The 111,967-nt window shown below is 66.2% G+C and carries 111 protein-coding genes and 1 tRNA gene (2 of these 112 running past the window's edge); 70 read left to right on the top strand and 42 right to left on the bottom strand.

The genetic code is table 11. The features are described 5' to 3' along the window. The 3 genes from ACQY72_RS04480 to ACQY72_RS04470 all read left to right on the top strand — a co-directional run. Positions 1–354: the end of an outer membrane protein assembly factor BamD gene (locus ACQY72_RS04480; protein WP_409719256.1), read on the top strand. The gene continues 501 nt to the left of window position 1, outside the view; 354 of the gene's 855 nt are visible here — the last part of the coding sequence; its start codon lies off the left edge, out of view; its stop codon occupies positions 352–354. Between the two features lie 73 nt (positions 355–427). Next, entirely contained in the window at positions 428–2,125 is a 1,698-nt protein-coding gene (gene recN / locus ACQY72_RS04475) for a DNA repair protein RecN (RefSeq protein ID WP_428156063.1), read from the top strand. An 88-nt stretch (positions 2,126–2,213) separates the two neighbouring features. Further along, positions 2,214–4,613, top strand: coding sequence for an ATP-binding protein (locus tag ACQY72_RS04470; protein ID WP_428156062.1), 2,400 nt, complete (start codon positions 2,214–2,216; stop codon positions 4,611–4,613). Between the two features lie 20 nt (positions 4,614–4,633). Here the strand turns inward: ACQY72_RS04470 and ACQY72_RS04465 are convergent, their stop codons facing one another. From ACQY72_RS04465 to ACQY72_RS04450, 4 genes are all read right to left on the bottom strand, one after another. Then, on the bottom strand, positions 4,634–5,539 hold the full coding sequence (locus tag ACQY72_RS04465; protein ID WP_428156061.1) for a cobalamin biosynthesis protein CbiG: 906 nt from the start codon (positions 5,537–5,539) through the stop codon (positions 4,634–4,636). An 86-nt stretch (positions 5,540–5,625) separates the two neighbouring features. Beyond that, entirely contained in the window at positions 5,626–6,141 is a 516-nt protein-coding gene (locus ACQY72_RS04460) for a hypothetical protein (RefSeq protein ID WP_135193229.1), read from the bottom strand. A gap of 5 nt (positions 6,142–6,146) precedes the next feature. Beyond that, the gene (gene xth / locus ACQY72_RS04455) at positions 6,147–6,944 is read right to left on the bottom strand and encodes an exodeoxyribonuclease III (RefSeq protein WP_428156674.1); all 798 of its coding nucleotides are present in this window, start codon (positions 6,942–6,944) and stop codon (positions 6,147–6,149) included. 103 nt (positions 6,945–7,047) lie between these two features. Continuing rightward, on the bottom strand, positions 7,048–8,001 hold the full coding sequence (locus ACQY72_RS04450) for a hypothetical protein (RefSeq protein ID WP_428156060.1): 954 nt from the start codon (positions 7,999–8,001) through the stop codon (positions 7,048–7,050). A 125-nt stretch (positions 8,002–8,126) separates the two neighbouring features. Here ACQY72_RS04450 and ACQY72_RS04445 point away from each other — a divergent pair, with 125 nt between their 5' ends. The 6 genes from ACQY72_RS04445 to ACQY72_RS04420 all read left to right on the top strand — a co-directional run bounded on the left by ACQY72_RS04445 (position 8,127) and on the right by ACQY72_RS04420 (position 12,998). Next, complete coding sequence (locus ACQY72_RS04445; protein ID WP_428156059.1) at positions 8,127–9,212, top strand: MBL fold metallo-hydrolase; 1,086 nt, start codon at positions 8,127–8,129, stop codon at positions 9,210–9,212. Continuing rightward, a complete protein-coding gene (locus tag ACQY72_RS04440) occupies positions 9,209–9,982 on the top strand; it encodes an enoyl-CoA hydratase (protein ID WP_428156058.1) in 774 nt (257 codons plus the stop codon). The genes ACQY72_RS04445 and ACQY72_RS04440 overlap by 4 nt, the downstream gene beginning before the upstream one ends. Before the next feature lie 68 nt (positions 9,983–10,050). Further along, on the top strand, positions 10,051–10,545 hold the full coding sequence (locus ACQY72_RS04435) for a GNAT family N-acetyltransferase (RefSeq protein ID WP_428156057.1): 495 nt from the start codon (positions 10,051–10,053) through the stop codon (positions 10,543–10,545). 37 nt (positions 10,546–10,582) lie between these two features. After that, positions 10,583–11,128 carry a DUF1285 domain-containing protein gene (locus ACQY72_RS04430; protein ID WP_428156056.1) on the top strand — a complete coding sequence of 182 codons (546 nt, stop codon included), beginning with the start codon at positions 10,583–10,585 and terminating at the stop codon, positions 11,126–11,128. After that, positions 11,125–11,787: a CoA pyrophosphatase gene (locus ACQY72_RS04425; protein WP_428156055.1), complete on the top strand. Its 663-nt coding sequence runs from the start codon at positions 11,125–11,127 to the stop codon at positions 11,785–11,787. Before ACQY72_RS04430 ends, ACQY72_RS04425 begins: the two co-directional genes overlap by 4 nt. Further along, positions 11,784–12,998 (top strand): CCA tRNA nucleotidyltransferase, encoded by a 1,215-nt coding sequence (locus tag ACQY72_RS04420; RefSeq protein ID WP_428156054.1) that lies wholly within the window; start codon positions 11,784–11,786, stop codon positions 12,996–12,998. Before ACQY72_RS04425 ends, ACQY72_RS04420 begins: the two co-directional genes overlap by 4 nt. Here the strand turns inward: ACQY72_RS04420 and ACQY72_RS04415 are convergent. Next, positions 12,973–13,929 carry an endonuclease/exonuclease/phosphatase family protein gene (locus tag ACQY72_RS04415; protein WP_428156053.1) on the bottom strand — a complete coding sequence of 319 codons (957 nt, stop codon included), beginning with the start codon at positions 13,927–13,929 and terminating at the stop codon, positions 12,973–12,975. The two genes, ACQY72_RS04420 and ACQY72_RS04415, sit on opposite strands and share 26 nt — an antisense overlap. A gap of 68 nt (positions 13,930–13,997) precedes the next feature. Here ACQY72_RS04415 and ACQY72_RS04410 point away from each other — a divergent pair, with 68 nt between their 5' ends. The 20 genes from ACQY72_RS04410 to ACQY72_RS04315 all read left to right on the top strand — a co-directional run bounded on the left by ACQY72_RS04410 (position 13,998) and on the right by ACQY72_RS04315 (position 30,473). After that, positions 13,998–14,459: a DUF4112 domain-containing protein gene (locus ACQY72_RS04410; protein WP_428156052.1), complete on the top strand. Its 462-nt coding sequence runs from the start codon at positions 13,998–14,000 to the stop codon at positions 14,457–14,459. 145 nt (positions 14,460–14,604) lie between these two features. Next, the gene (locus tag ACQY72_RS04405) at positions 14,605–16,056 is read left to right on the top strand and encodes a DUF2793 domain-containing protein (protein ID WP_428156051.1); all 1,452 of its coding nucleotides are present in this window, start codon (positions 14,605–14,607) and stop codon (positions 16,054–16,056) included. After that, entirely contained in the window at positions 16,053–16,208 is a 156-nt protein-coding gene (locus tag ACQY72_RS04400) for a hypothetical protein (RefSeq protein ID WP_346495181.1), read from the top strand. The genes ACQY72_RS04405 and ACQY72_RS04400 overlap by 4 nt, the downstream gene beginning before the upstream one ends. Continuing rightward, on the top strand, positions 16,205–16,474 hold the full coding sequence (locus ACQY72_RS04395; RefSeq protein WP_428156050.1) for a hypothetical protein: 270 nt from the start codon (positions 16,205–16,207) through the stop codon (positions 16,472–16,474). The genes ACQY72_RS04400 and ACQY72_RS04395 overlap by 4 nt, the downstream gene beginning before the upstream one ends. Further along, on the top strand, positions 16,471–16,854 hold the full coding sequence (locus ACQY72_RS04390) for a M15 family metallopeptidase (RefSeq protein ID WP_428156049.1): 384 nt from the start codon (positions 16,471–16,473) through the stop codon (positions 16,852–16,854). The genes ACQY72_RS04395 and ACQY72_RS04390 overlap by 4 nt, the downstream gene beginning before the upstream one ends. After that, the gene (locus ACQY72_RS04385; RefSeq protein ID WP_428156048.1) at positions 16,851–17,330 is read left to right on the top strand and encodes a hypothetical protein; all 480 of its coding nucleotides are present in this window, start codon (positions 16,851–16,853) and stop codon (positions 17,328–17,330) included. Before ACQY72_RS04390 ends, ACQY72_RS04385 begins: the two co-directional genes overlap by 4 nt. A gap of 368 nt (positions 17,331–17,698) precedes the next feature. Next, positions 17,699–18,514 carry a flagellin gene (locus ACQY72_RS04380; RefSeq protein ID WP_372692831.1) on the top strand — a complete coding sequence of 272 codons (816 nt, stop codon included), beginning with the start codon at positions 17,699–17,701 and terminating at the stop codon, positions 18,512–18,514. 285 nt (positions 18,515–18,799) lie between these two features. Next, positions 18,800–19,543 (top strand): flagellin, encoded by a 744-nt coding sequence (locus tag ACQY72_RS04375; protein ID WP_428156047.1) that lies wholly within the window; start codon positions 18,800–18,802, stop codon positions 19,541–19,543. A 145-nt stretch (positions 19,544–19,688) separates the two neighbouring features. Next, positions 19,689–20,507 (top strand): flagellin, encoded by an 819-nt coding sequence (locus ACQY72_RS04370; protein WP_372692833.1) that lies wholly within the window; start codon positions 19,689–19,691, stop codon positions 20,505–20,507. A gap of 144 nt (positions 20,508–20,651) precedes the next feature. Continuing rightward, the gene (locus tag ACQY72_RS04365) at positions 20,652–21,389 is read left to right on the top strand and encodes a flagellin (protein ID WP_372692834.1); all 738 of its coding nucleotides are present in this window, start codon (positions 20,652–20,654) and stop codon (positions 21,387–21,389) included. A gap of 113 nt (positions 21,390–21,502) precedes the next feature. Beyond that, the gene (locus ACQY72_RS04360; RefSeq protein ID WP_372692835.1) at positions 21,503–22,300 is read left to right on the top strand and encodes a flagellin; all 798 of its coding nucleotides are present in this window, start codon (positions 21,503–21,505) and stop codon (positions 22,298–22,300) included. Between the two features lie 83 nt (positions 22,301–22,383). Further along, entirely contained in the window at positions 22,384–22,665 is a 282-nt protein-coding gene (locus ACQY72_RS04355; RefSeq protein ID WP_428156046.1) for a flagellar protein FlaG, read from the top strand. Positions 22,666–22,802: 137 nt separating this feature from the next. After that, positions 22,803–23,651, top strand: coding sequence for a flagellin (locus tag ACQY72_RS04350; protein ID WP_428156045.1), 849 nt, complete (start codon positions 22,803–22,805; stop codon positions 23,649–23,651). Positions 23,652–23,711: 60 nt separating this feature from the next. Then, the gene (locus tag ACQY72_RS04345; protein WP_428156044.1) at positions 23,712–26,411 is read left to right on the top strand and encodes a transcriptional regulator; all 2,700 of its coding nucleotides are present in this window, start codon (positions 23,712–23,714) and stop codon (positions 26,409–26,411) included. Positions 26,412–26,484: 73 nt separating this feature from the next. Further along, a complete protein-coding gene (locus tag ACQY72_RS04340; RefSeq protein ID WP_428156043.1) occupies positions 26,485–27,156 on the top strand; it encodes a hypothetical protein in 672 nt (223 codons plus the stop codon). Continuing rightward, positions 27,156–27,578: a hypothetical protein gene (locus ACQY72_RS04335; protein ID WP_428156042.1), complete on the top strand. Its 423-nt coding sequence runs from the start codon at positions 27,156–27,158 to the stop codon at positions 27,576–27,578. Before ACQY72_RS04340 ends, ACQY72_RS04335 begins: the two co-directional genes overlap by 1 nt. A gap of 164 nt (positions 27,579–27,742) precedes the next feature. Beyond that, positions 27,743–28,243: a single-stranded DNA-binding protein gene (gene ssb, locus ACQY72_RS04330; RefSeq protein WP_159850440.1), complete on the top strand. Its 501-nt coding sequence runs from the start codon at positions 27,743–27,745 to the stop codon at positions 28,241–28,243. Positions 28,244–28,252: 9 nt separating this feature from the next. Beyond that, positions 28,253–28,708, top strand: coding sequence for a thiol-disulfide oxidoreductase DCC family protein (locus ACQY72_RS04325; protein WP_428156041.1), 456 nt, complete (start codon positions 28,253–28,255; stop codon positions 28,706–28,708). Further along, entirely contained in the window at positions 28,705–30,006 is a 1,302-nt protein-coding gene (locus ACQY72_RS04320; RefSeq protein ID WP_428156039.1) for an SDR family oxidoreductase, read from the top strand. The genes ACQY72_RS04325 and ACQY72_RS04320 overlap by 4 nt, the downstream gene beginning before the upstream one ends. Continuing rightward, the gene (locus tag ACQY72_RS04315; protein WP_428156037.1) at positions 30,003–30,473 is read left to right on the top strand and encodes a DUF2269 family protein; all 471 of its coding nucleotides are present in this window, start codon (positions 30,003–30,005) and stop codon (positions 30,471–30,473) included. The genes ACQY72_RS04320 and ACQY72_RS04315 overlap by 4 nt, the downstream gene beginning before the upstream one ends. Before the next feature lie 4 nt (positions 30,474–30,477). On the opposite strand, the gene ACQY72_RS04310 is transcribed toward ACQY72_RS04315, so the two are convergent. Both ACQY72_RS04310 and ACQY72_RS04305 read right to left on the bottom strand, forming a co-directional pair. After that, positions 30,478–30,858 carry a type II toxin-antitoxin system VapC family toxin gene (locus tag ACQY72_RS04310; RefSeq protein WP_428156036.1) on the bottom strand — a complete coding sequence of 127 codons (381 nt, stop codon included), beginning with the start codon at positions 30,856–30,858 and terminating at the stop codon, positions 30,478–30,480. Beyond that, the gene (locus ACQY72_RS04305; RefSeq protein ID WP_428156034.1) at positions 30,855–31,133 is read right to left on the bottom strand and encodes a hypothetical protein; all 279 of its coding nucleotides are present in this window, start codon (positions 31,131–31,133) and stop codon (positions 30,855–30,857) included. Before ACQY72_RS04305 ends, ACQY72_RS04310 begins: the two co-directional genes overlap by 4 nt. Positions 31,134–31,229: 96 nt before the next feature. On the opposite strand from ACQY72_RS04305, the gene ACQY72_RS04300 reads away from it, so the two are divergent. Together ACQY72_RS04300 and ACQY72_RS04295 are read left to right on the top strand one after the other, a co-directional pair. Further along, positions 31,230–32,168, top strand: a complete 939-nt coding sequence (locus ACQY72_RS04300; RefSeq protein ID WP_428156032.1) for a DMT family transporter — start codon at positions 31,230–31,232, stop codon at positions 32,166–32,168. Between the two features lie 29 nt (positions 32,169–32,197). Beyond that, positions 32,198–32,731: a DUF1003 domain-containing protein gene (locus ACQY72_RS04295; protein WP_428156030.1), complete on the top strand. Its 534-nt coding sequence runs from the start codon at positions 32,198–32,200 to the stop codon at positions 32,729–32,731. Between the two features lie 39 nt (positions 32,732–32,770). On the opposite strand, the gene ACQY72_RS04290 is transcribed toward ACQY72_RS04295, so the two are convergent. Next, positions 32,771–33,346, bottom strand: coding sequence for a superoxide dismutase family protein (locus tag ACQY72_RS04290; protein ID WP_428156028.1), 576 nt, complete (start codon positions 33,344–33,346; stop codon positions 32,771–32,773). 122 nt (positions 33,347–33,468) lie between these two features. On the opposite strand from ACQY72_RS04290, the gene gyrA reads away from it, so the two are divergent. From gyrA to ACQY72_RS04265, 5 genes are all read left to right on the top strand, one after another. After that, positions 33,469–36,249 (top strand): DNA gyrase subunit A, encoded by a 2,781-nt coding sequence (gyrA, locus tag ACQY72_RS04285; RefSeq protein WP_428156026.1) that lies wholly within the window; start codon positions 33,469–33,471, stop codon positions 36,247–36,249. Positions 36,250–36,425: 176 nt separating this feature from the next. Further along, complete coding sequence (locus ACQY72_RS04280; protein ID WP_428156024.1) at positions 36,426–37,259, top strand: aminotransferase class IV; 834 nt, start codon at positions 36,426–36,428, stop codon at positions 37,257–37,259. A gap of 53 nt (positions 37,260–37,312) precedes the next feature. Beyond that, positions 37,313–37,801, top strand: a complete 489-nt coding sequence (gene coaD / locus ACQY72_RS04275; protein ID WP_428156022.1) for a pantetheine-phosphate adenylyltransferase — start codon at positions 37,313–37,315, stop codon at positions 37,799–37,801. Between the two features lie 6 nt (positions 37,802–37,807). Continuing rightward, positions 37,808–38,683 (top strand): peptidylprolyl isomerase, encoded by an 876-nt coding sequence (locus ACQY72_RS04270; protein WP_428156020.1) that lies wholly within the window; start codon positions 37,808–37,810, stop codon positions 38,681–38,683. 34 nt (positions 38,684–38,717) lie between these two features. Then, the gene (locus tag ACQY72_RS04265) at positions 38,718–39,590 is read left to right on the top strand and encodes a peptidylprolyl isomerase (protein WP_428156673.1); all 873 of its coding nucleotides are present in this window, start codon (positions 38,718–38,720) and stop codon (positions 39,588–39,590) included. Here ACQY72_RS04265 and ACQY72_RS04260 read toward each other — a convergent pair whose 3' ends face one another. Beyond that, on the bottom strand, positions 39,591–40,691 hold the full coding sequence (locus tag ACQY72_RS04260) for a Ppx/GppA phosphatase family protein (RefSeq protein ID WP_428156018.1): 1,101 nt from the start codon (positions 40,689–40,691) through the stop codon (positions 39,591–39,593). A gap of 147 nt (positions 40,692–40,838) precedes the next feature. Between ACQY72_RS04260 and hspQ the strand changes: the two genes are divergently transcribed. Together hspQ and phhA are read left to right on the top strand one after the other, a co-directional pair. After that, entirely contained in the window at positions 40,839–41,147 is a 309-nt protein-coding gene (gene hspQ, locus ACQY72_RS04255; protein WP_428156016.1) for a heat shock protein HspQ, read from the top strand. Between the two features lie 54 nt (positions 41,148–41,201). Beyond that, entirely contained in the window at positions 41,202–42,077 is an 876-nt protein-coding gene (gene phhA, locus ACQY72_RS04250; RefSeq protein ID WP_428156015.1) for a phenylalanine 4-monooxygenase, read from the top strand. Positions 42,078–42,083: 6 nt separating this feature from the next. Here the strand turns inward: phhA and ACQY72_RS04245 are convergent, their stop codons facing one another. The 5 genes from ACQY72_RS04245 to ACQY72_RS04225 form a co-directional block, all read right to left on the bottom strand. Then, positions 42,084–43,373 (bottom strand): MFS transporter, encoded by a 1,290-nt coding sequence (locus ACQY72_RS04245; RefSeq protein ID WP_428156013.1) that lies wholly within the window; start codon positions 43,371–43,373, stop codon positions 42,084–42,086. Between the two features lie 8 nt (positions 43,374–43,381). Further along, on the bottom strand, positions 43,382–44,716 hold the full coding sequence (gene astB / locus ACQY72_RS04240) for an N-succinylarginine dihydrolase (protein ID WP_428156011.1): 1,335 nt from the start codon (positions 44,714–44,716) through the stop codon (positions 43,382–43,384). Positions 44,717–44,888: 172 nt separating this feature from the next. Next, on the bottom strand, positions 44,889–46,307 hold the full coding sequence (gene astD / locus ACQY72_RS04235; RefSeq protein WP_428156009.1) for a succinylglutamate-semialdehyde dehydrogenase: 1,419 nt from the start codon (positions 46,305–46,307) through the stop codon (positions 44,889–44,891). Continuing rightward, complete coding sequence (locus ACQY72_RS04230) at positions 46,304–47,311, bottom strand: arginine N-succinyltransferase (protein ID WP_428156007.1); 1,008 nt, start codon at positions 47,309–47,311, stop codon at positions 46,304–46,306. The genes astD and ACQY72_RS04230 overlap by 4 nt, the downstream gene beginning before the upstream one ends. A gap of 1 nt (position 47,312) precedes the next feature. Further along, the gene (locus ACQY72_RS04225; protein ID WP_428156005.1) at positions 47,313–48,563 is read right to left on the bottom strand and encodes a hydrolase; all 1,251 of its coding nucleotides are present in this window, start codon (positions 48,561–48,563) and stop codon (positions 47,313–47,315) included. A 96-nt stretch (positions 48,564–48,659) separates the two neighbouring features. Here ACQY72_RS04225 and ACQY72_RS04220 point away from each other — a divergent pair, with 96 nt between their 5' ends. Both ACQY72_RS04220 and arsC read left to right on the top strand, forming a co-directional pair. After that, positions 48,660–49,202: a hypothetical protein gene (locus ACQY72_RS04220; RefSeq protein WP_428156003.1), complete on the top strand. Its 543-nt coding sequence runs from the start codon at positions 48,660–48,662 to the stop codon at positions 49,200–49,202. Continuing rightward, on the top strand, positions 49,203–49,544 hold the full coding sequence (gene arsC, locus ACQY72_RS04215; protein WP_428156001.1) for an arsenate reductase (glutaredoxin): 342 nt from the start codon (positions 49,203–49,205) through the stop codon (positions 49,542–49,544). Between the two features lie 496 nt (positions 49,545–50,040). On the opposite strand, the gene ACQY72_RS04210 is transcribed toward arsC, so the two are convergent. From ACQY72_RS04210 to ACQY72_RS04195, 4 genes are all read right to left on the bottom strand, one after another. Next, on the bottom strand, positions 50,041–54,291 hold the full coding sequence (locus ACQY72_RS04210) for a translocation/assembly module TamB domain-containing protein (RefSeq protein WP_428155999.1): 4,251 nt from the start codon (positions 54,289–54,291) through the stop codon (positions 50,041–50,043). Beyond that, the gene (locus tag ACQY72_RS04205) at positions 54,288–56,081 is read right to left on the bottom strand and encodes an autotransporter assembly complex protein TamA (RefSeq protein ID WP_428155998.1); all 1,794 of its coding nucleotides are present in this window, start codon (positions 56,079–56,081) and stop codon (positions 54,288–54,290) included. The genes ACQY72_RS04210 and ACQY72_RS04205 overlap by 4 nt, the downstream gene beginning before the upstream one ends. A gap of 46 nt (positions 56,082–56,127) precedes the next feature. Next, a complete protein-coding gene (locus tag ACQY72_RS04200) occupies positions 56,128–56,394 on the bottom strand; it encodes a hypothetical protein (RefSeq protein WP_428155996.1) in 267 nt (88 codons plus the stop codon). 75 nt (positions 56,395–56,469) lie between these two features. Beyond that, on the bottom strand, positions 56,470–57,552 hold the full coding sequence (locus ACQY72_RS04195; protein WP_428155994.1) for a CaiB/BaiF CoA transferase family protein: 1,083 nt from the start codon (positions 57,550–57,552) through the stop codon (positions 56,470–56,472). 93 nt (positions 57,553–57,645) lie between these two features. On the opposite strand from ACQY72_RS04195, the gene ACQY72_RS04190 reads away from it, so the two are divergent. After that, positions 57,646–57,722, top strand: a tRNA-Lys gene (locus ACQY72_RS04190). A 45-nt stretch (positions 57,723–57,767) separates the two neighbouring features. On the opposite strand, the gene ACQY72_RS04185 is transcribed toward ACQY72_RS04190, so the two are convergent. After that, a complete protein-coding gene (locus ACQY72_RS04185; RefSeq protein ID WP_428155992.1) occupies positions 57,768–60,197 on the bottom strand; it encodes a PAS domain-containing protein in 2,430 nt (809 codons plus the stop codon). Positions 60,198–60,309: 112 nt separating this feature from the next. Here ACQY72_RS04185 and ACQY72_RS04180 point away from each other — a divergent pair, with 112 nt between their 5' ends. After that, positions 60,310–60,864: a hypothetical protein gene (locus ACQY72_RS04180; RefSeq protein WP_428155990.1), complete on the top strand. Its 555-nt coding sequence runs from the start codon at positions 60,310–60,312 to the stop codon at positions 60,862–60,864. A gap of 15 nt (positions 60,865–60,879) precedes the next feature. Here ACQY72_RS04180 and ACQY72_RS04175 read toward each other — a convergent pair whose 3' ends face one another. The 4 genes from ACQY72_RS04175 to ACQY72_RS04160 all read right to left on the bottom strand — a co-directional run bounded on the left by ACQY72_RS04175 (position 60,880) and on the right by ACQY72_RS04160 (position 63,617). Further along, positions 60,880–61,185: a hypothetical protein gene (locus ACQY72_RS04175; protein WP_428155989.1), complete on the bottom strand. Its 306-nt coding sequence runs from the start codon at positions 61,183–61,185 to the stop codon at positions 60,880–60,882. Between the two features lies 1 nt (position 61,186). Further along, on the bottom strand, positions 61,187–62,296 hold the full coding sequence (gene tgt, locus ACQY72_RS04170) for a tRNA guanosine(34) transglycosylase Tgt (RefSeq protein ID WP_428155987.1): 1,110 nt from the start codon (positions 62,294–62,296) through the stop codon (positions 61,187–61,189). After that, the gene (locus ACQY72_RS04165; RefSeq protein WP_428155985.1) at positions 62,297–62,782 is read right to left on the bottom strand and encodes a hypothetical protein; all 486 of its coding nucleotides are present in this window, start codon (positions 62,780–62,782) and stop codon (positions 62,297–62,299) included. It lies immediately after the preceding gene. Positions 62,783–62,858: 76 nt separating this feature from the next. Next, complete coding sequence (locus tag ACQY72_RS04160; protein ID WP_428155983.1) at positions 62,859–63,617, bottom strand: tRNA1(Val) (adenine(37)-N6)-methyltransferase; 759 nt, start codon at positions 63,615–63,617, stop codon at positions 62,859–62,861. 123 nt (positions 63,618–63,740) lie between these two features. Here ACQY72_RS04160 and ACQY72_RS04155 point away from each other — a divergent pair, with 123 nt between their 5' ends. Then, positions 63,741–64,757, top strand: a complete 1,017-nt coding sequence (locus tag ACQY72_RS04155) for a polyprenyl synthetase family protein (protein ID WP_428155981.1) — start codon at positions 63,741–63,743, stop codon at positions 64,755–64,757. Further along, positions 64,754–65,392: a squalene/phytoene synthase family protein gene (locus ACQY72_RS04150; RefSeq protein ID WP_428155979.1), complete on the top strand. Its 639-nt coding sequence runs from the start codon at positions 64,754–64,756 to the stop codon at positions 65,390–65,392. Before ACQY72_RS04155 ends, ACQY72_RS04150 begins: the two co-directional genes overlap by 4 nt. A 1-nt stretch (position 65,393) precedes the next feature. Here the strand turns inward: ACQY72_RS04150 and ACQY72_RS04145 are convergent, their stop codons facing one another. Further along, positions 65,394–65,885 carry a MarR family winged helix-turn-helix transcriptional regulator gene (locus ACQY72_RS04145; protein ID WP_428155977.1) on the bottom strand — a complete coding sequence of 164 codons (492 nt, stop codon included), beginning with the start codon at positions 65,883–65,885 and terminating at the stop codon, positions 65,394–65,396. Between the two features lie 66 nt (positions 65,886–65,951). On the opposite strand from ACQY72_RS04145, the gene ACQY72_RS04140 reads away from it, so the two are divergent. Beyond that, the gene (locus ACQY72_RS04140) at positions 65,952–67,157 is read left to right on the top strand and encodes an MFS transporter (RefSeq protein ID WP_428155975.1); all 1,206 of its coding nucleotides are present in this window, start codon (positions 65,952–65,954) and stop codon (positions 67,155–67,157) included. A 19-nt stretch (positions 67,158–67,176) separates the two neighbouring features. On the opposite strand, the gene trmFO is transcribed toward ACQY72_RS04140, so the two are convergent. Further along, the gene (trmFO, locus tag ACQY72_RS04135) at positions 67,177–68,568 is read right to left on the bottom strand and encodes a methylenetetrahydrofolate--tRNA-(uracil(54)-C(5))-methyltransferase (FADH(2)-oxidizing) TrmFO (protein WP_428155974.1); all 1,392 of its coding nucleotides are present in this window, start codon (positions 68,566–68,568) and stop codon (positions 67,177–67,179) included. A gap of 76 nt (positions 68,569–68,644) precedes the next feature. Here trmFO and ACQY72_RS04130 point away from each other — a divergent pair, with 76 nt between their 5' ends. Further along, positions 68,645–69,424, top strand: coding sequence for a hypothetical protein (locus ACQY72_RS04130; RefSeq protein WP_428155972.1), 780 nt, complete (start codon positions 68,645–68,647; stop codon positions 69,422–69,424). 22 nt (positions 69,425–69,446) lie between these two features. Here the strand turns inward: ACQY72_RS04130 and ACQY72_RS04125 are convergent, their stop codons facing one another. Both ACQY72_RS04125 and ACQY72_RS04120 read right to left on the bottom strand, forming a co-directional pair. Further along, the gene (locus ACQY72_RS04125; protein WP_428155971.1) at positions 69,447–70,103 is read right to left on the bottom strand and encodes a 3-oxoacid CoA-transferase subunit B; all 657 of its coding nucleotides are present in this window, start codon (positions 70,101–70,103) and stop codon (positions 69,447–69,449) included. Continuing rightward, a complete protein-coding gene (locus ACQY72_RS04120) occupies positions 70,103–70,807 on the bottom strand; it encodes a CoA transferase subunit A (protein WP_428155970.1) in 705 nt (234 codons plus the stop codon). Before ACQY72_RS04120 ends, ACQY72_RS04125 begins: the two co-directional genes overlap by 1 nt. Positions 70,808–71,142: 335 nt before the next feature. On the opposite strand from ACQY72_RS04120, the gene ACQY72_RS04115 reads away from it, so the two are divergent. The 7 genes from ACQY72_RS04115 to ACQY72_RS04085 all read left to right on the top strand — a co-directional run bounded on the left by ACQY72_RS04115 (position 71,143) and on the right by ACQY72_RS04085 (position 78,429). Then, a complete protein-coding gene (locus tag ACQY72_RS04115) occupies positions 71,143–72,171 on the top strand; it encodes an SAM-dependent methyltransferase (RefSeq protein ID WP_428155969.1) in 1,029 nt (342 codons plus the stop codon). A gap of 21 nt (positions 72,172–72,192) precedes the next feature. Continuing rightward, entirely contained in the window at positions 72,193–72,606 is a 414-nt protein-coding gene (locus tag ACQY72_RS04110) for a DUF2177 family protein (protein ID WP_135193167.1), read from the top strand. A 101-nt stretch (positions 72,607–72,707) separates the two neighbouring features. Then, positions 72,708–73,961 carry an oligosaccharide flippase family protein gene (locus tag ACQY72_RS04105; RefSeq protein WP_428155967.1) on the top strand — a complete coding sequence of 418 codons (1,254 nt, stop codon included), beginning with the start codon at positions 72,708–72,710 and terminating at the stop codon, positions 73,959–73,961. Next, positions 73,945–75,093 carry a UDP-galactopyranose mutase gene (glf, locus tag ACQY72_RS04100; RefSeq protein ID WP_428155965.1) on the top strand — a complete coding sequence of 383 codons (1,149 nt, stop codon included), beginning with the start codon at positions 73,945–73,947 and terminating at the stop codon, positions 75,091–75,093. The genes ACQY72_RS04105 and glf overlap by 17 nt, the downstream gene beginning before the upstream one ends. Beyond that, entirely contained in the window at positions 75,090–76,004 is a 915-nt protein-coding gene (locus ACQY72_RS04095) for a glycosyltransferase family 2 protein (protein ID WP_428155963.1), read from the top strand. The genes glf and ACQY72_RS04095 overlap by 4 nt, the downstream gene beginning before the upstream one ends. Before the next feature lie 14 nt (positions 76,005–76,018). Next, on the top strand, positions 76,019–77,227 hold the full coding sequence (locus ACQY72_RS04090; RefSeq protein ID WP_428155962.1) for an O-antigen ligase family protein: 1,209 nt from the start codon (positions 76,019–76,021) through the stop codon (positions 77,225–77,227). Further along, the gene (locus ACQY72_RS04085) at positions 77,203–78,429 is read left to right on the top strand and encodes a glycosyltransferase family 4 protein (RefSeq protein WP_428155960.1); all 1,227 of its coding nucleotides are present in this window, start codon (positions 77,203–77,205) and stop codon (positions 78,427–78,429) included. Before ACQY72_RS04090 ends, ACQY72_RS04085 begins: the two co-directional genes overlap by 25 nt. Here the strand turns inward: ACQY72_RS04085 and ACQY72_RS04080 are convergent. From ACQY72_RS04080 to ACQY72_RS04070, 3 genes are all read right to left on the bottom strand, one after another. Then, positions 78,369–79,430, bottom strand: a complete 1,062-nt coding sequence (locus tag ACQY72_RS04080) for a glycosyltransferase family 4 protein (protein WP_428155958.1) — start codon at positions 79,428–79,430, stop codon at positions 78,369–78,371. The two genes, ACQY72_RS04085 and ACQY72_RS04080, sit on opposite strands and share 61 nt — an antisense overlap. Further along, entirely contained in the window at positions 79,423–80,523 is a 1,101-nt protein-coding gene (locus tag ACQY72_RS04075) for a glycosyltransferase family 4 protein (protein WP_428155957.1), read from the bottom strand. The genes ACQY72_RS04080 and ACQY72_RS04075 overlap by 8 nt, the downstream gene beginning before the upstream one ends. Before the next feature lie 72 nt (positions 80,524–80,595). Continuing rightward, positions 80,596–81,057, bottom strand: a complete 462-nt coding sequence (locus tag ACQY72_RS04070) for a peptidylprolyl isomerase (RefSeq protein WP_428155955.1) — start codon at positions 81,055–81,057, stop codon at positions 80,596–80,598. 73 nt (positions 81,058–81,130) lie between these two features. Between ACQY72_RS04070 and ACQY72_RS04065 the strand changes: the two genes are divergently transcribed. Further along, positions 81,131–81,856, top strand: a complete 726-nt coding sequence (locus ACQY72_RS04065; RefSeq protein WP_428155953.1) for an RlmE family RNA methyltransferase — start codon at positions 81,131–81,133, stop codon at positions 81,854–81,856. A gap of 507 nt (positions 81,857–82,363) precedes the next feature. Here the strand turns inward: ACQY72_RS04065 and ACQY72_RS04060 are convergent. After that, positions 82,364–82,915: a DUF2061 domain-containing protein gene (locus ACQY72_RS04060; RefSeq protein ID WP_428155951.1), complete on the bottom strand. Its 552-nt coding sequence runs from the start codon at positions 82,913–82,915 to the stop codon at positions 82,364–82,366. Positions 82,916–83,042: 127 nt separating this feature from the next. On the opposite strand from ACQY72_RS04060, the gene guaB reads away from it, so the two are divergent. The 6 genes from guaB (at position 83,043) to guaA (ending at position 89,002) form a co-directional block, all read left to right on the top strand. Continuing rightward, the gene (guaB, locus tag ACQY72_RS04055; RefSeq protein ID WP_428155949.1) at positions 83,043–84,500 is read left to right on the top strand and encodes an IMP dehydrogenase; all 1,458 of its coding nucleotides are present in this window, start codon (positions 83,043–83,045) and stop codon (positions 84,498–84,500) included. Positions 84,501–84,636: 136 nt separating this feature from the next. Then, complete coding sequence (locus ACQY72_RS04050; protein WP_428155947.1) at positions 84,637–85,038, top strand: MAPEG family protein; 402 nt, start codon at positions 84,637–84,639, stop codon at positions 85,036–85,038. 1 nt (position 85,039) lies between these two features. Next, on the top strand, positions 85,040–86,374 hold the full coding sequence (locus ACQY72_RS04045) for an RsmB/NOP family class I SAM-dependent RNA methyltransferase (protein ID WP_428155946.1): 1,335 nt from the start codon (positions 85,040–85,042) through the stop codon (positions 86,372–86,374). Continuing rightward, positions 86,371–86,751: a lysozyme inhibitor LprI family protein gene (locus tag ACQY72_RS04040; protein ID WP_428155944.1), complete on the top strand. Its 381-nt coding sequence runs from the start codon at positions 86,371–86,373 to the stop codon at positions 86,749–86,751. Before ACQY72_RS04045 ends, ACQY72_RS04040 begins: the two co-directional genes overlap by 4 nt. Next, positions 86,748–87,449 (top strand): 5'-methylthioadenosine/S-adenosylhomocysteine nucleosidase, encoded by a 702-nt coding sequence (locus tag ACQY72_RS04035; RefSeq protein ID WP_428155942.1) that lies wholly within the window; start codon positions 86,748–86,750, stop codon positions 87,447–87,449. The genes ACQY72_RS04040 and ACQY72_RS04035 overlap by 4 nt, the downstream gene beginning before the upstream one ends. Continuing rightward, positions 87,446–89,002 carry a glutamine-hydrolyzing GMP synthase gene (guaA, locus tag ACQY72_RS04030; protein ID WP_428155940.1) on the top strand — a complete coding sequence of 519 codons (1,557 nt, stop codon included), beginning with the start codon at positions 87,446–87,448 and terminating at the stop codon, positions 89,000–89,002. Before ACQY72_RS04035 ends, guaA begins: the two co-directional genes overlap by 4 nt. A 213-nt stretch (positions 89,003–89,215) precedes the next feature. Here the strand turns inward: guaA and ACQY72_RS04025 are convergent, their stop codons facing one another. Then, on the bottom strand, positions 89,216–89,983 hold the full coding sequence (locus ACQY72_RS04025; RefSeq protein WP_428155938.1) for an SDR family oxidoreductase: 768 nt from the start codon (positions 89,981–89,983) through the stop codon (positions 89,216–89,218). A 690-nt stretch (positions 89,984–90,673) separates the two neighbouring features. Here ACQY72_RS04025 and ACQY72_RS04020 point away from each other — a divergent pair. The 3 genes from ACQY72_RS04020 (at position 90,674) to ACQY72_RS04010 (ending at position 93,627) form a co-directional block, all read left to right on the top strand. Next, positions 90,674–91,771, top strand: a complete 1,098-nt coding sequence (locus tag ACQY72_RS04020; protein ID WP_428155937.1) for an alcohol dehydrogenase catalytic domain-containing protein — start codon at positions 90,674–90,676, stop codon at positions 91,769–91,771. 70 nt (positions 91,772–91,841) lie between these two features. After that, on the top strand, positions 91,842–92,858 hold the full coding sequence (locus ACQY72_RS04015) for a VOC family protein (RefSeq protein ID WP_428155935.1): 1,017 nt from the start codon (positions 91,842–91,844) through the stop codon (positions 92,856–92,858). 235 nt (positions 92,859–93,093) lie between these two features. Next, the gene (locus ACQY72_RS04010; protein WP_428155933.1) at positions 93,094–93,627 is read left to right on the top strand and encodes a cupin domain-containing protein; all 534 of its coding nucleotides are present in this window, start codon (positions 93,094–93,096) and stop codon (positions 93,625–93,627) included. Positions 93,628–93,823: 196 nt separating this feature from the next. Here ACQY72_RS04010 and ACQY72_RS04005 read toward each other — a convergent pair whose 3' ends face one another. Together ACQY72_RS04005 and ACQY72_RS04000 are read right to left on the bottom strand one after the other, a co-directional pair. Beyond that, positions 93,824–94,399 (bottom strand): amino acid synthesis family protein, encoded by a 576-nt coding sequence (locus ACQY72_RS04005; RefSeq protein WP_428155931.1) that lies wholly within the window; start codon positions 94,397–94,399, stop codon positions 93,824–93,826. Positions 94,400–94,403: 4 nt separating this feature from the next. Then, entirely contained in the window at positions 94,404–95,258 is an 855-nt protein-coding gene (locus ACQY72_RS04000) for a fumarylacetoacetate hydrolase family protein (RefSeq protein ID WP_428156672.1), read from the bottom strand. A 520-nt stretch (positions 95,259–95,778) separates the two neighbouring features. Between ACQY72_RS04000 and ACQY72_RS03995 the strand changes: the two genes are divergently transcribed. Genes ACQY72_RS03995 through ACQY72_RS03985 form a run of 3 tightly spaced genes read left to right on the top strand, consistent with a single transcriptional unit; the run spans position 95,779 to position 98,557 of the window. Further along, complete coding sequence (locus tag ACQY72_RS03995) at positions 95,779–96,981, top strand: acyl-CoA dehydrogenase (protein ID WP_428155930.1); 1,203 nt, start codon at positions 95,779–95,781, stop codon at positions 96,979–96,981. Continuing rightward, positions 96,981–98,144 (top strand): CaiB/BaiF CoA transferase family protein, encoded by a 1,164-nt coding sequence (locus tag ACQY72_RS03990; protein ID WP_428155928.1) that lies wholly within the window; start codon positions 96,981–96,983, stop codon positions 98,142–98,144. The genes ACQY72_RS03995 and ACQY72_RS03990 overlap by 1 nt, the downstream gene beginning before the upstream one ends. Before the next feature lie 35 nt (positions 98,145–98,179). Beyond that, on the top strand, positions 98,180–98,557 hold the full coding sequence (locus ACQY72_RS03985) for a nuclear transport factor 2 family protein (RefSeq protein WP_428155926.1): 378 nt from the start codon (positions 98,180–98,182) through the stop codon (positions 98,555–98,557). A gap of 252 nt (positions 98,558–98,809) precedes the next feature. On the opposite strand, the gene ACQY72_RS03980 is transcribed toward ACQY72_RS03985, so the two are convergent. Together ACQY72_RS03980 and ACQY72_RS03975 are read right to left on the bottom strand one after the other, a co-directional pair. Next, complete coding sequence (locus ACQY72_RS03980) at positions 98,810–100,042, bottom strand: MFS transporter (RefSeq protein ID WP_428155924.1); 1,233 nt, start codon at positions 100,040–100,042, stop codon at positions 98,810–98,812. A gap of 84 nt (positions 100,043–100,126) precedes the next feature. Then, the gene (locus tag ACQY72_RS03975) at positions 100,127–100,678 is read right to left on the bottom strand and encodes a VOC family protein (protein WP_428155922.1); all 552 of its coding nucleotides are present in this window, start codon (positions 100,676–100,678) and stop codon (positions 100,127–100,129) included. 609 nt (positions 100,679–101,287) lie between these two features. Between ACQY72_RS03975 and ACQY72_RS03970 the strand changes: the two genes are divergently transcribed. Beyond that, positions 101,288–101,992: a GntR family transcriptional regulator gene (locus ACQY72_RS03970; RefSeq protein ID WP_428155920.1), complete on the top strand. Its 705-nt coding sequence runs from the start codon at positions 101,288–101,290 to the stop codon at positions 101,990–101,992. Positions 101,993–102,172: 180 nt separating this feature from the next. Here ACQY72_RS03970 and ACQY72_RS03965 read toward each other — a convergent pair whose 3' ends face one another. Further along, positions 102,173–104,716, bottom strand: coding sequence for a TonB-dependent receptor (locus ACQY72_RS03965; RefSeq protein ID WP_428155919.1), 2,544 nt, complete (start codon positions 104,714–104,716; stop codon positions 102,173–102,175). A gap of 301 nt (positions 104,717–105,017) precedes the next feature. Here ACQY72_RS03965 and ACQY72_RS03960 point away from each other — a divergent pair, with 301 nt between their 5' ends. Further along, on the top strand, positions 105,018–105,437 hold the full coding sequence (locus ACQY72_RS03960) for a DoxX family protein (protein WP_428155917.1): 420 nt from the start codon (positions 105,018–105,020) through the stop codon (positions 105,435–105,437). Between the two features lie 220 nt (positions 105,438–105,657). Here the strand turns inward: ACQY72_RS03960 and ACQY72_RS03955 are convergent, their stop codons facing one another. Beyond that, positions 105,658–106,773: a GlxA family transcriptional regulator gene (locus tag ACQY72_RS03955; protein WP_428155915.1), complete on the bottom strand. Its 1,116-nt coding sequence runs from the start codon at positions 106,771–106,773 to the stop codon at positions 105,658–105,660. Here ACQY72_RS03955 and ACQY72_RS03950 point away from each other — a divergent pair. Beyond that, positions 106,726–107,286 (top strand): cysteine hydrolase family protein, encoded by a 561-nt coding sequence (locus tag ACQY72_RS03950; RefSeq protein ID WP_428155914.1) that lies wholly within the window; start codon positions 106,726–106,728, stop codon positions 107,284–107,286. The two genes, ACQY72_RS03955 and ACQY72_RS03950, sit on opposite strands and share 48 nt — an antisense overlap. Further along, complete coding sequence (locus ACQY72_RS03945; RefSeq protein WP_428155913.1) at positions 107,283–108,179, top strand: MBL fold metallo-hydrolase; 897 nt, start codon at positions 107,283–107,285, stop codon at positions 108,177–108,179. The genes ACQY72_RS03950 and ACQY72_RS03945 overlap by 4 nt, the downstream gene beginning before the upstream one ends. Positions 108,180–108,252: 73 nt before the next feature. Here the strand turns inward: ACQY72_RS03945 and ACQY72_RS03940 are convergent, their stop codons facing one another. The 4 genes from ACQY72_RS03940 to ACQY72_RS03925 form a co-directional block, all read right to left on the bottom strand. After that, positions 108,253–108,864, bottom strand: coding sequence for an STN domain-containing protein (locus ACQY72_RS03940; RefSeq protein ID WP_428155911.1), 612 nt, complete (start codon positions 108,862–108,864; stop codon positions 108,253–108,255). Between the two features lie 223 nt (positions 108,865–109,087). Continuing rightward, entirely contained in the window at positions 109,088–110,089 is a 1,002-nt protein-coding gene (gene cydB / locus ACQY72_RS03935) for a cytochrome d ubiquinol oxidase subunit II (protein WP_428155909.1), read from the bottom strand. Beyond that, entirely contained in the window at positions 110,079–111,506 is a 1,428-nt protein-coding gene (locus ACQY72_RS03930) for a cytochrome ubiquinol oxidase subunit I (protein ID WP_428155907.1), read from the bottom strand. The genes cydB and ACQY72_RS03930 overlap by 11 nt, the downstream gene beginning before the upstream one ends. A 332-nt stretch (positions 111,507–111,838) precedes the next feature. After that, positions 111,839–111,967, bottom strand: partial view of an SCO family protein gene (locus ACQY72_RS03925; RefSeq protein WP_428155905.1) — the 3' portion only. Its footprint extends 492 nt past the window's final position; 129 of the gene's 621 nt are visible here — the last part of the coding sequence; its start codon lies beyond the right edge, outside the window — the gene reads right to left on this strand; the stop codon is at positions 111,839–111,841.

Below are 111,967 nucleotides of genomic sequence, written 5' to 3'. Positions count from 1 at the left end.
AAGATCGACATGGTCAACGACCAGCTGGCCGGCAAGGAAATGAACATCGGCCGCTACTATCAGCGCGCCAACCAGCCGCTGGCGGCCGTGAACCGCTACAAGTCCGTCATCGCAAACCCCGACTTCCAGCGCACCTCGCATACGCCTGAGGCCCTGTATCGCCTGGTCGAGGTGAACCTGCAGCTGGGCCTGAAGGAAGAGGCGACCCGCAACGGCGCCGTTCTGGGCTACAACTTCCCCGGCAGCCCCTGGTACGCCGAGGCCTACGCTCTGCTGACCGAGAATGGCCAGACGCCGGATAAGGCGCCCGAGGGCAAGCGTGAGAGCTGGCTGCAACGGATCATTCCGGGCTGATCACGCAACGGCTTGTGCAATGCGGCCGGTATCGGGATTCTGTCGGTCATGATTCGTTCCGGCGCCTGAACCGATGCTGACCGCCCTCTCCATTCGCGATGTCGTCCTGGTGGACGTGCTCGATCTTGAGGTCGAGAGCGGCTTGACCGTGCTGACCGGCGAGACCGGGGCCGGCAAGTCGATCATTCTGGACGCCCTGGGCCTGGCGCTTGGCGGGCGGGGCGATGCGGGCCTGGTCAGAAACGGTGCCAAACAGGCGGTCGCGACGGCGATATTTTCCGCGCCCGACGATCCCGATCTGCTGGCCCTGGTCGCCGAGAAGGGGTTTGAGGTCAGGCCGGGCGAGGATTTGATCCTGCGCCGCGTGCTGGGCGCCGACGGCCGCAGCCGGGCCTATGTCAACGACCAGCCTGCCGGGGTGACGGCGCTGCGCGAGATCGGCGCGGCCCTGGTCGAGGTGCATGGACAGCACGAGACGGTCGGCCTGCTGGACTGGCGCACCCATCGGGGTTCGCTGGACGCCTATGGCGGTCTGCAACCGCAACTGCTGGCAGTCGGGGCGGCTTCGATCAAGCTGAAGGCCGCCGAGGCCAGGCTGGCCGAGTTGAAGGCCCAGGCCGCCGACGCCGCCGCACGATTGGAAGAGATCAGCCTGAACCTGTCCGAACTGGACGCCCTGGATCCGCGAGCCGACGAGGAGACGGAACTGGCAGGCGAGCGGGCGCTGCTGGGCGCGGCGGAAAAGGCCATCGCCGATCTGGCCGACGCCCGCACCCAGCTTGGCGGCGACAAGCTGAGCCAGAAGCTGGGCGCGGCCCTGCGCGCCGTCGAACATGCGCGCCAGCGGGCGGGGCAGGCGGGGGCCGAGGGCGATCACCCCGTGATCCTGAAACTGTCCGCCGCCGTGGACGCCATCGACCGCACCATGGTTGAGGCCGCCGAGGCCCTCGCCGCCGTGGACGCCGCCGCCGGTGCCTTCGATTACGAGCCGGGCCGGTTGGACAAGGCGGAAGAACGGCTGTTCGCCCTGCGCGCCGCCGCCCGAAAGTTGAACACCACGGTCGACGCCCTGCCGAGCCTTCGCATCCGATTGCGCGAGCAGCTGCGGCTGATCGAGGATGGCGAGGAGGCCTTGACCAATGCGGGGCGCGAGGCGGCGGAAGCCGCCGAATCCTACGACTTGGCCGCCACCTTCCTGACCTCGGCGCGCGAGGCCGCCGCCGACCGTCTGACCGCCGCCGTCATAGGCGAGCTGGGACCGCTGAAGCTGGAGCGGGCGCGGTTCCGCGTGGCGCTGGAGCCGATCGAGGGCCGGCGCGGCCCGGATGGGGTCGAGACCGTGCGGTTCCAGATCGCCACCAACGCCGGAACCGACTTCGGACCGCTGGACGCCATTGCGTCAGGAGGCGAACTGGCCCGGTTTGCGCTCGCCATGAAGGCCGCCCTGGCCAGCCGCGAGGACATGCGCCAGCCGGTCATGATCTTCGATGAGGTGGATCAGGGCGTGGGCGGCGCCGTAGCCGAGGCCGTCGGCTCGCGCCTGAAACGCCTGTCGAACGGCGCCCAGGTGCTGGTGGTGACGCACAGCCCCCAGGTGGCGTCGCGCGGTCATGCCCACTGGAAGGTGATGAAGGCCGACCGTGACGGCCTGACAACCACCACGGTCGTCACCCTGGACGATCAGCGCCGTCAGGAGGAGATCGCCCGGATGCTGTCCGGCGCCGAGATCACTGACGAGGCGCGCGCGGCGGCGCGGGCGCTGATCGGCTGAGATCGGGAAACCTACCTAACGCTGGGTAACGTTAAAGTAGGCAAGTTCGCGCATTTTCGGACCCAGTCAGTATCCGGGTGCCGCGTCGATGAACGAAAGCCAGCGTCTCTCCAGTGTTCGTTCGTTGCATGCCGTGGGCTCCGCGCCCGACGCGACGACGGAAGCCGCCGCACGCCTGGCCGCCAATCTGCTGGATTGCCCCATCGCCCTGGTGACTCTGCTGGACGAGGATATCCAGTGGTTCAAGGCCAACATCGGCATGGATGGGTGTTCGACGCCTCGCGATGTATCCTTCTGCACCTGCGCGCTCGATCTGCCCGGCAACGACGTCATGGTGGTCGAGGATGCGACGAAGGACGTTCGCTTTGCTCACAACCCCTTCGTGACCGGCGAGCCGCATATCCGATTCTATGTCGGCGCCCTACTGACGGGCTCGGACGGCGCAAACTACGGCACCCTGTGCGTCATCGATACTCAGGTCCGCCCGCGACCGGAAGACGCGATACTGGACCGGTTGCGCGACCTGGCGCGGTTGGTGGTGGCGGAACTGGAGCGCGCGCGCGCTGAACGTCAACGCGGCGAGCAACTGCATATGCTGGGCATGATCGAGAGCCTGTCCGGTGTCGGTCACTGGCGGGTGGACATGGTCGATCAGACCGTCTTCTGGTCGGACGAGGTCTATGCCATCCACGGCGTATCTCCCGATACCTACAAGCCCGACATGGAGAAGGCGTCGGCCTTCTACCCCGAGGCCGAACGCGCCCAGTTGAATGAGCACTGGCTCAGGACGCTGGATGGCGCGGGGCCTTTCGAACTGGACCTGCGTATCCATCGCCACGACGGTGTCATCCGTCAGGTTGTAAGCAAGGGCGCGGCGGAGTTCTCACCGGACGGCACGCCTCTGGCCATGTTCGGCGTCTTTCAGGACGTGACCGACCAGCGCGCGGCCATGGACGTGCTGGCGCGCAGCCACAATCGGTTCAAGCTGCTGGCCGACAACGCCGCCGATGTCATCGCCCGCATCCAGTTGGATGGGCATTCCAACTATATCTCCCCGGCCGTCGAGCGTCTGCTGGGCTGGAAGCCGCACGAGATGGCGGGGAGGACGGCCGAATCCTTCGTCCATCCCGACGATCATGTTCGTCTGGCCCAGACCTTCGCCCAGATGGCGCGCGGGCGGGGTTCGGCGACACTGGAGCACAGACTGCTGCACCGCGACGGCCGCGCCGTATGGGGCGAGACCCGGATGCGGCTGGTCCGCGACGAGACCGGCCGGCCGGTCGAGACTGTGGTCGTCATCCGCGACATCTCGCGCCGCAAAGCGCTGGAGGTGCAACTGGAACAGGCCCGCGCCGAGGCCGAAGCCTCCGCCGCCGTGAAGGCCGAGTTCCTGGCCAATATGAGCCATGAATTGCGCACGCCCCTGACCAGCATTATCGGCTTCACCGGCCTGACGCTGGAACAACCGTTGCCGGACCTGGCGCGCAACTATGTAGGCCGGGTCGACAATGCGGGCCGCGCCCTGCTGTGCACGGTCAACGACATCCTGGATTTTTCAAAGCTGGAGGCCGGTCAGGTCGCCATCCGGCCCGAGCCGACCGACATCGAGACCCTGGCTCGTTCGACCCTGGAGCTGTTCACGCCCCAGGCGGGCGCCAAGGATCTGGATCTGGAGCTTGAACTGACCACGGATCGGTCGTCCGTCGTCGCCGATCCCGACCGACTGCGCCAAATCCTGCTGAACCTGATCGGCAATGCGGTGAAGTTCACCAGCCGTGGTGGAGTGCGGCTGGCCGTGCGCTGGAGCGCAGCCGACGAACGGCTGCACGTCGCGGTTCATGATACCGGCGACGGCATCGCCGCCGACAAGCTGGACCAGCTGTTCCGCCGCTTCTCGCAGGTGGACGGATCGCAGACGCGCTCGCACGGCGGCACCGGCCTGGGCTTGGCCATCTGCAAGGGGTTGGTCGAAGCCATGGACGGAACCATAGGGGCCGACAGCGTCGAGGGTCAGGGCAGCGTCTTCTGGTTCGAAATCCCGGCGCCCGCCGCAGAAGAAGAGGTCGCGGTCGGCGCCACGCCGATGGGCGGCGCCGACGTCGGCGGCTTGCGCGTGCTGGTCGCCGACGACCATCCCGCCAACCGCGAACTGGCTCGCGCCTTCCTGAACGGCATGGGCGCGACGGTCGAGGATGCGGTAGACGGCGCCGACGCGGTCGAACGCGCCGAACGGAGCGCCTACGACGTGATCCTGATGGACATGCGGATGCCGAAGATGGGCGGGGTCGAGGCCCTGAACCGGATCAGAGCGGGTTCCGGCCCCAACCGCCTGACCCCGATCCTGGCCTATACGGCGGACGCAGGAGAGGGGATGGAGGCGGAGCTTCTGGCCCAAGGATTCTGCGGCGCGGTGTCCAAGCCCGTGGCGGCCGAGGCCCTGATCCGCGCCGTCTCCGATGCGATGCAGGCCCTGCCGGTCGCGGCCTGATTCAGCGACTAAGCCTGGGCTCAGACGCCCAGAATCCAGCCTTCTTCCTGCTCGACCTGTGCGATCAGTTCGGGCGAGGCGTCCTTGGGCGGGCCGAAGGCCTTGGCCAGGTCGCCGGCTTCGTCCATCCGGGCCAGGGCCTCGGCGGTCGAGCGGACCTGGGCCTGGTCCTTGAACTCGCCTTCGTTCGGCTTTGTCTCGTGCATCGAGGGCCAGACCTCGACCACTAGGGCCGACAGGGGCTCGACGTCGTCGGGCGTCAGGGCGCGCCAGCCGGTGCCGAAAGGCCAGACGGCGCCGGACGGGCCGAGGCTTTCCAGCAGCCGCCGCACAGCCGGGATGCCGACTAGGGTCTGGCCGCCCACGGCGCCTGCGCCGTGCATCTGCCACACGCTCTTGGGCTGAAGCCGACCCTTGCGGACCGCGTTCTCGGTGGCGCGGAACTCGGGGATGTCGGCGCCCGAACCAACGGGGGGCTTGGTCGTGGTCAGCCAGCGCTGCGCCTGTTTGGCCGGGGCGCCCCACAGGGGCCAGGCCTCGTCGGTCATCAGCCGGTTCATCTTGGCCGCCACCTGATAGCGATTGTTGGTGTTGTCAGCCTTGTCCACGACGTTCGACGCGATGAACTTCCACATCGCTTGCCACGGAGTTCCGTCCAGCTTCAGCCGCGCGGCCGTGCCGACGGGATAGCCGAAGTTGAAGTCCAGCCCGACCAGCACCCGGTCGCCGCGCTTCCTGTGATCGGCCAGGATCGAAGCCAGCAGGGCCTCGCCCTCGGCGCGGGTCGCGACGTTGTGGGTCTCGGTATAGAGGCGGAACCGCACGTCGCGCTTGGCCACGCCGATCCACAGCGACGTGTCGCCGAGCTTCTTGGTTTCGGCAGCGGTCCAGTCGGCGACGATATAGGCGTCGAAAAGGCGGGCCAAGGCGGCCTCCTTGATAAAGGCGTGTCGTTAGGAATGAGCGGGGCTTCTAGCGCCCCATCGCGGCGACCGAAAGGCCCTGTCGCGTCTCAGCCCTTCAGCAAGGCTTCCAGATGCGACAGCCAGCGCCGGCCCAGCCGAAGCGCCTCGCCGGGTGAACCGGTCTGGGCGGGCAGGGCGGCGTCCCACAGGGCCAGTTCGAACTCGGGGTGTCGGGCGTCGGCGAACATCAGGCGCAGTACCACCTGTTCGGCGTCGGGGGCCAGCACGTCCAGCGACTTGCGGGCCTCGCCCCGGCGGACGCGGGCCACCACATGGCCGTCCACGATGATCTCGCCGCCGTCCACTTCATCGAAGGCATAGACCAGGCCGTGGGCGCCATTGGCCCACAGCACGACGACCTGTTCGATGTCGAAGTTCAGCGCGCAAGCGCGGCCTTCGCCCGGCGACAGGGCCTCGACCTCGGGCGCGGCGCCCAGGGTCTTGAGCATGGCGCGGTGCAGGCGACGCGGCGGTTCCATCCACCACGACAGGGCCAGGGCCAACGTTGTCAGCAGTGCCGCCGCCAGGGCGATCAGCAGAACCACCCGCAAGGCGTCGGCCATGGGCGTCAGGCCTCCCCGTCTCTGTCGAGATCGAGATCGACCACGACGGGGACGTGGTCGCTGGGCTTTTCCATGTCGCGGGCGTCGCGATGCGTTTCGATGCCCCGGAACCGGTCGGCCGCCTGGGGCGACAGCAGGGCGAAGTCGATGCGAATGCCTTGGTCGCGCTGCCAGGCGCCGGCCTGATAGTCCCAGAAGCTGTAGGTTCCGGCCGGTTCGCCGCCGATCTCGTGGGCGTCCGCCAGACCCAGGTTCTTGAGCGCGCGGAAGGCCTGGCGGCTCTGGGGCTGGAACAGGGCGTCGTCGGTCCAGGCGGCGGGGTTCTTGGCGTCTTCGGCCTCGGGGATGACATTGTAGTCTCCGCATAGGGCCAGCGGCTCCTCGAACGCCATCAGGTCGCGGGCGTGGCGGTTCAGACGTTCGAACCAGGCCAGCTTGTAGGCGAACTTCTCGGTCCCGATGGGATTGCCGTTGGGCAGATAGATGGCCCCGACGCGGATGGGCCGGGGCGCCTCGACCAGGGCCTCGATATAGCGGGCCTGTTCATCCGTATCGTCGCCGGGCAGGCCGCGCCGCACGTCGGACAGCGGGTATTTCGACAGCAGGGCGACGCCGTTGTAGCTCTTCTGCCCGTGGGTCTCGACATTGTAGCCCAGGCTCTCGAAGGCCTCGCGCGGGAACTTCTCGTCCACGCATTTGATCTCCTGGAAACAGGCGACGTCGGGGGCGGCCTGCTCCAGCCAGGCCAGCACGGTGGGCAGGCGAGCGTTGACGGAGTTCACGTTCCAGGTGGCGATGCGCATGACGGCGACGGTAGGGCGCGTCACGGTTTCGGAAAAGAGGCCGCGCAAAACAAAAGGGCCGCCGGATCGCTCCGACGGCCCTTCATGTGGTCTGTGAGGTCGTTTAGGGGCGACCGCCAGCAGGGGCGGGCGCAGCGGCCGGAGCCGTCGTCAGCTTGCAGCCGCCGCCGATGGCCTGGGCCGTGGCGCAAGGATAGATCTGCTGGACCGCATTTTCGGTGTTCAGACGGGCGATGACGCCATCGGCGCCGGCGCACTTGGCTTCATAGAATGTGCCGTTGGCGTTGCGGCCCATCAGGCGGGCTTCGGTGACGTCGCACGACGCGGCTTCGGAACCGGCCAGCAGCGTCTTCACGAAGGCGGCGTTTTCGGCCGTGGTCGTGAACTCGCACGTGCCGCGTTCCGCCAGTACTTGAATGCAGGGGGTCTTGGTCCAGGTTGCGGCTTGCTGCTTGATCCAGAAGCCGGGGCCATCCGAACAGCCGACTTCATAGACTACGGCGCCGTCGCTGGACTGTCCGCGAAGCTTGGCCTGATCGACGGTGCAGGCGACGCCGGCGTCTACAGCGTACTGGCGCAGGAACTTCTGGATGTCGGTGTTGGCGGCGATCGTGCATTGCGCTGCGGGGGGCGCGGTCGGATTGGCGGCGCGGGCGATCTCGGCCGAATGGGCCAGGATGATGCAGCTTGAAGCTTCAGGCGGCGTCTTGGTTTCGACGATGTAGCCCGGCGCGGCGCCGCATGCGACTTCATAGACCGTCGTGTCGGCGGCGGTCTTGCCCATCAGCTTGGCTTCGCTGACCTGGCAGCCGGTCGTCGTGAGGTTCATCTGTTCTTGGGCCGAGGCCAAGATTTGCTCGGCCGTCGGGGCGGCGGGCGCGCGTTCGCGACGCTGGCGACCAGCGGCGGCGCGCGACGTGGGGCCTTGGGTCACGGCAGGTTCGTCGTCAGCGTTGCGCTGTTGTTGCGATTGCTGACGCTCCTGCGCCATGGCGGGCGCAACGGCGAAGGCGCTGAACAGAAGCGCCGCAAGGGCGGCGGCGAGGCGGGACTTCATGAAAACACCCTGGGTTTCTGAATGCAGGCTGGCTTCGTGGCGGTGTATTTGGGCCGGGTCAAGGCGAGTGTGGACGCCGGGACGAGACTGAGGCTAGTGTCTGCGCGTTTCGATTGGAGACTGACTTGGCCGACGGCAGCACGCGAACGACGGGGGCGAAGGACGCGCGGGGCCTGACCTATCCGTTCGACGTCGTGCCTGCGCCCGGCGAGGCGATCAAGGTCGCGCGCGGGGTTTTTTGGCTAAGGTTCGCCCTGCCGTTCCAGCTGGATCATGTGAACGTCTATGCGATCCGCGACGGCGAGGGCTGGGTCGTGATCGACACGGGATTGAACACGCGCGGCTCTGTCGCCGCCTGGGAAACGGTGCTGGCGGGGGACTTGGAAGGGCGGCCGGTGACGCGGCTGATCTGCACCCACATGCATCCCGACCATATCGGCCTGGCCGGCTGGCTGTGCGAACGGACGGGCGCGCCCCTGCTGATGTCGCAGATCGAATACATCACCGGCCGGATGCTGATGGCCGAGGAGGCGGGCGATGCGCCGGCCGATGGCGAGGTCTTCTATCGCGCGGCGGGATGGGACGAGGCCCAGATCGAGCGCTGGCGCGCGGACTATGGCGGGTTCGCCAAGGGTGTCACTCCGATGCCACGCAGCTATCGCCGGCTGTCGGACGGCGACGCCTTGAGCATCGACGGCGACGACTGGACTGTGGTGATCGGGTCGGGCCACAGCCCGGAGCATGTCTGCCTGTGGCGGCGCTCGGACGACGTCTTCATCGCCGGCGATCAGATTCTGCCGCGCATATCGTCGAACGTGTCGGTCTGGTCGACGGAGCCGGACGCCGATCCTCTGGGCGACTGGATGGACTCGCTGGCGAAGTTGCGGGCCTTGCTTCCGGAAGGGGCGTTCATCCTGCCGGCGCATGGCGAGCCCTTTTATGGGGTTCATGCGCGGCTCGATACGTTGAAGCGTGGGCATGAGACAGCGCTGAAACGGCTTGAGCGGACGTTGCGTCAACCGTCTAGGGTCGTCGATGGCTTCCCCGCCGTCTTCGGTCGGGCGGTCGGAGATGGGGTGCTGGGCATGGCCACGGGCGAGGCCCAGGCGCACCTGAACTATCTGGAACGACGCGGCCGCGCGACGCGGACGCGAGACGAGAACGGCGTGGACTGGTGGGCCGCTGTCGAACAGGACGAGGAAACGACGTGAGCGAACACATCCGCAGCGAACTGATCGACGGCGTTCTGAGCGTCACCCTGGACCGGGCCGACAAGAAGAACGCCATCACCCAGGCCATGTATTCGGCCCTGGCCGAGGCGACCGAGCGGGCGCGGACCGACGATGCGGTGCGAGTGCTGCTGCTGCGCGCCGAGGGCGACAGCTTCTCGGCCGGCAACGACATTCAGGACTTCATCGCCTTGGGATCGCAGGGCGCGGGACCGGGCGAGATGCCGGTGTTCCGTTTTCTGAAGGCGCTGGCGGACCTGGACAAGCCGGCCGTGGCGGCGGTGAAGGGGCGGGCGGTCGGGATCGGCCTGACCATGCTGCTGCACTGCGATCTGGTGGTGGTGGCCGAGGACGCCCTGTTGTCCGTGCCCTTCGTCAATCTGGCCTTGGCGCCGGAGGCGGCGTCCAGCCTGCTGCTGCCGGCGGTGGTCGGCCATCAGAGAGCGTTCGAGCTGTTTGCCCTGGGCGAACCGCTGGACGGCAAGACGGCCTTGGCCTGGGGCATCGCCAACCGCGCGGTCCCGGCCGATCAGGTCGAGTCGACGGCGGCGGACCTGGCCGCCAGAGTGGCGGCCCGCGCGCCCAACTCCATCCGCAAGACCAAGCGGCTGATGCGGGACGCGGAAGGTCTGTGGGCCCTGATGCAGCGCGAGGGCGAGGCCTTCGGTTCGCAGATGAAGAGCCCCGAAGCCATGGAGGCCTTCATGGCCTTCACGCAAAAGCGCGCGCCGGACTTTTCCAAGGCTGGATGACGGTCATCGCAGCGCGCCTTGATTTGGCGCAGCTTTGCTTCTAGGTGCCCGCGCTTGTTGGAGCGCCGATGTCGCACGCCCTCGCCATTTCCCCGGCCGTAAGCCGTATCGAAGCCGAGACGCCGGCCGACGCCGAAGGCGTGGAGGCCCTGGTCATGGCCGCCTTCGGGCCGGGGCGGTTCGCCAAGACCGCCGAGCGGCTGCGTGAAGGCTCGCACGCCGCCGTGGGCTTTGTCGTGCGGCTGGATGGACGGGTGATCGGTTCGGTGCGGCTGTGGCCGGTCGTGGTGGGTGAGACGCCGGCCCTGTTCCTGGGGCCGATCGCGGTGGATGCCGGCCGACGCAGCGACGGCCTGGGCGCTGAGCTGGTGCAGGCCTGTCTCGATCAGGCGCGGACGCTGGATGTCGGCGGGGTGCTTCTGGTCGGCGACGCCGCCTATTTCGAGCGGTTCGGTTTCGTCGGCGCGCCCGAGGCGATCCTGCCGGGGCCGGTGGATCGCCGCCGCGTTCTGTGGCTAGCGACGGGCGTCGATCAGGTTTCAGGACCGGTTCGCATCGGCTGACCTTTCCCGCACGGTTCGCGGGGCCTAAGTCAGTGGGATGGATGATCCCAAGTCAGGACTGAACGCCGTCGCCGAGGCAGCGAAACAGGCGCCCGGACGGGGACTGCCGCCGGTTCACCTGTGGCATCCCGAGCATTGCGGCGAGATCGACATCGTCATTCGCGCCGACGGCGTCTGGATGCACGAAGGCTCGCCCATCGGTCGCAAGGAACTGGTGCGGCTGTTCTCGACCGTGTTGCGCAAGGACCCAGACGGCTATCATCTGGTCACGCCCGTCGAGAAGCTGAAGATCGAGGTCGAGGACCTGCCGTTCCGGGCCGTGGCGATGAGGCGCGATCGCGAAGACCTGGTGTTTACGACCGATGTCGGGGACGAGATGACGGCGAGCGAGGCCGATCCCGTCGTGGTCGAGACCGATCCGGCGACGGGCGAACCGGCGCCGCGCATCCATGTGCGACGCGACCTGTGGGCGCGGATCGCGCGCCCGGTCTTCTATGAACTGGTCGAGATGGCTGAAGAGGTCGATGGGCGGCTGGTCTTTCGATCAGGCGATCAGGCCTTTTCACTGGGAGCCTTGACGTGAGCCTGGAGACGCTGAGAAACCGGTTGGTCGAACGGCTGGCGCCTGTCGAGACCTGGCGGCCGGAACTGGTCGCGGCGCGGTCGGATTTCGACCTAAACCCCCAGGCGACACGGACGGCCAAGGAGCTTCGACCGGCGGCGGTGCTGATCCCCATCGTGGCGCGGCCAGAGGGGGCGACGGTGCTGCTGACGCGGCGGGCCGACACCCTGGCGCGGCACACGGGCCAGATCGCCTTTCCAGGCGGACGGCTGGATCCCGGCGAGAACGCGGTCCAGGCGGCCCTGCGCGAGGCGGACGAGGAGGTGGCGCTGAACCCGGCTGCGGTCGAGGTGCTGGGCCTGTCCGACGCCTATGAGACCGGCACGGGCTTTCTGGTGACGCCGGTGATCGGCTGGCTGCGTGAGGCGCCGGTCACGACGCCGTCGCCGGACGAGGTGGCCGAGGTGTTCGAGACGCCTTGGGACTTCCTGATGGACGCCGCCAACCACAGGCGCGACTTCTACGACATGGACGAGGGGCTGCGGCGCTGGTTCTGGGCCATGCCCTGGGGCGAACGCTACATCTGGGGCGTGACGGCGGGAATTCTGAAAGCGCTGCACGTCCGGCTTTACGGCGACGAGGCGGCGCCTGAGATCGCGGCGGACGAGGATGCGGCATGAGCCTCTCCGTGGCGGGACAGCCGTGGCTGGAAAGCCAGGCGACGCGGGCGGTGATGGCGGCGCTGGAGGCGGCGGGCGGTCCGGGCTGCGCGCGGTTCGTCGGCGGCTGCGTGCGCAACAGCCTGCTGGGCCAGTCGGTCGACGACATCGACATCGCCACGCGGCTGAGACCGGAAGAGACCATCGCGGCGTTGAAGGCGGCCGGGCTGAAGGCTGTGCCGACCGGGGTGGAGCACGGTACGGTGACCGGGGTGTCGGAGCGGCGGCCTTATGAGATCACGACCCTGCGCCGCGACGTCGAGACGGACGGACGCCGCGCGGTCGTCGCCTTCACCGAGGACTGGGCCGAGGATGCGGCGCGTCGGGATTTCCGGCTGAACGCCCTCTATGCCGATGCGGCCGGGACGGTGTTCGACCCCACCGGCGGCGGGCTGGACGACGCAGCGGCGGGGCGAATCGTCTTCGTCGGCGAGGCGGAGACGCGAATACGCGAGGACTATCTGCGCATCCTGCGCTTCTTCCGGTTCTACGCCTGGTACGGGCGGGGCGCGCCGGACGCGGTCGGGCTGGCGGCCTGTGCGACGTTGAAGGCGGGCATGGCGCAGCTGTCGGCCGAACGGGTGTCCAAGGAGCTGCTGAAACTGTTGGCGGCGCGGGACCCGCGTGCGGCGGTGCGGGCGATGGCCGAGACGGGCGTGCTGGCCCAGGTGCTGCCGCAGGTGCAGCCCTTGCCGCTGTTCGAGGCGATGTGCGGTCTGACAGACGATCCGGTGATGCGGTTGTCGGCTTTGCTGCCCGCCGATGCAGCGGCAGTGGTCGGGATCGCAAGCACTCTACGCCTGTCGAAAGCGGTGCGGGACCGACTGTCGGCGGCGGTCGGCGAGGGGGTGGCTGTGTCGCCGCGCATGAGCGACGCCGAGGCGCGGGCGGCGATCTATCGGCTGGGACGCAGGGCATTCGAGGATCGGCTGATACGCGCCGAGGCGGCTGGCGAGGGCGACGGCGCGCGGCTGCGGGCGCTGGCCGCCGAGTGGACGCCGCCGAAGATGCCGGTCGGCGGCCGCGATCTGGCGCGGCTGGGCCTCGCCGCAGGGCCTGAGACGGGCCGGCTGATCAAGGCGTTCGAGGACGGCTGGGTCGCCGACGACTTTCCGACCGACGGGCACGAGGCGCGGTTGAAGGCGCTTATCGCGGCGACTGCGCGCGGGTGAACTCTGTGACGACCGGGCGATGGTCGGACCCCGTCGGCTGGCCCAGATGTCGCGTGATCAGTGCCAGGTCGGGGGAGCGATAGACCTGATCGATGGTGATGCCGGCGAAGGCCGGGGCCTGGCTGGGCCAGGTGGCGGGCCAGCCGGGCGCGGGGATCAGCCCCATGTCCGCCTGGATCTGACGACCGATGCGGGCGGTCGAGACGCTGTTGAAATCGCCGGCGGCGATGACGGGGAGGTCCGGCGCGGCCTTGCGACGCTCGGTCAGGGCCATGACCTGGCTGATCTGCCCCCACTGATATTGATAGGGCCAGGGCCGGGTCAGGTGGACGCCGAAGACGTTGATCGGACCGATGGGCGTCTGGACCGTCGCGCCCACGGCGCTGAGGCCGTCGTTGTGGTCGGGCAGGCGTTGCAGGATCGGATAGCGCGAGGCGATGATTGAGCGGGCATGATCGCCCGGCCGAGCTTGGCCGATTAGGGCGCGGTGAGGATAGTCCGGCAGCAGCGTCTCCAACTGCGACGCCGGCGCCTGGCCCATTTCAACCAGCACCAGGATGTCGGCGTCGGCGGCGGAAATGGACCGGCGCATCGCCTCTACATCCGTGTTGAACACCCACAAATTGGCGGAATAGACCCGCACGATGGGCTGGTCGGGCACGGCGGCACCCTTCTTCGGCGTCCACTGGGGCCAGACCGAGATGGTCAGCACCAGACAGGCCAGTGCGCCGATGATCGAGGCCGGCCATAGGCGCAGAACCAAACAGACCAGGGTCACGCCGACGGCCGCCAGCAGCACCGGCGACGTGAACTGGGCCAGGATATCGACCCAGCGATGGCCGATCCCGCTGAGGGCCGCCACGCCGAACGCCGCCAGCCCCAGCAACAGGGCGCTTGCCGTTACATTCGCCGCCAGCTTGATCAGGGTCATCGAAGACGTATCTCTCGGATTGAACGCGAAGCGTCGCGCCGCGTTAAGGCGACGCTTTGGAGGGCGACATGGCCAGACGGTCGATCCGGGATATCGAGAACATCTGGTCCAATGTCGAGGGCGTAAAGAAGCTGTCCGACCGCGTGATCGGCATCGGGCCGTTCGGCCTGGGGCTGGACGCCATGCTGACCTGGGTGCCTGTGGTGGGCACGGTCTATACAGTCGGAACCGGGGGCTGGCTGATGCTTCAGGCCGTGCGGGCCAAGGCGACGCCGGCGACACTGGCGCGGATGGGCGCCTATATGGCCATCGACACGGCGACCGGCACAGTGCCCATCGCGGGCGACATCGTGGACACCTTTTTCCCCGGCCAGCTGATGGCGGCGCGGGCGCTGCAAAAGCACATCGAAAGCACGCACTGGGTCGAGGACACCGAGGCCAATGCGCGCGCCAGCGGCGATCACGAGATGCACGAGGCGCGGGTGCAAAACGACCAGACGCTGAAGCGGATCGTCTATCTTCACGACTGAGATGCGCGGGCTGAGCAAGTCTAGCCATCGCATTCGCCGAAACGAACCTGCGCAAAATCAAGGGCCTGATCGACGGCATCGACCGTCTTCCGGCCTGAGGTAGGGCCGCGCCCAGACTGATCTCCGACGACAACGGAGAGAAGTAATGAGCGACGATTTCAGCGCGCGTCTGGCCCTGCCTTACTTGGCGGCGGGGCAGATGCAGAAGCATGTGACCCTGAACACCGCCCTGACCCGGCTGGATGCCCTGTTGCAGACGGCGGTGGTCAGCAGGACGACGGCGATCCAGCCGGGCGATGCGTCCGACGGCGACCTCTACATCCTGCCCGACGACGCGGAGGGCGCGGCCTGGGCCGGGCGAGCAGCCGGAACCCTGATGCGGTTCGAGACGGGCGGCTGGAGCGTCGTGCCGACGCCCGACGGCCTGATCGCCATGGTGCTGGACGAAGGCTCCGTCGTGGTGCGGGCCGACGCGTGCTGGGTGTCGCTGGGCGAACGGCTGGACGAGGTCCAGAGCCTGGCGCGGCTGGGCTTGGGCACGACCGCCGATGACGCCAACCCCCTGTCTGCCAAGATCAACGCCGCCCTGTTCACCGCGCGCGGCGTGGAGGAGGGCGGCGACGGCGACCTCCGTCTGACGCTGAACAAGCAGGCGGCGGGCGATGTCCTGTCGTTGCTGTTCCAAAGCGGTTATGCGGCGCGCGCCGAACTGGGCCTGATCGGTGAGGACGATCTGGGCCTCAAAGCCTGCGACGACGCGGGCGCGTGGCGGACGGTGTTTCGCGTGGACCGCACGACGGGCCGCATCGCCTTCGACCAGGGCGCGGTCAGGCGCGAGACGACCCTGTTCACCAGCGACCGCGACTACGTCGCGCCGTCCTGGGCGCGCTGGCTCGAAGTCGCCTGCGTCGGCGGCGGCGGCAGCGGCGGGGCAGGACTGCCTGGGCCGGCCGGGACCGCGCGTTTCGGCGGTGGCGGGGGCGGCGCGGGCGGTCTGACGCATGGCCGTTGGTCCATCGAAGACCTGGACGACGCGCTGGCGATCACTGTCGGGACGGGCGGCGCAGGCGGCGCCGCGGGCGGCGAGAGCTGGATCGCGTCGGGCGGGACCGTCCTGTTGCGCGCGTCGGGCGGGGCCGGTGGAGCCACCGGAACGTCCAGCGAGGGTCTGGGCGGCGCCGGAGGACATGGCCTGCGCGCCGCCAATCCCGGCGGCGGCTCGTCGATCACGATGACGGGGGCGACGGGCGGCGAAACCGTCTGTTCCAACGGGCCGGGCGGGGGAGGCGGGGGCGGCGGACTAAGCGCCGCCAATGTCTCGCACGCCGGAGGACAAGGAGGCGCCGGCGCATGGTCGGGCTTTCGCGGGACTGGGGGCGTCGCGGGCGCTGCTGGGCAAGCTTCTGCGAAGCCGTCTCTGTCGATGGGCGGCGGCGGTGGCGGCGGTGGAAACGCCTCGGCGACCGGGGCCGGCAGCGCCGGCGGCGCGGGCGCGATCTTCGGCGCAGGCGGCGGCGGAGGTGGCGCCGGCCTGACCGTCGCCGGCCAGGGCGGTCCAGGCGCGGCGGGCGCAGTTCGCATCACGGCCGTCGGATGAGCCGGCGGCGGCATCCGGCCGAGCCGGTCGAAGTGCTGGAGGCCGAGGCGTGGGAAGCGCCCGACAGCCTCAGCGAGCCGGAATGGCGCGCCCATTCCGGCTGGGACGGCCGCTGCGCCGTCGAAACCTATGACGAGGAGGACGAACGATGACCCGACGTATGCAGGGGACGATCCCCTTGGCGGAGGGGCGTTGGCTGTTTCGCCGCCTCTACGCCTTCGCCGTCAGCGCGGGGCTGTGGGTGCTGCTGATGCGGACTGTGGGGCGGATGCCGCCCGAGATGCTGCCGAAGATGACGGACGGGCTGATGGGGCTGCTGGCCCTGATCCTGGTGCTCTATCTGGTGGCGCCCACCGCCCAGCAACTGGTTGCCCTGATCGCCAACGCCCGTCTGAAGATTACGGGAGGCCGGCCATGAGCTTTCGGCTGTCCAGCCGGTCGCGCGCGAGGCTTCAGGGCGTGCATCCGGCGCTGACGGCGGTGGTCGAGGCGGCCATCGCCCGCACGCCCGTGGACTTCATGATCACCGAAGGGCTACGCACGGCCGCCCGCCAGGCCGCGCTGGTCAAGGCCGGGGCCAGTCGCACGACGCGGTCTCGCCACCTGACCGGCCATGCCGTCGATGTCGCCGCCCTGGTGGAAGGGCAGGTGCGGTGGGACTGGCCGCTGTATGGCCGGATCGCCGGGGCGTTCAAGGCGGCGGCGCTCGACCTGAAGACCCCTCTGATCTGGGGCGGCGACTGGAAGACGCTGCGCGACGGCCCGCATTTCGAGCTGGATCGAAAGGCCTTTCCATGAGGGCGGTTTCGATCCTGCGCGCCCTGACGCCTCTGGGCTGGTTGGCGGCGGGTGCGGTGGTCCTGGCGCTGGGGTTCACCCTGCTGGGCGGGCTCGGCTTTCGTTGGGATCCGCTGAACCTGCAGCAGAAGAGTCTGGAGACCGCCCGGACCCAGGCGCGTGACGCCGCCGCCCTAGCGAATGCGCAAACCAATGCTAGGCGGCTCGAAACCGAAGGCGCGGCGGCGCAGGCCCAACGCGTCGATCACTATCAGCACACAACGACGGCGGCCGAGCGGGCGACCGCGACCGCCGTCGCACAGGCCAGGAGCGCCGACGATGCCGACCATCCCTTGGAAGACCGCCGCGCTGATCGTCTGCGCGGCCATGATGACGAACTGTGCCGCCTCGCCCCCGATCTCGCCGGTTGCGCCGGCAAGGCTGGTCTTGCCGGAGGCGGCGCGTCGGCCATGCGCCCTGGCGGTCCTGCCGGCTGAGCCCACGGCCGGCGATCTGGATGCGACCTATGTGCTTCGCGGCGCCCAGGTCGTCGCCTGCGACGCAGCGCGGCGTCTGGCGGCGAGACCTTGCTGGCCGAACGGGCGATGCAGGACGCGCAATACGGCCTGAAACAGCCTGGCGGCTGACGCCCTGCAAAAACGACTCGGCAACTTCTGCCGCCCAAGGGGCAGGCTTGCCGGGTCGTCTCGCCGAACGTCGGAATAAGTTCAATGAAAACAATCGAGGCGTCTCGATGGCGCCCCGTTTCGGCCTGGCCCCGCCCTTGCTCTTAGAGAGACCGAGCAAAACGCTCCTGGCGCTAAAATGGCGCCGGACATCACACGAAGTGAACAGGAAAGCCAAAATGGCTACGAGCATCAATACGAACTACGGCGCAGCTGTCGCCCTGCAGAACCTCAATGCGACCAACGCCATGTTGGAGCGCACGCAAAACCGTGTGAACACGGGACTGAAAGTCGCGACCGCCAAGGATAGCGGCGCAATCTTCGCCATCGCCACGACGCAGCGCGCCAACATGGGCGCCATGGACGCCGTGAAGAATTCGCTTCAGCGCGGACAATCGATCGTCGACGTGGCCCTGGCGGCCGGCGACACGGTCACCACTGCGCTGGAAGAAATGAAGTCTCTGGCCGTGTCCATCCAATCGTCGACGGGCGCCGCCCAGACGTCTTATCTGGATGAATTCAAGGCTATGGGCGCCGAGATCACCGCCGCACTGGCAGGCGCCGCCTTCGACGGCGTCAACCTGTGGACCGCCGCGACGCCGACGAACCTGATCAAGGATGTCGCGGGCGGCACGACCGCCATCGGCTTCACCGCTGCGGGCGGCAAGGCCGCCGATACGGACATCACCACCATCACCAACCAGTCGATCGCCGCCACGGCCGCTACAGTCGCCGCCGTCGATGCCGCTATCGCCGAAGTCACCGCCTCTTTGTCGACCTTGGGCACCCAGTCCAAGTCGGTCGGTCGCCAACTGACCTTCGTCGGCAAGCTGCAGGACGCCACCGAAGCCGGCATCGGCAACCTGGTTGACGCCGACCTGGCCAAGGAAAGCGCCAAGCTGACCGCCTTGCAGACCAAGCAACAGTTGGGCGTGCAGGCGCTGTCGATCGCCAACTCGTCCAGCCAGATCCTGCTGAGCCTGTTCCGTAACTAAGGCGAGGGATCCCGTCTCGTCAGTTCGCACCCGGGCGCATCTTCACGCCGTCCGCCTCATCCAACTTGAAGCAAGCCCGGCAGTTCTTGCCGGGTAAGCGGCCCCGCACGGCAAGAACTGCCGGGCGGAAAGGAGGGTAAATCAATAGTAAATACATGAAATCAGATAGTTACCCTGATAATTGTTCGGGCTGACTGGCCCGGCAATTGCTTCTTACCCACTGAGCAAAAAGCTCCTGTCGCCAAAACGGCGACAGCCCTCACGAAGTGAAAAGGACCGGCCAAAATGGCTTCGATCAATACGAACTACGGCGCCGCCATCGCGCTGCAAAACCTGAACAAAACCAACTCGGAGCTGGAGCGGACGCAAAACCGCATCAACACCGGCATGAAGGTCTCGACCGCCAAGGACAGCGGGGCGATCTTCTCGATCGCCACGGCCCAACGCGCCAACGCTGCCTCGCAAGACGCGGTTCGTTCTACCCTCCAACGTACGCAATCGATCACCGACGTGGCTCTGGCCGCCGGCGACACCATCACGACCGCTCTGGAAGAGATGAAGTCCCTGGCCGTCTCGATCCAGTCGTCGGCTGCCGGTTCCAGCGCCGAGACCTCCTATCTGGCCGAATACAATTCGCTGGGTCTGGAAATCACCGCTGCGGTGTCCGGCGCCTCGTTCGATGGCGTCAACAGCCTGACGACGCCCCTGGGCGTGGCCGGCCTGACCGATGTCAGCGGCGGCGGCAAGGCCCGCGCGGCCGCCACCACCGCCAATGTCGACACCGCCATCGCCACCGTCACCGGCGCCCTGTCGACCCTGGGCACCCAGTCCAAGTCGCTGGGTCGTCAGATCACCTTCGTCAACAAGCTTCAGGACGCTCTTGAAGCCGGCGTGGGCAATCTGGTGGACGCCGATCTGGCCAAGGAAAGCGCTAAGCTGACCGCCCTGCAAACCAAGCAACAGCTGGGTGTGCAGGCGCTGTCGATCGCCAACTCATCCAGCCAAGTGCTGCTGAGCCTGTTCCGCTAAGGGCCGGGAAGGGGGTCGCCTCGGCGGTCCCCCTTTCATGGCTTTCAGTAACGGCCGGCGGTTCCTGACCGTCGTCCATCCCCGAGCAAAACGCTCACGTCGCCCGATCACGGCGACGATCACGAAGTGAGTAAGGAACGCCCCCATGGCGAGTATCAACACCAACTACGGCGCCGCCATCGCGCTGCAAAATCTGAACAAGACCAACTCGGAGCTGGAGCGGACGCAAAACCGCATCAACACCGGCATGAAGGTCTCGACCGCCAAGGACAGCGGGGCGATCTTCTCGATCGCCACGTCGCAACGGGCCAATGCTTCGGCCCAGGACGCCGTTCGCACTTCGCTGCAACGCGGTCAGTCCATCGTCGATGTCGCCCTGGCCGCCGGCGACACCATCACCTCCGCCCTGGAAGAGATGAAGTCCCTGGCCGTCAGCATCGCCTCCTCGACAGGTGCGGCCAAGACCTCCTACGAGTCGGAGTTCACCGCCCTCGGCAAGGAAATCAAATCTGCTCTGGACGGCGCCAGCTTCGACGGCGTCAACCTGCTGACCACCGCGTCCACGGGCGCCACCGAGGTCAAGGTCCAGACGGGTACGGGCGCTGCCGACACCAAGACCGTCGGCACCACGGCGGCGTTGAGTGCGAACACGGACCTGGCCAAGTTCACCGCGGCCACCCCTGCGGTCGCCGACTTCACCGTCGCCAACGTGGATCTGGTCATCTCGGCCGTGACCACGGCCATGTCCACCATCGGCACCCAGTCCAAGTCGATCGGCCGTAGCGTCACCTTCGTCAACAAGCTCCAGGACTCCCTGGAAGCCGGCGTGGGCAACCTGGTCGATGCCGATCTGGCCAAGGAAAGCGCCAAGCTGAGCGCCCTGCAGACCAAGCAACAACTGGGCGTGCAGGCGCTGTCGATCGCCAACTCCTCCAGCCAGGTGCTGCTGAGCCTCTTCCGCTAAGGCCCGGAGGGCGCGGGTCGCTTCGGCGGCGCGCGCCCAAGGTCTTGAACCGGCGTCGGTCTCCGACCGTCGCCATCCCCTGAGCAAAACGCTCCCGCCGCCAAAATGGCGTCGGCCATCACGAAGTGAAGAAGGACAGCCAAAATGGCTTCGATCAATACGAACTACGGCGCCGCCATCGCGCTGCAAAATCTGAACAAGACCAACTCGGAGCTGGAGCGGACGCAAAACCGCATCAACACCGGCATGAAGGTCTCCTCGGCCAAGGACAGCGGGGCGATCTTCTCGATCGCCACGTCACAACGGGCCAACGCCGCCTCGCAAGACGCGGTTCGCTCCGGCCTGCAACGCACGCAATCGATCACCGACGTGGCTCTGGCCGCCGGCGACACCGTCACGACCGCTCTGGAAGAGATGAAGTCTCTGGCCGTCAGCATCGCATCGTCGACCGGTGCGGCGCAGACTTCCTACCTGGCGGAATACAATGCGCTGGGCACCGAAATCTCCGGCGCGATTTCGGGCGCGAGCTTCGATGGCGTCAACAGCCTGACGACGCTGGGTGCGAATGCGGCGATCACCGCCGTGAACACCGGCTCCGTCACGGCCGCCAACGCCACGACCGCCAACGTCGATGCGGCCATCACGGCCACGACCGGCGCCCTGGCCACCTTGGGCACCCAGTCCAAGTCGCTGGGTCGTCAGATCACCTTCGTCAACAAGCTTCAGGACGCTCTTGAAGCCGGCGTGGGCAATCTGGTGGACGCCGATCTGGCCAAGGAAAGCGCCAAGCTGACCGCCCTGCAAACCAAGCAACAGCTGGGTGTGCAGGCGCTGTCGATCGCCAACTCGTCGAGCCAGGTTCTGCTCGGCCTGTTCCGCTAAGGCCCGGAGATCCGGTCGCCCCGGCGGCCGGATCGCAGGTCTCGACCCCTGAGCAAAATGCTCCCGTCGTCAAAACGACGACGGCCATCACGAAGTGAAGAAGGACAGCCAAAATGGCTTCGATCAATACGAACTACGGCGCCGCCATCGCGCTGCAAAACCTGAACAAGACCAACTCGGAGCTGGAGCGGACGCAAAACCGCATCAACACCGGCATGAAGGTCTCGTCGGCCAAGGACAGCGGGGCGATCTTCTCGATCGCCACGTCGCAACGGTCCAACGCTTCGGCCCAGGACGCCGTTCGCACTTCGCTGCAACGCGGTCAGTCCATCGTCGATGTGGCCCTGGCCGCCGGCGACACCATCACGACGGCCCTGGAAGAGCAAAAGTCCCTGGCCGTCAGCATCGCGTCTTCCACGGGCACGGCTCAGGCGTCGTATCTGGCGGAATACAATGCGCTGGGCACTGAAATCTCCAGCGCCCTGGGCGGCGCCACCTTCGACGGGGTCAACCTGTTCAAGGCCAACGCCGCGGCCATCACCGTGCAGACCGGCACATCGTCGACCTCCACGTTGAAGGCCATCGCAGCCACCGATACGGCGGTCGCGACCACGGCGACGGCTGCGGCCGGCGATGCGGCCACCCTGGTCGCCACCGTCGATAGCGCCATCTCGGCCTTCTCGGCGGTCCTGTCCGACTTCGGCACCAAGTCCAAGTCGGTGGGACGCAGCATCACCTTCGCCAACAAGCTTCAGGACGCTCTTGAAGCCGGCGTGGGCAATCTGGTGGACGCCGACCTGGCCAAGGAAAGCGCCAAGCTGACCGCTCTGCAAACCAAGCAACAGCTGGGTGTGCAGGCGCTGTCGATCGCCAACTCGTCGAGCCAGGTTCTGCTCGGCCTGTTCCGCTAAGCGAGCGGCCGGAGCGGTTTTTCGACCGCTCCGGCTGACCGTTCAATCCTCAAGGGAGCGTGGGCCGACCCGCGCATGGAGCCATGACAGACAATGTCGCGAGATTAGTAAGCGTACCTCAGACCGTTCCTGTCGACGCCGTTTCGCCCAAGTCGGCCCTGCCTGAGCCGACGCATCGGAACGACAACGACGACGCCAGCCGCTATCGCCTGACCATCGAGGCGATCGGGGACAATCGTTTTGTCTACAAGGTCCTGGACCGCGTGACGGGTGAAGTGATCCGTCAGTTGCCGCGCGAGGATGTCGAGAAACTGCACAGCGATCCGACCTATCGTGGAGGAAGGGTGGTCGACACCGCGGTCTGACGGCCGTCTGTCGATTTTTGGTATCGTTAACGTCGCCGGCTCGCCGGGCGGCGGATTTATGGTTTCTGGCGCGTTAACCCTCCGCTCACGACTCATGGTTAATACTGACGGGAACAGAACGTCCGGGGCTTGAAGCCATGACCACCAGCATCCACACCAATACCTCGGCGATGATCGCCCTGCAGAATCTGAACAGGACCAACGAACAGTTGGCTTCGACGCAGAGCCGGGTGAACACGGGCCTGAAGGTCCAGGGCGCCAGAGACAACGCCGCCGTCTGGGCCGTCGCTCAGGGACAGCGCGCCGATCGCGGCTCGCTTGAAGCGGTGGCCACCAGCCTGAACCGCGCCACATCCATCGCAGACGTGACGCTGGCGGCGGGCGAGCAGATCTCGGACCTGCTGATCGAGCTGAAGGGCAAGGCGACCGCCGCGTCCGACGAAAGCGCCACCCTGGCGATGCGGACCTCCTACAACGACGAGTTCCAGTCGCTGCTGAAGTCGATTCAGTCGTTCGCGGACAATGCGATCTTCGACGGTTCGAACATCCTGGACGGCTCGGCCACCGCCGGCATCAACTTCCTGGCCAGCGCTGACGGCGCCGAGACCATCACCCTGAACCGTCAGAACCTGACGCTGGCGGGGCTGGGCCTGGCGGCCTCCACCACTCCGGTTGCAGCGGCACCGGACCTCCTGACCAAGGCCAAGGCCGACGACGCCCTGACGCGGATCAACACCGCCATCGCCACCAGCACGGCGCGCCTGGCCGAACTGGGCGCCCAGTCCAAGCAGATTGAACGCCACACCACCTACGTCGGCAAGCTGTCGGACGCGCTGGAGGCCGGCATCGGCAATCTGGTCGATGCCGACCTGGCCAAGGAAAGCGCACGTCTTCAGGCGTTGCAGGTCCAGCAGCAGTTGGGCGTCCAGGCCCTGTCGATCGCCAACCAGGCGCCGCAGGTCATCCTGTCCCTGTTCAAGGGCTAACGGCGCGGCTTAACGGTTCGTTATCCGGCGCGGCTGCACGGTAGAGCTGGAGCCGTCTGAATGATCAACAACAGCTATCTGCTGGGTCTTTACGGGATCACGACCGATACGTCGTCGTTGATCGGCGCAACCACGTCCGCCGCCGCCAAGAAGAAGACCCAGCCGACCGCGCCCTGGTCCTCCACCGTCGCCCCGACCAAGGCCAGCGATCTGGTGCGCGCCGCACTGGCCGGCCGCAAGCTGATCGACGAGAACAACGTCAGCCTGGATCTGGCCGGCGCCTCCGGCGATTATCGCAAGATGTTCGCTCTGTATCAGGGGCTCAATACGCTGGGCGCCCTGGCCGACCGCGCCGGGGTCAAGGGGTTGACCGCATCCGAATCCGCACAGCTGTCCAAGCGGTTCGGCGAGGGGCTGGCCGATCTGTCCGCCTACCTCGGCGCTGCGACCTTCGAGGACGTGCGTCTGGTCCAGGGCGTGGCCCAGACGGCGGTGAAGAGCACATTCGCGGTCGAGCGCGCGCCGACCACCTTCGTCACCGCTCCGGTCCACGACGGCGACGCCGCATCGCCGGTCAAGGCGTTCCAGGGCGACGTGAAGTTCGCCATGACGGTCAAGACGACGACTGGAACCCAGACGATCGACATGGACCTGTCCGAGATGGGTGCGACCGACCGTTCGATGATGACCGTCGTCGATTATATGAACGGCAAGCTGGAGGCGGCGGGCGTCTCCGCACGCATCAGCAACCAGTTGATCCCTGCCGAACCCCGCACGATCAAGAGCGGCGCAAAGACTATCACCCTGCCGGCGGGGCCCGACAAATGGGCGCTGAAGGTAACGGGCGGGACAGGCGAGGCGATCAGCTTCCAGGCCGTCGATACCTCCGACGCCGTCTATGTGACGCAGGGCGTCGGCAAGACCGGTGCGGGCCAGCTGCTCAAGTTCCAGGCCGACGGAGGCGCGGCTCCCGCCGCCCAGCAGGGCGTGGACGATCCGTTCTGGGTCGAGGGCAGGGTGGGCCAGACCGACCTGCCCGACGGCGTCGCCGCCGTGAAAGCCAGCGCCGTGGCCCCCGACGGCTCGGTTTGGGTCGTCGCCGAACTGACGGCGGGCGACGCCAATCAGCCGATCAAGGGCGCGCGCGACGTCGCCCTGATGAAATACGATTCCGCCGGCAACCTGATGCAGACCAAGCTGCTGGGCGCGGCGTCCAGCGCTAACGGCTTCTCCATCGCCATCGACGACGACGGTCGGGTGGCTCTGGCTGGGTCCGTCACCGGCGCCCTGGAACCGGGCAAGAGTGGCGATAGTCCCGCCGTCGCCGACAGTTTCGTCTCGGTCTTCGACAGCTCCGGTCAGGAGCTGTGGACCCAGCGTCGCGGCGCCAAGGCGGCCGATGAGGCGACCGAGGTCCGCTTCGGCGCCGACGGCATGGTCTATGTCGCGGGCCGTTCGAAATCGGCCATGCCGGGGAACGCAGCCTTGGGCGGCTGGGATTCCTATCTTCAGGCCTTCCAGGAAAAACCGATCAAGCTCAACGGCCCTGACGTCGGCGTGAACGTATCGACGGTGCAGTTCGGCACCGTCGGCGACGATGCGGTCCAGGCCATGACGGTTTCGGGCAACGACCTCTACACGGCGGGCGTCGAGAACGGGAAGGCGGTCGTGCGCCGTTTCACCCTGGACGCGCAGGGCGTGCCGACCTTGGCCTCCAGCCGCGATCTCGGCTTCGCCAGCGGCGCCATCGCGGGCATATCCGTCGAGAACGGCAAGGTTGTCGTCACCGGCCATACCGAGAACGCGGCCCTGGACATTGGCACGGTCACCAACACCCATGCGGGCGGCAGCGACGTGTTCGTCGCCACTCTGTCGGACGATCTTCAGGCTTCCGGGGACGACCGCCTGACCTATTTCGGCGGCGCCGGCGCGGATACTGCCGCCGATGTGGCGATCAAGGACGGCAAGGTCTGGATCACCGGCACGAACCGGGCCGAGGGCGCCGGCAAGGACGATCCAACCTCGGCCTATCTGGCGCGCATCGACCTGGCCACCGGAGCGGTGGAGTCCAACAAGACCTGGCGCGCCGACGGCGACCAGGCCAAGCCGACCAGCCTCAGCATCGCGGCGGGCGGCGCCAGCGTGCTGGATCGGCTGGGTCTGCCCCAGGGTCAGATCATGCAGGCGGATTCCAAACTGCTGACCGTCGCCACCTCGGCCCGTGTCGGCGATCAGTTCAGCATCACGCCCGCCGCCGGCGGCCGGGCCGTCACCGTGACCATCGACGCCAAGGACACGCTGGAGAGCCTGGCCAAGAAGATCGGGACCGCCTCCGGCCGCCAGCTGGACGCCCGTGTCATCACGGACCTCAAGGCCAAACCCATCGTCCAGCGGCTGGAAATCAAGACGGCAGCGAACAAGGAGGGGGCCATCATCTCCGCCGGCGCCGTCGGCAAGGACGCCTTGGGTGCGCTGGGCCTGACGCCGGGCTACGTCGGCCCGGTCAAGCCGGACAAGGACGCGACCAAGACCTTCGGCCTGAACCTTTCGAACAAGCTGACCCTCAACGACCCCGCCTCGATCAAGGCGGCCATCGATTCGCTGGCCCAGGCGATGACGGCGGTGCGCTCGTCCTATCGCTCTCTGGCGCCATCGACGGGCGTGATCACCAATACCCAGACCGGCAAGGGCTCGTCGAACGCCTATCAGCAGACGCAACTCGCCAACTATCAGGCCGCCCTCAACCGCCTCATGGCTTGATCCGTCGTCCTTCGCGGTTGACGCCCGGCGCCCGCTCGGGGTTATTGACCTCCTCATCCGCGAAAGCCCCTTCATGGCCCTTCCGAAAGACAACCGCGTCATCATCGTGGTCGGCGCTGGTCTGGTGATCATCGCCGCCGTCGTGCTGGCCCTGATCTTCACCGGCGGCGGCGACAAGACGCCAGAGGATTCGCCGGCGTCCAAGGGTGGGCTGGTGGTCAATCTGGCCGACGCCCCTTCGCTGGAGCCGACGCGCGAGCTGCGCTGCTTCGTCGATGGTCAGTTCGTGGGCATGGCGACCCTGGCCGTCTGCGCTCAGCGTAACGGTTTGGCGACCGACGCTCTGGACGTGGGTCTGGACGCGACCGGCGCCCTGGCCGCCGCCCCCACCGCCGCCTTCGCCCCGCCACCCGAGCTGCCGGCCGTCGAGATGGCCGAGACCACGCCGCCGGCCTATGTCGAACAGACGCCCGCGCCGCGACCCACGCCCGTCGCCAACGGCAACCCCTGCCTGCGCCACAGCGGTTCGGACTGGCGCACCCTGTCGCCGAACATGAGCCTGAACGCCTGCGTCCAGGCCCTGTATTCTGGAACCTGCGTCGGGCCGGGCGATGCGCAATACGGCCGCTGGGGCGACACAACGCTGCGCCTGGTGCCGCGCCGGGTTGAACAGTCGGGCGACAATTCACGTTTCCGCACCCTGGCCGAGCAGGACCGCAACTGCCAATTTCCTGGGATGAACTGATGCGTCTCGTCGTTCTCGCCGCCGTCGCTGGAACCGCCCTGCTGGGCGCCTGCTCCAATGAACCGAAATACGAATTCGCCGAGGGCGCCTGCTATTTCGTGGCGACGCCGGACAATGCGCCGCCGCGCCTGCAGAAGATCGCCGACAACCAGCCCCAGCTGGAGCAGTGCGCGGCGCGCCTGGAGGAGATGCGTCTGCGTTTCCTGCGCATGGGCGGCTCGAACCAGGAACTTGCGGGCGCTTATCAGGGCCGGTTCATCTTCATCGACCGCGAGGGGGTCAAGATCGGCAAGAGCCTGAACGGCAGCCGCTTCTTTGCCATGGCCCGCACCGGCGACGGCCGCCTGGCCATCCCCGGCGCTATCCAGCGCGACGAGACCGGCCGTCCCATCGCCATCGCAGCGGACCCCGCCGCGAAGTAGGACTTGCGTGACGCGAACAAAGGTGGAACATTTCGTTAATCCACTGGTTTGGCGGGTGCGATGTCGAAAGCGGCTGGTGATAAGGCGTCGCCCCGGTCAGACATCGGACTGAATTGACGAGGCGGGCGATGCAGTCGCCGCCTCACGCGGAGAAGGAAGTTTCCATGGCGGGCAGCGTCAACAAGGTCATTCTGGTCGGCAACCTGGGTCGCGACCCTGAAATCCGGTCCATGCCGAACGGCGACCGTATCGCCAACCTGTCGATCGCGACCTCTGAAACCTGGCGCGACAAGTCCTCGGGCGAGCGCAAGGAAAAGACCGAGTGGCACCGGGTCGTCATCTTCAACGACAACATCGTCAAGGTGGTCGAGAACTATGTGAAGAAGGGCTCGACCGTCTATATCGAGGGCGCGCTCCAGACCCGCAAATGGACCGACCAGCAGGGCGTCGAGAAATATTCGACCGAGATCGTGGTCAGCCGCTTCAAGGGTGAACTGACCATGCTGGGCGGCCGTTCGGAAGGCGGCTCGCAAGGCGGCGGTTATGCCGGCGGCGGTGGTGGTCGCGGCGACGACGACTATTCCTCAGGCTTCTCCACCGGCGGCGCCAACAAGCCGAGCGGCCCCAAGGAAAGCTACGACCTGAACGACGACATTCCGTTCTAAGGCGTCAAAGTGGGGCGGGGGCCTTACAGCTATCGTGAGGACCCGGCCGTTCCGGCCTTCCCGGACGATCGGCCCCTGGTTCTATTCGACGGCGACTGCGCGCTCTGCTCCGGTTCGGCGCGCAAGATCCTGAAGCACGACCGGGCCGGGCGCATCCGGCTGGCGCCGACGCAGTCGCCGTTGGGCCGGGCGCTGCTGGTCCACTACGGCGTCGATCCCGACGATCCCTATACGATGCTGCTGATCCAGGACGGCGTGGCGCGCGAGCGGTCCGACGGCGTCCTCGGCATCGCGGCCATGCTGCCGCCGCCCTATCGGTTGGCGATCCTGGGGCGGATCGTGCCGAGGATCGTCCGCGACACCCTCTATGATTTCATCGCGCGCCGTCGCCGCCGCCTTCCCGGTGCGACCTGGTGCGCCACGCCCCCGCAAGGGGTCGATCTGACGGACCGGGTGCTGGGATGAGCGGACGCGTGCTGGTGCTGGGCGCCAACGGCTTCATCGGCTCGCACGTCGCGGCGGCCCTGTCGTCTGCGGGCTGGTCCGTTCGCGCCGGGGCTCGCCGTATCGCCGAACCCGCCCGTCGCGCGCCTACGTTCGACTGGGTCGTCGCCGACTTCGCCAAGCTGACGACGGCCGAGGCCTGGGCGCCGCTGCTGGCTGGCGTCGATGCGGTGGTGAACTGCGTCGGCGTGCTCCAGAACGGCATAGGCGACAGCACACGCGCCGCCCATGTCGATGGCCCCTGCGCCCTGATCGCGGCCTGCGAGGCGGCGGGCGTGCGGCGGCTGGTGCACATTTCCGCCGTCGGCGCGGACGATGACGCTGGCACCGACTATGCCCGCACGAAGGCGCAGACTGAGCGCCTGATAGAGGCCAGCGCCCTGGACTGGCTTATCCTGCGCCCGTCGCTGGTGGTGGACCGCGCGGCCTTCGGCGGCACGGGCCTGATCCGCGCGCTGGCGGCCTTTCCGCTGTTCAGCCCGGTGATAGGCGGTGATCAGACCTTCCGCCCGATCCCTCTCGGCGACCTGTCCGCCGCCGTCGTGGCGGCGCTGAAGCCGGGCGCCCCGTCGCGCCGGTCGTTCGACATGCCGGGACCAGAGCCGGTGACCATGGTCGAGACGGTCCGCCTGTATCGCGGCTGGATGGGATTGAACCCGGCGCCGGTCGTTCGCGTGCCGCGCGCTCTGGCTGCGCCTGCTCTCTTGATCGGCGACCTGCTGGGTCGGCTGGGCTGGTCCTCGCCGATCCGCACGACCGCGATCAGGCAGATGGATCATGACGTGTCGGGTCAGGACAGCGGCTGGGCCCAGGCGCTGGGCGTCCCGTCGCGCGGTTTCACCGGCTTCCTGGCCGAGACCCCGGCCTCGGTTCAGGACGTCTGGCATGCCCGGCTCTGGTTCGTGCGGCCGGTCTCCATCCTGACCCTGGGCCTGTTCTGGCTGATCACCGGCCTGATCAGTTTCGGGCCGGGCTGGGACCGCGCCGTCGCCATCCTGCATGAGGGCGGTTACGGCCGCATGGCCGGACCCATCGCCTGGTGGGGCGCGCTGCTGGACGTGGTCCTGGGGCTGATGCTGTTCGTGCGCCCGTGGACGGCACGGGTGGCGATCTTCATGTGCCTGGCCACCGTCGGCTATCTGACGGCCGCGACGCTCAGCCTGCCGCACTTCTGGATCGACCCGCTGGGGCCGTGGCTCAAGGTGCTGCCGATGATGGCCCTGTGCCTGTTCGTGGCGGCGACGGATGCGCGCCGATGAGCCTGTACATCCTGCTGAAGATCATCCACATCCTGTCCGGCGCCGTGCTGTTCGGGACCGGCGCGGGCATCGCCTTCTTCATGCTGCGCGCCCACGCGACCAAGGACGCCAAGACCATCGCCGAGGTCGGTCGCATCGTCGTCCTGGCCGATTTTGTCTTCACCGCCACGGCCGTCGTGATCCAGCCGATCAGCGGCCTGGCCCTGATCCACCTGCAGGGTTGGTCCCTGACCAGTTCGTGGCTGCTGCCCGCCTATGGGCTCTATGTCCTGATCGGCGCCTGCTGGCTGCCGGTGGTATGGATCCAGTACCGGATGATGAAGCTGGCCGAACAGGCGGCAGGGCAGGGCGCACCCTTGCCGGCCGCCTATCATCGCCTGTTCCGCTGGTGGTTCGCCCTGGGCTGGCCCGCCTTCGCCGGCGTCCTGGCCATATACTGGCTGATGGTCGCCAAGCCGGAATTCTGAGCCGTCACCATACGGCCTGATCGAAGTGACGCAGGATCACCTGATCGGCCGTGATCAACTGCGCCCCGTCGGCCATGGCGTTGGCGACGATCAGCCGGTCGAACGGATCGCGCGTCCAGGCGAAGCGGCAGGCGGCGTTCGATACGGCGGCGGTCGAGGCGTCAGATAAGGACAGGTCGAGCCGGTCGTGAAGGTCCGTCAGGAGAAGATCGGCGGTGGGCAGCTTCACCCGTCCGATCTCGATCAGGATTTCGATCTCGACCAGCACAAGCGGCGACAGGCAAAGCTCCCGCCCGCGCGCCAACTCACGCTGCGCCCGGCGGCTGATCTGCCGATCCAGACGATAATAGAGCCAGAGGGCGACCTGGGTGTCGAGGTGGATCACTTGTCGCCGAAGTCGAACTTGGCGTCCGGGGCCCAGGTCCAGTGGCTCTTGTTGGTGTCGATGTCGTCGGGGCAGTCGTCCGCGCCCTCGCGAACGCCCTGCGCCATATAGGCGTCCCAGCGTTCCTCCGGCGTCATCTTGGGTTCGACCGCCTCGGCGACCAGCGTCAGCCGCCGTTCGCCGCGCCGGATCACCAACGGCTCGCCGGTCGCGAGCACGCTGTCGACCAGTCGGAACAGATCCTTGCGCAGAGCGGTCAGGGTGACTTCGGTCATATGTACATGTTGGTCGTGGAAGACGTACATGTCAATGCAACGCCCGGACATGGCATGTGAAGGGCGCACAGGCCCGCGCCGTGCCATAGGGCGAGCATGACCGACGCCAATCCTGAAGTTGGGCCCGCACCCGCGCCGTTTCCTGCAAAGCCCCATGCCCTGACCGGGCTGGAGATCGCCGCCATCGTGGCGATCATCGTCGTGTGGGGCATCAACAACGCAGGTGCCAAGCTGGCGACCGAGCACCTGTCACCTCTGCTGGTCGGGGCGATCCGGTTCGGCATCGCCAGCGCCTGTCTGATCGCCTTCGTCCGGCCGCCTTTCCCCGACTGGAAGAGCCTGCTGCTGATCGTCATCGTCGGCGGGCCGATCCAGTACGGACTAGCCTACACCGCCTACTGGCTGGCGACCGACGTCAGCCCGGTGACCGTGGCAAACCAGCTGTGGATTCCCTTCACCACCCTGTTCGCCTTCCTGATCCTGGGCGAGCGGCTGTCCAAGGCCGCTTTGGTCGGCATGGGTGTGGCCTTCGTCGGCGTGGCCTGGATGACGCTGGACGCCCATGCGCTGCAAGACTGGAAGGCCATTCTGGTCGCCATCGCGGCCGGGGCCGCCTGGGGCGTGACGACGGTGGTCGCGCGCCGCACCACCTCCATCCCACCGCTGAAGATGCAGGGGCTGCTGGCGCTGGGCGCCTTCCCCGTCATGGCCTTCGGTTCCGCCGTGTTCGAACATGGGCAGTGGGAAGCCTTGAAGACCGCCACCCCCATGGTCTGGGCCACGCTGCTGTGGGCCGGGGTCGTGTCGTCGGTGCTGGCGACGACCCTGCTGTTCTGGCTGGTGCAGCGGCGTGAAGCGGGGCGGGTGACGCCCTATCTGCTGGTGACGCCGGTGGTGTCGATGCTGATCGGCTGGGGTTTCATGGGCGATGTGCTGACGCCGCAGATCCTGACCGGTTCGGCCATCGCTATGGGCGGGGTCGCGCTGGTGGCCTTGGCCGAACGGGGCTTGCGCGCGGGGGCGGCCAAGGCTTGATCATCTCCTGAGCCTTTCAGGAGACCGCCGTGAACCACGCCCCCCTCGACGCCGACCACGTCTCCCGCCGCTGGCTGGGCAAGGCGACGCACGACCTGCCGGCGAACGAAGCCAGCGTGGTCCGCAGAGCCGCCGAACGCCGCCCGATCTCCGAGGACATCAACGAGACGTTCGACGACCGCCAGACCTTCGGCGAGCGGCTGGCGGACCGGGTGGCGACGTTTGGCGGATCCTGGACCTTCCTGATCGCGTTCGGCCTGTTCCTGGTGGTGTGGACGGTGCTGAATCTGGCTCTCAGGCGCGACGCCTTCGACCCCTATCCCTTCATCTTCCTGAACCTGATGCTGTCGATGATCGCCGCAGCCCAGGCGCCGATCATCATGATGAGCCAGAACCGCCAGGCGCAGAAGGACCGGCTGGACGCCGGCAACGACTACCAGGTCAACCTGAAGGCCGAGATCGAGATCATGGCCCTGCTGGAAAAGGTCGAGCACCTGACCGCGCGCCAGGAGGAGCAGATGGAACTGATCCGACGCCTGCTGGCGCAAAAAGAAGCCCGCTGAACGAGGTTCAGCGGGCCATCTTCAACGTTTGGGAAAGGCTCAGCTCGCGCTTAGCGCCGCGCAAGCCACCCGATCGCCCGCGCCGCCGATGGGCTGGGTCGAGTGGTCGTCGGGATTGGCGTGGATGATGATCGCCGAGCCGTCCGCGTCCCACAGCCACTGGCCGGGGCCTTCTGAAGAGATGCGAGCGCGAGGGGTGAACAGTTCGGCGTTCACCTTGCCGTCCGCGCCGGCCCAGATGTTGGGCAGGTCGCCGTCGTCCGGGCCTGCCGCGTTCAGCAGGCCATGCGGGGCCTTGGGCTCGCCGTGGTTGATGTGAGCGCCGGATGAGGTGAAGGGTGCGGCGCATTCGCCGGTCGCATGGATGTGGATGCCGTGCCAGCCGGGCGTCAGGCCCGAGGCCTCGACCTTGATCACCAGGCCGGTCGGCCCCTGGCGTAGGTCGACGCGGCCGATGTTGGCGCCCGAGGCGTTGATCAGGACGGCCTGTCCCGTCGCGCCCACGGGCGCGCGTTCGACGTGGGTTTGCGGGGCGTTGCCGGTCGCGGCGCAGGCCGTGGTGAGGGCCAGCGGAGAGGCGATCATGAGGGCGGCGGCGAAGGTGTAGGCGCGCATAAGGAAAGTCCTTTCAGAGACGGGCTTTCACGGCGACGTCGCTTTGCCACCGAGCCCCTGGAATGCTAGAAATCGTCACAGCGGATCACGTTCCGATTCCGGCCGCATAAAGCCACGCTTCATTGACCGACGACAGCTACGAAAACGCCGCAACTCCGATCAACGGTCGAGGCGGCGGCTCCGACATTTCCACGATCACGATCGAGGACGAACTGAAGCGTTCGTACCTAGACTATGCCATGAGCGTGATCGTCTCGCGCGCCCTGCCTGACGCCCGTGACGGGCTGAAGCCGGTTCACCGTCGCATCCTGTATTCGATGCACGACCTGAACATGACGCCGGAGCGCAGCTATTCGAAATGCGCCCGCGTGGTCGGTGACGTGCTGGGCCGGTTCCACCCCCACGGCGACGCCTCGGTCTATATGGCCTTGGTGCGGATGGCCCAGCCCTTCTCGATGGGGCTGATGCTGGTCGACGGCCAGGGCAACTTCGGCTCCGTCGACGGCGATATGCCCGCCTCGATGCGTTACACCGAGGCCAAGATGGCCCCGGCCGCCGTCGCCCTGATGGCCGATATCGACAAGGACACCGTCGATTTCCAGCCGAACTACGACGAGAAGGAGCTGGAGCCCGTCGTCCTGCCGGCGCGGATTCCGAACCTGCTGGTCAATGGCGCGGGCGGCATCGCCGTCGGCATGGCGACCAATATCCCGCCACATAATCTGGGAGAGGTCGTGGATGCGGCCCTGGCCCTGCTGGACGACCCGAACATTTCCGACGACGCCCTGCTGGACATCGTCCCCGGTCCCGACTTCCCGACGGGCGGTGAGATCATGGGCCGCACCGCCCCGCGCAATGCGCTGCGCGACGGTCGCGGTTCGGTCGTCGTGCGCGGCCGCGCCTCGGTCGAGGAAATCCGCAAGGATCGTGAGGCCATCGTCGTTACGGAACTGCCGTTCCAGGTCAACAAACAGACCCTGATCGAACGTATCGCCGAAATGGTTCGCGAGAAGCGTCTGGAAGGCATTTCCGACGTCCGCGACGAGTCCGACCGCCAGGGCATGCGGATCGTCATTGAGCTGAAGCGTGATGCGTCCGGCGACGTCATCCTGAACCAGCTGTGGCGCTATACGGCGATGCAGAGCTCGTTCGGCGTCAACATGTTGGCGCTGAACCACGGCCGGCCCGAGCAGATGGGCCTGCGCGACCTGCTGCAGATCTTCCTCGAATTCCGCGAGGAAGTCGTCGTTCGCCGCGTCAAGTTCGAGCTGAACAAGGCGCGTGATCGCGGCCACGTCCTGGTCGGTCTCGCCGTCGCCGTCGCCAATATCGACGAGGTCATCCACATCATCCGTTCCTCGGCCGATCCGACCGAGGCGCGCGAGCGGTTGCAGGCCAAGCCCTGGCCCGTCGGCGACATGATGGCCCTGGTCGAACTGATCGCCGACCCGCGCAGCGTCGTCATCAACGGCGACAGCCTGCAACTGACCGACGAACAGGCCCGCGCCATCCTGGCCCTGACCCTGTCGCGCCTGACCGGCCTTGGCCGTGACGACATCTTCGGCGAGGCGCGTGGCCTGGCCGATACGATTCAGGGCCACCTGACCATCCTGTCGGACCGCAAGAATGTCCTGGCCATCATTCGCGACGACCTGATCGCGGTGAAGGATCAGTTCGCCGTGCCGCGTCGCACCCTGATCGGGGAAGGCGACGGAGAGATGGAGGACGAGGACCTGATCCCGCGCGAGGACATGGTCGTCACCGTCACCCACGGCGGCTACGTCAAGCGCGTGGCCCTGAACGCCTATCGGACCCAGCACCGCGGCGGCAAGGGCAAGTCCGGAATGACGATGAAGGATGAGGACGCCATCACCGGCGTGTTCAGCGCCTCGACCCACACCCCGGTCCTGTTCTTCGCCACCAACGGCAAGGCCTACAAGCTGAAGACCTGGCGCCTGCCGCTGGGCAATCCGACCTCGCGCGGCAAGGCCTTCGTCAACCTGCTGCCCATCGAGCCGGGCGACAGCATCATGAACGTCCTGCCTCTGCCCGAGGACGAGACGACCTGGGGCGATTACGACATCATGTTCGCCACCCAGGCGGGCGACGTGCGCCGCAACAAACTGTCGGACTTCGCCACGGTCAACCGCGCCGGCAAGATCGCCATGAAGCTGGAAGGCGACGACCGCATGGTCGGCGTCGGCCTGTGCACCGCCGACGACGACATCCTGCTGACCACGGCCCTGGGCCGCGCGATCCGCTTCAAGGCCGACGATGTGCGCGTGTTCAAGGGCCGGGATTCGACCGGCGTCCGGGGCGTTCGCCTGCAGGACGGCGACGAGGTCATCTCCATGGCCATACTGGGCCGCGTCGATGCGACGCCGGAAGAACGTTCGGCCTACGTCAAACACGCCAACGCCATGCGCAAGGCCCTGGCCGGTGCGGACGCGGAAGAGGATGTGTCGGCTCCGGCCGAGGTTGAGGAAGACGTCGCCGACGCCGCCCTGACGGTCGAGCGGATCGCCCAACTGGGCGCCGCCGAACAGTTCATCCTGACGGTCACCGAGACCGGCTTCGGCAAGCGATCCTCGGCCTACGAGTACCGCCGCACGGGTCGCGGCGGCCAGGGCCTGACGGCTCACGGCCTGGGCGGTCGCGCGGGCACACGCCTGGCGGCGGCCTTCCCGGTCGAGGAAACCGACGACCTGCTGCTGGTCACCTCGGGCGGTCAGATGATCCGCACCCGCATCGACCAGGTCCGCATCGTCGGACGCTCCAGCCAGGGCGTCACCATCTTCCGCACCGGCAAGGACGAAAAGGTCGTCTCGGTCGAACGCCTGCCGGACAGCGGCGGTTCGGATGATGCGGACGTCGCGGATGAGGGCGGCGAGACCGAAGCCTAAACCAAGACCCTCTCCCGGCGGGAGAGGGCTTGAGCGCCCGAGAGCGTAGCGATCGGTCTGCGCGAAAGGGTGAGGGGTTACGCTGTGCGACGCGATCAGCACCGTAACCCCTTATCCGGCCCTTCGGGCCACCTTCTCCCTCAGGAAGAAGGAAAGAATTGGAACGGGAGCGGCCAGTGGACATCCTGATCGACGGCCACCCCGCCACGCCTGACGACCTGGCCCACCAGGCCCTGGTCAACTACGGCGCCTACACCTCCTTCCGCGTTGAGAACGGCGCCGCTCGCGGCCTCGACCTCCACCTCGCCCGCCTGGACCAGGCCGCCGTCGAACTGTTTGGCGACAGCCCCGGCGAGGCCGAGTTCCACCGCCTCATTGCGCTCGCCGTCGCCGGCCGCGACGCCTGCTGGCTGCGCGTCAGCCTGTTCTCACCCGAGATCGGCCATCGCAACCCGTCCTTCGTCGGCCGGCCAAAGGCGATGACGGTGGTCTCGCTCGCACCGCCGCCGCTGGCGAGCAGCGTGCGCATCACCGCCGTCTCCTACGAACGCGAAGCCCCGCATCTGAAACACCTAGCCACCTTCGGCCTGATCCGCGCGCGCCGGGCGGCTCGCGCCGCTGCTTTCGACGACGCCCTGTTTGTGGACGGGCAGGGACAGGTGTCCGAAGGCACGCTTTGGAACATCGGCTTCGTCCAGAACGACCGCATCGTCTGGCCCCAGGCGCCGATGCTGGCCGGTGTGACCCAGGCGGTGATCCAGCGCGGCCTGGGTCATGTGCGCCTGGCCTCCGAAACCCGCCCGGTCTTCCTTTCCGAAATCGCCGCTTTCGACGCCGCCTTCCTGTGCAACAGCGCCACGCCCGTCTGTCCCATCACGGCCATCGACGACGTCGCCTTCGCCAACGATCCCGCCCTGCTGGCCCGGATCGAGGCCGCCTGGTCCGCCCAGCCGCCGCAGCCCATCGCGCCCCGCGACGATGACGATGGCGTCAGCCGGCTAGGCCGCTGATTTCGCACCTGCTAAACGACGCGGACGGCACGCGACAGGCTGGGGAGACACGCATGCGCATCGGGCTTTATCCAGGCACCTTCGACCCGGTGACGAACGGGCATACCGACATCATCAAGCGGGCGCTGAAGCTGGTGGACCGGCTGGTCATCGGTGTGGCCCAGAACGACGACAAGGGCCCGCTGTTCTCCACCGCGGAGCGCGTCGAGATGCTCAAGACCGAGGTCGCCAGCTTCGGCGGCGACATCGTCGTCCAGCCCTTTTCGACCCTGCTGATGCATTTCGCCGAAGAATTGAACGCCAACGTCATCATCCGGGGCCTGCGCGCCGTCGCCGACTTTGAATACGAGTTCCAGATGACGGCCATGAATCAGCGCCTCAATCAGGACATCGAGACCGTATTCCTGATGGCCGATCCGCGCCACCAGGCCATCGCCTCGCGGTTGGTCAAGGAAATCGCCCGTCTGGACGGCGCGATCGACAGTTTCGTCAGCCCCGCCATCGCCGAGCGCGTGCGGGCCAAGGTCAAGAACGGGATTTGATAGACTATGCGTAAGGCGATCATCGCGGCGACCGTCGCCGCCCTTTTGGCGAGCGGCGCGGTCCAGGCCCAGGTTTCGGCCCCGGCCGTGGTTCAGACAACGCCGGCGGCCTCCGACTGGCGCACCATCGCGCCGGAAAACCTGCTGGTCATCGACACGTCCAAGGGCCGCGTGCTGGTCGAACTGGTCCCGGTCGCCGCGCCCAACCATGCCGAACGCATCCGCACCCTGGCCAACCAGGGCTTCTATGATGGTCTGAAGTTCCACCGCGTCATTCCTGAATTCATGGCGCAAACCGGCGACCCGCAAGGTACCGGCGAGGGCGGCAGCGAACTGCCGGACCTGAAGGCCGAGTTCAGCTTCCGGCGCGGTCGCGACGCCGGTTTCGTCGCCGTGCCCAGCGTCGGCCCCGGCGTGCGCGGCCTGGTCAGCGACCTGCCGGTCCAGACCCAGCCCGACGCCCAGATGATGGTCACCGCCGACTTCAAGGTCGACGCCCACGGCCTGTTCTGCCCCGGCGTGCTGGGCATGGCCCGCTCGGGCGCGCCCGACAGCGCCAACAGCCAGTTCTTCCTGATGATGGGCGCCCGCGACCAGCTGGACGGCGTCTATACCGCCTTCGGTCGCGTGGTTTCCGGTCTGGATGTCGTCGGCAAGCTGAAGAAGGGTTCGGACGCAGAGGACGGCAAGGTCGTCGATCCTGACACCATGACCCAGGTCCGCATGGCCTCCGCGATGCCGGAAGCCAGCCGTCCGACGATGCGTGTCTTGAACGCAAACAGCGCCGCCTTCGCCGAGCGGATCGCCGCCACCCGCGCTGCGCGCGGTAACGGCTTCAGCATCTGTGACGTTCAGCCGGTGGCCGAGGTCGTCGGCGGCTGACGCTTTCAAGATGACGGAGGAGGGGACGATGACGATGCGTAGTCTGATGATCGCGGCTGCGGTGCTGACCGCGACGGCCGGGGCCGCCCTGGCCCAGGATGCGCCGCCTGCCGTTCCCGCACCTCCGCCGCCCCCGGCCGAGTGGCGCACCGTCGCGCCGGAGAACCTGCTGGTGATCGATACCAGCAAGGGCCAGGTCCTGGTCGAGCTGGCGCCCCAGATCGCTCCGGCCCATGTCGAACGGATCAAGTTGCTGGCGTCGCGCGGCTTCTACGACAATCTGGTCTGGCACCGGGTCATCGACTGGTTCATGGCCCAGACCGGCGACCCCTTGGGCACCGGCGAAGGCCAGAGCTGGTATCCCGATCTGAAGGGCGAATTCACCTTCCGCCGCGGGGCGGATATGGCCTTCACCCCCGTCGCGGCCCCCGTCGGCGCCCTGGTCGGCTTCATCGACTCCGTTCCCGTCCAGACCCAGCCCGACGCCCTGATGTCGGGCACGGGCGACAACAAGGTCCACGGCTGGGCGCTTTACTGCCCCGGAGTCGCGGGCATGGCGCGCGACGAGGGCAACGACACCGCCAACAGCCAGTTCTTCCTGATGCGTCAGGCCTATCCGGCCCTGGACAAGCGCTACACCGTCTGGGGCCGCGTCGTGTCCGGTCTGGACGTGGTGCGCGCTCTGAAGGCCAGCGGCACGCCCGATGGTCTGGTCCAAGGACCAGACCAGATGACCCGCGTCCGCGTCGCATCCGACCTGCCAGCAGCCGAACGCCCCACGGCGTTGGTGCTGAACACCAACTCCGCCACCTTCCAGACCCTGGTGCAGCAAGCGCGTCAGGCGCGCGGCGCGGACTTCTCGGTGTGCGACATCGAATTGCCGGTGCGGATCATGCCCCCGGCCTGATCAGGCGGCGGGGGCTGGTCGCCCCCGACCGCGCCGACGCCTGCGGCTCTTCGTCGGTTTCTTGTCTTCTCTCATCTGCTGCAGCAGCAGACCTTCGCGCAGGCCCCGGTCCGCGACCCGCACCCGCTCGGACGGCCAGGCCCTCTGAACCGCTTCCAGAATAGCGGCGCCCGCCAGCACCAGATCCGCCCGGTCGGGACCGATGCAGGCCTCGCGCGCCCGCCCGTCCGGCCCCAAGGCCTTCAGCCGATCCGCCGCCGCCTCGCAGTCGCCGCGCGTCATCCACAATCCGTCCACCCGATCGCGATTGTATCTCGGCAGGTTCAGGTGAATGCCCGCCAAACTGGTGATCGCCCCGGACGTGCCGACCAGATGGGCCCGGTCCTGGCGGAACAGCTCCAGCATCGGTTCATCGACGATGCCGCCGGCCGCGATGGCCTCGCCCATGTCCGCCACCATGGCCTCGTACCAGGCCTCGCCCGAGTTCACAGGCTCCGGGTGTCGCTCGGCCAGGGTTACGACCCCCACCGGCGCCGACATCCAGGCGCTGGTGGTCCAGTCGGTCCCGCTGCGCTTCAACCACGACATCTCGGTCGAGCCCCCGCCCACATCGATGACCAGCACCGCCTCCGCCTGGGGATCGATCAGGTTCAGACAGCCCTCGACCGCCAGCCGCGCCTCTTCGGCCGGATCGATGATCCGCAACCGCAGACCCGTTCCCTTGCGCACCCGGTCGATGAACTCGGCCCCGTTCTCGGCCGCGCGACAGGCCTGGGTGGCGACGGCGCTCAGGCGGGCCGAGTCCACGCCCTTCCTGACGATCCGTTCGGCGCACAGGGCCAGGGCGTCATAGGCCCGGTCCATGGCGCGGGGGTCGAGCAGGCCCGTCCGTGACAGGCCTTCGCCCAGCCGCACGATACGGCTGAAGCTGTCGACGACGCGAAAGCCTTCGCGCGACGGCCGCGCGATCAGCAGCCGACAATTGTTGGTCCCCAGATCGAGCGCGCCATACAGCGGCGCATCCCGACCCGACGCATCCCGCGAACGGGAAGGCTGGGACCGCTCGTCGCGCCGTCTGGGCGCGCCGTGGGTCTCCGGCATGGGTCGTCATTCCGATGTGGGCGGTCCAAAACGGCGCCCGTCCCGTTCAGCCTAACCCGCGAAGATCGTCCGCGCCAAGCCATTCTGTCAGGAAGATGAACGGGAGTGATGGGGTCCGGCTCATACACCGGGTCGTATCAACCCATCATGACCCAGGTTCACACAGCCCGTTTCGCCATCGGTCAGATCGTCCGCCACCGCGACGACGCCTTTCGCGGTGTCGTGATGGATGTCGACCACGCCTATGACGGCCCAGCCGGCGAGACCGGCCTGGTCGCCGCCGATCAGCCCTTCTACCGCGTCTATGCCTTGGGCGACGACGGCGGCTTCGTCGCCTATGCGGCCGAGGGCGTGCTGGAAGACGGTCAATCCGTCCTTTTGCCCGACGACGCCGATCGCTGGTTCACGACAGACGGCCTGGGCCACCACGCGCCTCTGGACGAACAACTGCACTGACAGTTGGAAGGCGCGGGCGGGCCGGGCTAGGATGGCGGCAAAAGAGGAACGCCCATGTCAGACTTCGAACACGTCTTCGAAAAGCCGCCCGAGGGCGCGGCCGCCGACTGGACCATTCCCCAGAACTGGGCCGCCTATACCGAGGTCGAACACCAGACCTGGGACACCCTGTACGCCCGCCAGATGAAGATCCTGCCGGGCCGCGCCTGCGACGCCTTTCTGCGCGGCCTGGACGCGCTGGACCTGAACGCCGGCGGCATTCCCGACTTCGACGTGATCAACCCCAAGCTTCAGGCCCTGACTGGCTGGACCGTGGTCTGCGTGCCGGGCCTGGTGCCGGACGAAGTCTTCTTCGACCACCTGGCCAACCGTCGCTTCGTCTCGGGCCAGTTCATCAGGAAGCCGGACCAGCTGGACTACCTCCAGGAACCCGACATCTTCCACGACGTCTTCGGCCATGTGCCGATGCTGACCGATCCCGACTTCGCCGCCTATATGGAGGCCTATGGCAAGGGCGGCCAACGCGCGGCCGGCCTCGGCATGCTGCCCAACCTGGCGCGTCTGTATTGGTACACGGTCGAGTTCGGCCTGATGAAGGACACCGACGGCCTGCGCATCTATGGCGCCGGCATCGTGTCTTCGGCGACCGAAAGCGTCTTTGCGCTGGACGACCCGTCGCCCAACCGCCTGGGCTTCGATCTGGAACGGGTGATGCGCACCCTCTACCGGATCGACGATTTCCAGCAGGTCTATTTCGTCATCGACAGCCTGGAAGCTCTGAAAGACGAGACGCTGAAGGATTTCGGCCCGGTCTATGCGGCGCTGAAGGGCCAGAACGACCTGCCCATCGAATCCGTCCTGCCCACCGACCAGGTCTTCACCCGCGGCACCCAGGCCTACGCCCACCGCGGCGGGCGGTTCGCGGCCTGACCTTCGTCAGGTGTGCGTGATCAGGCTGTTGTGCTTCGTGTCGCGCATGCGGATGAAGGTGATCAACGAGATCCCGATCATGCCGCTGACGTACCAGAAGAAGACGCTCTCGATGCCCGCGCCCTTCAGCCATAGCGCCACATATTCCGCCGTCCCGCCGAACACCGCATTGGCGATGGCGTAGGGCAGGGCCACGCCCAGCGCGCGGATGTGGGCGGGAAACAGCTCGGCCTTCACCACCGCATTAATCGCCGTATAGCCCGACACGATCACCAGCCCGGCCAGCGCCAGCAGGAAGGCTACGAACGGGCTCTCGACCGTCGACAACGCGGTCATGATCGGCACGGTGCACAGCACCCCCAGTACGCCGAAGGCGATCATCACCGGACGCCGACCCACCCGGTCCGACAGGGCGCCCACCGCTGGCTGCAACAGCATGAAGAGGAACAAGGCCGCCGCGCTGATCTCGGTCGCCGTGTTCTTGGGAAAGCCGGTCGTGTTGACCAGGAACTTCTGCAGGTAGGTCGTGTAGGTATAGAAGGCCAATGTGCCGCCGGCCGTCAGGCCCAGCACCATCAACGCCTCCTTGGGGTGTTTCAGGATCAGCTGCGTGGCGCTGGATTTCGGCGCGTCTTTGACGTCGGATGCCTTGTGCGTCTCGTCCAGCCGACGACGCAGCCAGAAGACGACGACGGCCAGACCCGCCCCAACGAAGAACGGAATCCGCCATCCCCACGACGCCAGCGCCGTCTCGCTGAGCGTATTCTGCAGCACAATCAGCAGCAGCAAGGCGATAAGCTGGCCCGAGATCAGCGTGACATACTGGAAGCTGGACCAGAAACCGCGCCGACGCGGCTCGGCCATTTCCGACAGATAGGTGGCGCTGGACCCATATTCCCCGCCGACGCTAAGCCCCTGCAGCAGCCGTGCGAACAGCAACAGCGCCGGCGCCGCCAGGCCGATGGTGGCATAGCCCGGCGTCACGCCGATAATCAGCGAGCCGGTGCACATCAGAGTCACCGACAACGTCAGCCCCGCCTTGCGCCCCTTGCGGTCGGCATAGACGCCCATGATCCACGCCCCGATCGGCCGCATCAGGAAGCCCACCGCAAACACGGCGGCGGCGCTCAGCAACTGGGCGGTGGGGTTCTCGCTGGGGAAGAAGACCGGCGCGAAATACAGGGTGAAGGCCGCATAGGCGTACCAGTCGAACCACTCCACCAGATTGCCGGCGGACCCGCCGACGATGTTTCTCAGGCGGCGGGCGGGGCTCATGGCGGCGGTGTCTGTGGTCATTTGACGCATTAAACACCCTGGAACGGATAGAAGCTCCCCCCAAGCTTCAGAATATTCGTCAGCTCGTCCAACGCACCGCGCGTCTCGTCCAGAAGATCCGGGTCGGCCAGATCGGCGGGCCGCAGTTCATCGCGATACCAGCGGTTGGCCCACGCCGAGAGGTCGGCGTGCCGGGCGTCGGTTAGTCGCATGGCCGGATTGGTCGCCGCCAGCTCCGCCGCGTTCAGCACGACCCGTAGACGCAGACAGGCCGGCCCCCCGCCGTTCCGCATCGACTGGCGCACATCGACGTATTGAACCCTGCCGATAGGGCCGTTGGAGGCGGCCAGGCCTTGCGCTGCGGCATGGCTGCGCGGGTTGTCGCGGGTCTCGGTCGGACAGATCAGGGTCAGGCGATCCTCACCCGGAATCTGGATCAGCATGGAGTTGAACAGATAGGAGCTTATGGCGTCGGCCAGCGGCAGGTCGGCGGACGAGACCTCGACGAAGATCGGCTCGAACAGACCGTCCGCCGCACGGCGGATGGCGTCCTGCGTCCCGGCCGTGTCCTCGAACGCCAGGTCGTGGAAAAACAGGGTCTCCAGCGCCCCGACGCAGACGACGTCGTTATGGAAGGTCCCGCCGGCGATGGCGGCCTTCGACTGCTGGGCCAGAACGACGCCGCTCGCCTCATGGCGGCGGCCCACGGCCTGCGACGCTTCGCGCGTCTGGCGGGCGGGGTAGGGACCGTCCCAGGGCTCGAAAGCCTCTCGCCCCCAGACCAGCAGATTGACGCCCGCTGCCCCATGCTCGGCGCACAGCCGCACATGGTTGGCCGCGCCCTCGTCGGCCAGGTGCGCGACGGGGGGCAGGGCGTCATGAACGGCGAACCGCGCCGTGTCTGGGAACAGAGCGTCCAGCGCCCGCTTCGTCTGCTGATGCTCAAGCGACCGATGCAGGTTGGTGATCAGATTGGCGGGTGTGAAATGAACCCGGCCATCCGCCGCGTCCGCGCTGGGCGTCACGGTCGCGGCGTTGGCGGCCCACATCGGCGAGGCCGAACAGGCGGCGGCGGCGAAGCTGGGCGCCTCCTTCCACGCCCGCTCCAGCACCTGGGAGTCCGATCCGGTGAAACCCAGGCTCCGCAGGAAGGGGATATTCGGCCGCTCGTGCGGCGGCAGGACGAACTGGGGCAGGCCCAGGTCCGCCAGTGTCTTCATCTTGTCGAGCCCCTGCAGCACCGCCGCCCGTGGATTCGACGCCTCGCCCTTGTTCAGGCTGGACGCCAGATTGCCCGGCGACAGCCCGGCATAGGAATGCGTCGGCCCTATCAGACCATCGGCGTTGGCTTCGACGGCTTTCATGCTTCCCTCTCCCAGAGGGAGAGGGCTTGAGGCTCGCAGAGCGCAGCGATGCGCTTGCCGAAAGGGTGAGGGGGTGAGGTGCGTCCCGTCAGACACCGTAACCCCTCACCCGACTGCGCGAGAACGACGGCTGCGCCGCCGTGCGCAGTCTCCCTCTCCCGCTGTAAGAGGGTCATGCTCTTAGCCCTTTGATCTCGCCTTCGATGTTCGCGACCGTATCGGCCTCGAAGCTCGCCATCGGATAGGCGCAGTAATCGGCCGCATAATAGGCGCTTGGCCGGTGGTTGCCGCTGGCGCCCAGGCCGCCGAACGGCATGTCGCCCGCCGCCCCGGTGGTCGGCCGGTTGAAGTTGACCACGCCGGCCCTGATGCGGCGGATGAAATGGTCCCAGTTCTTCGGATCGTCGCTGACCAGGCCCGCCGACAAACCATAGCGGGTCGCATTGGCCGCCTGGATCGCGGAGTCGAATGTCGCCACGCGCGTCACCGACAGGAAGGGCGCGAACATCTCCTCGTCCGGCACGTCGATCCCGGTCACGTCGATGATGGCCGGCTTGACGAAGGCGCCGGGCAGGTTGGCGACCGGACCCGAGGCGCGGATGACCTTTGCCCCCCTGTCGATCCGTTCCTGCAACGCCTTCAGCGCCGCCTCCGCCGCGCGGGCCGAGATCAGAGGCCCGGCGTAGGGCTCGGGATCGCTGTCCCAAGGGCCGAACACCAGACGGTCGGACAGGGCGGCGACGGCCTCGATGATCGCATCCCCCTGCGGCCCTTCCGGCACGATCAGACGCCGCGCGCATGAGCAGCGTTGGCCGGTGGTGATGAAGGCGGACTGCACCGCGATCCCCGCCACAGCCTCGGCGTCCGCCGCATCCCACACCACCAGCGGATTGTTCCCGCCCAGCTCCAGCGCCAGGATGACGTGCGGATCATCCGCGAACTTGCGCCGGAAATGCGCGCCCGCCGCGCCCGAGCCTGTGAACATCAGGGCGTCGATCCCGGCGTCCAGCAGGGCCGCGCCGGTCTCACGCCCGCCTTGGACCACATTGACCACGCCGCTGGGCAGATCGGCGGCGGCGAAGGCCTCGGCCATCACATGACCGACCAGGGGCGTCTCTTCCGACGGCTTGAAGACCACGGTGTCGCCCGCCAGCAGGGCCGGGACGATATGGCCGTTGGGCAGGTGTCCGGGGAAGTTGAACGGGCCCAGCACCGCCGCCACCCCATGCGGGCGGTGACGCAGGGTGGCGCGCCCGAAGGCCGTGTCGGTCGACCGCTCGCCGGTGCGCTCGTCATAGGCGCGGATCGAGATGTCGACCTTGCCGACCATGGCGGCGGCCTCGGTCCTGGTTTCCCACAGGGGCTTACCGGTCTCGCGGGCGATGGCCTCGGCGATCTGGGGCGCGCGGTCCTTCAGCACGGCCTGATAGCGTTTGACCGCGTCGATCCGCTCGGCGCGTGGCGCGTCGGCCCATGCAGGGAAGGCGGCACGAGCGGCGTCAACGGATGCCTGGACCTGGGCCGGGCTGGCGGCCTCGCCCTCCCAGTTGGTGGCTTCGGTGGCGGGGTCGGTGGATTTGAATGTGGTCATGATTTCACGCGGACGGTGGCGCCGGCCTTGATCTTCAGCGCGGCGGCGGTTTCGGCGGTCAGGCGCACGGTGTTGCCCTCGATGTCGGCTTTCGCCCGAACGGCACGGAAGGCGGCGATGCTGTCGGTCGAGATCAGGGCCGGCAGTTCGGCCTCGACCGATCCGACGATCTCGACCGTCAGGCGGCGGGCGTCGCGCACGGTGCGGATGTTGTCGCGCCCGCACGACACGGTCGGCCCGGCGTCGAAAATGTCCACCAGCCCATTGGGCCGGAAGCCCTCGCTCTCCAGCAGGGCCATGGCCGGCACGCCTTGCGGATGCACCTTGCCGATCACGGCGCGGGCGGGTTCGGGCAGCAACTCGGTATAGATCGGGTGGCGCGGCGCCAGGTCCAGGATGAACTGCTTGTCGGTCGATCCGCTCATCCGGTCGGCGTGGTCGAACTCCATCGGGAAGAACTTGTGCGCCACATGGTCCCAGAAGGGGCAGGCGCCGTCGGGCGTGAACACCCCGCGCAACTCGGCCAGCACATTCTCGGCGAACAGCTCCGGCTGGGCGCCGATCAGCATGTAGCGCGACTGGCTCAGCAAACGCCCCGCGCCGCCCTTGCGCCGATCCGCCTTCAGGAACAGCGATCCCACCTCGGTCCAGCCGGTGCATTCATTGACCAGCACCAGGGTCTGGTGATCAAGCTTGACCCCCAGCGACGGCGATTGCGCCGTATTGTTCACCACCCTGAACGAGAAGAACGGCCGCTTCAGCCCCACCGTCGCCTTGACCGATCCGACCCCGTCTATGTCGCCGGTGTCGCCGTCCTCCAGCATCAAGGTGTACCAGGCCTCCTGTGGCGTGACCTGGCCCCGGAAACTGGCCTGGCTCAGCTCCAGCCGGTCGGACAGGGCGTCGGGATCTTCGGGCAGGCTGGTGAAGCCGGGACCGGACAGGATGGCCAGCTCCAGCAGATGATCGAGATCGGCAGGGCCGGCGGGACGGACGACAAGCATTCTAGAGAGTTTCCATCCGCAGGGATTTCAGTTTGGCCGCATCGATCTCGCCCGACGCGATCTTGCACAGGATCAGGGCGCTCAGCTGGGCGCGTTCGACGAAGCTGTCGGGCCAGGCGAACTCCTGGTCCGAATGGATGTCGCCGCCCCGGACGCCCAGGGTGTCGATGTTCGGCAGGCCGGCGGCGTGCAGATTATTGCCCTCGCACACTCCGCCTGAAGGCTTCCACGCGATGGGCTGGCCCAGCAGGGCGCCGGCCTGTTTCACCGCCTCGAACAGCGCGGTCTGGGCCGCGTCCATCGGCTTGGGCGCGCGGGTGAAGCCGCCGTGCAGGTCCAGCGTCAGTGCCTCGAACGGCGGCGCGGCCGCGATGGCCCGCACCGAGGCGTCGATCCAGTCGGCGGCGGCCTTGTCCGGCACCCGCACGTTGAACCGCACCACGGCGTTGTCGGCGACGACGTTCAGCGCGCCCCCGCCCGAAATCTTGGCCACATTGACGGTGACGCCTTCATGTTGACCGTTCAGCCCATGCAGGGCGGCGGCGATGATGGCGGCGCCCGCCACGGCATTGCGACCCTCTTCGAACGCCCGCCCGGCGTGGGCCGCGCGACCCGTCACGATCAGATGATAGTTGCCACTGCCCTTTCTGGCTCCCGCCAGCGTCCCGTCCGCCAGCGCCGGCTCATAGGTCAGGCCCACATGCCCCCGCGCACCCAGTTCGGCCAGCAGCGGCGCCGATGCCGGCGAACCGATCTCCTCGTCGGGGCTCAGCAGCACGGTCCAGCCGACGCCGTGCCGGTCGGGATGGGTCTCGAACGCCTCCAGCGCCGCCAGCAGCACGCTGATCCCGCCCTTCATGTCCGCCACGCCAGGACCGTTCAGGGCGCCGTCCGCCCGCGTCGTCACGCTCTGAAAACGGCTATCGGCGGGGAAGACGGTGTCGTAGTGGCCGGTCAGCACGACCTGGATAGGCGCACTCGGTCGGGCCGTGATCTTCAGCGCTTCGGCATGGGCCTCGGTCCGCACCGATCCATCGTCGGCGACGCTGGTCGAGCCTTGCGTCGGGATGCGTTCGACGGTGGCGGGCAACGCGCGCGCCTCGGCCTCCAGCGCATCCAGCACGGCGTTCAGCCCGACCGCATTGCGGCTGCCGGAGTTGATGTTGGCCCAGTCGATAGTGCGCCCGATGATGGCCTCGCGTCGCGCGGCGACGTGGTCGAGGACGGCCTGGTCAGAGGTCAGAATCCGCATCGGCCGGACCCTAGACGCCCCGACCACAAAGGTGAAGGTCGGGGTCTGTAAGTCATCGCCGATCACCGCTAGTTTCCGCCCGAACAGGGACGCGACATGACACGCACGACGATCGATCTGTGGCTTCGGGCCATGAACCCGCTGATCTTGCCGCGCGGCATGGCCGAGGCGCAGCGCTCGGCGCGGTCCATGGTGATCGGCCTGGGCATCGCCCTGATTGTCGGCCTGATTCCCACCTGGTGGATGTTCACCTCCGGCTGGTTCGACACGGCGATGAGCGCCGAATACGCCCGTATGGGCCTGTCCTCGGATCAGGTCGCGATGCAACGCGAGTTCATGAAGGTGATCTGGCCCTACGCCATCGGCTTCGGTGCGATCTTTTCCGTGATCCTGTACGGAGCCTTGGCTGCGGTTCAGTGGCGGATGATGACGCGCTCGATCCCGATCATCATGCTGGCCCTGATGGCCTACAGTCTGGTGGCCAATCTGGGCATGCGGTTGCTGGGCTCGATGCCGGCCCCCGAACTGCCGCTGTGGATTCTCTTGACCACCTGGCCGGCGGCCGCCGTCTCGACCGTCATCTATGTGGCGTCCCTGCAGGGCGCGATGCTGCTTCATCGTCTGCGCAGCGAGCCCTGAATGACCGTCGTCATCTTCCACAATCCGAAATGCGGCACGTCGCGCAACGCCTTGGCGCTGCTGCGCGAGCAGGGCATCGAGCCGACTGTGGTCGAATATCTGAAGACCGGCTGGGACCGCGCGACGCTGAAGCGATTGGCGGCCAAGACCGGCGTCGGCCTGGCGGGCCTGTTGCGCAAGAAGGAGGCCGAGGCCAAGGCCTTGCTGGACGCCGGCGCCGACGACGAAGCCATCCTGGCCGCCGCCATCGCCCAGCCGATCCTGATCGAACGCCCCATCGTCGAGACCGACAAGGGCGCCGTCATCGGCCGCCCGCCGGAGCGGGTGCTGGAAGTTCTCTAGCCCGAACTGATGGGTTGCGGCCGCCAGCCATCCTAATCACGCAAGCGAACCCATGTCTTTTCAGCGGCTTGAAAGCAGGCATCGGCATTCATCTGAGCACGATGTTGAACGGGCGTATGATCCTTGCCCGGTCTTTGACATCGCCATCGCCCGCCGAGACTTGGACTCGTTGGGCCATCGGAATTGCACTTTATTGCACAGTGCAATTCGATCCCGTCTTTTTAGTTAATGAAAACAACGACGCGCTGGGTGAAGTTACACCCCATTGCACCATTTTCGCCCAGTGCAATTAGCCTTCACCGAGCACGCAGCGCCTGGGATGCAACCGACCTCGCGCCCTTCTTTCCGCTCATCCCGGCGAAAGCCGGGACCCAGTCCTTTCGCATCGCAGGTGCGTGGGATGACCAGCGCGCTTTGATCACACGCAACTGTCGCCCAAAGCACTGGGGCCCGGCTTTCGCCGGGATCAGCGGGGGCAGGGGACAGCCGCCGCGACCTAGCGGGTGCGACGGCCCCGGTTCGGACGACGATCGCCGGCCTCGCGGCTTTCATGGCGCCAGCGGATCGACAGGCTGGTGTCGCCCTGGCCGCCGAACTGCGAGCTGACGGCGATGTTGCGCCGGGGCTGCCACTCGACCTTGACCGCCGCGCCGCTCTCGCCGCCGCCGATGACCTCCAGATAGACGTCGTCGGTGATGTAGCGCCCGCCCGCGACCGTGACCGCCGAGGCGTCGCCGCCGAAGGACAGCCGGTCCAACCCCGCCAGTTCGCGCAGGTTGCCGATCACGTCGAACCCGCCGCCGCCGGCCAGGGCCGCGACCCCGGCCGCCAGCTGCGCCGCCTCGAAGGCCGACAACTGCGACGCCGACCGCCCGAACAGCACCTGCGACAGGATTTCGTCCTGGGGCAGGGAGGGGGTCGAGGTCAGGGCGATCTTCGGCTCGGCCGCCGTGCCCGTGACGTTGATCGAGGCGGTCAGGGCCGCATCCTCGCGCGTCGCCGCCAGGTTCAGCCGGATCTGTTTCGGATCGGTGGACAGGGTGACCCTGCCGGTATCGTCGAACACGAACCGTTTGCCCGCGAACTCATAGTCGCCGCGCACCACATTGGCCGAGCCGGTCAGTTGCGGATTGGCGATCGTGCCGCGCACCCGGGCATTGACGTCCAGCACCACATTCAGACCGCGCCCGTTGACCCGCACCTTGCCCCCGGTCGAGCGCAGGGCGATGTCCATGCCGATCTGTGGGCCACGCGCCTTCTGCTCGGTCTCGACGGGGTCGCCGCCGGGCCGGTTGATCTCGACCACGTCCATCCCGACGATGCCGGTGGCGCCGGGCAGTTCCGGCTCGATCTTGGCCTCGTCGATGTCGATCCGGCCGCCCAGCTGAATATTGCCGTCCGCCCCCCGAACGATGGTGATCGGACCCGAGGCGCGTGCCTCGGCGATGTCGTTGTCGATGACGCGGAAGCGGCTCAGCGTCAGTTGCGCATTCGATCCCGATCCCTGACGCAGGCCGATGCGGCCCTGGCCGGACACTGTGCCGCCCGAACCGTCGTTGGCCGTGAAAGTCTCGATCTGGGCGGCGGTGTCGTCGAACCGCGTCCGCAGCGTCAGGTCGCTGAGCACCAGACCCACCGCATTCTCGCGATAGGAACCCTGGCTCAGATCGAACCGGCCGTTCAGGCGCGGGGCGTTCAGCGTGCCGGCCAGGGTCGCCTGACCGTTGACCTGACCTGCCAGACTGCGTTCGCCGCCCAGGAAGAGGTCCCAGATCGGCTGGATCTGGCCGTTGATCGACACCCGGCCCGACATCTCGCGCGTCCGGGCGATGGCCAGGCGCAGCGGCGCGGCCGAGGCCTCGACCGGCAGGACGACGTCGGCGGAGGCCTGAACCGCCCCCTCGTCGACCGCCGTCGCCTTGATGGTCAGCCGGTCGCCAGCCAGAGTGGCGTCCACCCGTCCGTCCACGGCCAGGCCGCGCGGCGCATCGATGCTGCGCACGTTCTGCAGGGCGATATTGGCCGTTCCCGACAGGTCGCTTCCGGCGCCGCGCATGGCCACCTGGCCCGTCACGCTGCCGCGCAGCTCCGGCGAGATCGACCCCAGGTCCACCTGCGTCAGGTCGGCCTGGACCGCGACCGTGCGCGCATCCTGGCGCAGGTCGGCCAGCAGCACGCCGCCCCCGACGCCCAGGTCCAGATGGGCCGTGCGGTCGGCGCCGTTCAGGGTGATCGAGGCCGGGCTGCGGGTCGTGAAGGCCACCTCGCGCACCCGACCGCCGCCGCGCAGCGTCAGGCCGTGCGTCTCGTTCTGGCGCGAATAGACGCCCGTACCGTTGAACTGGGCCGGCGTCGGCCCGCCCACGTCCAGCGCCAGGGTGAAGGGCAGGTTGTTCAGCGTGCCGCGCCCGTCCAGGTCCAGGGTGCGGATGATCCAGCTCTGGCCCGCCAGCCGCACATTGCGTCCGCTGACGTCCAGTATGGCGCTGTCCGATCCACCGTCGTCCGTCAGCCGCACCCGGCCGTTCGCCTCGCCCGAGGCCAGGAAGGCCCCGGCGCGCGCCGTGAACGTCAGGTCCGCGCTGGACGGGATATTGTCCGACAGGGCGACGGCGCCCTTGGCCGTCACGCCACCCGCGTCCACGTCCAGATCCGTCAGGCGGATCTGCTTGCCGCCCAGGAAGAAGTTGCCCGAGGCGCGCGCGGGACCATAGTTCGAGCCGCTGACGACCATGATCCGACCGTCGGATGCGTCCGCGCCCTTGCGGAAGCTCAGCGTCAGATCGGCGTTGTTCAGCGTCAGGGCGCCGGCCGTGACCTGCTGGAAGCCGGCGGTCAGATCGACGCGTGGTTGGGACAGTGTGCCGGTCAGGGCGCCGCGTCCGTTCATATCGCCGCCGATCTCGACCGGCCCGGCCGCGAACGGCCCGCGCGCGTTCCAGTCCAGCGCCAGCCTCAGGTTGCCCGCCGTCTCGATGATGCCCTTGGCCCCCGCGCGCCCGGCCGCGCCGGTCAGTTCGCCACGCTCGACCTCGATCCGCCCGCCGTTCAGCCTGCCGGCCAGTTGCAAACGGGGCGTCTTGCCCAACAGGCGATCCAGCTCGGACATGCCGACAGTCAGGTTTCGTCCCCGTCCGTCGAAGTTCAGCATCCAGGGCGCGCCCGTCCGCGCCGACGACGCGCGGATCGGCCCGCCGAAGGCGCCGCGCGCTTCAGGCAGGACGCGCGAGGCGTCGGTCAATTGCGCGTTGCCGCGGAAACTCATCCCGCCCAGCAGGTTGCGTGATCCCGAGCCGTTCAGGCTCAGACCCTGGCCCTGCAGATCGACCTTCTCCAGCAGGATGGCGCCGTCCTTCATCCGCGCGGCCTGCATCTGCACGCGCGGCGCCGAACCCAGCAGCCCGCCGATGATGCCTTCACCCGACCCACCGTTGGCGCGGATGTCGCCGTCCAGATCCATGCGGCCGTTCTTGACCGCGACATTCAGCGGCCCGGCGATGCGGGTCGCGCGATAGCTGGCGACATTGGCGTTCAGCAGGGTCGCCTGACCGTTCAGGCTCCAGGTCTGGGCGTCGCCCTTGAACAGGCCGGAATAGGCGGCCGGCCCCGCGACATCGGACCCGACCAGCCGGCTCAGCGACGCGGTCTGGATGTTCAGGGTGATCCCGTCCGGCGAACTGCGGTCCGCGTTGCGGATCAGGCCGCGCGCCTCGGACTGGACGTTGTCGGAGATCAGCTTCCACGCCACGCCCTGGCTGGCCTTGTCGGGCGTCGGGACCATGGCGAAGCCGAACCGCGCCGTGCGGCCGATGCGGGTGACGAACGGCTCAAGCAGGTCCGAGCCGCTGAAATCGGCGAAGCCCGAGACGCGCGATCCCTTGTCGCCGAAATGCCCCTGAACGATCAGGGGAACGAACTGCCCCGTCTGGACGCGGGCGTTGACGACATCGGCGTTCAGCACCGCGACCGCCGAGAACGGCTGATCGGGCGAATAGCCCAGGGCGCCGGCCAGCGGCCCGCCCTGCACCTCGTTGGCGCGCAGGTTGAGGCGCGTGTCTTCCAGCTTGCCGCCAAAGGTCGCGGCCAGGCGCAGATAGTCGCCGGGGCGGTTCAGGCTGTCGGCGTTGACGGTGGCGCTCTTGGCCCCGGTGCGCGGCAGGCTGGCGTCGCCCGACAGGCTCCAGCGGCCGTACTCCTTGGAGAAGCCCTCCATCAGCTCGATATTGGCCGAGAACTTGTCGATCCGAACCGAGATCGGCTGCGGGCTGGGCGGTTCGCCGCTGGGCGGCTCGACCACGGGCCGACGCAGGACACGAACGGTCTCGGCCTTGATGTCGTTGGCGTGGAAGCTGCGGCCGACAAGCGCCAGATACGACCAGTCCATGCTGAGGTTGTTCACCTCCAGCCAGACGCCCTGACTGTCGGCCAGGGTGACGCGGTCGATGGTGAAATCGCTCAGCAGATCGCCCTTCAGCCCATAGACCTTGAGCCGGCCATAGCGGCTGATTTTCAGGTCCTGCAGTCGTTGCAGCACCATCTCGCGACCACCGTCCGAGGCGATGTAGTAACGCCCGCCGACCAGGGCGGCGGCGATCAGCACCAGCAGGCCCGCGATGACCGCGCCGGTAATCACGGCGATGCGTTTGACCAGCCCACGACGCGGCTTTGAGGGCCGCGCGGCCTTGGTTGGCGCCGTCTCTTGCGGCGTGGTTTCGGGCGGCGGAGCGTCAGGCGGTGTGTCGGTCAAAACGCCTGCCCGATGCTGATGTAGATCTGGAAGGCCGAGTCGCCTTCACTCTTGTTCAACGGCACGGCCACGTCCGCCCGGATCGGCCCGAACGGCAGCATGTAGCGCACGCCCACGCCCGCGCCGTAGCGCATGTTTGTCAGGTTCGGCGTCTCCTGGAAGCCCACCGAACCGGCGTCCACGAAGGCGACGGCCTGGAAGCTCTGGCCGATCGACTGACGCACCTCGAACGAGGTCTCGAACAGCGACAGACCCCCGCGCGGCGTTCCGTCCGGCAGTTGCGGATTGACGCCCTGATAGGAATAGCCGCGCACCGACCCGCCGCCGCCGGAATAGAACAGGCGATCCGACGGCACGTTCAGCTCGCTGCCGCCGACGATGGACCCGATCTTCATGCGCCCGGCCAGAATGGTGCGGTCGCCGGCCACCGGGAAATAGGCCGTGCCTTGCGTCTCGGTGCGCAGGAACAGGATGTTGCTCTCGCCCGTCACCGCCGTCGGCTGCACCGCCAGATTGACACGCCAGCCCTTGGTCGGGTTCAGCGGATCGTTGGAATGATCGATATAGGCGCTGGTCCGTGCGGTGACGATCGCCAGGTTGCGGTCGAAGTCGACTCGCTGCGGGGGCAGGGTGGTGAAGTCGTAGCGTGTCTCGCTGTACTGGCCTGCATCCAGCCCGATGCCGTAGTTGAAATAGGAGGTCTTGCCGATCCGCTGCTGCAGGTCGGCATACAGGACCAGGGCGGTGCGCAGATAGGCGTCGGTGTCTTCGTTGACCACCGCCGCGCCCAGCTTCAGCGTCCGGCCGGGCCGGCGCCAATGGGGCAGGGACAGGTCCGCGCCGATCCGGCTGTCGATGTCCGCCAGCCGCGCTTCCAGCCGCAGGGTGTCGGCGCGACCGAAGCGGTTGTAGCGGGTCTGGATCACGTCCACCCCGACGCCTTCGGCCGTAGACCAGGTGGCGCCCGCTTCCAGCACGCGGCGCGGCCGGTCCTGCAGGCTGACGATCACGGGACGCAGACCGTCCGCCGTGATCTGATCCTGGGGCGACAGGGCCACGCCGATGCCGTCATAGACGCCGGTGTCCAGCAGCCGGCGCTCCAGCTCGGCGACCTGGTCGGGGTCGAAGCGGTCTCCCTCTTTCCACGGCGCCAGGCCTGCGACCCAGTCGGGATTGGTCCGGCCGCGCGTGGACAGGCGAACGCCGTCCAGCCGCACCAAAGCTCCCGAGGCGATGCGGTATTCCGGCGCGACGGTGAAGGCGGCGTGGTCCACCACCACCCGGCGCGGATTGGCCTTGGCGTCGGCGTAGCCGTCGCGAACCAGGGCCGCCACAAGCCGCCCTTCGCCAGAGATGATATCCACCGCCCGACCGGGCTCGCCGGCCTTCAGGGCGATGGCCGTCCTGGCCTTGTCCGCCGCCTCGGCCTCGGGTGCGGGATCGACCCACTGGATGGTCGGGTCGGTCAGAAGGAAACGCCGACCCGGTTCGACCGAGACGATGGCGACTGGCGTCTCCTCGCCCTCGACGATGTCTTCCACGACCGGCTGATAATAGGCTTCCGAGCGCAGCAAGGCTGTCGCCGAGGTCACGGCGCTCTCCGCACGGCGGCGGGCCTCGAAACGGCTGGAAGGTGTCCCATCGACCTCGCCCACGGCCCGCTCCAGCATGCGGCGCAGTTCGGCGTCCATGTCGCCGCGGATCTGGGCGCGGGGGTCCGACGCCGCCGCATGAGCGCAGGCCGAAAAGGCCGCGATAGTCGCGACCAGCAGGTTAGGCCTGAACGTCAAACTCGATCTCTCGTCAAAACTGCGCCCCCCGGCAAACCTGTCCCTCTTAGTAGAACAGGGTCTCGCTCTCGGGTTGGACCGTCTGTTCCGACGTGCGTTCATCAGGCGGAAGGCTGCTGGACGGCGGGGGCGTGGGGGTCGGGTCCTGGACCTCGGGCGGCGGCGGGGGGACTTCTTCCTTGACAGGAGGCGGCGCCGTCTCGACGGGCATCTCACGATAATCGTCGTCCGACCGCGACGGCCGGTCGTCGCAGGCCGAGAGCGCAAACATGCTCAATACGGCGGCGGCCAGAACGAATGTCGAGCGTGTCATGGAAAGTCCCCGGGTCTTCGCCGATGCAACGCCTGTGGCGCTAAGCCGTTCCCTTAGCGCCGAAAACTCCGCCGGTCATCCCGCGTGATCGGACCATTTTGTGACCATTTGCTCCAGCGTCAACGCAGACTTGGGAGCGGGCTCCACCGCCTTGCCGTCGAACAGGGGCGCGGGGCGCGGCAGGCCGTCCTGAAACGTCCTTCTGGCCTGATTGTGCGGATGGTCGGGCGCCTCGGCCAGGCTGAGGACGGGCGTGACGCAGGCCTCGGTTCCGGCGAAATGGGCACTCCAGTCGTCGCGGTCCCGGCTCGCGAACAGGGCGGCGAACCGGGCCTGCAACGCCGGCCAGGCGGCGATGTCATACTGAACCGCCTCGCCCGGATCGATCTCCAGCCCCGCGAGCAGGGCGGAATAAAAACGTGGCTCCAGCGCCGCCACCGCAACGAACCTCCCGTCGCGACAGGTATAGCAGCGATAGAAGGGCGCCCCCCCATCCAGCAGATTGGCCCCGCGCCGCTCGTTCCACATCCCTTGACCGCGCAGGGCCTGGAACAGCCCGCCCAGCAGGGCCGCGCCGTCGGTCATGGCCGCATCGACCACCCGACCCCGCCCGGTGGTCCTGGCCTCTACAAGCGCCGCCAGCACGCCGACGACCAGCAGCATGGCTCCGCCGCCATAGTCGCCCACCAGGTTCAGCGGCGGGGAGGGCGGTCGATCCGCCTCGCCCATCGCATGCAGCACGCCCGACAGGCCGATGTAGTTCAGGTCATGCCCCACGGCGTTCGCCAGCGGCCCCGTCTGGCCCCAACCCGTCACCCGCCCGAACACCAGCGCGGGTTTCCTCGCCTGCAACACCTCCGGCCCATAGCCCAGCCGCTCCATCACGCCGGGTCTGAACCCCTCGATCACCGCGTCCGCCCCATCGACCAGTGTCAAAATACGCCCGCGGTCAGCTTCCGATTTCAGGTCCACCGGCACGGCGACGCGCCCTCGATGCAGCACCGCCCCTCCGACCTCGTCGAACGCCGCCGGCCCAGCCGAGGCGTCGCGCGTCAGCCGCACGACCTCCGCCCCCAGGTCCGCCAGCATCATGCCGGCGAAGGTGACCGGCCCCAGGCCGTCGAATTCGATGATGCGGACGCCATTTAACGGTTGCATGCCACATGAGTAGCAGACCGGGACTTGACCGGAAGGCCGGATTACAACAGAAGGCGCCCTTCGACGGTTCGGCCAGCCCGGACGTCGCGCGGTGCGCCCTTAGCTCAGTTGGTTAGAGCATCTGACTTTTAATCAGAGGGTCCTCGGTTCGAGCCCGAGAGGGCGTACCATTTAAAGCCCGCTTCGGCGGGCTTTTTGCTGTGTGGAGCCGGGCGTCAGTTTAGGGAATTACGCATCGGCATGGCTGGATCGGCCGCTGCGCAGACCTCGACCGCCGCGAGATGTTTCGACAGGGCCGCGACCAGTGCGGGTAGTTGCAGCGGCTTGGCCAGGTGATCGTCCATGCCGGCCTCGCGGCACAGGGCGATCTGGTCCGGCTGGACGTTGGCGGACAGGGCGATGATGGCCAGGCGACGGCCGGTCCCCTGTTCCAGGCGCCTGATCTCTCGCGTCGCCGTCAGCCCGTCCATGACCGGCATCTGCATGTCCATCAGGACCACGTCGTAGGTCTTGGACTGAACCGCGTGAACGGCCTCGGCCCCGTCGCAGGCGGTAGTGACCTCAAGCCCCAGGCCGCTGAGGATGACATTGATCAGTTCGCGGTTGGCCGGCGAATCGTCCGCCACCAGAATTCGACCTTCGGGCATGACGGAGAGCTGTGGGCTTTCCGTCCGCGTCCCCGCATCCGCGATCAGCAGGGGCGCCGTCAGATGGAAGGTCGAGCCTTGGCTGGGCTGGCTGGAGACCAGAATATCGCCGCCCATCGCCCGCGCCAGCCGCCGCGAGATCGCCAGCCCCAGGCCGGTGCCGCCATAAAGACGCGTGGTCGAGCGGTCCGCCTGCGAGAATCGTTCGAACAGATTGGCCAGGGTTTCCGGACTCATGCCGATGCCCGTGTCCGTCACCGCCGCAGTCAACCGCCATACCCCGTCCTCGCCCTGATCGCCGCCCAGCGACAGGCCCACCGATCCCTTGGCGGTGAACTTCACGGCGTTGCCCAGCAGGTTCAGCAGAATCTGCCGCAACCGCGCCTCGTCGCCCATCAGGCACGGGGGCATGTCCGGAGCCAGCTCGACCTGGAGCGACAAGCCCTTGGCGAGGCATTGCGCCTCCATCATCTGGGCCGTCTCGCGCGCCAGGGCGACCGGATCGAAGGGCTGGGGCTCCAGCTCGATGGCGCCGGCCTCCAGCTTGGAATAGTCCAGCACGTCGTTGATCACCGACAGCAGGGCCTCGCTGGCGGTGGCGATGCGCGCGACATAGCCGCGTTCCTCGTCAGGCAGGGCCTGGCTGGCCTTCAGCAGGTTGGAAAAGCCGATGACGCTGGTCAGGGGCGTGCGCAGTTCATGGCTCATGTTGGCCAGGAACTCGCTCTTGGCCGCCGCGGCCGCCTCGGCACGGTCTCTGGCTTCGAGCAATTCGTCGGCCAGAATCTTGCGGTCGGTCATGTCCCGGATGACGGCGACGACTTCCGACGGCTGGCCCGGCTTCGCAGCCAATGCGCGGAAGGTGCATTCGACCCAGACGGTGGAGCCGTCGCGGTGGACGGCGCGGTGCTCCAACCGGCATTGCTTGCCAGTGTGCATGGTCTCCAGCACGGACCGGGCCACCCGCTCCTGATCGTCGGGGTGGATATAGTCCAGCGCCGTGCCGCTCATCTCCTCGAAGGTCCAGCCCAGCAAGGCTTCGATGGCGGGCGAGATGTATTTGCTGGAGCCGTCTGGGCGGATGCGGGTGATGACATCGCCGATATTGTCGGCCAGCAGCCGATAGCGAGCCTCGTCACGCTTGGCTCGGGCGATCTGGTTCTGCTGGTCGGTGATGTCCTGAAAGACGCCGTAGAGGGCCTTCACCACGCCCGCGTCGTCGCGTTCGGCGCGCGCCTGGCTCAGGACGATGCGTTCCTCGCCATCCGTGCGGATCAGTCGAAGGCGGCGATCATAGCCCTCGCCGGTCGCCACGGTCTTCTCGATGGCGGCCAGCAGTTCGGCGCGGTCTTCGGGATGATAGAAGTCGATGGCGGAATCGACGTGGGGATCGAAGCTGGCCCGGTCGAGGCCGTGAATGCGAAACACCTGATCGGACCATTCGACGGCGCCGCTGGCCAGATTCAGCCGCCAGTGGCCGACGCCGGCTATCTGCTCGACCAGTTCGAGCGTGCCGTGCCGCTCCTCGCTGATCCGGCTGACTTCCAGCGTGGCGATGATGTCCTCGGCCATTCGGCCCAGCGTCTTCAGCGTGGCCATGTCCGCGTCCGACGGATGCGCGCGGGGCTGGCGGTCCATCACGCCAAAGGCGCCGACCGGCCGGCCGTCCGGTCCGCAGATCGTCACCCCGGCGTAGAAACGCAGGTTGTAGGGCGCGGCGACCAGAAAATGATCCCGTGCGACGGGATCGGCCAGGCCGTCCTCCACCACCATGACGGCGCCTGCGCCTTGTTGCATGAGGCGGTCGCCCAGGGTTCTTTCGCGCGGCGTGGTCTGGACGATCGTGCAGTCACTGCACCAAAGCACGGCGTTGGCCCCGGTGATCAGGGTGACTACGGCCGACGGGGCATCGAACAGCCGGCACGCCAGTTCCGTAAGGCGCTGAAACGGGCCGGCAGGCGCGTTCAGGGCTTCGAGACTCTTGGCGATATACGGCACGGTGAACTCCAACGACTGCGCTCAAAGTGCCATCGATCAGAGAATTCTTTGTTACCGAAATGCTAAATCGCCAAGCTTTGATTGCCGCACGCGACATGGTCTAAGCCCACTCATGAAGTCTGTTTTCCTGCCTGTCGTCCTCCTGCTCGCGCTATCGGGCTGCAACGCCGGACGGTCGGCCGTCGGCGGGGCAGAGCAGGTGGGGGCGGGGTTCGCGGCGGCGGCGTCCGCGCCGCTGGAGGATTTCAACCTGCGCCGACAGATCATACCGACGGTGCTATTGCAGGCGGAGGCCAACCCCTACGATCTGCGCAACCTGAACCAGTGCGCCACCATCGGCGCCGAAGTGGCGCGGCTGAACGAAGCGCTGGGGCCGGACACGGACGAGCCGCCGCGTCAGGACGGTTCGTTTCTGAGCGAGCGCGCCGCCGATGCGGCCGCCAAGGCGGCGCTGAACGCCATCCGCGACACCACGACCGACTTCATCCCCGGCCGCAGCTGGATACGGCGCTTGAGCGGTGCAGAGCAGCACAGCCGCCACGTCCAGTCCGCCATCCAGTCCGGCCGGATGCGCCGCGCCTTCCTGAAGGGCATGGGTATGCAACGGAACTGCGCCCCGCCTGCGGCCCCTAGCTGGTTCCGACCCGCCGGGCGGTCGCAGCGCTGACTCAGTCAACGGGATTTAACGGCCGAAGGTGCGTCGCCTGTCGCGACGGTCGCCTCTGATCTGGACCGTGCCGTCCTTGGCGAAGGCCTCGAAGGACGCCTTGTCGATGTTCCTGAACTCGCCGGTCCGGTCCCAGTCCCAGTCGAAGGAAATGCGCTCGCCCTTGTGCGCGAACTTGCCGGACCATTGGGCGAAGAACGCATATTTGTCGCCACCGATGATGATGACATGCCGGTGGAGCGCGGTCTCGTTGCCGTCCGGGCGGGGCGGCTCTTCCAGATAGGTGTTGTAGGCGTGGAAGCCTGACTTCTCGATACGCATGTCAGTTCGACGTTTGGCGGGCGTGGAAGTCGCGACGGAAGGCTTCGAACCGGCCCTCCGATATCGCGGCGCGCATGGCCGCCATCAGCGCCTGGTAGAAGGCGATGTTGTGCCAGCTCAGCAGGACCTTGCCGAGGATTTCGTCGGCGCGGATCAGGTGGTGCAGATAGGCCTTCGAATATTGCGATGACGGCCCTTCGATGCCCGGGTCCAGCGGATCCTGATCCTCGGCGAAGCGGGCGTTCTTCAGGTTCAGCGGCCCGTCCCAGGTCCAGGCTTGGCCGTGACGCCCAGCGCGGGTCGGCAGGACGCAGTCGAACATGTCCACTCCGCGATAGACCGCCTCGACCAGGTCGATCGGCTTGCCGACGCCCATCAGATAGCGGGGACGGTCCTTCGGCAGAAACTCGGGCGCATAATCCAGCACATCGCACATGGCCTGGTGTCCTTCGCCGACGGCCAGGCCGCCGATGGCGTAGCCGTCGAAGCCGATCTCCTGAAGCTGATCCGACGACTGGCGGCGCAGGTCTTCGAAGGTCGAGCCCTGCTGGATGCCGAACAGGGCCTGGTTTTCCCGCTCGCCGAAGCGGGCCTTGGAGCGGGCGCCCCAGCGGATCGAAAGCTCCATCGCCTTCTTCGCCGCATCCTTCTCGGCCGGATAGGCGACGCACTGGTCCAGTTGCATCGAGATGTCGGCGCCGATCCGGTCGGCCTGGATTTCGATCGAGCGTTCCGGCGTCAGGACATGTTTGGAGCCGTCGATGTGGGAAGAGAAGGTCACGGCCTCCTCCTTGACCTTGGAAATCCCGGCCAGGGACATGACCTGGAAGCCGCCGCTGTCGGTCAGGATCGGCTTGTCCCAGCCCATGAATTTGTGCAGCCCGCCCAGCCGCTCCATCCGCTCGGGGCCGGGGCGCAGCATCAGGTGATAGGTGTTGCCCAGGATGATGTCGGCGCCGGTCGCCTTGACCTGGTCCACCGTCATCGCCTTGACCGTCGCCGCCGTGCCCACAGGCATGAAGGCGGGGGTGCGGATATCGCCGCGCGCGGTCTTCAGCACGCCGGTGCGGGCGCGGCCTTCGGTGGCGGAAATCTCGAAGGGGAAGGGCATTCAGGCGATCAGTCGTTCAAGCTGCTCGACCCGCACCAGATCTTTGGGGCGGCCGAACAGGCGGTACAGGGCGATATGGTCCCGGATGTCGGGCACGAACAGGGGCGTATCCTCGACAAAGATGCGGCGACGCGAGGCGAAGGCGACCTCGACCCAGTCGGCCCCGTCGCGGGTCTCCAGATCGGCCATGACCTCGACCAGGATCGGCTGGTCCGGGGCGCGACCGAAGACGGCCGAGCGGAACAGGCCTTCGCCCGGATCGGCGATCACCTCGCCGCCCAGTTCCGCTAGCAGCGTGCGCGCGTCGCGCGGCGCGCACAGAACGTCGATGTCGGGCACATGCAGATCTGTCAGGCCATACAGCGCCATGGCCGCGCCGCCGAAAATCCACCACGGCTCGCGCAGATCGCGCGCGGCCTCGCCGACGGCGATCAGGCCGTCTTCGAGATCTCGGGGCAGATCATGCGGAAGGTCGTCGGTTGACACGGAGCGCGCTCGTTTTCGTCAGGAGGCGGCATTTAGGCGTTCCGGCGGCGATTGACCACCCGAACGCCGCGTCCGATCACCAGTCCAGCGCCGCCTCGCCGCGCAGGATGGCCTCGGCCTGATCGGTGTGCTTGGCGCCATCGCGGTTGTGCAGCACCAGCGGCGGCAGCAGTCGCAGCGGCGCCCGTCCGGTCTTGATGGCGTGGACCAGCACCCGTTTGGCCGGCTCGTCCGCGAAAGCGTGGACAGGCCGTATGGCGAAGGATCCGGCTTTTTCTCCCAACAGCGCCAGCAGGTCCGCCAGCCGGTCCGCCCGGTGGACGACCACGATCCGACCGCCTTCCTTCACCGCTTTCAGCAGGAAGTCCGTCCAGGCCTTCAGCCCGTCGTCGGCCATCCAGGCTCCGCGCTTGCCCTCCGCCGGCGCGCGCAAGGCCCCTGCGTCGTCGAAGAAGGGCGGATTGGACACGGCCCAGTCGGCGGGTTCGACGCCCAGCGCCCTGAACCCCGCCGCCACGTCGCCCTGTCGAATCACAGTGGTCGCGGCCAGCCCGTTCAGGGCCGCGTTCTCGACCGCCAGCGCCGCCATGACCGGATCGCGCTCCAGCCCCGTCAGGACGACTCCCGGCTGGCGCGCCGCGATCTGCATCAGGACGGCGCCGGCGCCGCATCCCGCCTCGATCACGCGCTGGCCCGCCTCGGCCGGAACCGCCGCCGCCAGCAAAGCCGCATCCATGCCGGCGCGATAGCCGCGCGCGGGTTGACGCAGGCGCACCCGGCCGTTCAACAGGCCGTTCTCGACGATTTCCGTCGGCAGGGTTTCGACTGCGTCCAAGCCTCAATCTCCTTGACCCTCAAGGGGTCGAACATCATTGTGCGCCGCAACTCGCGGGGGCAAGCCGGCCCGGCCGCAAAAAGCCATCCACGCGGCCCGCCGCGCCAGTGAAAGAGTATCCGTTTGGACGTCGCCATCGCCGCCTCTCCCCGCCCGAAGGGGGACGTCAACGCCCTTGTCCGGCTGGCTGAGGTCGACATGGCCGCCGTGGACGCCCTGATCCTGGACCGGATGCAGTCGGACGTGCCGATCATCCCCAAGCTGGCGGAGCATCTGGTGTCGGCGGGCGGCAAGCGTCTGCGCCCCCTGATGACCGTCGCCGCCGCCCGCGCTGTGGGCGCGACAGGCGACATCGACGCGCCGCTGAAGCTGGCCGCCGCAGTCGAGTTCATCCACACCGCCACCCTGCTGCACGACGACATCGTCGATGCGTCCGAGCTGCGCCGCGGCAAGGTCGCGGCCCACCTGATCTGGGGCGCGCCCACCAGCGTCCTGGTCGGCGACTTCCTGTTCGCCCGCGCGTTCGAACTGATGGTCGAGACCGATTCGATGCGCGCCCTGGGCATTCTGGCCGAGGCCTCGCGCGTGATCTCCGAGGGCGAGGTGCTGCAACTGACCCGCGCCCACGACCTGAACCTGGACCAGGCCACCTATCTGCAGATCATTTCGGCCAAGACCGCCGAACTGTTCGCCGCCGCCGCCGAGGCCGGCGCGGTGGGCGCCGGCGCCGATCCGGCCGCGACCAAGGCTTTGCGCGATTACGGCATGGCCCTGGGCATCGCCTTCCAGCTGGCCGACGACGCCCTGGATTACGGCGCAACGGCCGAGGCCTTGGGCAAGAACGCCGGCGACGACTTCAACGAGGGCAAGGCGACCCTGCCGCTGCTGCTGGCCGTCGCCCGCACCAAGGGCCGTGAAGAGGCCTTCTGGGAGCGCACCGTGACCAAGGGCGAGCGCACGCCCGAGGACTTCACCCGCGCCCGCGAACTGATCATCGGTTCGGGCGCCATCGGCGCGACGCTGGACCTGGCCGGCGACTATGCCGATCAGGCCAAGGCGGCCCTGTCGGTCTTGCCGCTCAGCGACTGGCGCATCGCGCTGGAAGACCTGGCCGATTTCGCGGTGTCGCGCGCCGCTTGACCGAGGCTGCGGATACGCTCGACCAACAGGTCCGCACCGCCGACCTCGACCGCTGGCTGTCCAGCCGCCTGGTCTCGGACGAACGCGCCCGCGCCGACCTGATCGCGCTTTACGCCTTCGAGGCCGAGCTGATGACCATCCCGACGCGTGTCACCCAGCCCCTGCTGGCCGAGATGCGCTACACCTGGTGGGCGGAACAGATGGATGGCGTGTTCGCCGGGGCGCCGCGCAAGGGACATCCGGTGCTGGAGGCCCTGACCGACCTCGTCGCCCGCCACGGCCTGGACCGCGCCCCGTTCGACGCCCTGATCGAGGCTCACATCGGCCGTGTGCGTGAAGAACCGCACGACCTGGACGCCTTCTACGTCGGGCCGATGCAGGTCGGGGTGCGAATCCTGGCAGGCGAGGGCCACGACGCGGCCGTCGCCGACGCGGGCCGTGTCTGGGGACTGGCCCAGACCGGCCGGTCGCAAGACGCGGCGGCCCTGCGATCCGCCGCCAACGCCGCGCTGAAGCGTCTGCCCCCCGTCGGTTTCCCCGCCGTCGCCCACGCCGCCCTGGCTGCCGATCCTGATCGGCCCGAGCCGCTGAAGCGACTTCGCCTGCTGTGGGCCGTTCTGCGCGGCAGGATCTGACCTAGCCGTTCAGGCCGGCTATCAGGCGCGCCAACAGGGCGTTCAGCGTCTTCTGTTCGTCAGGCGACAGGCCGGCCAGCGCCTCTCGCGCCGTGTCCTGATGGCTGGGCATGATCGAATCGATCAGATCGAACCCCTTGTCGGTCAGGCGGACCAGGGTGGCCCGACGGTCGCTCGGGTGCGGCCGGCGCTCGACTAGACCTGACTTTTCGAGCCGGTCGATGCGGGCCGTCATGCCGCCGGACGACATCATCGCCGCCTCGAACAGCGCCGTCGGGGTCAGCCCGCCTCGCTCCCTAGAGTGACGCAGCGTCGCCAGCACGTCGAACTCGCCGTGCTGCAAGCCGTAGCGTGCGAACAGCGGGGTCTGGCGCTCGCGGATCACCAACTGAGACGCCTCGTTCAGGCGGCCCAGCAACTCCATCGGCAGCATGTCCAGATCGGGGCGTTGCACAGCCCATTGGGCTGCGGCGCGGGAGGCTCTGTCGGGCATGGTTATCTTGACATCGAGATACTTGAGGTCGAGAGACTAGCGCGATTTTCAGTGGGAGTCCTCAACATGACCGCACGACCTGACGCCGCGCCGACGCGTGGCGCGTCGCTGCTGTTGCTGGCGGCCATCGTCGCCCTGGCGCTGAACCTGCGTCCAGCGATGGCGGCGGTCGGACCCCTGCTGGACCTGATCGAAGGCGCGACGGGCATGGGCTCAACAGCGGCCAGCCTGCTCACCACCTTGCCCGTTCTGATGATCGGTCTCGGCGCCCTGTCGATCCGGCCGTTGCGTCGGCGGCTGGGCGAGCGGCGCGGCGTTCTGCTGGGCGCGCTGCTGATCGGCGGCGCCTGTCTGGTGCGGGCGGTGCTGAGCGATACGGCGGGCCTCATCGCCAGCGCGGCGGTCGTCGGGGTGGGCGTGGCCCTGATCCAGGCCCTGGCGCCGGTCGTCATCAAACGGGCCTTTCCGGCTCAGTTCGGCACGGTCATGGCGCTCTACACCACGGGCATCATGAGTGGCGCGGCCATCGCGGCGGCGACGGCGGCGGGCTTGGCCGAGGCGATCGGCTGGGCAGGGACGCTGGCGCTTTGGAGCGTGCCGGCCTTCGTCGCGGGGCTGATCTGGCTGGCGGCGTCGCGCGATCCGGCGGCCGAAGAGCCGAACCGCGCCTCCGTGGTCGAGGCGACGGACCCGGAACTTCCCTTCTGGCGTCAGGGCCGGGCCTGGCATCTGATCCTGATCATGGGGCTGGGCACGTCGGCCTATACGCTGGTGCTGGCCTGGCTGCCGCCCTTCTACATCGACCTGGGCCAGCCGAGGGCGACGGCGGGCTATCTGCTCAGCGGCATGACCGGCGCCGAGGTCATAGCGGGGCTGCTGGTGTCGATGACCATCGGGCGGTTCCCGGATCGGCGCGGACCGATCCTGGCGGCTCTGGTCCTGGCTTTGATCGGTCTGGCCGGACTGGTGTTTGCGCCGGTCAGCCTAGCGGTTCCGGTGGTGCTGGTCCTCGGCCTGGGGATTGGGGCGGTCTTCCCGCTGAGCCTGATCCTGGCGATGGATCAGATCGACGATCCCGCGCGGTCCGGCGACCTGCTCGCCTTCGTCCAGGGCGGCGGCTACATCATCGCCAGCCTATCGCCGCTGGGCGCCGGTCTTCTGCGCGACCATATGGCCGACCTGACCCAGGCCTGGATGCTGATGGGCGTCGGCGTGGTGTTGCTGGGCGTGATGACGTTGGGGTTTCGGCCGGGCCTGCCCAAGCTGCGCTGAGCGACCCGGCCCTGAGCGATCAGGCCGCGTCGCGCCAGACCTTCAGGCTTTCTATCGCCCGGATGCTCATCAGGCGCTTCTTGGCCCGGCCGCGTTCCTTGAGCGGGATCTTGACGCCGGCCTCGTCGACCTTGGGCGCTTCCAGCGGGGGCAGCAGGCCGTAGTTGATGTTCATCGGCTGGAACTTCGAACCGGCCAGGTGCCCGCCGGTGATATGTTCGACCAGGGCGCCCATGGCGGTCTCGGGCGGCGGCGGCGACAGGTCGCGACCCAGCGCCTGGGCCGCGGCGAGGCGGCCGGTCAACAGGCCCATGGCGGCGCTTTCGACATAGCCCTCGACCCCCGTCACCTGACCGGCGAAACGCAGGCGCGGCATGGCCTTGAGGCGCAGCTGGCGGTCCAGCAGGTGCGGGCTGTTCAGGTAGGTGTTGCGGTGCAGGCCGCCCAGACGCGCGAACTGGGCGTTCTGCAGGCCGGGGATCATGCGGAAGGTCTCGGCCTGCGCCCCGTGCTTCAGCTTGGTCTGGAAGCCGACCATGTTGAACAGGGTGCCCAAGGCGTTGTCCTGACGCAGCTGGACGATGGCGTAGGCCTTGACCAGGGGATCGCGCGGGTTGGTCAGGCCGACGGGCTTCATCGGACCGTGCCGCAGGGTCTCGCGACCGCGCTCGGCCATGACCTCGATGGGCAGGCAGCCGTCGAAATAGGGGACGTTCTCCCATTCCTTGAACTCGGCCTTAGGGCCGTCGATCAGAGCGTCGATGAAGGCGCTGTATTGCTCCTTGTCCATCGGGCAGTTGACGTAGGCGGCGGCGTCGCCGCCGGGGCCTTCCTTATCATAGCGCGACTGACGCCAGGCGATGTCGAAGTCGATCGAGTCGGCGTGAACGATGGGGGCGATGGCGTCGAAGAAGCTGAGGCTCTCCTCGCCGGTCGCCTTCAGGATGGCCTCGGCCAGGGCGGGCGAGGTCAGGGGGCCGGTGGCGACGATGACGTTGTCCCAGTCTTCCGGCGGCAGGCCGGCGATCTCTTCGCGGACGATGGTGATCAGGGGATGGGCCGACAGCTTCGCGGTCACGGCCTGGGAGAAGGCGTCGCGGTCCACGGCCAGGGCGCCGCCCGCCGGCACCTGATTGATGTCGCCGCAGGCCATGATGATCGAATCCAGCGCGCGCATCTCGGCATGCAGCAGGCCCACGGCGTTGTGCTCCCAGTCGTCCGAGCGGAAGGAGTTGGAGCAGACCAGTTCGGCTAAGCCATCGGTGTGGTGGGCGTCGGTCTTGACGCCGGGCACGCCGCGCATCTCGTGCAGGATGACGGGCACGCCGGCGTTGGCGATCTGCCAGGCGGCCTCGGAACCTGCGAGGCCGCCGCCGATGACGTGGATGGGGGAGGGAGAGGAAGCGATCATCGCGGCCTTCTAGCGGGCGGGTGGCGCGGTGTCATGGTCCCCTGCTATATCCGCCGCCGGTAATCGGGGGCGAGATTTGGACGGGCATCGGGTTCTGCGACTGGGCGAGACGTTGCGGGCGACGGTCCATGCCCTGCCTCGCCTGTGGCGGGGGGGCTGGGGCGCGATCCTGGCCGCCGCCGTGGTCTGGGGCATCCAGCCGCTGGCGGCGGGTGTGGCGAGCCTGATCTGGGCGCCGTTCGGCCTCGTCGCGACGCTGGTGCTGGCCGGGGCGCTCGGCCGGATCGCCATCACGGAGGATTTGCCGCAGGCGCAGCGGCTGGGCCTGGGGCAAGCGGGTTTTCAGTTCGGCCGGCCGGAGCTGCGCCTGCTGGGCGCCGGCCTGTTGTGCGCGGTCTTCCTGGCCATGATCCTGTCGGTTGTCGCCCTGGTTCTGCTGGCCCTGTTCGGCATGGCCGAGCTGAACGCCCAGGCCATCGAACCGCGCCAGTGGAGCGCGGTCGGTCCGATCTGGAAGCTGGTGCTTCTGGCGCTGGTGACGGCCTTCGCCCTGTTCGCCGTGGTCGCCTTTAGCGTGCGGTTGTCCCTGTTCGCGCCGGCGACGATCGGGCGAGGCCAAATGGTGTCGCTGCAAAGCATGAGCATCGCGCGCGGGGCCTTCTGGCCCCTGCTGGTCGGCCTGATCGTGACGTCGGCGCCCAAGATCGCGCTGGTGCTCCTGTGGGGCGCGGGGGTGCTGTCGGGGACGGCGGGCTGGATCGTGTTCGCCGTCGTGCTGACGGGCCTTCAGGCGCCGCTGACGATGGCCTTCGTCGGCGCCGCCTATCGCCGGCTGGAGCCCGCGCCGCCCCGGTGATCCCGAGGCGGCGACAGGTGTGTCAGGCGGCCTGCAAGACCGCCGCGACGGTGTAGGCCGCCTCGGTCTTGGCGGCGACCTCGTCCAGGGTGACGCCGTCGGCCAGTTCGACCAGTTCCAGGCCCGCGCCATCCGGCTTGACGTCGAAGGTGGCCAGGTCGGTGATGATGCGGCTGACCACGCCCGTGCCGGTCAGGGGCAGACTACATTCCTTCAAGACCTTGGACTGGCCATGCTTGTTGGCGTGTTCCATGACCACGACCACGCGCTTGACGCCCGCGACCAGGTCCATGGCGCCGCCCATGCCCTTCACCAGCTTGCCGGGGATCATCCAGTTGGCGATGTCGCCGTTCTGGGCCACCTCCATGGCGCCCAGGATCGACAGGTTGATGTGGCCGCCGCGGATCATGGCGAAGCTGTCGGCGCTGCTGAAGTAGGACGACTCCGGGATCTCGGTGATCGTCTGTTTCCCGGCGTTGATCAGGTCGGGATCCTCGTCGCCCTCATAGGGGAAGGGGCCCATGCCCAGCATGCCGTTCTCGGATTGCAGGGTCACGGTCATGCCGGCGGGGATGTAGTTGGCGACCAGGGTCGGGATGCCGATGCCGAGGTTCACATAGAAGCCGTCCTGCAGCTCCTGGGCGGCGCGTTCGGCAAGTTGTTCGCGAGTACGAGCCATTATGCGGTCTCCCGGCTGCGGACGGTGCGCTGTTCGATGCGCTTCTCGGACACGGTCTGGACCAGGCGGTCGACGTAGATGCCCGGCGTATGGATGTGGTCGGGGTCGAGCGAGCCGACGGGGACGATCTCTTCGACCTCGACGACCGTGACCTTGCCGGCGGTGGCCATCATCGGGTTGAAGTTGCGGGCGGTCTTGCGGAAGACCAGATTGCCGCGCTCGTCAGCCTTCCAGGCCTTGATGATCGACAGGTCGGCGACCAGGCCGGTCTCCATGACGTAGTCGCGGCCGTCGAAGTTGCGGACCTCCTTGCCCTCGGCGACCAGGGTGCCGACGCCGGTGGCGGTGAAGAAGGCGGGGATGCCGGCGCCGCCGGCTCGGATGCGTTCGGCCAGGGTGCCCTGGGGGTTGAACTCAAGCTCCAGCTCGCCGGCCAGATACTGGCGCTCGAACTCCTTGTTCTCGCCGACGTAGGACGAGATCATCTTGGCGATCTGGCGGGTGCCGAGCAGCTGGCCCAGGCCGAAGCCGTCGACGCCGGCGTTGTTGGAGATGACCGTCAGGCCCTTGACGCCGCTGTCGCGCAGGGCGGCGATCAGGTTCTCGGGGATGCCGCACAGGCCGAAGCCGCCGGACATGACCGTCATGCCGTCGAAGGTCAGCCCCTCCAGCGCGGACGTGACGTCAGCGTAGATCTTTCCCATCGCTCTCCCTTTTTTCATTGCCTGATGAATATCGGCGCTTTGACCACGCCTAACGCGGGGGCAGGCGGGGGGCAAGTCGCGGCGTCAATCCGACGCGGCGATTTCAGACGGTCGACGCAAAAAACAGAGTCTAATTCGTCTGATTGGTCTGAAACGACGCCGAGCCGGCTTCGAAAAAACAGGGTGCAAAGTGTGCACTTCGTCTGAAATCATGCAGGCTCGGACCTGATGTCGGCATCGTCGGCGCCGTGTTCAAGGGCGGATGCATCCGCCCGTGGCGGAACGGCGTATTCCATGACACCTGCAAGCTCCGCCTGATCGCCAAGGACGCCCTGATGAACCTGACCAATGTCGCCATTCGCCAGCTTCAGGACGCGCCGTTTCCGGATTTCGTGACGCGGCCAGCGATCGACAGCCTGGTGAGCGAGGCGCGCAAACGGCTGGATCGCGACGGGCCGCATGACGAGGCGGCGTTCGCCCAGGAGATGGCCCAGCGCGCCATCGCCGAACACACCGATGCCGCCAACGAGCAGCATTACGAACTGCCGCCTGAGTTCTTTCAACTGTGCCTGGGCAAGCGGCTGAAATACTCGTGCTGCCTTTATCCCACCGGGCGCGAGACGCTGGACCAGGCGGAGGAGGCGGCGCTGGTCGAGACCTGCGCCCATGCCGAGCTGATGGACGGACAGACCGTCCTGGAGATGGGCTGCGGCTGGGGCTCGCTGTCGCTGTGGATGGCCGAGAAATATCCCAAATCGAAGATCACGGCGGTGTCCAACAGCCATGGGCAGCGCGGCCATATCGAGGCCCAGGCGGCGCAGCGCGGCCTGACCAACCTGACCGTCATCACGCGCGACATGAACGCCTTCGAGACCGAGCAACGGTTCGACCGGATCGTGTCGGTGGAGATGTTCGAGCATATGGCCAACTGGCGCGCCCTGCTGACCAAGGCGCGGGGCTGGCTGAAGGACGACGGGCGGATGTTCATCCACGTCTTCACGCACCGCGACGCCCCCTATCGGTTCGACCACACCGACAGCGGCGACTTCATCGCCCAGCATTTCTTCACCGGCGGGGTCATGCCCAGTCATGGTTTGATCCGGCAGTTCCCCGACCTGTTCGCGGTCGAGCAGGAATGGACCTGGAACGGCGGCCATTACGCCAGGACGGCCAACGACTGGCTGGCGAACATGGACCGGAACGCCGACCGGGTCGCGGTGTTGATGCGCGAGACCTATGGCGACGACGCCAAACTGTGGACCCGGCGCTGGCGGCGTTTCTACCTGGCGACCGCCGGTCTGTTCGGCAACGACGAGGGCCGCACCTGGGCGGTCAGCCACTATCGCCTGAAACCGGCCGCCTGAAAGCCGAATGAGGACAAGAGCATGATCAAATATGTCGCGGCATACCTCGGGGCGGGCCTGACGTTCGCCGCCATCGATTTCGTCTGGCTGACGACCATGACCGACCGGCTCTACAAGCCCGTGCTGGGGCCGATCATGGCGGACAAGCCGGACATGAAGGCGGCGGTGGCCTTCTATCTGATCTCCATCGCGGGGACGGTCTTCCTGGCCATCGCCCCGGCCCTGAAGGAAGGAAACTGGACGCGGGCGGCGATCAACGGGGCGGTGCTGGGGTTCGTGGCCTATGCGACCTACGACCTGACCAATCAGGCGACGCTGGCGGTGTGGCAGACCAAGTTGACGATCATCGACCTGATCTGGGGCACGACCTTGACGATGGTGTCGGCGACCGGCGGCTATTTCGCCGCGCGATGGGCCGAGGGCCGTTTCGGCTGAAGAGGGCGTCTGACGCCACGCTTGCGAACATGGTTATGCGTGTCTAAACATCACCCCTGAGTTGAGCGCGGGGGCGGCAGTTGGGAGAAAGCGGTCACCGGTTGCTGTCTGCGCGCGGCGTGGCCGACGCCGGCTGGCTGTATGGGGCCCATGTCGCCCGGTATGTTTCGCCCCTGTTGCTCTATCCGGTCCTGACGCTACGGCTGGGGCTGGACGGGTTCGGGGTCTATGCGGCGGGGATCGCCCTGGCGCTGATCGTGGCGGTGGTCGTCGATTACGGGCTTTCGATCTCGGGTCCGCGCGACATCGCCGGGACGGTCGAGGGGCGGGGCGCAATCGTGGGGCAGGCCCTGGCGATGCGCGGCGTGCTGGCGGCGCCGGCCGTCGTGGTCGGCGTCGGTCTGGCGATGATCAATTCCGTTCTGGACGGCGCAAACGTCGTCGTGGCGATGGCGATCCTGCTGGGCGTGGGACAGGGCGCCAGTCTGTTGTGGTTCTTTCAGGGGATCCGTGACCCGGGGCCGGCGGCGATGCTGGAGGTCGGGTTCGCCCTGGCGGCGACGGTCGCAGTGCTGGCGTGGCCATCCTTGTCCGTCGGCGGGGTGATGGCGGTTCAGGCGGCGGGCGTCTGGGCCGGGGCAGCCGCAGGGGCAGTGCTGCTGTTTCGACGTCATGAGGTGACGGCGCCGGGGCGCGGGTTCGTGCGGCGGGCGCTGGTCGAGGGCGCGCCTCTGTTCGCCAGCCGTGCGGCAGTCGTGGCCTATACGGGAGCGGGGGTTCTGGTGGTCGCGGCCCTGGCCGGGCCTGTGCAGGCGGCGCTGTATGGCGTGGCGGACCGGCTGGCAGCGGCGTCGGGGTCGTTGATGCGGCCGCTGGCCGGACTGATCGCGCCACGGATCGCCGGTCTGTTGGTCGAGGATGCGGGGGCGGCCTTTCGCACGGCGCGCTGGGTTTTGGGGCTGTCGGCAGCGGCGTTCGTCGTGCTGGCGGCGGGTCTGACGCTGGCGGCGCCGGTGCTGGTTCGGCTGTTGTTCGGGGAGGGGTTCGCGCCGGCGGTGGAGGTGTTGAGGCTGCTGGCCTGGGTTCTGCCGCTGGTGGCGATCAGCCAGGTGCTGGGGCTTCAGCTGATGACGCCGCTGCGCATGGATCGGCGGTTTGCCCTGATCGTGGGGGTGGGGTGCGTCGCGACGCTGGGACCGGCGGTTTTGCTGACGCCGACCTATGGCGCTGCGGGCATGGCGTGGGCGCGGATCGTCGGGGAGACGGCGGTGGTGGTCGCCTGCCTGATCTGCCTGAAGACGCACTGGGCGTCGCTGTTTCAGGGCGGCGGGAGGCGTGATGTCCCGGCGGTATGACTGGCTGATCGTCGGAGCTGGGTTCACCGGCGCAGTGGTCGCCGAGCGGCTGGCGCGCGGGCTGGACCAGACCGTGCTGGTGATCGACCGGCGCGATCATGTCGGCGGCAATGCGCATGATCGGCGCGACGACGGCGGGCGGCTGATCCATCCCTATGGGCCGCATGTGTTCCACACCAACAGCGGGCGGATCTTCGACTATCTGAGCCAGTTCACGGCGTGGCGGCCCTATTTCCATCGGGTCCGGGGTCATGTGGACGGGCGGTTGGTTCCGGTGCCGTTCAATCTGGATTCGATGCGGCTGTTGTTCCCCGAACGGATGGCGGAACGGCTGTCGGACACCTTGGTCCAGAGGTTCGGGTTCGGCGCGCGGCCCAGCATCCATGACTTGAGGCAGGCAGCGGACGATGCGGACCTGAAGTTCCTGGCGGACTATGTGTTCGACAAGCTGTTCGCGAACTACACCGCCAAACAGTGGGGCATGGCCGCCGATGCGCTGGACGCGTCGGTCCTGGCGCGGGTGCCGGTCGCGATCAGCCGTGACGACCGCTATTTCACCGACCGATACCAGGCCATGCCGCGCGACGGTTATGGGGCCCTGTTCGAACGGCTGCTGGATCACCCCAACATCCATGTATCGCTGAACACCGGCATGGATCAGGTCGAGGCGCAGACGTGGGAACGCATGGTCTATTGCGGCGCGCTGGACGACTATTTCGGACGGTCGGCGGGGGCATTACCGTATCGCAGCGTGCGGTTCGAGTATCAGGTCGTCGAGGTCGAGGACGGCCTGCCGGTCGGGACCGTCAACTATCCCAATGAGTTCGACTTCACCCGCATCACGGACTTTCGTCATCTGACCGGCGAGCGGGGCGCGACGACGGCGACGGTGACCGAATATCCGGTCGCGCATGAGGTCGGGGTGAACCAGCCCTACTATCCGGTGCTGTCAGAGGCCTCTCGCGGGTTGGCGGCGCAGTATCGGGCGATGGCGGGGACGCTGGCGGGCAAGGTCTGGTTCGCCGGGCGGCTGGCGGATTTTCAATATTACAACATGGACCAGGCGGTGGGGCGGGCGCTGAGCCTGGTCGAAAAGTCGCTGGCGCCGGCCGTGGGCAGGATGGCGGCGTGACGGGTTCGGTCTGGGCCGTCGTGGTGACGTGGAACCGGCGAGCGCTGCTGGAGCGGTGTCTGGCGCATCTGATCGCCCAGACGCGTCCGTGCGACGGGCTGGTCGTGGTGGACAACGCCAGCGACGACGGCACGGCCGAGATGCTGGCCGACGCCTGGGCGGGCAAGGCGCTTGTGGTGCGGATGCCGGTCAACACCGGCGGGGCGGGCGGGTTCAACGCCGGAATCCGTGCGGCGGTCGAGGCCGGGGCCGGCCGGGTCTGGTTGATGGACGACGATGTGATGGCCGCACCCGATGCGCTGGAGGCCCTGTTGCGCGCCGAGACGATGCTGGAAGGCGAGGGCGTGACGCCGGCCTTTCTGTGTTCCAGCGTGCGCTCGCCGGATGGGCATCTGACCAATGCGCCGGAGATCGACCACCGACGGAATGTCCTGGGCTATCCGGCGTGGGGCGAGCGGCTGGAGCAGGGCTTGATCCCGGTGCGGCAGGCGACCTTCGTGTCGGTGCTGGTCAGCCGGGCTGCGGTGACGCGGCACGGCCTGCCGCTGGCGCCCATGTTCATCTGGGGCGACGATACCGAATATACGCTGCGGCTGTCGCGGGACGGGCCGGGTTATCTGGTCGCCGCCAGCCGCGTGGTGCATGTGCGCGCGGCGCCGGGGCATCTGACCATCGAGACCGAGGCCGATCCGGGGCGCGAGCGTCTGCATCGTTATCTGACCCGCAACGTCATCCTGGCTAAGCGGCGGCATGAGGGGCGGGGCTCCGCGTTGCGCTACGTCGCGTCGCGTTTGAGGATCGCCGGGCGGATGGCGTTGCAGGGTCGGTGGCGCAAGGCCGGGGTGCTGATGGCCGGCGTCGTGGACGGGGCGCGGTTCGATCCGAAGGTCGAGCATTGCACGCCGTCCTAGGGCCGAGGCGGCGCATGGGCCTGCGATGGTCCCAGGTGGGCGCGGCTTATCGGCAGGCGGTGCTGGTCCTGTTGGGGCTGGGCGTGACGTTGCCGATCTTTCTGGCGCCGGGCCACGTCAGCGGGCCGCGTTTGGGCGATCTGGCGCTGCTGCTCGCCCTGCCGCTGATCGGCGTGGAATGGCGAAGGATGACGTCGGCGCTGAAGGCGGCGGGGGCGGTCGCGGTCTTGTTCCTGATCGTCACGCTGTTGCTTCAGGCGTCGCGGGTGGGCGAGCGGTTGAACGCGTCGGACGCCGCCTTCTGGTTTCGCTGGGTCGCGTCGGCTGGGGTCGCGCCGGCGGTGGCGAGCCTGATCTTGAGGGACGCGGCGCGGCGGCGGTTGTTGTTCGCGGCGATCCTGATCGGGGCGGCGGGGCATCTGGCGAGCTATGGACTGACGTTTCTGGTCGGGTTGGAGGAGTTGCAAAGCATAGGGCTGGCGTCGCCGCGGGCGGTCGTCACCACGACCGCCGCCCAGGTCCGGCTCACGACCCTGGCCGAGCATCCGAACGCTGCGATGGCGATGATCGGCTTGGCGGTTCCGGCGGGGGTGATCCTGGCGGGTCGTAGCTGGGCGGTGCGGGCGACGACGTGTGGCGGGGCCGGTCTGGCTGTCCTGGGCTTCTTCAGCACCCTGTCGCGAGGCGGGATGGGGGCGGCGGTGATGGCGGGGGTGGTTCGGATCGTCGTGGGCTGGCGGTGGCGGGAACGGTTCAGACCATTGGGGGTGGTGCTGGCGGTCTGCGTACTGGCGGCCGGGTTGCTGGCGCTACAGACCGGGCGTTTCGATATCGATGGCGGCCGGTTTGCGGGACGGTTCGACCGAGCGACACTTGAGGACAATCTGGCAGGGCGGATGCTGACCTGGCGGCGGACTTTCGATCTGGTCGTCGAACGGCCGATGGGCGCGGGCTGGGCGTCGGCGGACGAAATGGGGGCGTTTCGGGCGCTGTCGGTCAGCCACAACGGCTATCTGTTCATGGCGCGCACGGTAGGGGTGATCGCGGCCCTGGTCATGCTGGGGCTGCATTTGTGGTCGATGATGCGGCTGGATGCGCTGGCGCCGCTGTCGGTCTATCTGCTGATGACGCTATTCAGCGAGGATCTGACGCAGGGCGCGGGGTTCGTCTTTCTGTCTTGCCTGGTCGGGGCGCTGGCGTGGCGAAGGCCGGTGGCGCCGTGAGGGTGATGATCGTCAACACCCTGTATCCGCCGGCCCAGGTCGGGGGCGCGGAACGCAGCGTGGCGCAGTTGGCGCAAGGGCTGGCGCGGGCGGGGACGGAGGCGTCGGTGCTGACGCTTCAGTCGGGGCGGGAGACTGTCGAGGCGGTGGTCGGGGGCGTTTCGGTGCATCGCCTGCCGTTGAACAATCTCTATTGGCCCTATGACGGCGAGCGTCGGTCGGCGGTTCGGCGCGCCGTGTGGCATGGGCTTGAGGCCGCCAATCCGTGGATGGATGGGGCGGTCGATCGGGTGGTGGAGCGGGTGCGGCCCGACCTGATCCATCTGCATCTGACGACAGGGTTTTCGCTGTCGGTCTATCGGGCGGCGGCGCGGCGGGACCTGCCGCTGGTGCAGACGCTGAGGGACTGGTCGATGATGTGCGCGCGAGCGTCGATGTTCCGGCGAGAGCGGCGCTGCGAGCGACGGTGCGGGTCGTGCGTGGTGCTGACGGCGGCGAAGCGTGCGCAGGCGGTGGATCATGTGATCGCACTGAGCCGGCCTGTGCTGGAGGCGCATCAGGCCGCCGGATATTTTCGGGACGCTGCGGCGTCGGTGATCGGCAATGCGGCGGCGCAGGCGGAGGTTTCGGCTCGGCCGTCGCTGGCGGACGATCCGGTTGTGACGTTCGGCTTCATGGGGCGGGTCGAGCCGGAAAAGGGAATCGAAGGCCTGTTGCGCGCGGCGACGGGGCTGGAGGGCGACTGGCGGCTGAGGATCGCGGGGCGGGGCGAGGCCGCCTATGTGCAGCGGCTGAGGCGGGCCTATGCCGATCCGCGCATCATCTGGCTGGGTCAGGTGGAGGCGGCGGACTTCTGGCCTGCCGTCGATGTCCTGGTCGCGCCATCCGTCTGGGCCGAGCCGTTCGGGCGGGTCGTGGTCGAGGCGGTGCAGCAGGGGCGGGGCGTGATTGCGTCACGCATCGGCGGTCTGCCGGATGCGGCGAGCGGGGCGGGAGCGGCGACCCTGGTGGAGCCGGGCGACGAGGACGCGCTGGCGCGAGCCATGGGCGAGGTGCTGACGGCGCCGGAGCGTTGGCGGTTCGCCGGGGGCGGGGCGCCGATGTGGACCGAGACCTCCATCGTCGACGCCCACAGGGCGATCTATCGCCAGGTGCTGGTCAGAAGATCGTCCAGGATTTCGGCCGAGCGGGACCAGGAATAGAGCGCGGCGCGGCGCAGGCCTGCGTCGCGGCGGGCGGGGTCTGTTTCGGTCAGCAGACGTGTCATATGACCGGCTAGGGTCGCGTCGTCTTGGGGGGCGAAATAGAGGGCGGCGTCGGCGCAGACCTCTCGCGTTGCGGCGATGTCCGATGCGATGACCGGGCAGCCGTGCAAGAAGGCTTCCAGCGGAGGGATGCCGAACCCTTCATAGACGCTGGGGAAGATGAGGCCGTGCGCGCCGTCGAGCAGGGCTGCGACCTCGGCGTCGGTACGTCGGCCGGCGAAGATCAGGCGCTGGTCGGTCTGGATGGCGGGTTGATCGAAGATCGCGGACGGGCGCGCGCCGATCAGGACCAGGCGAACGGTCGGGTCTGAGAGGCGGGCGAGGGCGCGGATTGCGACGGCCAGATTCTTGTTCGGCGTCAGATTGCCGAGGGCCACGAAATAGGGGCGGTCCGTCAGGTCGAGGCTGTCTATGACAGCGGGGTCCGGCGTGACGTCGTGAAGATGGTCGGCGCTGTTCGGAGCCACGGTGATGTCGGAGGGCGACAGGTTGAGCACGGCCGCCAGCTCTCGGCGGGAGAACTCGGAGACGGTCGCCAGTCGCGCGCGGCGCGCCATCAGTCGGCCGAGAGTGCGGTGGAAGGCGGCGTAGCCTCGACGGAAATGTTCGGGATGGCGGAAGACGGCGGCGTCATGGACGACGACGACCTGCCGGGGATGCAGAACGGGGCCTGAGCCGCCCAGCGACAAGAGCCGGCCGTGGCGCGCCGCCCAGGCCAGGGCGGTCTGTTCCCACAGGTGGCCGCCTCCGCCCGGCACGGTCTGGACGGGGAGGGTCGTGAGCTGAAGATCGTCGGCGCCGACGGGCGTCAGCAGAACGTAGCGGTCGGAAGCGCCCGGCTGGTGATCAAGGGCGCGGACGATCTCGCGGGCGTAGCGTTGCACCCCGCTCATGGGCTGGGTCAGGAAGCGACCGTTGATGAAGAGGGGCTCAGCCACCCAGACGCCGTAAGGCGAAGGCGTCGCGGTAGATCTGGATCGTCTGTTCGGCCATTCGCGACGCGCGCAGGGCGGTCCTTGCGATGGGCAAGGGAACGACTCGGCTTTGCAGTGCGGCGAGCATCGCCTGGGCCAGATGATCCGGCGAGACGTCCTGGGGCAGGCGGTCGATGCGGGCGCCGGCCTGGATCAGGTGAGCGACGCCGCCGACGTCGGTGGTCACGATGGGCAGGCCCAGGGCGGCGGCCTCGATCATGGCGTAGGAACCGGCCTCATAGCGGCTGGTCATGGCGAACAGGTCGAAACCGGCCATCAGGGATCGGGCATCGCGTCCGCCCATGAGCCGGACCGCCTTGCCGCCCGCAGCCTCGACCGCCGGGGCCAGGTCGCCGTCGCCGATCAGGACGCCGACGACGCGCGGGTCGGCGGCGTTCGCCAGACGCACGGCCTGAGCGAAGCGGACGGGATCCTTCTGCGCGCAAAGCCGACCGACGAAGCCGATCGCGAGGGCGTCGTCGGGGAGGTCCAGCGCGAGACGGGCCGCCTGACGATCTGTGGACGGCAGGGCGGCGAGGCCGTTGGGGACGACGTGGAGGCGATGTGAAGGCAGGCCCCAGCGGCGCGCGACGGCGGCTTCCTCGTCGGAGACCGCGATGACGGCGTCGCCACCCGCTTGCGCAAACAGGAACTCCGCGATGCCGGCGGCGGTCTTCGACAGGCCGGGCGGCCCCATCATCGGCAAGGCGTGGGGGGTGTAGATGCGGGCGGCGCCGGGGGCGTGGGCTAGGCGAACCAGGGCGCCGGCCTTGGCGCTGTGGCCGTGAACGATCTCGAACGGACCGAGACGGGCGATCAGGCGGTTGAGCGCGTGAAGACAGGGGATGTCCCACGGACCGACGCCTCGCCGCATCGGCAGGCGTTCGAGGGCGTTTAGAGGAAGGGTGGCGACCTCGGTCTGAAACCAGGCGTCGGCGCGTCGCGGCGAATAGATCAGGGAAACCTGATGGCCGCTCTGGATCAGGGCGCGGGCCAGATCGACCACATGACGCCCCGAGCCGCCGCCGGACGGCTCGATGACCAGAAGAATACGCAAGGATGTCGTCCCCCGACGATGGCTCAGTCTTGCAACTGAAAGCCATCGTCGGGAAACGTCAAGATTGTCGTCTTAGTTGACCGTTGCCTTGACGATCTTGCCGGGCGCGCGCGGCGGCTCGCCCTTGGGCAGGGCATCGACGTGTTCCATGCCCGATTCGACTTCGCCCCAGACGGTGTACTGGCGGTCCAGGAAGGTGGCGTCGTCCAGGCAGATGAAGAACTGCGAGTTGGCGCTGTTGGGATCGGACGTCCGGGCCATCGAGCAGACGCCGCGCACGTGCGGCTCGGCCGAGAACTCGGCCTTCAGGTTCGGCTTCTTGGAACCGGAGGTGCCGGTGCCGGTCGGATCGCCGCCCTGGGCCATGAAGCCGGGGATCACGCGGTGGAAGACGACGCCGTCATAAAAGCCTTCCGACGCCAGTTCGGTGATGCGTTCGACGTGGCCGGGGGCCAGGTCCGAGCGCAGTTTGATGACCACGTCGCGGGCTTCGCCGTCGCCGGTGTCCAGGGTGAAGGTCAGGGTTTCGGCCATTTCGGTCGTCCTCTTGGGGGTTGATTTGAGGCGGGACATAGCCCGCAACGCCGGTCGGGGCTATGTGGGAACGATGAGTGAAGACGAAAAGCCCGCGAATCAAAAGTCTGGGGAACGCCGCCGCATGGTCAAACCGCCCACGGGCGGCACCGCCGCCGGGCGCGGCATGGGCACCAAGATGAAGACGGCCGACACCAAGTCCATGTCGAGCCAGCAATGGATCAAACGCCAGCTGGCCGACAAATGGTCGGAGAAGGCGCGAGCCGAGGGCTGGCGCTCGCGCGCGGCCTTCAAGCTGATCGAGATCGACGACAAATTCCGCCTGATCAAGCGCGGCTCTAAGGTCATCGACCTGGGCGCGGCGCCTGGCGGCTGGATCCAGGTGGCGGTCAATCGCGGGGCGGGCGCGGTGGCGGGCGTGGACCTGTTGATGATCGAGCCGATTCCCGGTTCGACGCTGTTGCAGGCCGACTTCACCCATCCGGGCGTGGACCAGCAACTGATCGACGCCATCGGCGGGGCGCCGGACCTGGTGCTGTCAGACATGGCGCACAATACGGTCGGCCACCGTCAGACGGATCACCTGAAGATCATCGCCCTGATCGAGATCGCCGCAGACTTCGCAATCCGCACGCTGCGGCCGGGCGGAAATTTCGTGTCCAAGAACTTTCAGGGCGGCGATGCCGGAGGGGTTCTGGCGCGGCTGCGCGAGGAGTTCGAGACGGTGAAATACGTCAAGCCGGAATCGAGCCGCAAGAACAGCGCCGAGGTCTTCTTGGTGGCGCTGAACAAGCGCTAATCTCGCGTAATGGAGAAAGCCAATGATGTCGTTCTTGGTTTTGGCTGCGGCGCTTCAAACTGCCCCGTTGCCTTCAGCCAGCGCTCTGTCGCCAGTATCCAAAAAGGTTCTCACGTACCTCTTGGACGGGGTCTATCTAGAGTATGTCGGTATAGTCATTGGAGATCGAGCGCAGTTTTTCTTTCCCGAAGGTCGATATGAAGTCCATGGGCGAGGAAGAAGCGAAGGTCGCTATCGCGTATCTGACGGTCGAATTTGCACCCAAGTCGGAACATACTCCGAGAACTGCTTCCGGGTGCTTACCGACAATGGCGGACGATTTTTTATCGACTACGACATAACCGCGCGAGATATACCGGTTTCGGAAGTTCGTTTCCGTCCGGTGCGCCATGAGCACTGAGGGAATACACCGCGTAGAGCGGGCCTTCTGGACCTGACGATCTGGCCCGGCGGCGAGACGCGCCGCTTGGCGATCTGCCAGCCGCATGGCGCCGAGATAGACTGGCTTTAGGCCGTGGCGACGGAGGCGCGGGCCTTGCGGTCCTCGATCCTGTTCCAGATGCGGTCGTGCAGGGTGAAGAATACCGTCTGAACCAGCGGTTCGATCATGCCGATGGCCAGAGCCGTGCGGATGTCGTTGGTCAGGGCGTAGGCGACCGTGACGGCGACGGCGAAGTGCATGACGCCATAGGTCACGGTCTTCAGCGCGACCTGTTTGAGGGAGCGGGGCAGGGCGTGGCTGTGGCCGCGATGACCGTGGGCGTCGTGCGAACGCCGTTGTTCGTCGGGCGACATGATGTCCAGGCGGGCGGTGAAGGCCTCGGTCGCCTCTTCGATGTTGGACGCCATCCGTCGGCGCTCGACCTTGTGCCAGACGCGGTCGTGGACGGTGTAGGCGATGGTCTGGAAGATCGGCTCGACCATGCCGACGGCCAGGGCGATGCGCCAATCGCGCGTGATGGCGAAGGCCACCAGGATCGCCACGACCAGGTGCATGACGCCATAGCTGGCGATCTTCAGAGCCAGTTTGCGCGCGGTGGTGAGGATGACGCCGACCATGCCGGGAGAATGGATTTCGGCTCTGACGGTTGCAAAGCAATAAAATCTATTGGGTCCATAAGCCGCAAGACCCTTGCCGTGGCCCCCCGCCGCCCGTTATACGCGGCCCGCAAAACGGAGACTCCCTATGGAGATACGCGAAGGACTGACCTTCGACGATGTTTTGCTCGAACCCGGCCCGTCCGAGTTCATGCCGGCGATGGTCGATGTCTCGACCCAGCTGACACGCGACATCAGACTGAACATCCCGCTGCTGTCCTCGGCCATGGACACGGTGACGGAAAGCCGCCTGGCCATCGCCATGGCTCAGTCCGGCGGACTGGGCGTTCTGCACCGCAACATGACTATCGAGGAGCAGGCCGACGAGGTCCGCGCCGTGAAGCGTTATGAGAGCGGGATGGTGGTCAATCCGGTGACGGTCGGCCCGCAGACGACGCTGGGCGAAGTGCGCGAGATCGTTGCGCGCAAGAAGATCACCGGCTTCCCCGTCGTCGATCCGGCCACCGGCAAGCTGGTCGGGATGCTGACCCACCGCGACATGCGGTTCGAGAGCGACCTGAACGTCACGGCGGCCTCGCTGATGACCACCGGCGACCTGATCACGGTGCGCGAGAGCGCCGGTCGGGACGAGGCGCGCGAACTGCTGAAGACCCGCAAGATCGAGCGCGTCGTCGTGGTAGACGAGGATTATCGGGCCGTCGGTCTGATCACCATGAAGGACATCGAGAAGGCCCAGGCCTTCCCCCATGCGGCCAAGGACGACCAGGGTCGTCTGCTGGTCGGTGCGGCCTCGACAGTCGGCGACGCCGGTTATGAGCGGGCGATGGCCCTGGCCGAAGCGGGCTGCGACGTGGTGGTGATCGACACCGCCCACGGCCACTCGGCCTCGGTCGCCCAGGTGGTGGAGCGCATCAAGCGCGAGAACAACCGGCTGCAGATCATCGCCGGCAACGTCGCCACCTATGACGCGACGCGCGCCCTGATCGACGCCGGCGCCGATGCGGTGAAGGTCGGGATCGGTCCTGGCTCGATCTGCACCACTCGTATCGTCGCGGGCGTGGGCGTGCCGCAGCTGACGGCCGTGATGGACTCCGCGCGGGCTGCACGCGGCACGGGCGCCTCGGTCATCGCCGACGGCGGCATCAAATATTCGGGCGACCTGGCCAAGGCCATCGCGGCCGGCGCCAACGTGGCCATGATGGGTTCGATGTTCGCGGGCACCGACGAAAGCCCCGGCGAGGTCTTCCTGTACCAAGGTCGGTCCTACAAGTCGTATCGCGGCATGGGTTCGGTCGGCGCCATGGCGCGCGGCTCGGCGGACCGGTATTTCCAAAAGGAAGTCTCGTCCGAGAAGCTGGTGCCCGAGGGCATCGAGGGTCAGACGCCGTACAAGGGGCCGATCAGCCCGGTCCTGCACCAGATGGTCGGGGGGCTTCGCGCCTCGATGGGCTATGTGGGCGCGGGCACGATCGCGGACTTCCAGGAGCGCGCGCGCTTCGTGCGCATCACCGGCGCGGGCCTGCGGGAGAGCCACGTCCACGACGTGATGATCACGCGCGAGGCGCCGAATTATCGGCAAGGATAGTATTTTAGCCCGTCATCCTCGGGCTTGTCCCGAGGATCCATACTCCCGGTGTTCGACGGCTGGTTTCCGACCTCAGATGTCGGTGTTTATGGATCCTAGGCACAAGGCCTAGGATGACGGTTTGGAGGATAAGGCCATGACGACCGAACTGACCTATCTGGCGATGACGCTGATCCTGGCGCTGGTGCAGATCTTCCTGCCGGCCGGGGCGCGGACGGTCGAGTTCGGTTCGAAGTGGAATGCGGGTCCACGCGACGAGACGCCGGCGGCGAAGAAGCCGCTGACCGGCCGTCTTGAGCGCGCCGAGGCCAACCTGTTCGAGACTCTGCCGCTGTTCATCGGCGCCGTGCTGATCGCCCATGTGATCGGCGCGGCCGGTGCCCTGACCGTGTGGGGGACAGCGCTCTATTTCTGGGCGCGCGTCGTCTATGTGCCGCTCTACGCCTTTGGCGTTCCCTATGTCCGGTCGCTGGTCTGGGTGGTCTCGCTTGCGGGACTGGTCATGGTCCTGGCGTCCCTGTTTTTACTGAAAGTCTGAATTGACCCCAGCCGCCCGTCTCGCCGCCGCCGCCTCTATCCTGGACTCCATGGCCCAAGGCCGCCAACCGGCCGAAACCGTCCTGAAGGCTTGGGGGGGCGCCAACCGATACGCCGGGTCAAAGGATAGGCGGGCCATCGCCGATCATGTCTACAAGGTGCTGCGCGCGCGCGGCCGGCTGTCGTGGATCATGGGGGGGCGCGAGGACGGCCGGGCCCTGGTGATCGGCTCGCTGCACGCCATCGACGGCCTGTCGGTGGAAGAGATCGAGGCCCTGCACGCGGGCGATGGCTATGGCCCGCGCCCGCTGTCGAAACAGGAACGCAGTCGCATCACGGGCGGGCAGGGCGAACTGCCCGGCTGGGTCGCGGCGGGTCTGCCGGAGTTCGTGGTCGAGGATTTCAAGGCCACCTTCGGCGACCGCTGGGCCGAGGAAGCCCACGCCTTGATGACGCCGCGCGCGCCCATCGACCTGCGGGTCAATGATGCGGCCGCTACGGTGGAAGAGGTCGAAGCCGAGCTGCGGGCCGCCGGGCTTGAGGTTTCGCGCACGCCCTGGTCCACGCTGGGCCTGCGCGTCCCGTCGGAACCGCCGCCCAACATCCAGGCGCTGGACGGATTCAAGGCCGGCAAGTTCGAGATTCAGGACGAAGGCAGCCAGGTCGTCTGCTGGCTGGCCGGCGCGCAACCCGGCACGACGGTGGTGGACTATTGCGCCGGCGGCGGCGGCAAGACCCTGGGTCTGGCCCAGGCCATGACGGCCCCGGATAACGGCTCCGCCGTTTCCGGGATGACAAAGGGCAAGCTGATCGCCGCCGACGTGGTCAACAAGCGGCTGGAGAACATCCGTCCTCGCCTGAAACGCGCCGGCGTCGAGGCGGACCTGGTCCTGATAGGCCAGAACGGCGGCGGGCTGGAAGCGGTCAACGGCCAGGCCGATCTGGTCTTCGTAGACGCGCCTTGCTCCGGTTCGGGCACCTGGCGTCGTCGCCCCGAGGACGCCTGGCGTCTGACGGTCGAAGAGGTCGAGAAGCTGCACGCCCTGCAGGTCCGCATCCTGAGCCAGGCCGGCAAGCTGGTGAAGCCGGGCGGGCGTCTGGTCTATGTCACCTGTTCGATGTTGGCGCGCGAGAACGAGGCCAGCGCCGACGCCTTCGAGGCCGCCAACCCCGACTTCCGCCCGGTGGCCGTCGCTGATGTCCTCTCGGCGCCGCAACTGAGCGAAGCCGCGCGGGCGAAGTTCGCCGAATTGGCGTCAGGCGCGCGTCTGCGCTTGTCGCCGGCCACCGCCGACACCGACGGCTTCTTCGCCGCCGTGTACGAGCGCACGGCATGATCGCGTCGCTGGTTCTGGCCCTGATCGCTGGCCCCATGGCGGTTCAGGATCGTTCGGATACGTATTTGATCTGCCAGTCGCAGTCCAAGGGCGCGGGTTTTCAGACCTGTCGCGACAATGCCCTGGCGGACGCGGATCGCGAACTGAATGCGACTTATCGTGCGGCGCGGCAGGGTCTGGACCGGGCCGAGACGCTGCAACTGCGTGACCGCCAACGCGCCTGGATCCGGGCGCGCGACGCGGCCTGTGACAGCCGCGCGGCGGATCAGTCGGACCCGGCTTCGGCGACCGCCACCCGGACCGACTGCCTGCTGACCTGGACGGCGGAGCGCAGCCTGTGGCTTGAGAACACCTATCTGACGGGGTCGCGCAAGTGAGCCACGGCCTGCACCGGTTTGGACCCGTGTCCGTCCTGTGCGTCATGGCCGCGCCCGCCGAATATGGCCTGCATCTTCAGGCCCGCATCCAGCCGCTGATGACCGGTGTCGGCCCGGTCGAGGCCGCAGTCGCCCTGGCCGCCGCCCTGGCGCGGCTGGAGGCAGCAGGCGAGCTGCCGGACCTGATCGTGTCGCTGGGGTCGTGCGGGTCGCGGGTGCTGAAACACGCCTGCGTCTATCAGGCCTCTTCCGTCGCCTATCGCGACATGGACGCCAGCGCCCTGGGCTTTCCCAAGGGCGTGACGCCGCTGCTGGACCAGCCTGCGATTCTGCCGCTGCCGTGCCCGATCCCCGGTGTGCCGACCGCCACACTTTCCACAGGGGCGAACGTCGTCTCCGGCGCCGCCTATGACGCCATCGACGCCGAGATGGTGGACATGGAGACCTGGGCCCTGGTCCGGTCGGCCCAGACCTTCGGTGTCCCCCTGATCGCCCTGCGCGGCGTGTCGGACGGCCGCGCCGAGTTGAAGGCGCTGGAGGACTGGACCTCCACCTTGCATCACGTGGACGAGAACCTGGCCGCGGCGCTGGATCGTCTGATCGCCGTGCTGGAAGCCGACGGCCTCGCCGCGCTTGAAATCCCGGCCTTACACGGCCAAGACCCAGCCCATCTCTCCCCGGATTCGATCACGCCATGACCACGCCGCACCAGAAGGTTCTCATCGTCGATTTCGGCAGTCAGGTGACGCAGCTGATCGCGCGCCGCCTGCGCGAGGCCAGCGTTTATTGCGAGATCCATCCGTTCCAGAAGGCCGAGGCCGCGCTGGCGGCGATGAACCCGGCGGCCATCATCCTGTCCGGCGGTCCCGAGAGCGTGCATGAGGAAGGCAGCCCCCGCGCACCCCAAGCCGTGTTCGAGGCCGGGGTGCCGGTGCTGGGCATCTGCTACGGCGAGATGACCATGTGCGAACAGCTGGGCGGCAAGGTCGAGGGCGGCCATACGCGCGAGTTCGGCCGCGCCGAGATCACTGTCGAGAAAACGTCGCCCCTGCTGGCCGACCTGGCCCCGGTCGGCGAGGAAGAGACCGTCTGGATGAGCCACGGCGACAAGATCGTCGCCATCCCCGCAGGCTTCGACGTCGTCGCGTCCTCGGCCGGTTCGCCCTATGCCGTGATCGCCGACGAGGCCCGCCGCTTCTACGGCGTGCAGTTCCACCCCGAGGTCATGCACACGCCGCGTGGCCACCAGATGCTGAAGAACTTCACCCACGGCATCGCCGGGTTGAAGGGCGACTGGACCATGGCCGCCTATCGCGACGAGAAGATCGCCCAGATCCGCGAACAGGTGGGCGACGCCAAGGTCATCTGCGGTCTGTCAGGCGGCGTCGATTCCTCTGTCGCCGCCGTGCTGATCCACGAGGCGATCGGCGACCAGCTGACCTGCGTCTTTGTGGACACCGGCCTGCTGCGCAAGGACGAGGCGACCCAGGTCACGACCCTGTTCCGAGAGCACTACAACATCCCGCTGGTGCATGTTGATGCGTCGAAGGAATTCCTGGGCGAGCTGGCGGGCCAGTCGGACCCGGAGACCAAGCGCAAGATCATCGGCCGGGTGTTCATCGAGATCTTCGACCGCGAGGCCAACAAGATCGAGGGCGCCGAATTCCTGGCCCAGGGCACCCTCTATCCCGACGTGATCGAGAGCGTGTCCTCGTCCAGCGGCAAGGCCCACGTGATCAAGAGCCACCACAATGTCGGCGGCCTGCCCGACTATATGAAGCTGAAACTGGTCGAGCCCCTGCGCGAACTGTTCAAGGACGAGGTCCGCGCCCTGGGTCGCGAACTGGGCCTGACCGACGCCTTCGTGGGCCGTCATCCGTTCCCCGGACCGGGCCTAGCCATCCGCATCCCCGGCGAGATCACGCCCGACGCCGTCGAGACCCTGCAACAGGCCGACGCCATCTATCTGGACGAGATCCGCAAGGCGGGCCTGTACGACCAGATATGGCAGGCCTTTGCCGTCCTGCTGCCCGTGAAGACGGTGGGCGTGATGGGCGACGCCCGCACCTACGAAAAGGTCCTGGCCCTGCGCGCCGTCTCCTCCACCGACGGCATGACCGCCGACTTCTACCAATTCCCTTGGGATGTCCTGGGCAAGACCGCGACGCGCATCATCAACGAGGTCCGGGGCGTGAACCGGGTGGTCTACGACGTGACGTCCAAGCCGCCCGGCACCATCGAGTGGGAATAATTCGGGAGCTCACGCCAGCTTTCGGCGTCTTTTCCGATGCGCCGCACAAGTCTTTCTTTTGACCATCACCGGAGACGGTATGACCTCCTGTTGTGGCGCCGCGCACGAGGCAAGTCCGCTGTTGGCGAACTGATCGACAGCTTCCCGCTTGAACGATGCTGGAAACATAAGGACGGTATGGCAGCTTCGGTTTTCGTGCGTCTGCTGCAGAGCTTAGAACAGACCTGTGTAGCTGGCGCCGTCAAGTTGCAGGTTCTGGCCCGAGATGAAGCCCGCCTGAGCGCTGCATAGAAATGCGCAGGCGTCGGCGAACTCGGACGGCTCCCCAAATCGTTTGGCGGCGATCGAGTCGGCAATCTGATCGCGAGCCTGGGCGAGGGTGATCCCCTGAGCGGCGATCATCCGTTGAGCCATGAAGGCTTGGCGAGGGGTGTCGATGCGTTCGGGCAGGAGATTGTTGATCGTGACATTATCAGGGGCGACCTCACGCGAAAGCGCCTTGGAAAATGCTGTGAGGCCTGTCCTGGCCGTCGTTGACAGGGCCAAGTGAAGGCGCGGCGACTTGACCATGGCCGAGGTGATGTTGACGATCCTGCCGAACCGTCGCTCTCGCATGCCATCCACATAGGCCCTGATGAGCATGATGGGGGCGATCATGTTTGCTTCCAGCGCGGACAGCCAGGCGTCATGATCGAAGTCCGCCAAGGCGCCCGGCGGCGGTCCGGCATTGTTGTTCACCAGGATATCGGGCGCAGGGCAGGCCTCCACGATCCGTGCACGCCCATCTTCCGTGTTGAGATCGGCTACGATCGGGAAAACGGGTCCGTCTATCGATTGCCGGGCCGCCTTTAGACGTGTGTCGTCGCGCCCATTGATGAAGACTGTGCAGCCTTCTCGCGCGAGAGCCGTGGCGCACGCGAGACCAAGGCCTTGTGATGAGGCGCAAACAAGCGCGATCTTGCCTTGAATACCCAGGTCCATCTCATCTCCCTTTGCACTGGGCCGCATGGCCGGCCGACGGGCTGCACAGCATCAAAGTCAAGGCATGCAGCCGGTCGAGTTGTCGAACCTTCGGCGCTGCATCTGTCGGGCCTACCTAGGCTCACCTGCATCGTCAATAAAATTTCGAAAATAAAGACCTGACGATCGGCTTCCCTGTGCAATGGGCTATGGACCCAAGCCTTACAATGGCGGCGGCAGCAGCGTTCTGAGGGGGCCTTGACGTGACGTCTTTTGGCAATCCGTCAGCTGAGGCGCCTGCGAGTCAGGTGTATGTGGAGAACCGCGTTGCAGAATGTGTTCTGGACATCCGGAGGCGGCGCATGTGTTTACTCGCGAGACTTTCTGCGAATGCCGACGAGTGAGTTCAATGTGAGCCGAGCAACTGCGACCTCGCGCCGCTCAGGTCACGCAATGCGACCACCCAAGGTGCGATTTTCCACCGTATTCTCTGGTCGCCAAAGTCGACTGTCGTGAGAAAACGTGGAGGTGCGGTGTGCGGCTGTGGCGAGTGACCCACAAGCTAGATTCACGATAAAGCTCCTCGGTGAGACAGAGGGGCTTGCATTTTCGAAAATGTTTCAGCATCCCATAATATGCAAACAAACGCCGCACACGACGCGGTCGATAAAAGGGAGAGACCGAGTGCCCAGGATGATGAAGGCGGCTCGCATGCATGAGGTGGGCGCACCGATGGTCGTGGACGAGGTGCCGATACCTCGTCTCGGATCCACCGACGTCCTCGTAGAGATAGCGGCGTGTGGAATAGTTCCCAATCTCGGCAACATCCTCACGAACTGGCCCAAATGGTGCCCGCACCTTCCCTTGCCCAAGCTGCCGGCGACCTTTGGCCTGGATCCGACCGGACGCATCGTCGAGGTCGGCGACCAGGTCATCGAGTTCGCGCCAGGAGACCGAGTGTATGTGAATCCTGCACGCTCGTGCGGCGGATGCTACCAGTGTCAGAAGGGTCAGCGCACTCTGTGCGAATACTATACCTTCAACGGCTACTTCGGCTTCGGTCCTGGAAGTCAAAAGATCTACGACATCTATCCGTTTGGCGGTTTCTGCGAGTTCATGTCGGCTCCGCAGTATGCTCTCGTAAAGCTGCCCGACAGTGTGTCGTTCGAACAGGCGGCCCGCTTGGGCTACATCGGCACCGCATACGGCGCGATGAAACAGGCCGGCGCCAAGCCCGCCCAATCGATGCTCGTCAATGGATGCAGCGGCACCCTCGGCCTACCGGCGGTCTTGTTGGGACTGGCAATGGGCATGACGCGGATTTTCGGGACTGGACGCAATCGCGAACTGCTGGAACGGGTTCGCTCGATCGCACCGGATCGCATCGAGGTCTTTTCTACCGACGACGGAGGGATCGCGGACTGGGTTAAGGACCGCACGAACGGTGTCGGTGTGGATTTCGTCATCGACGCCTTGGGGCCGGGGACGCCAGTATCGGTGATGCATGACGCGATGAACGGTCTTCGTCGCGGAGGAAAGCTCATCAATGTGGGCGGCACTGCGGGCGAACTGCCGATCGATGTCCGCTGGCTCATGGATTTTCAGTACGGATTCATCGGATCGAACTGGTTCAGCGCCGCCGATGGGCGAGAACTCGTCGAGATGGCGGACCGCAAGACGCTCGACCTGTCCGTGTTCGAGCACCATCATTTTCCGCTCGACGAGATCAATACCGCCCTTTCCGATATCGAGAACCGGAGCGGCGGGTTCAGCAATTATGTGATCGTGCCTCCGCAGGCCGGCCGATGAAGACTGTATCAAGCCTGGCCCTGCGTGTGCGACGCCTTCAGGACAGGACCAAATCTCGAAGGGTGATTGCGTGAGCATTCCAGTTACGAACACCGCTCCAGGTTTCAACATCACCCGAACCAGTCATGTCGTGCTGAACGTTCGCGATCTAGCCGCCAGCCGCTCGTTCTATGTCGATGCATTAGGTTTCGTCGTCAGCGATGAGGATGCAACCACACTGTATCTACGGGGCGTGGAGGAGGCCTGTCACCACAGTCTTGTCCTGAAGCAGACCGTGGGGGAGCCGCGAGCAGAGCGGATCGGCATGCGTACCTATACTGAGGACGACCTCGAACGTCTGAAACGGGCTTTCGACCAGGCAGGCCTGCCGGCGGTGTGGGTCGATCTGCCGTTCCAGGGGCGCACGCTGCACCTCACGGACGTCGTGGGCTCTCAACTTGAAATCTGCGCCCACATGGACGTCGTGCCTCGCAAGATCGTCGATTTCGTTCGTCGCCGTGGGCCGACGCCTCAAAGAATAGATCACTACCAACTCGTCGTGACCGACGTTCAGCGCGCCGCCCAATTCTACACCGAGACCCTCGGTTTCCGACTTTCTGAATATGTCGCGCGGGACGGTACGGACGATCTGGTTTTTGTTTTCTTGCAGCGAAAGGGCAATCCGCACGACATCGTTTTCGGGAAGGGGGATGGCCCGCGGCTTCACCACTTCGCCTACAGCGTGCCCGAGATCTCGCATCTCTTCTATGCTTGCGACAGCGCCGGCGCGCATGGGTTTGGCAGCCGTGTCGAGCATGGTCCGGGGCGTCATGGACCAGGGCACGCGATTTACGTCTATTTCCGAGACCCTGACGGGCATCGGGTCGAGCTGTTCAATACGCATTACCAGACATTGGACAGCGAGCTGGAGCCTCTGCGATGGGACGCCTCCTACCTGCGTCACAATCGCGCCTGGGGTGTTCCGGCCCGCCGTAGTTGGTGGATGGAGGCCAGCGCCTTCACCAACTCGCCGGTCGAGAAACTTGAGAACGCGCCAGAGCCCTACACTCTTGAGCAGTTCCTGGAAGAGAACCATCCGTTTGTATGAATTCTCTAGCTGATCAAAATCACCTGGTGAGGTTCGTGTTTCGCACGATCGGCACGGATGTCGGAGTCGCACTGGCCGTGGACACATCCATGACCGACCAGGCGCCGCCCCGCGAGCTGGAGGCGAAGCCCTTCAAACTATAAGGCGTTACGTCCAGCGGTGTTTGCTGGCCGGCCCATATCGCGCAGCCCGACATCGGGGGCTGCGCGAGAATACATGAAACGGGAGTGTTGACATGAGGCGCGTTATTACCGGGATCGTGGCAGGGAAATCGGTCGTCCTGGAAGATGGCGCGCCGGCGCATTTCCATCACTTCGCGGGCTGGCCGGGCCATGCGGTCTCAGTCGTCTGGGCCACGTCCTCGACGCCATCGTTGCCGATCTCGGGCAAGGATGAACCCCGGCCGGGACTGATCGTCGCGCCTGCTCCCGGCGAGACACGTTTGCTGACCGTGACGTTTCCACCAGATAGCGTCTTCTCCGATCCCGGCTTTGACGGACAGGCCTACGAGGCCGAGGCGAATATCTATCTGAAGGGTCTGATCGATACGTTCGAACCCGACGCCCCCGGAATGCACAGAACCAACAGCATCGACTATGCAGTCGTTATTGAGGGCGAAGTTTGGCTTGAACTCGACGACGGGGTTGAAACCAGGTTTGGACCCGGCGACCTGCTCGTGCAGGGCGGTGTTCGCCACGCGTGGCGAAACAAATCCGAAAGCAAGACGACGATCCTGTTCGTCCTCGTGGGCGCGCACGCCGCTGAATAGCCGGTTCTCCACGATCCGTCTGGAGCGCCATTTCCGTATTTGGAGAGGACGCGCTTGGTCCGGCCGACTGACGTTGGAGCGAGCCGGGAGGGTGAACGTCGAGGCGCTGCGGGGACTGATCTAGGAGCGGCCAGAGATCCTCTAGGAGCGGCCAGAGATCCCGACCCTGGCGCACCGTTACCCGCCAGGGTCGCGCCTAGCGCAGTCCGTCGTTCGCCTTGATGTCGGCGACGGCCAATCCGCCTGCACGCTCATGAATCCGGCCGCCATCGGCAGCCGCCAGACCGAATGCAATCTCATCCCTTCGCGGGCCGTCCCAGACGGTCATCTCCGCCGTCGAGAAATGGCTACGAACATAGGCGGCGTGGATGTGACCGAGCGGTATCATCAAGCGGGCCCCAAGACTCGCCACTGTCTTGGCGGCCGGCACGATGGCCTTGGGATTTCCAAGCGCCTCTCTCAGCGCCCATCCCCCCGCCTCATGCCAGACGGCGCCATGTTCCAGTTCTCCATCTTCACCAACGATCGCCCCCTTGCCGTAGGCTTGAACAGCGTCCGAGCCCAGTGTCTGGACGATCATGGTCGACAGCTGACGGCCCACCGCCCGCAACTCGGTCTGGAAACCGAGCACGTCGGCTGCGTACACGCCGGCGAAGGGGTTGCGGACCACGGCGACGGCCGTAACGACGCGGATGGGTGTCTCACGACGTGGCCCACGTTCGTGCCAGATGGTCTCGACGCTCAGTTGCGTCTTGCGAATGTCGATGGTCATGCCTTCAGCCGCGCGCGATCGTATTGACGAGAATGCCGATACCTTCGACCTCCACCTCGATCGTGTCGCCCTCGTTCATGAAGATCGGGGGCTTGCGGGAGAAACCGACGCCGCTGGGCGTGCCAGTCGCGAGGACGTCGCCTGGTTGCAGGTCAAGGATCGTCGAAGCATAGGCGATGAATGCAGGGATTTTATGGATCATATAACGCGTGCTGCTGTCCTGTAGTGTCACCCCGTTCAACCTGGCCTTGATGGCGAGAGCGTCCGGATCGGCAATCTCATCTTTGGTCACCATCCACGGGCCAAGCGCCCCGGTCGACCGGAAGTTCTTTCCAGGCGCGATCTGACGCGTGTGGAACTGCCAGTCTCTCATGCTGCCGTCATTGAACGCCGTGTAGCCGGCGACGTGATCCATGGCCTCGCTTTCAGGAATGCGTCCGCCACCCTTGCCAATGATCACGACAAGCTCGGCCTCGAAATCGAAGTCTGTCGACTCATCAGGCTTCAGAAGGGGTTGACGATGTCCCGTCAGACTATCGGGATAGCGCATGAAAAGCGCAGGCTTCTGTGGCGTGTCGCGCTGAATCCCGATCGATTTGATCTCGTCGATATGGTCTTGATAGTTGATCGCCATGCACCAGATGTGCGCAGCGTCCGGGATGACCGGCAGGAACTCGATTTCTGCAAGGCTGAAGTCCGGCTCGTCGCCCTTGAATGCTTCAGCCGAGGCGAGTTCTCCGGCCGCGATTAGCGCCTTCAATGTTGGAGCGCTCAGGCGGGCGCTCAGATCAACGACGCCGTCCCCGACGACCACACCATAGCGATCGACGCCGTTGGCCCTAAACGATAGCAGCTTCACAGTCTTCAACCCTCATTCGGCAAGTGTTCTGGCTACACGTCAAACTTTCGAAAATCAATGCTGCTGAGGCTTGATTTCGCTAGATCGCTCTATAGAAACATGGGGTGAAAAGAATTTCGAAATATATGTTTCGGGAGCTTGGCGCGTGTAGGATCGCGCTCATGCGACCTGCCTCAAGTCCTTTTCATGGGGCAGTGGAGCACGGGTGAGTGGAGGAGTTGGCGATGACGTCTACGATTGGCCATCTGATCACGCGACAGAGCCCGTCTGGCGCCGCCGGGGCTTCGTCTGATCTGATGCGTAAAGTCTTCAGTACGCCCGAAGATGACGTCGATTCTCTGGATCAGGCGGTTGCTGCGGGAGCCTCGGCGCAGCCCTCGTGGGCTGTGGCTTCGTGCGAAACGCCGAGCGGCATTTTCTATCAGATCGCCAGGTCGTTGCGCGAGCGCAAGGCTTCGTCGCAGTCGACTTCTACATCCGCACCAAGACCAACTCTCCGGCATCCTAAGATGGGAAGACCATGAAGGCGACATCCAACGAACCGCAGATCACGCGCTTTGACCACATCGACCCGTTCGACCTGGAAACCCTGCTGACCGACGAGGAGCGGCTCGTGCGAGACACTGCACGCTCTTACGCTCAGGAAAAGCTGCTGCCGCGCGTGACGGCCGCCTACCTGAAGGAGAGCTTCGACCCGGCCATCATGGCCGAGTTTGGCGAGCTGGGGCTCCTCGGAGCGACGATTCCCGAGGAATACGGCGGCGCGGGTCTCGGCTACGTCAGTTATGGCCTGGTGGCCCGAGAGGTCGAGCGTGTGGATTCCGGCTATCGCTCCGCCCTAAGCGTCCAGTCGAGTCTCGTGATGTATCCGATCTACGCCTATGGGTCGGAAGATCAGAAGCGCCGATGGCTGCCTCGCCTGGCGCGCGGCGAGGCCATAGGGTGCTTCGGCCTGACCGAGCCTGACGCAGGCTCCGACCCAGGAGCAATGCGCACGCGTGCGCAGAAGATCGACGGGGGCTATCGCCTCAGTGGCTCAAAGATCTGGATCACCAACTCGCCCATCGCCGATGTCGCCGTGGTCTGGGCCAAGTCCGACGCTCACGACGGAGCCATCCGTGGGTTCTTGCTTGAGCGGGGTCTGAAGGGACTCAGCTTCCCCCAGATCAAAGAAAAACTGTCGCTACGAGCTTCCATTACCGGCGAAATCGTCATGGAGGGTGTCGAGGTCGGCGAGGAGGCGCTGCTGCCTGGCGTGGAGGGCTTGAAAGGGCCTTTCGGCTGTCTGAACAGGGCTCGATACGGCATCGCCTGGGGGGTCATGGGGGCAGCCGAACAGTGTTATGAAGCGGCGCGCCAGTACACCTTGGACCGCAAGCAATTTGGCCGGCCGTTGGCGGCTACGCAGTTAGTCCAGATCAAGCTCGCCGATATGCTCACTGAAATCACCCTCGGTCTCCACGCGGCGCTGCGCATCGGTCGCCGGCTGGAGGCGAATGTGCTTGCGCCTGAGACGATCAGCCTCATCAAACGCAATAACTGCGGCAAGGCGTTGAACATCGCCCGCGTTTCGCGGGACATGCACGGGGGCAACGGCATCTCGGCTGAGTTTCACGTCATGCGCCATTCAGCCAACCTTGAGACCGTCAATACCTATGAAGGGACGCACGACGTCCACGGCCTCATTATCGGGCGGGCCATCACAGGCTTGGCCGCCTTCTGATGTCGAGCGTCAAGCCCTTGGCCGGGGTGCGTGTTCTTGAGCTCGCCCGCATTCTGGCGGGGCCTTGGGCAGGACAGCTGCTGGCGGATCTGGGCGCCGAGGTGGTCAAGGTTGAACGGCCTGTGACCGGCGACGATACGCGACATTGGGGGCCCCCTTTCCTGACCGGAGAAGACGGCAGCCCAATGGGAGCCGCCTATTTCCACGCCTGCAATCGCGGAAAGCGGTCGATCGCCATCGATATCGGCTCTGCGGAAGGCCAGGCGCAAGTTCGCCAACTCGCGGCCGAGAGCGATGTCGTCATCGAGAATTTCAAGGTCGGCGGATTGGCCCAATACAAACTTGATGCAGCGAGCCTCAGGGCGGTGAATCCGCGTCTGGTCTACTGTTCTATCACGGGTTTTGGCCAGGACGGTCCGTATGCGGACCGGGCAGGCTACGACTTCATGATCCAGGGGCTTGGCGGCATCATGGACCTTACGGGCGACCCGCAAGGCGATCCGCAGAAGATGGGCGTGGCCTTCGCTGACATCTTCACAGGGGTCTATGCGACCGTGGGCATATTGGCGGCGCTCAGGCGGCGTGACACGACAGGGCAGGGCGGGGTCGTGGATATGGCCTTGCTTGATTGCCAGGTGGGCGTCCTGGCCAATCAGGCGCTCAACTACCTGGCCACCGGCGTCGCACCCTCGCGATTGGGGAATGCGCATCCAAACATCGCCCCCTACCAAACTTTTCCGGCCATCGATGGGAATATCATCGTCGCCGTAGGAAACGATGGTCAGTTTGAAAGGCTATGCCGAGAACTCGGCCTGAGCGAACTGATTGACGACCCCCGCTTTGTAACCAATGCGGCTCGTGTCGGGAATCGCGAGGCCCTTTCCAGCGCCATCTCGAAACGGACGTCTCTGAGGCTTCGGGACGATCTCCTGCAAGCCTTCGCCACCTTGAAGGTCCCCGCAGGGCCGATAAACGATCTCGCCCAAGTCTTTGCGGATCCACAGGTCGTCGCACGCGGCCTCCAGATTGTGATCGACACACCCCACGGCCCCGTTCCCGGAGTGGCGTCGCCGATCGTGATCGACGGGAAACGCATGGTCGCGGAGACCGCAAGCCCGACCCTGGGCGGGTCGCCAACGTCCGTTCGCGCTCCCCACCCCTAGAGGCCTTCCGAGGCCCGAACTGCAGGACTGACATCATGACAGACGAACGGGTCGCTCTCGCGTTGCATTCTGAGGACCGTCGCTTCGCGGCGATGGCCAGCAGCGATCTAGGGATCTTGGAAGAGGTCCTTGCGGACGATCTTCACTATACTCACGCCAACGGCATCATTGAAACGAAAGCCGAGTTCATCGACAAGATTCGGCGTGGTGACAGACAATATCTGGCGATCCGTCTTGTCCGTCGAACGTGTTCGGTCCAGCCGGGTTTTGTAGCCGTATTCGGACAAGTCGAAGTCGAAGTCGCGCGTAAGGCGGGCCTGCTTTCCAATAGTCTGGACTACACAGCCATATATCGAGACGTTGAACCAAGATTGTTCATATGGTCTGCCGTCAAGTCGTACGAGGCCGTCTAGGTGTAGACTTTGTAGTCGTCGAACCGACCCAGATGAGACCCGCCACCGAGCCGCAGACACTGTCTGCGGCTCGGACTCGTTTCGCCTTCTGGTGATGAATCGCGGGTCAGGGTTCAGTGATCCCGCATGGCCCGCTTCGCAAGAGACGGCGTTCCTTCGACATGAAACCAATAGCGCAGGACACTGTCGAACGTAACTCATGTCGCAATGAGCGCCTGCTCCAACGGCGCGCGGCTGCCTGCGGCGACCTCATCAGATCGCAGCGCTTAGCGTCGCATCGGATTTCACCTTCCTCGGCGCCGTCTCCTTCAAGAATAGAGAGAGAAAAGCGGCGATCGCGGCGGCGCCCGACTGGATCAGGATGATCACGATCAACCCATGACTGGTCGCCAGCGCCCCGGCGACCACAGGCACGATCGCACCACCGACGACCTCACCGACGCCCATCACGAGCGCCATGGCGGTCGCAAGTTGACGCCGTGGGATCGACTCCGCAGGAATGGTCGCCATGAACAGAGGCAGCGTCCCGCTCGCAGACCAGCCGATAAACATCGCGATGGCGAGCGGGACAGTCGCCAGTCCCGAGAAGCCGATGGCCAACGGAGCGAGGATGCCCATCATGGTGAACATCACCATCGTCGGAACTCGCCCGATCCGGTCGGAAAGCGCAGGCACCAGCACGCAGCTGACGAGGGCTGAAGCGCCCAGCACCGAGATTAGAATTCCCATGGTCCCAGGCGTGAAGCCGGCCTCACGCACCAGATAGACCGGCAGGAAGACCCACCCCAGAAGCGTCCAGGCCAGCATGCAGCACGATATGCCACTGCACAGCAGGATGTTGCGCGACTTGAGCAGCGCTCCCCAGCTCTGCTTGTCCTTGGCTTCCTCGGGTATTTGGCTGAGCGCCGCGTTCTTGGGTGGTTCGCGAAGAAGAAAATAGATCAGCGCCGCCATGATCAGTCCGGGCAAGCCGGCAAGCCAGAACCCCGTGCGCCAACCAAGCGCGGCCGCGACGCCGACGAGCAGGGGCGGAGCGATCATGACGCCAAGCAGGTTGGCGCCGAAGTTGTTCATGATGCCCATGAACAGGCCTCTGCGCTCAGGCCGGACCTCTGCGGCGATCATAGCCTGAGAAATCGGCAGTACGGGGCCTTCTGCAGCCCCCATCAGGAGGCGGATGAGCAATAAGGCTATGAAGCTTGTGGCAAACCCGGAGGCAATCGAAGCGATGGAAAACAAGACTGTGACAATCACGATCACAGTTTTTCGTTTACCCGTGCGATCCGAGAACATCGAAAAGAACAATCCGGACAAGGCCCAGCTGAGGGCTGTCGCGCCAGCGAGCATGCCGATCTGACTGTTGTCTAGATGAAGTTCTTCCGCCACGAACGGCATCATGTAGTTCAGCGCATTGCGATCAAGAAAGACGATCCCAAAATTGATGCTGAGCAGAACGACCAGTAAAATCTCGTATCTGTATTTCATTTTTATTTCCTCCTGCGGACATCGGACCTGCTAATTCGCAGTTTTGTTTCTCGACGCTGTCAGATTTTGAAAACCACGACAGTGTCAGGCGAGCTTTGCGCGCATGCTGTCGATATATTCGGCACGCGGCATTCCACCGGGAAGTCGGGCAATAATATCTTTGGTGATCTCGAATATTTCTTCGTCGCTCTTGTCGAGATCGAGGGGCTCTCCACATGGCTGGGGCGTATGGAACGGTGTGTCGAGATAGATTTCGACCCGGTTGCCTTCGGGATCGTAGCAGTAGATCGACCAGGCATTGCCGTGGTTGAGCCCGATCGGTTCTGTAGCGCCCTGCTCAAGGGCGCGGTTTCTGTGCTCCCGCAGAGAAGCCAGCGAAGGCACCTTGAAAGAGAGTTGCATGACCGTGCTCGGTGTATCGGGACTGCGGCCCGATGAAAGCACCAGCTGATGATGCTGATCGGGTGTGCCGCTCAAGAAAACGAGCTGATTGCGGAAGACGGCGCCGACACCGCGGTCGGTGACGAGCAGGCCGAACGTTTCAGTGTAAAAGCGCTCCATCCTGTCGATATCGATGACGAAGATGCCCAGGTGGGCCAAGTAAGGACGGGTGTGGGATACGGCTGACTCAGGCATTGGCGACTCCAGGCGCAAGCGAACATAAACGGTGTCACACGATCAGGAATGGCCGTCAAATATTTCGAAAATCTGGTTTTACTATTTTTGGCATGTAAGGCCCAAGGGGCCTCACTCCTGAGAGAGTGGTGTGGCTTTCATAGAGATTGACTCTCCAAAATATCGAAAAATCCGTCCGCTGCAATTTGGGCCGTTCCGTCGGGGGCATGATGCGTTACCAATCTCCAACTATTTGCTGAGGCTGGCGACATGTTCACGGCGGGCCAACCGTTTCAGGATCCAAAATCCTGACCTCGGGCTCAAAGCTGCTCTTTGTGCAGAATGGCGTTGGTTCGTGGTCTGATGTCGGATGCAGAGCGGGCGGTCTTCGAGCCGTTCGTGGTACAGGGCGGGCCGTGGTCGAGCGTGACGACAATCATCATCGGCGGGTGCTAGTCCCGTGTTCAGGAACGCTCGCACTGACACGGGCCGGCGCGAGTTGCGCAGTCACTTCGGCAAGCGGCGCCCGGTTCCGCCCTCGTCGTCAAACTTCTGGCGCTCGCTACCTGTTCTCACTTCATTTCACTGTCAATACTGGTCACTACGCGCCCATCGGTATATGATTTTAAGATGAAGACGGAACCGAGCGGATTGCGATCACACAGCCTTGTGGGGGGCACGCTGGCGAACGATGTGCTTCATCGGTTGCGTGAGGACATCATCAGTTGCCTGCTCAAGCCCGGCGAACGGCTGCGCTTCGAGCCGTTGCGTGAAATCTATGGCGTGAGTTTTTCGACTTTGCGCGAAGCCTTGTCCCGGCTCGCTTCGGAGAAGCTCGTTATAGCCGAAGGTCAGCGAGGATTTGTTGTTGCTCCGATATCGGTCGCGGATCTTCTAGATCTTACCAACGCCCGCGTTCTGCTTGAGAGGGAATGCGTGCGTCTGTCCATGCTGCAAGGTGGGCCGGAGTGGAAGGGTTTGATTCTTGCCGCCTATCATCGGTTGGACAGGGTTGATGCAACACTTGGCGATGCGCACCGCGTCACCTCGGATTGGGATCGTGTACATTTCGATTTCCATGAGATGCTGGTGGGCGCGGCAGGATCTCCGATCTTGAATGAAATGCGCCATGCGCTCTTCGAGAAGGCCCGGCGTTATCGCCGGCTATCGGCTTTGGTGCGAAAGTCGCCGGGCGTGAAGCGGGCTGAGCATCGCAGTTTGATGGAGGCCGTATTGTCCGAAGATGTCGCGGCGGCGCAGGATATGGTTGAGCGTCACATCCGCGAAGTCGCGCAGAATGTCATCGACAACGGACTGGAACTGATCGCCGCCTAATCACAAGGAGGGGTGTGGTCGCCTGGACGCAGGCGTGGTGTGGAACGCCCGCCCTTTGGCGTGAGCGGTAGCGCGATCATCCCATCGATCTCGATCCGACTTGCGACCACCCAAGGTCTCTCTCTTTCTGGTCTGAAACGGCGAGCACTGGACAGTTGCGTCCAGTGCTCGCCTGCTCGATCAGAAATCGATGCCCAAGCTGACGAACCATTCGCGTGGTCGGCTGTAGGTTCCGTAGATTAGGCCCGCACCCAAGTTGGCGAGCCCGTTGGCGACGTAGCGTTCGTCGGTCAGATTGGTCACTCCGCCAGTGAGGCGCCAGGCATCGGTAGGATCCCGGTAGCTCACGTTGGCGTTCACGATGGTGATCGCGGGCCTCTCCAGAGCCAGGGTCCGCTCAGTGTCGTTCCACATCTGGGATGTGTAGGTGATGTCCGCCACGGCGATCAGCGATCCGCCATTTCCAAGCGCGACTTCATAGCGAGGCGAGAAGTTGACCTTCAGTTCGGGCGACCGCGGCAGCGGCGCGCCGACAAATGTGCCGGCCTGCCATGGATTTGCGAGGATCTGAGCGGCTGGCGTCACCGACGTGAATTCGGTGTCCAGATAACCCGCAGAGGCCGTGAAGCTGAGGCCGCCGTCGAGGACGGCGGTTATGTCCGCCTCTATGCCCCGAATGTCCGCCTCGCCTGCGTTACGGATCGTTGGGCTGGTGCCCTGGAAGAACGTCAACTGGATCCCGGTGTAGTCGGTTTGGAAAGCCGCGACGTTCAGTTGAAGCCGACGATCGAACAGTGAAGTCTTGATCCCGGCCTCAAGGGTGGTCGCTTCCTCCTCGTCGAACTGGGGTGCGATTGCGGATGGACTCGAAAGGCGGATCGTCCACCCGCCAGATTTGTAGCCTTTTGACCAGGAAGCATAGGCCATAACGTCCTCGCTGGCGTGAAGCTGAACGCCGAGTTTAGGCGAGAAATTGTCAAACGAGCGGCTCTGCACGCCGGGGGGATACAGGCGCAAAGGATCACTGGGATCAGGATTGCCCACCACGGACCGGCAGGTGACGAAGTTCAGGCAGTTGAAGAGTTTGTAGGAGAGACCATTCGCGTCTCGCTGGCCCGCCTCAAGTTCTTTGTCCTCTCGTGTGAAACGGGCGCCAACGGTAACGCCCAAGAGCTGATTGATCCGCCAGTCAGCCTGCCCAAAAGCCGCGTATGCTGTTGTGTCGATGTCCGCCGGTGCATCCGACTGGAACATCCCGTGACCCACGGTGGCGATGTTTCCCTCGCTGCCGGATTCATGGAAATAATACAGACCGACCGCATAGTTCACCGCTTCGTCAAGTGCGGTTCCGATCAGCTGGAGCTCCTGACTGAACTGGGTTTGCTCCTGGGTGAAGGACGGCTCCAAGAAGGGGAGTGGGGAGTTGTCTAGATCGGTTCCCGTCGCCCAATCGAGCGATCTATATGCGGTGATCGATTTCACCGAAGCGAAGTCGTTCAGATCGTAGTCGAGGGTGAGAGCGGCGCCGTAACTTGTGATGCGAGAGAAGCTGTTGCCCGTCGCATAGCTCTTGTCGGGATCGGTGGTGACGAAGCGCGTGTCAAACGGCAGGCGATCATTCGTGGGGTCGGCATCGACGTTGACGCTTCCCACTCCGGGCTGCCTCTGGAGAGGATTGAGTGTTGTTCCGCGTTGGCCACAGATGTTCTGTGCATTTCGCGCCGAGATTTGATCCGGGGTGGCGCCGATGCAGAAGTTGTACAACCCGACGAAGTTGAAGCCCGTTCGACCGGTGGGATCAAGCGCAGTGCCCGGGATGTTCGTCGTTCCCCCAAAGTTGCCTGCACGCGAAACCACGCCCAGCACGGCATTGGGGAGGGCTGACTGATCAATGTGTTGATAGTCGCCGGACAAGGTGACGCTAAGCTTGTCGCTAGGTCGCCACAGCAGCTTTCCGCGCAGGGTCCACTCGTCTTCTCCCCCTTCGAGATCGGCGCTGTCGTAGTCGATCTGATTGAAGGCGTTTGTCGGGTCGGTGACGTAGGGAGTCGCCGAGGGAAAAGGAACCCGTTCCACATAGCCGTCGCGGTTCTTCAGCGATAGCGTGATAAGCGACGTCAGGTTGTCGGTAATGGGCGCGTCAACAGAAGCCTGAAAATCCAGTCTGTTAAAGCTGCCGGTCGTCGTCTGACTCGTGACAGCGAAGACGTCGCCAGGCGTTCTGGTCACAACGGAGATGGCCCCGCCGATCGTGTTGCGACCAAAAAGCGTCCCTTGAGGGCCTTTGAGAATCTCGACGCGTTCCACGTCCGGCAGGGTCACATTGGCTCCTACCGTGCGCGCCAGATAGACACCATCGACGTATACCCCCACGCCAGGGTCGAGGTTGATGGCGAAGTCGTTTCGGCCGATCCCTCGAATGAAGGCTGCCAGCGATGCGCTCGACCCTGAAAACGGTGCGCCAGCATCCAGAGATACGTTGGGAGCGGCGTTGGAGAGCGCAGAAACCTCGCTGATGCCGCGCTCTTCCAAGACTTCACTGCTGAAGGCCGAGATCGAGATTGGAACTTCCTGAAGGCTTTGGGACCTCTTCTGCGCCGTGACCATGATGTCTTCAACCTGCGCCGTTTCCTGATCCGGTACTGCGGGCGCTGCTGACTGAGCGAACGCGTGGCCGGCGGCCAGACTGATGAACGAAACTCCGCACGCCAACAAATGTCTCATCGTAACCTCCCGTTTTTATAGTTGCGAAAGTGATGGCATGACCTGCGAACGCGATCAATCCGATTTACGAAAATGCTGGGATAGGTGCTTTTACGCCGCTCTGCCGTGCGGCGCGAGGACCTCTATCTGCCGGGTATCCCTTTGAGCCCAAGGGCGGAGGCTGCAGATAAGGTCGCCAGCGTCGGAACGAGAGACCGAAGCTGCGAGTCAAATTTCGAAAAAATTGACTCTCAAATGGACTGTCTCTAGCGTCGCCTGGATCAACCATCTTCTAGATGATCGAGCCACAAAGGACTGAGTGATGAACATCAGCACCGACCGCTGGACGCCATGGCTTTTAAGCTTGCTTCGGATCATTGCTGCATTGTTGTTTTGGGAGCATGGTCTGATGAAGCTGTTTCACTTCCCTGCTGCGCAGCCCCAGGCGCCTGATCCATTGTCTTTGATGCTTTTGGTCGCTGCGGTCATGGAAACTGTCCTGGGTTTTCTTCTGGTGATAGGCCTGTTTACTCGCGCGTCGGCTTTTATGTGCTCGGGTTTGATGGCTTTCGCCTACTTCATCGCGCACGCGCCACGCAGTTTTTGGCCAGCGTTAAACGGCGGAGATGATGCGGTTCTGTTCTGTTTCATCTTTCTGTTCCTCGCCGCAGCCGGCGGCGGGATTCTGAGCGTCGATAGCGTTTTGGCTAAGCGCCGTGGCTCGATGACAAATTTCAGGTGAGGTCAGCTCAACATCGCTGGAGTAGACCTGAGGGGATTAGAATAAGGGGGAGACGCAGGCGGCTCTGCACAGAGGCTCGTCAGTCCTGGGCGGTGTGGACAAAGTGCCTGATGCACAGGGTTGCGACCCGTAAACGGGATTCTCGTCTCGGTAGTAGAAAAACCTCCACCGATAGAAGGCGACATCACCGAGTTTACCACCGCGCTAGGTCATCGGCAGCTCAACCCGCGTCCTGATTAGAGCCGTCTTTCTGGAGATGGCTTGCGAAGCGCTTTCGGTATTCCGTGGCGGATAGGCCGACGATGGTCTGGAAGACCTTTCGGAAAGCGCTGGGGTCGGCGTAGCCGACATCCCAACCGATGCGTTCTGTCTTCAGATTGGTGTTGCGAAGCAGATCCTGAGCGCGGGAAATCCTCAGGCGTTGCCGATAGGCCGTCGCGGTGAGGCCGGTCGCCTTTGTGAAGCGTCTCAGAAAGGTGCGTTGTTCCAGGCCCGCTGCGGACGCCAGTTCGGCCAGGCTGATCTCCTCCTTCATGCGTTCGGCCAGAACGACCTGCGCCTGACGTATGGCGTCGTCGCCGTGATCGAGGGCGGGCGCAAAACTGCTGTAATAGCTCTGCCGCCGCCCCGGCGGGTCCAGCAGGAAGCTGCGAGCGACCTCGCTCATGACGGCGCGGCCGCGGTAACGCTCGATCAGGGTGAGGGCGAGATCGGTCCAGGACATCACGCCGCCGGCCGTCACTACGTCGCCCTCATCGATGATGAGCCGGTCCGCATCGATCTGCGCGTGCGGAAACGCCTTTTGAAACCGCGCTTCGTAAGTCCAATGGGTGGTGACGGTATGGCCGTCCAGCAGGCCGGCGGCGCCCAGGACGAAGGCGCCGGTGCAGACGGACGCCATCACGCAGCCCTGACGGTGAAGTGTCTGGAGCCATCGTATCGTGGCAGGGTCAGGCGCGGGTGGTCCCTGGAGCGAGGGCGGCATGATGCAGACGGTCGGGACGGGGCTTGCAGTCCCCGTCGAAAAGACCTGAGCCACCTGCATCCCGGATGGCGTCTTTCGCCAATGGCTGACGACCAGGGGCGGCTCGGCAAGGTTCAGCATCGTCGCGGTGTTGGTGGCGGCGAGCAGGTCGGTCATGCCGAGGACGGCCGCGAGCTGTGCCTCCGGGTAGGTAAGAATGGCGATGTGCGTCATGTCGTTTTCGACCCGTCTTATGACGATCCCGCCACTGAACGTGGCGGATCGAGGGGTGTATAAGTCACGCACACTCAGAGGAACATTCCCATGGCCAACCGTGCTCTCATCGTCGTCGACCTGCAGCAGGAATATCAATCGCAAGGCAAGTTGCCGCTGTCGGGTCTCGAAGACGCCGTCGCCAATGCCCGTCGTCTTCTGGACGCGGCGCGCACCAATGGCGGCCTGATCATCCATATCCGTCACGAAACGCCGGGCGGCTCTGCCGATGTGCCGTTCGCTCCGGGAACGCCTGCGGTCGACATCATCGCCGAAGCGGCGCCTCAGGGCGAAGAGGCGGTGCTGATCAAACATTATCCCAACTCGTTCCGGGACACCGAGCTGAAGCGTCGCCTCGACGACGCCGGAATCACCGAGGTCGTCATCGTCGGCGCCATGAGCCACATGTGTATCGACGCCACGGCCCGCGCCGCGTTCGATTTCGGTTATGGGGTGACGGTCGCGCATGATGCCTGCGCCACCATGGGGTTGTCGTTCGACGGTCGCGATGTGCCGGCCGAACAGGTGCATGCCGCCTTCATGGCCGCGCTCGCCTTCGCCTATGGCCGCGTCGTCTCGACGTCGGAAGTTCTGGAAGGGGCTTCGAAATGAGTTCGGCTGGCTTCGGTATGGGGTTGTCGCGCCGAGGAATGCTGGGCGTGGGCGCGGGTGTCGCGGCGGTTCTTGCCGCCCCCGGCGCCGTGTCCAACGCGTTGGCTCAGTCGCAACCGGCCGGCGATCGCATGCTTCAGGTCCGCAATGCGACCGTTCAGATCAACTATGCGGGCGTTCGGTTCCTGATCGATCCGATGCTGGCGGATCAGGGCGCCTATCCGGGGTTCCCAGGGTCCGCGATGAGCCATCTGCGCAATCCGCTCGTGCCCTTGCCGGTGCCGGCGTCGGCCTTGATGGATGTGGACGCGGTGATCGTGACCCATACCCATCTGGATCACTGGGACGAGGCGGCTCAGCGCGCCCTGCCCAAGGCGATGCCGATCTTTGCGCAGAACCAAACCGACGCCGAGACGATCCGAGGCCAGGGCTTTACGGAGGTGCGCGTCCTGGACGCGTCAAACCAGTTCAGGGGCGTGTCCCTTGCACGAACGGGCGGCCATCACGGCCGAGACGAGATCCTGAAGGCCATTCCGATACTGGATCCTGTCTGTGGCGTGGTGCTGAGCAAGCCGGGCCACAAGACCGTCTATCTGGCCGGCGACACCGTCTGGAACGATGAGGTCTCTGGGGCGATCACCCAGCATCGACCTGACGTCATCATCCTGAATGCCGGCTATGCGCAGATCATCGATCTGGGACCGATCCTGATGGGGCCGCAGGAAATCCTCACGGTGAGCAAGGCTGCGCCTCAGGCGAGACTGATCGCGACCCATATGGAGGCGGTGAACCACTGTATCCTCAGCCGCGCCGATCTGAAGGTCTTCGCCGAACGGGAAGGCTTCGCCTCGAAGCTGGATATCCCCGGCGACGGCGAGTGGGTGGCGCTGTAATCGCGCTGGCGATCTGAGGCCCAGCTATAGACGCATCACCGGGCGGAGCCTCGCTCCGCCCGGTGTTTTTGGGTCAACGCGCAGGGAGAACTTCGAGGCCCTGGCGGATCGCCTGGGACTGGAGACCTGTACCAGCCAGCATGGCCTGCAGCCCTTCAGACGGGGTGTAGGTGTCGTTGATCGCGCGCGAGCGCAGGCCATCCACCTGGAACGACCGCGAGATCGGGCACTTGGTCGCTTCTGACAGCGCGTTCAGCGCCGCTTCGAGCGGCATGGACGGGATGCGGAGCATGATGGAATCGTTCTGGCAGTCGAATTGGATCGGTTCCGGCGTCGGCGCCGGCGCCGGTCTCGTCCGCGCCAGACGCTCGACCGACAGACCTTGTCGGACGGAGCGCGTTCTCAGACCCCGCTGATCGACGAGCGCGGTCAGAGCCGCGCTCGGCGTATAGGTTCCGCGCACGGCGTTGCTGGTGAGGCCCCGAGCCCCGGCCGTCCCGGAAATCGGGCAGTGCGTCTGACGCGACAGCTCGCGAAGCGCGGCCGGCATGGGCTGGGCGCGAATATTGATCTGAAGGGACTCGTTGACGCACGGACGGGGGGCGGATTGAGCCATCGCTGGCGTTTGCCACGCCGCCCCGGATGTAATGCCGACAACGATCGCTAGACCGGCCAAGACGCGCATATTGATACCCTAATCGATGATGAGGCGTGGGAAGTTTCCCCGCCGCATCAAGGTCTAGAGTCGAACTGCATCAACACCGTGACCGCGACGGTATGTCGCGGCTTTAATTAGCCTGTTGCGAGCTTGAGCACGCTTCGAAGGATATAGGCCGCGACCCCGAGAACGCAGACCCCGAAGATCCACAGGCCCAGGAACCACAGCGTCTGGCGAAAGGGGGCGCGCATCAGTGATAGCCTTCGTCGCCGACCTTGCCGCGAAACACCCAGTAGGCATAGGCGGTGTAGGCCAGAATGATGGGGATGAGGATCAGGGCGCCGACCAGCATGAACGACTGGCTGGCGGCAGGGGCCGCCGCATCCCACAGGGTGATCTGGTCCGGCACGGCGTAGGGATAAATGCTGACGCCCAGGCCCGCAAAGGTGACGGCGAACAGACCCAGAGAGATCAGGAAGGGCCAGACTTCGCGTCGTTTGCTCATGGCCAGGAAAAAGCCCGCCGCCAGCACCAGCACCATCAACGGAACCTGGGCGGTCAGCAGCACGCCTGGCCAGTCGAACCAGCGTTTGGCGTATTCTCCATCCAGGAAGGGTGTCGCCAGGCTGACGGCCCCGATCATGATCAGCGTCGCCGGACCCAGTTTCCAGGCCTGACTGCGCGCGTGGTCCTGCAGCTTTCCTTCCGTCTTCATGTTCAGCCAGGTGGCGCCGAGCAAGGCGTAGCCCGTCACGACGGCGCAGCCCGTCAGAAGGCTGAACGGACTGAGCCAGTCCCACCAGCCGCCGCCATAGGCGCGGCCCGAGACCTCGACCCCTTGCAGGATCGCGCCCAGAACCACGCCTTGCGAAAAGGCGGCCATGAGCGAACCGCCGAAGAAGGCGATGTCCCAGATGGGTTTGGCCCGCACCGTGCGCCAGCGATACTCGAAGGCGACGCCCCGAAACACCAGACCCAGCAGCATGGCGATGATCGGCGTATACACCGCCGGCATCAGGACGGCATAGGCCAGCGGAAAGGCCGCGAAGAGACCGCCCCCGCCCAGGATCAACCAGGTCTCGTTGCCGTCCCACACCGGCGCGATGGAGTTCATCGCCCGATCGCGCTGCTCGCCGGCCTTCAGGGTCGGAAACAGGATGCCGACCCCGAGATCGAACCCGTCCATGACGATATAGGCGAAGATCGCAAAGGCCAGAAGCGCGGCCCAGACGAGGGTCAGATCAACGCTCATGGTCGCTCTCCTCGATCGTCGGGATGGGCCGGTCCATATCGATGCCCGGCGCGGGGGTGATCCCGGCGGTGCGGATGGGCGTCTCGGCCACGCCCGGCTCTCCGCGATGGGGCGCATGGCTCATCAGGCGCAGGATGTAGAAGACGCCGGCGCCGAACACCGCGAAATAGACGACCGCAAACGCGGCCAGCGATGTGGCGACGGCAGGGGCGGCGAGCGGCGCCGCACTGTCGGCCGTTCGCAGCAGGCCATAGACGGTCCAGGGCTGACGCCCGACTTCGGTGGTGACCCAGCCGCTCAGAACGGCGACGAAGCCCATCGGCCCCATGACAAGGGCGAAACGGTACAGCCAAGGGGCGTCATACAGCCTCTTGCGCACACGGGCGTACAGGCCCCAGACGCCCAGCAGCAGCATGGCCATGCCCAGGCCGACCATGATGCGGAAGGACCAGAAGACGATCTCGACCGGCGGCCAGTCGGCGCGATCGATGGTGTCCAGCCCCGCCAGCGGCGCGTTGAGATCATGCTTCAGGATCAGGGACGACAGCTTGGGAATCTCGACCGCGCCGTGAACGGTCGCCGCCCCGCGATCAGGAATGCCGAAGAGGATCAGGGGCGCGCCCTGCGGGTGGCTTTCGAAATGGCCCTCCATGGCCATCACCTTGACGGGCTGATGCTCCAGCGTGTTCAGCCCGTGCATGTCGCCTATGACGATCTGCACCGGGGCGGCGACCAGGATCATTCCCATGGCCATGGCGAACATCTTGCGCGCGCCCTTGTTGGTCCGGTCCTTCAGCAGGTGCCAGGCCCCGACCGCGCCGACCACCAGGCCGGTCGTCAGATAGGCGGCCATCAGCATGTGTGCGAGGCGGTAGGGGAAGGAGGGGTTGAAGACGATCTTGAACCAGTCGACCGGAATGAACTGGCCCACATCGTTGATGGCGTGGCCCTGCGGCGTCTGCATCCAGCTGTTGACCGACAGGATCCAGAAGGCCGAGGCGAAGGTGCCGATCGCCACCATCAGGGTCGCCATGAAGTGCAGCTTCTTGCCGACCCGCTTCAGCCCGAACAGCATGACGCCCAGAAATCCGGCTTCGAGGAAGAAGGCGCTCAGCACCTCATAGGCCATCAAGGGGCCGATGACCGGGCCGGCCTTGTCCGAGAACACCGACCAGTTGGTGCCGAACTGATAGGACATCACCAGGCCCGACACGACGCCCATGCCGAAGGCGATGGCGAAAATCTTGAGCCAGTAGTTGAACAGGTTGAGATACAGATCCCGCCCCGTCTTCAGCCAAAGCGCCTCAAGCACCGCCAGATAGCTGGCGAGGCCGATGGAGAAGGCGGGAAAGACGATGTGGAAGGCGATGGTGAACGCAAACTGCATGCGCGCCAGAAGAAGAGCGTCTACGTCCAACAGAAAAATCCTAGCTGAAATGCGCTGATGAACAGGGCGCGTCGTGTCGAAGCGACGTCATCAGTTCATCGGACGGATGAAGGCAGCATCGAGCTGCTGACGACATTTGTCTGGTCGGGGCTGGGATCTCAATTGGGCGATCGGTCCTTGGACGATCTGTCCTTGGGCGGAATGTCCCAGGGCGTTGCTCGGGCGTTGGGCAGAGCGCTTAGGCCTGGCCCATGCAGGCGCGCATCGTCACGGACGAGAAAAACCGCCGAAGATCGCATCAACGCACAGTCGCGGCGAGGGACGGCGCGGCCGTCATCGTCCCTGGGTCTGCGACAAGCGGATCAGCCCTTGGCGAGGGCGTCCTGGATGAGCTGGACCGACTTGTCCGGACCCAGGCCATAGGTCAGGGCCGTTCTGAACTTGCCGTCCGGCCCCATCAGGTAGACGGTCAGCGAGTGGTCCATAGTGTA

The organism is Brevundimonas sp. (assembly GCF_965279155.1).
GTDB lineage: Bacteria > Pseudomonadota > Alphaproteobacteria > Caulobacterales > Caulobacteraceae > Brevundimonas.
This window is presented reverse-complemented; position numbering and strand designations above follow the sequence as displayed.

Coding starts and splice junctions, on each gene's coding strand:
- recN (WP_428156063.1), top strand. CDS start 428: ATGCTGACCGCCCTCTCCATTCGCGATGTCGTCCTGGTGGACGTGCTC.
- ACQY72_RS04470 (WP_428156062.1), top strand. CDS start 2,214: ATGAACGAAAGCCAGCGTCTCTCCAGTGTTCGTTCGTTGCATGCCGTG.
- ACQY72_RS04460 (WP_135193229.1), bottom strand. CDS start 6,141: ATGGCCGACGCCTTGCGGGTGGTTCTGCTGATCGCCCTGGCGGCGGCA.
- xth (WP_428156674.1), bottom strand. CDS start 6,944: ATGCGCATCGCCACCTGGAACGTGAACTCCGTCAACGCTCGCCTGCCC.
- ACQY72_RS04450 (WP_428156060.1), bottom strand. CDS start 8,001: ATGAAGTCCCGCCTCGCCGCCGCCCTTGCGGCGCTTCTGTTCAGCGCC.
- ACQY72_RS04435 (WP_428156057.1), top strand. CDS start 10,051: ATGTCGCACGCCCTCGCCATTTCCCCGGCCGTAAGCCGTATCGAAGCC.
- ACQY72_RS04430 (WP_428156056.1), top strand. CDS start 10,583: ATGGATGATCCCAAGTCAGGACTGAACGCCGTCGCCGAGGCAGCGAAA.
- ACQY72_RS04420 (WP_428156054.1), top strand. CDS start 11,784: ATGAGCCTCTCCGTGGCGGGACAGCCGTGGCTGGAAAGCCAGGCGACG.
- ACQY72_RS04415 (WP_428156053.1), bottom strand. CDS start 13,929: ATGACCCTGATCAAGCTGGCGGCGAATGTAACGGCAAGCGCCCTGTTG.
- ACQY72_RS04410 (WP_428156052.1), top strand. CDS start 13,998: ATGGCCAGACGGTCGATCCGGGATATCGAGAACATCTGGTCCAATGTC.
- ACQY72_RS04405 (WP_428156051.1), top strand. CDS start 14,605: ATGAGCGACGATTTCAGCGCGCGTCTGGCCCTGCCTTACTTGGCGGCG.
- ACQY72_RS04400 (WP_346495181.1), top strand. CDS start 16,053: ATGAGCCGGCGGCGGCATCCGGCCGAGCCGGTCGAAGTGCTGGAGGCC.
- ACQY72_RS04395 (WP_428156050.1), top strand. CDS start 16,205: ATGACCCGACGTATGCAGGGGACGATCCCCTTGGCGGAGGGGCGTTGG.
- ACQY72_RS04390 (WP_428156049.1), top strand. CDS start 16,471: ATGAGCTTTCGGCTGTCCAGCCGGTCGCGCGCGAGGCTTCAGGGCGTG.
- ACQY72_RS04385 (WP_428156048.1), top strand. CDS start 16,851: ATGAGGGCGGTTTCGATCCTGCGCGCCCTGACGCCTCTGGGCTGGTTG.
- ACQY72_RS04380 (WP_372692831.1), top strand. CDS start 17,699: ATGGCTACGAGCATCAATACGAACTACGGCGCAGCTGTCGCCCTGCAG.
- ACQY72_RS04375 (WP_428156047.1), top strand. CDS start 18,800: ATGGCTTCGATCAATACGAACTACGGCGCCGCCATCGCGCTGCAAAAC.
- ACQY72_RS04370 (WP_372692833.1), top strand. CDS start 19,689: ATGGCGAGTATCAACACCAACTACGGCGCCGCCATCGCGCTGCAAAAT.
- ACQY72_RS04365 (WP_372692834.1), top strand. CDS start 20,652: ATGGCTTCGATCAATACGAACTACGGCGCCGCCATCGCGCTGCAAAAT.
- ACQY72_RS04360 (WP_372692835.1), top strand. CDS start 21,503: ATGGCTTCGATCAATACGAACTACGGCGCCGCCATCGCGCTGCAAAAC.
- ACQY72_RS04355 (WP_428156046.1), top strand. CDS start 22,384: ATGACAGACAATGTCGCGAGATTAGTAAGCGTACCTCAGACCGTTCCT.
- ACQY72_RS04350 (WP_428156045.1), top strand. CDS start 22,803: ATGACCACCAGCATCCACACCAATACCTCGGCGATGATCGCCCTGCAG.
- ACQY72_RS04345 (WP_428156044.1), top strand. CDS start 23,712: ATGATCAACAACAGCTATCTGCTGGGTCTTTACGGGATCACGACCGAT.
- ACQY72_RS04340 (WP_428156043.1), top strand. CDS start 26,485: ATGGCCCTTCCGAAAGACAACCGCGTCATCATCGTGGTCGGCGCTGGT.
- ACQY72_RS04335 (WP_428156042.1), top strand. CDS start 27,156: ATGCGTCTCGTCGTTCTCGCCGCCGTCGCTGGAACCGCCCTGCTGGGC.
- ssb (WP_159850440.1), top strand. CDS start 27,743: ATGGCGGGCAGCGTCAACAAGGTCATTCTGGTCGGCAACCTGGGTCGC.
- ACQY72_RS04320 (WP_428156039.1), top strand. CDS start 28,705: ATGAGCGGACGCGTGCTGGTGCTGGGCGCCAACGGCTTCATCGGCTCG.
- ACQY72_RS04315 (WP_428156037.1), top strand. CDS start 30,003: ATGAGCCTGTACATCCTGCTGAAGATCATCCACATCCTGTCCGGCGCC.
- ACQY72_RS04305 (WP_428156034.1), bottom strand. CDS start 31,133: ATGACCGAAGTCACCCTGACCGCTCTGCGCAAGGATCTGTTCCGACTG.
- ACQY72_RS04300 (WP_428156032.1), top strand. CDS start 31,230: ATGACCGACGCCAATCCTGAAGTTGGGCCCGCACCCGCGCCGTTTCCT.
- ACQY72_RS04290 (WP_428156028.1), bottom strand. CDS start 33,346: ATGCGCGCCTACACCTTCGCCGCCGCCCTCATGATCGCCTCTCCGCTG.
- coaD (WP_428156022.1), top strand. CDS start 37,313: ATGCGCATCGGGCTTTATCCAGGCACCTTCGACCCGGTGACGAACGGG.
- ACQY72_RS04270 (WP_428156020.1), top strand. CDS start 37,808: ATGCGTAAGGCGATCATCGCGGCGACCGTCGCCGCCCTTTTGGCGAGC.
- ACQY72_RS04265 (WP_428156673.1), top strand. CDS start 38,718: ATGCGTAGTCTGATGATCGCGGCTGCGGTGCTGACCGCGACGGCCGGG.
- ACQY72_RS04260 (WP_428156018.1), bottom strand. CDS start 40,691: ATGCCGGAGACCCACGGCGCGCCCAGACGGCGCGACGAGCGGTCCCAG.
- hspQ (WP_428156016.1), top strand. CDS start 40,839: ATGACCCAGGTTCACACAGCCCGTTTCGCCATCGGTCAGATCGTCCGC.
- phhA (WP_428156015.1), top strand. CDS start 41,202: ATGTCAGACTTCGAACACGTCTTCGAAAAGCCGCCCGAGGGCGCGGCC.
- ACQY72_RS04245 (WP_428156013.1), bottom strand. CDS start 43,373: ATGACCACAGACACCGCCGCCATGAGCCCCGCCCGCCGCCTGAGAAAC.
- astB (WP_428156011.1), bottom strand. CDS start 44,716: ATGAAAGCCGTCGAAGCCAACGCCGATGGTCTGATAGGGCCGACGCAT.
- astD (WP_428156009.1), bottom strand. CDS start 46,307: ATGACCACATTCAAATCCACCGACCCCGCCACCGAAGCCACCAACTGG.
- ACQY72_RS04230 (WP_428156007.1), bottom strand. CDS start 47,311: ATGCTTGTCGTCCGTCCCGCCGGCCCTGCCGATCTCGATCATCTGCTG.
- ACQY72_RS04225 (WP_428156005.1), bottom strand. CDS start 48,563: ATGCGGATTCTGACCTCTGACCAGGCCGTCCTCGACCACGTCGCCGCG.
- ACQY72_RS04220 (WP_428156003.1), top strand. CDS start 48,660: ATGACACGCACGACGATCGATCTGTGGCTTCGGGCCATGAACCCGCTG.
- arsC (WP_428156001.1), top strand. CDS start 49,203: ATGACCGTCGTCATCTTCCACAATCCGAAATGCGGCACGTCGCGCAAC.
- ACQY72_RS04200 (WP_428155996.1), bottom strand. CDS start 56,394: ATGACACGCTCGACATTCGTTCTGGCCGCCGCCGTATTGAGCATGTTT.
- ACQY72_RS04195 (WP_428155994.1), bottom strand. CDS start 57,552: ATGCAACCGTTAAATGGCGTCCGCATCATCGAATTCGACGGCCTGGGG.
- ACQY72_RS04180 (WP_428155990.1), top strand. CDS start 60,310: ATGAAGTCTGTTTTCCTGCCTGTCGTCCTCCTGCTCGCGCTATCGGGC.
- ACQY72_RS04175 (WP_428155989.1), bottom strand. CDS start 61,185: ATGCGTATCGAGAAGTCAGGCTTCCACGCCTACAACACCTATCTGGAA.
- tgt (WP_428155987.1), bottom strand. CDS start 62,296: ATGCCCTTCCCCTTCGAGATTTCCGCCACCGAAGGCCGCGCCCGCACC.
- ACQY72_RS04145 (WP_428155977.1), bottom strand. CDS start 65,885: ATGCCCGACAGAGCCTCCCGCGCCGCAGCCCAATGGGCTGTGCAACGC.
- ACQY72_RS04140 (WP_428155975.1), top strand. CDS start 65,952: ATGACCGCACGACCTGACGCCGCGCCGACGCGTGGCGCGTCGCTGCTG.
- trmFO (WP_428155974.1), bottom strand. CDS start 68,568: ATGATCGCTTCCTCTCCCTCCCCCATCCACGTCATCGGCGGCGGCCTC.
- ACQY72_RS04125 (WP_428155971.1), bottom strand. CDS start 70,103: ATGGCTCGTACTCGCGAACAACTTGCCGAACGCGCCGCCCAGGAGCTG.
- ACQY72_RS04120 (WP_428155970.1), bottom strand. CDS start 70,807: ATGGGAAAGATCTACGCTGACGTCACGTCCGCGCTGGAGGGGCTGACC.
- ACQY72_RS04115 (WP_428155969.1), top strand. CDS start 71,143: ATGAACCTGACCAATGTCGCCATTCGCCAGCTTCAGGACGCGCCGTTT.
- ACQY72_RS04110 (WP_135193167.1), top strand. CDS start 72,193: ATGATCAAATATGTCGCGGCATACCTCGGGGCGGGCCTGACGTTCGCC.
- glf (WP_428155965.1), top strand. CDS start 73,945: ATGTCCCGGCGGTATGACTGGCTGATCGTCGGAGCTGGGTTCACCGGC.
- ACQY72_RS04090 (WP_428155962.1), top strand. CDS start 76,019: ATGGGCCTGCGATGGTCCCAGGTGGGCGCGGCTTATCGGCAGGCGGTG.
- ACQY72_RS04070 (WP_428155955.1), bottom strand. CDS start 81,057: ATGGCCGAAACCCTGACCTTCACCCTGGACACCGGCGACGGCGAAGCC.
- ACQY72_RS04065 (WP_428155953.1), top strand. CDS start 81,131: ATGAGTGAAGACGAAAAGCCCGCGAATCAAAAGTCTGGGGAACGCCGC.
- ACQY72_RS04060 (WP_428155951.1), bottom strand. CDS start 82,915: ATGGTCGGCGTCATCCTCACCACCGCGCGCAAACTGGCTCTGAAGATC.
- guaB (WP_428155949.1), top strand. CDS start 83,043: ATGGAGATACGCGAAGGACTGACCTTCGACGATGTTTTGCTCGAACCC.
- ACQY72_RS04050 (WP_428155947.1), top strand. CDS start 84,637: ATGACGACCGAACTGACCTATCTGGCGATGACGCTGATCCTGGCGCTG.
- ACQY72_RS04040 (WP_428155944.1), top strand. CDS start 86,371: ATGATCGCGTCGCTGGTTCTGGCCCTGATCGCTGGCCCCATGGCGGTT.
- guaA (WP_428155940.1), top strand. CDS start 87,446: ATGACCACGCCGCACCAGAAGGTTCTCATCGTCGATTTCGGCAGTCAG.
- ACQY72_RS04025 (WP_428155938.1), bottom strand. CDS start 89,983: ATGGACCTGGGTATTCAAGGCAAGATCGCGCTTGTTTGCGCCTCATCA.
- ACQY72_RS04020 (WP_428155937.1), top strand. CDS start 90,674: ATGCATGAGGTGGGCGCACCGATGGTCGTGGACGAGGTGCCGATACCT.
- ACQY72_RS04010 (WP_428155933.1), top strand. CDS start 93,094: ATGAGGCGCGTTATTACCGGGATCGTGGCAGGGAAATCGGTCGTCCTG.
- ACQY72_RS04005 (WP_428155931.1), bottom strand. CDS start 94,399: ATGACCATCGACATTCGCAAGACGCAACTGAGCGTCGAGACCATCTGG.
- ACQY72_RS03995 (WP_428155930.1), top strand. CDS start 95,779: ATGAAGGCGACATCCAACGAACCGCAGATCACGCGCTTTGACCACATC.
- ACQY72_RS03990 (WP_428155928.1), top strand. CDS start 96,981: ATGTCGAGCGTCAAGCCCTTGGCCGGGGTGCGTGTTCTTGAGCTCGCC.
- ACQY72_RS03985 (WP_428155926.1), top strand. CDS start 98,180: ATGACAGACGAACGGGTCGCTCTCGCGTTGCATTCTGAGGACCGTCGC.
- ACQY72_RS03980 (WP_428155924.1), bottom strand. CDS start 100,042: ATGAAATACAGATACGAGATTTTACTGGTCGTTCTGCTCAGCATCAAT.
- ACQY72_RS03975 (WP_428155922.1), bottom strand. CDS start 100,678: ATGCCTGAGTCAGCCGTATCCCACACCCGTCCTTACTTGGCCCACCTG.
- ACQY72_RS03970 (WP_428155920.1), top strand. CDS start 101,288: ATGAAGACGGAACCGAGCGGATTGCGATCACACAGCCTTGTGGGGGGC.
- ACQY72_RS03965 (WP_428155919.1), bottom strand. CDS start 104,716: ATGAGACATTTGTTGGCGTGCGGAGTTTCGTTCATCAGTCTGGCCGCC.
- ACQY72_RS03960 (WP_428155917.1), top strand. CDS start 105,018: ATGAACATCAGCACCGACCGCTGGACGCCATGGCTTTTAAGCTTGCTT.
- ACQY72_RS03950 (WP_428155914.1), top strand. CDS start 106,726: ATGGCCAACCGTGCTCTCATCGTCGTCGACCTGCAGCAGGAATATCAA.
- ACQY72_RS03945 (WP_428155913.1), top strand. CDS start 107,283: ATGAGTTCGGCTGGCTTCGGTATGGGGTTGTCGCGCCGAGGAATGCTG.
- ACQY72_RS03940 (WP_428155911.1), bottom strand. CDS start 108,864: ATGCGCGTCTTGGCCGGTCTAGCGATCGTTGTCGGCATTACATCCGGG.
- cydB (WP_428155909.1), bottom strand. CDS start 110,089: ATGAGCGTTGATCTGACCCTCGTCTGGGCCGCGCTTCTGGCCTTTGCG.